Source organism: Neorhizobium sp. CSC1952 (assembly GCF_030378245.1).
In the GTDB taxonomy this organism is placed as follows: Bacteria; Pseudomonadota; Alphaproteobacteria; order Rhizobiales; family Rhizobiaceae; genus Neorhizobium; species Neorhizobium oryzae_A.
The window spans coordinates 3,568,526-3,678,865 of record NZ_CP128416.1 but is presented as its reverse complement, the minus strand read 5'-3'; the positions used below and the strand labels follow the sequence as shown (position 1 = coordinate 3,678,865).

The following is a 110,340-nucleotide window of genomic DNA, read 5'->3' as shown; positions in this document are numbered from 1 at the left end:
GCAGCGCCTTATAGATCTCCGCCATGGCGGCGAGATAGCGCTCGAAGCTCCTGGTGAAATGGCTCTGGCCCGGAAAATTCGAGCCGTCGCCGATCCAGACCGTCAGCGCCTTGGAGCCGATCGCCTTGCCGATCTCGATGCATTCGAGATTGTGCTCGATCGCCTGCCGCCGGGTCGCGGCGTCCGTATGGCTGAGCGAACCGTATTTGTAGGAATGAACCTGCCCCGGCGCATCGGAAAACGTGTTGGAGTTCATCGCATCGAAACCGAGGCCCAGCGCATCGCCCTTGGCTTTCAGCTCCCTGGCATCCGTCTTGTCCCACGGAATATGCAGCGAAACGGTCGGCGTCGCCTGGGTCAGTTGATGGATGACGGAGCAATCGTCGAGCTTGTCGAAGATGCCGCGCGGCTCACCCTCACCCGGAAAGCGGGCGAAACGCGTGCCACCCGTGCCGACACCCCAGGAAGGCACGGCAACGAAGAATTCCGAAACCTTCTTCGTGACTGCTTCGATATCGATACCCCGGCGCGACAGGCTTTCCCCGAGCGCCTGGTAATCGGATTTGAGCGCCGGTGCGCGTCTCTCGTTTTCCGCGGCAATCACATCCGCTGCGATTTTTAGCTCAGCCATGCTCTCCTCCTTATTTGCCCCTCATCCGCCCCTGCCGGGCACCTTCTCCCCGTAAACGGGGCGAAGGAGATTCGCTGCAGCCTCTCCTTCCCATCGGCCTCGATCAAGGCACGATCCCTCTCCCGGCCTGGCGGGGAGAGGGTCAGGGTGAGGGGCAAAACCACTCAGCGCGTAAAACTCTGAGCGTTGCCGGCATCCACGTTGATGATGTTGCCGGTCGATTTCGACGACGCGTCCGACGCAAGGAAGTAGATCGCCTCCGCGATATCCTCCGGGAAGACGTTCAGCTTCAGCAGCGAACGCTTGCGGTAATGTTCCTCCAGGTCGGAGACTTCGATCTTCGAGGATGCCGCACGCTGCTCGCGCCACTCGCCGCTCCAGATCTTGGAACCGCGCAGCACCGCATCGGGATTGACCGTGTTGACGCGGATGCCGGCTTCCGCGCCTTCGAGCGCCAGGCAGCGGGCGAGATGGATCTCGGCAGCCTTGGCGGTGCAATAGGCCGACGCGTTCGGAGAAGAGGCAAGCCCGTTCTTCGATGCGACGAAGACCACATTGCCGCCGAGCTTCTGGCGCCGGAAGAGCTTGAAGGCCTCGCGCGAGACGAGGAAATAGCCGGTGGCCAGGATGTCGATATTCTTGTTCCACATGGCGAGCGTGGTTTCCTCGACCGGCGCCGAGGAAGCGATCCCCGCATTGGAGACGAGGATGTCGACGCCGCCGAATTCGACGCAGGCTTCCGCGAAGGCTGAGATGACGGCGTCTTCCTTCGTGACGTCCAGTACGACGCCGCGCACTGCATCCTTGCCGAACGACTTTTCGAAATCCGCCCTGGTCTCAGCGAGCGTGCCGCCGTCGATATCGGCAAGCACCACGCAGGCTCCCTCGCCCATCAGCCGCGCGGCCGTTGCGCGCCCGATGCCGCCGGCGCCGCCGGTGACGAAGGCCACCTGTCCGGCAAGGCTCTTCGGTTTCGGCATGCGCTGCAGCTTGGCCTCCTCGAGCAGCCAGTATTCGATGTCGAAAGCCTCCTGCTCCGGCAGCCCCTGATATTCCGAGACGGTGGAAGCGCCGCGCATCACGTTGATCGCGTTGACATAGAACTCGCCGGCGATGCGGGCGGTCGCCTTGTCCCGGGCGAATGACAGCATGCCGACGCCGGGCACCAGGAAGATGACCGGGTTCGGGTCGCGCATCCTCGGCGAATTGGCGTGCTTGCAGGTCTCGTAATAGCGGCTGTAGTCGGCCCTATAATCCTCCAGCGCCCTGTCGAGCGCGGCAATCACCGCATCCACATCGGGCTTGGCCGGATCGAAATCGAGGATCAGCGGCCGGATTTTCGTGCGCAGGAAATGGTCCGGGCAAGACGTGCCGAGTGCGCCGAGAGGCTTCAGGTTCTTCGAATTGACGAATTCGAGCACGGCATCCTGGTCGTCGAAATGGCCGAGCTTGCGCTCCGCCTTGCCGATGCGGCCGCGGATTTCCGGCATGAGCCTGGCGGCGATCGCGCGCCGTTCCGGCCCCGGCAGGCTTTGCGCCGCGGCACCGCCGAAGATCGTCTTGCCTTCGGTCTGATGGGCGAACCATTCGATCGCCTTGTTGATGATTTCGAGCGTCAGCTCGTAGCAGGCCTTGGCTTCGTTCGCCCAGGTGAACAGGCCGTGGCTTTCCAGCACGACGCCCTTGGCGTTCGGATTGGCCTTCACGAAGGCTTGTAGGTCGAGCCCGAGTTGGAAACCCGGCCGCCGCCAGGGCAGCCAGCCGATCTCGCCGCCGAAAATCTGCTTCGTCAGTTCCTTCGAGTTCTTCGACGCGGCGATCGCGATGATCGCATCGGGGTGCATGTGGTCGACATGCGTATAAGGCACGAAACCATGCAGCGGCGTGTCGATCGAAGCCGCCCGCGGATTGAGATTGAAGGTGCAGTGCGGCAGGAAGCCGACCATCCGGTCCTCGTCCTCGACGCCCTTGTAGAGGCCCTTCAGCGCTTCCAGCCTGTCCATGTAGAGGGTCGCGAAACCGTCGAGCTTGATCGTGCCGACATCACCGCCGGAGCCCTTCACCCACATGACGCGCACCTTCTCGCCGGTCAGCGGATCGGTCTCCATGACCTTTGCCGAAGTATTGCCGCCGCCGTAATTGGTGATGCGCTTGTCGGCGCCGAGAAGATTGGAGCGGTAGAGCAACTTGCCCGGCTCGTCGAGCTTGGCGGCATGGGAATCATCCCAGCGGTTTTCGAGAAGGCGTGGTTGGCCCGGCATCGCTTTCCTCCCAGCATGTTTGCGGCTCATGGCGAACCTGCGCCGCCATATCCATGCAGCGGGATATCGCGCATTGTTTCGCCACATGTCAATCAAAAACGATCATAAACTTTCATTGTGCAGCGCAATAAAATCGATTTTGATCGTTTCTGATTGACAATACGAATTTTCCAGCAATAGTTGAGCCTCAGGAGGAACCCGATGCACGAACGTGAACGCCACCGCATCATTTTGAGCGCGATCCAGGAAAAGCCCGTCATCACCGTGCAGGATATCGCCGAGCTGACCGAGGCTTCCGAGGCCACGATCCGGCGCGACATCGCCTCGTTGCATGTCCAGGGCAAGCTCCGGCGCGTGCGCGGCGGCGCCGAGGCGGTCCACCCGCCGCAGATCGGCCAGCTCGCGGCCCGTTCCTTCCGGGTGTCGGAATCGGTCAATATCGACAAGAAGCGCGCGATTGCCCGCCGGGCCGTCGAACTCTGTGAGGAAGGCGATTCCGTCATCATCAACGGCGGCACGACCACCTTCCAGATGGTGCATTTCATGTCGGCGCGGCGCCTGCAGGTGATGACCAATTCGTTCGCGATCGCCGAACATCTGGTCAAGCACTCGAAAAGTACCGTGACGGTTCCTGGCGGCGCGATCTACCGCGAACAGAGCCTGATCCTGTCGCCCTTCGAAAACGATGCGATCCGCAATTTCTATGCCCGTCGCATGTTCATCGGCGCGCAAGGCGTCGGCCCGCTCGGCGTCATGGAGGCCGATGCGCTGGTGATCCAGAGCGAGCAGAAGCTCATGCAGCAGGCCGAAGAACTGATCGTGATGGTGGATTCGTCGAAATTCCACCGCCGCTCGAGTCTCATTCTCTGCCCGCTGGAACGCGTGGCGGCGATCATCACCGATGACGGCATTACCGAAGAGGCCACGCGGATGATCGAGGACGCCGGCATAAGGCTCATCGTCGCCGGCTCCGCCATGGCGGAAATCGCTGAAGAGGATTCCACGTCGGCTGCGTGACGCGCCGTCGGCAGGAGGAAAATCGGACTATCAACTGGGAGGACTGACCATGAAACTTGCAAGGAAATTGGCTATCGGCGTGGCGCTCGCCTTCGCCGCCATGACTACGGCCGCAGGTGCCGCCGACATGAAGATCGCGCTCGTCGTGAAATCGCTCGGCAACGGCTTCTTCGAAGCCGCCAACAAGGGCGCACAGGAAGCGGCAAAGGAACTCGGCGGCGTCGAGATCATCTATACCGGTCCGACGACCACGACCGCCGAAGGCCAGATCGAAGTCATCAATTCGCTGATCGCGCAAGGCGTGGATGCGATCGCCATCTCCGCCAACGATCCGGATGCCGTCATTCCGGCACTGAAGAAGGCCGCCCAGCGCGGCATCAAGGTGATCTCCTGGGATTCCGCCGTCGCCCCGGAAGGCCGCATCATGCACCTGAACCCGTCGTCCAACGAGCTCATCGGCAAGATGTGCCTGACGCTCGCGGCAAACCATCTGGAAGGCGGCAAGGGTGATTTCGCGATCCTGTCGGCCACGACGACCTCGACGAACCAGAACACCTGGATCGCGGAGATGAAGAAGCAGCTCAAGGACTTCCCGGGCCTCAATCTCGCCACGACCGTCTATGGCGACGACCTCGCCGACAAGTCCTATCGTGAAGCGCAAGGCCTGCTCACCTCGCAGCCGAACGTGAAGGTCATCGTCGCTCCGACCACGGTCGGCGTGCTCGCCGCCTCGCAGGCGGTCAAGGATGCCGGCAAGATCGGCCAGGTCTACGTCACCGGCCTCGGCCTGCCGTCCGAAATGGCCGGCGCCATCAAGTCCGGCGCGACCAAGGAATTCGCCATCTGGAACCCGATCGACCTCGGCTATTCCGCGACCCAGATCGCCTATCACATCGTCAAGGGCGACACGGATGCCAAGCCGGGCTCGGAAATCGAAGCCGGCCGCATGGGCAAGATCAAGGTGGGCGACAACGGCGAGGCCGCGATGGCCGACCCGTTCGTCTACAACGCTTCCAACATCGACGAGTTCTCGAAGATTTTCTGAGCCGTTGGCATTTGCCCCTCACCCTGGCCCTCTCCCCGCACGCGGGGAGAGGGGATGCGGCCAACTCACGGTCCTCGACCTGGGAAGACAGCGCAGCATATTCCTTCTCCCCGCGGGCGGGGAGAAGGTGCCGGCAGGCGGATGAGGGGCTTTCAGGTAAAAACCGATGATGACTGCTGTCGTAACTATGACTGACCAGACGATCGACACACCTTCGCTTGATGCAGGAACGCCGATCCTGGAAATGCGCGGCATCAGCCAGATATTCCCCGGGGTGAAGGCCCTCGACGGGGTCAGCATCAAGCTCTTCCCCGGCCAGGTGACTGCGCTGATCGGCGAGAACGGCGCCGGCAAGTCGACACTGGTCAAGATCCTGACCGGTATCTATCGCCCCAACGAAGGCGAGATGTTCATCGATGGCCGGCCGATTGCGTTCCATAGCGCACAGGCCGCGATCGATGCCGGCGTCACGGCCATCCATCAGGAAACCGTGCTTTTCGACGAACTGACGGTCGGCGAGAACATCTTTCTCGGCCATGCGCCGCGCACGCGCTTCGGTACGATCGACTGGCGGCAGATCAACGATCGCTCAAAAGCGCTCATGCGTGAACTCGAAAGCGAGATCGACCCCACGATCCGCCTGCGCGACCTCTCGATCGCCCAGCGCCATCTGGTCGCGATCGCCCGGGCGCTTTCGGTCGAGGCGCGCATCGTCATCATGGACGAGCCGACCGCCGCCCTTTCCCGCAAGGAGATCGACGACCTCTTCCGCATCGTCGAAGGCTTGAAGCGGCAGGGCAAGACGATCCTCTTCATCAGCCACAAGTTCGACGAGGTCTACGAGATCGCCGAAAACTTCGTCGTCTTCCGCGACGGGCGCGCCGTCGGCCAGGGCAAGCTCAAGGACACGCCGCAGGACGAGATCGTCCGGCTGATGGTCGGCCGTGACGTCAAGGACGTCTTCCCCAAAGTGAAGGTCGAGATCGGCGCTCCGGTGCTTGCCGTTGAAGGCTATAGCCACCCGACCGAATTCCGCGACATCTCCTTCGAACTCCGCCGCGGCGAGATCCTCGGCATCTACGGCCTGATCGGCGCCGGCCGTTCCGAACTCTGCCAGTCGCTGTTCGGCATCACCCGCCCCTCCTCCGGCCGGCTGACGCTGGAAGGCCGGCCGATCGGCATCCGCTCGTCCAGCGACGCGATCCGCGCCGGCATCGTCTATGTCCCGGAAGAACGAGGCCGTCACGGTCTGGCCTTACCCATGCCGATCTTCCAGAACATGTCGCTTCCGTCTTTGAGGAAGACCTCCCGCTCCGGCTTCCTGAAGGCCGCGAACGAACTGGCGCTTGCCCGCAAATACGCGGAACGGCTCGACCTGCGCGCCGCCGCCCTCTCCGTGCCCGTCGGCACGCTCTCCGGCGGCAATCAGCAGAAGGTGGTGATCGGCAAGTGGCTGGCGACCCGGCCTAAGGTGATCATCCTCGACGAGCCGACCAAGGGCATCGATATCGGCTCCAAGGCGGCGGTGCACGGCTTCATCACCGAACTCGCCGCCGAGGGCCTGTCGATCATCATGGTCTCCTCCGAGCTTCCGGAAATCCTCGGCATGTCAGACCGGGTGATGGTGATGCGCGAAGGCCTGTCGGCGGGGATTTTTGAACGTGATCGCCTGAGCGCCGAAGTCCTCGTGCGCGCCGCGACCGGCAATCAGTGAGGGAAGCCATGAACCGCCTCCTGAAGAACCGCGAACTCCTGCTGCTCGCCATCATCGCGATCATGGTGATCGGCTTCTCCACCCGTGCGCAGGGTTTTGCTTCGCCTGGCAATCTCGCCAACATCTTCAATGACACGTCGATCCTGATCATCCTGGCGCTCGGCCAGATGACGGTGATCCTGACGAAGTCGATCGATCTCTCGGTCGCCGCCAACCTCTCCTTCACCGGCATGGCGGTGGCGATGGCCAATGCGGCCTATCCCGACCTGCCGCTGGCGCTCCTGATCGTCATGGCCATCGGCATCGGCGCCTTCCTCGGCGCGATCAACGGCTTCCTTGTCTGGGCGCTGCAGATCCCGCCGATCGTCGTAACCCTCGGCACGCTGACCATCTATCGCGGCATGGCCTTCGTGCTGTCCGGCGGCGGCTGGGTGAACGCTCACCAGATGACGCCCTCCTTCCTCAACATCCCGCGCATGTCCATGCTCGGCCTGCCGATCCTTTCCTGGATCGCGGTTCTCATCGTGCTCGGCGCATGGTTCGTGCTGACCCGCCTGCCCTTCGGCCGCGCGGCCTATGCGTCCGGCGGCAATCCGACGGCGGCCGTCTATGCCGGCATCGATATAGGCTGGACGCGCTTTCTCGCCTTCGTGACATCGGGCGCGCTCGCCGGCCTCTGCGGTTATCTCTGGGTATCGCGCTACGCGGTCGCCTATGTGGACATCGCGATCGGCTTCGAGCTCGATACCGTCGCGGCCTGCGTCATCGGCGGCATCTCGATCGCCGGCGGCATCGGCACGGTGGCGGGCGCCGTGCTCGGTTCGCTCTTCCTCGGTGTCATCAAGAATGCCCTTCCGGTCATCGGCATCTCGCCTTTCGCGCAGATGGCGATCTCCGGCATCGTCATCGTGCTCGCCGTCGTCTTCAACGCCCGCGCCGAGAAGAAGGCCGGCCGCATCATCCTGCGCGATCGCGCAGCCCAAGACCGGAATACCGGGGAGGTCTCCGCATGAGCGACGTCGTTACCTCGAAGCGCGTGATCCCGGATCGGATCGGCACCAAGACCTCGCGCATCCTTTCGAGCTGGGAAGTGCTGCTTTTCGGCGTGGCGGTGCTGATCTTCATCTTCAACTCCTTTGCCTCGCCTTACTTCCTGAACGCCTGGAACCTCTCCGACGCGACCTTCAACTTCACCGAAAAGGCGATGATCGCCTTCGCCATGGCGCTTCTGGTGATTGCCGGCGAGATCGATCTTTCGGTGGCGGCGATCATCGCGCTCGCCTCGACCGCCATGGGTGCGGCAGCGCAGGCCGGCATCGGCACGCCGGGCCTCGTGGCGATCGGGATCGGCGTCGGGCTTGCCTGCGGCGCCTTCAACGGCCTGCTCGTCGCCGGACTGCGGCTGCCCTCGATCGTCGTGACGATCGGCACGATGAGCCTCTTCCGAGGCATTTCCTACATCGTGCTCGGCGACCAGGCCTATGGCAAATATCCGGAAAGCTTCGCCTATTTCGGCCAGGGCTATGTCGCCTGGGTCTTCTCCTTCGAATTCGTACTGTTCATCGTGCTTGCGATCGCCTTCGCGGTACTGCTGCATGCGACCAATTTCGGCCGGCAGGTCTATGTGATCGGCAACAACGAGTTCGCCGCACGCTTCTCCGGCATTCCGGTGGAGCGGGTGAAGTTCATCCTCTTCCTGCTGACCGGTCTGATGGCAGGCGTGGCGAGCGTCTGCCTCACCTCGCGGCTCGGATCGACCCGGCCGTCGATCGCTCAAGGGTGGGAACTGGAAGTGGTCACCATGGTGGTGCTCGGCGGCGTCTCCATCCTCGGCGGCGCCGGCACGATCGCCGGCGTCGTCATCGCGGCGTTCGTCATGGGCCTGGTCACCTTCGGCCTCGGTCTTCTGAACGTCCCCGGCATCGTCATGTCGATCTTCGTCGGTCTGCTTCTGATCATCACCATCGCCGTGCCGATCGTCGCCCGACGCATCAAGGAAATGAGCCGATGAGTTCGGAGAAATATGCCTTCAAGATGAAGCTCAATCCGGGCATGGAGGCTGAGTATAAGAAGCGCCATGACGAGATCTGGCCTGAACTGGCCGACCTGCTGCGCAAAGCCGGCGTCAGTGACTATTCGATCCATCTCGACCGCGAGACGAACATCCTGTTCGGCGTGCTGACGCGACCGCGGAACCATACGATGGAAAACCTGCCGGACCATCCGGTGATGAAGAAATGGTGGGCGCATATGGCCGACATCATGGAAACCAATCCGGACAATTCGCCGGTCGCGACCGATCTCGTGACGGTCTTCCATCTGCCATGACGATACCGGAAAAGATCGCCGTCCTCGATATCGGCAAGACCAACGCCAAGGTCGTCGTGCTCGACTGCATGACTGGCGGAGAGATTGCCGAGAGGAGGACGCCGAACCGCGTCCTCCCCGGTCCGCCTTACCCGCATTACGATATCGAGAGCCTATGGGAGTTTGCTCTGGACGCCTTGGCCGGCTTCGCCAGGGAACCCGGCTTCGACGCGATCTCCATCACCACGCACGGGGCTTCCGCCGTACTGCTCGGCACCGACGGAGCGCCGGCATTGCCGGTCCTCGACTACGAGCATCGATATCCGGAAGACATCCAGAAGGCCTATGCTGCACTCCGTCCGCAATTCTCCGAAACCTTCTCGCCTGCCCTTTCCGGCGGGCTGAATGTCGGGGCGCAGCTTCATTACCAGAAGACGGCCTTTCCGGATGAGTTCGCCCGCGTGCGGGCGATCCTGACCTATCCGCAATATTGGGCATTCCGGCTGACCGGCGTCGCGGCGAACGAAGTGACCTCGCTTGGTTGCCACACGGATCTCTGGCGGCCGCGCGACGGCTCATATTCCTCGCTGGTCGACAAGCTCGGCATTCGCGATCTGATGGCGCCTGTCCGCTCCGCCTTCGATGCGCTCGGCCCGGTCCTGCCGGAGATCACGCAAAGGATCGGCCTCACGAGCCCCGTGCCGGTCCATTGCGGAATCCACGATTCCAACGCCTCGCTGCTTGCCCATCTGATCGGCCGCGAACCGCCGTTCGCCGTCGTCTCGACCGGTACCTGGGTCGTGAATTTCGCGGTCGGTGGCGATCTCGATCATCTGGACCCGGAACGCGACACGCTCGCCAATGTCGATGCCTATGGCCGCGCCGTGCCCTCGTCCCGCTTCATGGGCGGCCGCGAGTTCGAGATCCTGACCGCGGAACACGGCAGGCTTGATCCCCCGGCAGCGCTCGCCGCAATGCCGAAGGTCATCGAGAAGCAGGTCATGCTGCTGCCGAACATCGCGACCGGTTCCGGCCCCTTCCCCGGCCACGGGCGGCAATGGATCAACGATGCCGACGCTTCGTCCGACGAGCGCTGGGCCGCCGCCTGCCTATACCTCGCGCTCATGACCGAAACGTGCCTGGAACTGATCGGTGCAAAAGGACCGGTTCTGGTGGAAGGCCCCTTCTCCTCCAATCCGGCCTATCTGCAGGCGATGCGCTCTCTCCTTCGACAAGACGTGATCGCTCTTCCGGGTTCGACGGGAACGAGCCAGGGTGCGGCCTTGCTCGCCGGAGTTTCGCCGAAAACAAAGCCGGGATCTCCCGCTCCGATGCCGTCGTGGGATATGCGGCGCTACAGAGCTATCTGGGGCAACAGCCTCGGAGGCTGAGTTCTACGCGGGGCGGCTCTGCTGAGGCCGGGCTGCCCGCCGAAGCGCCTGGGGCGGCTGCCCGAAATTGCGCAGGAAAGCGCGTCGCATCCGCCCCGGATCACCGAAACCGGCGGCTTCCGCAATGTGCTCTAGCGGCGTATGACCGGTCTCGATTGCCGCTCGCGCTGCCTCGAGACGCAGGCGTTCCAAGGCTTTTCCCGGCGTCGTCCCCGTCTCCGCCGCAAATGTCCGGGCAAAATTGCGTGGGCTCATGGCGACATGATCGGCAAGCCGTTCGACGGTCAGAGGTTCTGCGAGATGCTCGCGCATCCACGCGATCAGGCCGGAGAAGCGGCCCGTGCGCCCGCCCAGCTCCACGAGCGCTGAAAACTGCGATTGGCCGCCGGGCCGCCGTTGGTGGATGACGAGCTGATGCGCCGTCCGTCGCGCGATCTCCTGGCCGAGGTCGTCCTCGATCAAGGCGAGCGCCAGGTCTATCCCGGAAGAGATGCCGGCCGAGGTCCAGATGTCGCCGTCCCGGATGAAGATGCGTTCGGCATCCAGCCTGATCTTCGGGTAACGGCGGGAGAAATCGTCCGAATTGGCCCAATGCGTCGTGGCGCTGCGGCCATCGAGCAACCCGGCCTCGGCGAGAAGATATGCACCCGAACAGACGCTCGTCATCCGCCGCGGCTCCACCCGCCTGAGCCAGGCCAGGATTTCCTGCAACGCCTCCCGCGAACGAAGGATATCGCCGCCCGACATGACGACCGTGTCGAGCGCGCCCTCCTCCAGCGGCCTTGCGGAAAGCTTCAGCCCCGACGAACTCTCGACCTCGCCGCCGCCGGGTGCCATCAGCACCAGGTCGTAGCTTCCGGGGCTGAACCGCTCCGCGATTTCGAAAGCCGCGGCGGGGCCGGCTGCGTCCAGTATCTGGAAGCCGGGAAAGATGACGACGGCAACGGTTCGGATCATGGCAGCTTTTGCCCGATTTATGTCGTTTCGGACAGGAGATAGCGGCGGTAGTCTTCGCTTCAAGCCATCGATGCGGGAGGAAATCGGGGCAGATGTCATGAATTGGCGGCTTATGCTTTGGAGCGGCTTGGGTCTCGCGGCGGTCTTCCTGGTGCTCGCTGCCGGCTGGATTGTCTCGCTGCCGCCTGCAACGGCCGCCGCAGCAGCCCAGCCGGTCCCGAAGGAAGAGGCGGATGCAACGATCGCGGCGCTGAAACCGCCGAAACGCCAGCGCCCGGTGGTGGCGGTGATCGCCGTCAACGACGGAACGGAAACCACCGATTATCTCATGCCCTATGGCATCCTCCGGCGCGCCGATGTCGCCGAGGTCGTGGCTCTGGCAACGAGCCCGGGGCCGGTGACGCTTTATCCGGCACTCAAGGTCGAGCCGCAGGCCACGATCATCGACTTCGATGCGCGTTATCCCGAAGGCGCCGATTATGTGATCGTCCCGGCCATGCACCGCGACGACGATCCGGCAGCACTTGAATGGATCAGAAGCCAGGCGGCCAAGGGCGCGATCGTCATCGGTGTCTGTGCCGGCGCCAAGGTCGTCGCCGCTGCAGGCCTGCTGGACGACCGCCGGGCCACCACCCATTGGTACTATCTCGATCAGCTGCGCGAGCGGCATCCCGCGATCCGTCATGTCCCGGACCGGCGGCTGGTAGTGGACAGGGGTGTTGCGACGACGACGGGGATCAGCGCCTCGATGCCGATGTCGCTCACGCTGATCGAAGCGATCGCCGGCCGGGAAAAGGCCGAGCAGGTCGCCCGCGAGCTCGGGCTTGGCGATTGGGATGCGCGGCACGATAGCGGTGCGTTCAGGTTCACCCGCCCGTTCGCGCTGACGGCGATCGCCAACACGCTTGCCTTCTGGAACCGGGAGACGCTCGGCATCGAACTTTCGCCCGGCATGGACGAAGTGTCGCTCGCGCTCGTCGCGGATGCCTGGTCCCGGACCTATCGATCCCGCGCGGTGACATTCGCCGCGGATGGGGGCGCACGACCCAGCCGCAACGGCATCCGCATCGTTCCGGACGAAGTCACCGCACGGTGGACGGCCGAGCGGCTGCCCGAGACAATATTGAACAGCCGGCCCGCAAGGGCGCTGGACGAAACACTTGCAGCGATCGGCGATCGCTACCGCACACGCACGGCCGACTTCGTCGCCATGCAGCTCGAATACCCGAGACGCGCCGCCCCCTGAATGGGTCATGCTTTCGGATCAGACCGATCGTCTCGCAGAACGGGAGGAGGAAGCCAATCATGAAAGCGCTGATCGCGGGGGCCGGTATCGGAGGCCTCACCACCGCTCTTTTCCTGCACGAAGCCGGAATCGAGGTCGAGATATTCGAGCGTGCCGACGAAGTTCGGGAACTCGGCGTCGGCATCAACATGCTGCCCCACGCCGTCAGACAACTGGCGGATCTCGGATTGATGGCCGACCTCGACGCCGCGGGCATCCGCACGAGGGAGCTGATCTACACCAACCGCTTCGGGCAGATCGTGTGGCAGGAGCTGCGCGGCCTGGATGCCGGGCATGACGTACCGCAGATCAGCATCCATCGCGGCAAGCTGCTGGGAGTGATCTACAGGGCCGTGATCGACCGCCTCGGCCGCGATGCCATAAATCTCGGCTGCCGCGTCGACGGTTTGGGGGAGACCGGCAATACAATCTCGGTCCGTTTCGCAAGAGGCGACGGATCGCGTGGCGAAGCCCGCGGCGATCTCCTGATCGGAGCGGACGGGATACACTCCGCCGTTCGTGCGGCACTCTACCCCGATGAAGGACCGTCGATCTGGAGCGGCATCATGCTGTGGCGCGGCGCCACGCACTGGCCCAAATGGCGCGACGGCCGCACGATGGCGATCGCCGGAGGCAATTTTGCAAAATTCGTCTACTACCCGATCGAGGCGGACCCGGGCGAGCCGGGAATGCGCCTGACGAACTGGGCGGTGATGGCGAAAGTCGGCGAAGCCGGCGCGCCGCCCCTGCGGCGGGAGGATTGGAGCCGGTCGGGCGTCATGGAGGAAGTCCTGCCTTTCGTCCGCGACCGCTTCCATCTCGACTTCGTCGATCCCGCAGCCATCATCCGCGCCACGGAGACCTTCTATGAGTATCCGAATTGCGATCGCGAGCCGCTGCCGCGCTGGTCGTTCGGACGCATAACGCTGCTCGGCGACGCCGCCCATCCCATGTATCCCGTAGGTTCCAACGGCGCGAGCCAGGCCATTCTCGACGCCCAATCCCTGGCGACGCACCTGCGATCGGGGGACGGGATCGAGGCCGCCCTCTCCCGCTACGACGCCGAGCGCCGGCCGGCGACATCCGCCATCGTCCTGGCCAATCGCAAGGGCGGCCCCGAAGGCGTCATCGACATGATCGAAGCCCGCGCACCGGATGGTTTCGACGATATCGACAAAGTCGCGTCATACGAGGAACGCGAGAAGGTGGTGCGCGGCTACGCCTCGCTGGCAGGATTTGCGCGCCCCTGACGACGGGGGCCCGTCACTCGCCCGCCTCATTACGGCAATCGAGTGGCTCCGCAGCCATGCCCGAGCACATCATGCACGAGCACATTTTGCATGGCGCGCTCCTGCACCCGTTGCTATTTTATAGGCATGCGTTCTTTGGGAGGACTGAGCGATGAGTTGGAAGTCGAAGGTGCCGGGATGCTTGGGTCATGCAGATGCTTCCTTCCGCATCCAACACGAAGAAGACGCGAGGGACCTGATTCTCGAAGCGAAAATCGCCGGAGCAAGCTTCGAGGAACTGGAAAGAGAAATGGTCTGGCACCTCTATCGCGATGGCGCCACGCGCGAACAGATGGACGAGCAGATTGATCGGGCCCGGGCGCTCTGGTCGCCGTCGTAGGACAGTCGCAGACGCGCGCCGGAATCATGTCCATCACCGGATGCACGGCACAAAGGAAGGTCGAAACCCAATGCGCCGCGTCAACCAAAAGCGGCTCGCACAGGCAACAATCACCAAGCTCAAGCACGCAGGATCAGAACGAACGGAAAACAGAAATTGGCTAACTCCATTTTTGGCGCCAACCAAAAACGTCTATAATCCTTTGAAAATAATAGAAAAAAGAAAAATGGTGGGCCCGGAGGGACTCGAACCCCCAACCAAGCGGTTATGAGCCGCCAGCTCTAACCATTGAGCTACAGGCCCGCCGATCAGGCGACGGGAAAGGCGCAATGGCTCGCCTCCCCTTCGAGGTCCGCTCTAACCTAAATCCCCGCAAGCCACAAGCCGTTGCCGCAATAGCTTCACAATCAACCGGCAGGTAAACTTGCCGATGCGCGGATGCCGGGAAGTGATTCCCGTCGGCATCGCGCGGGAAGCAAACACACCGCGGCGGAATTGCGTATCGGCATTTCCTGCCGCCCAGACCGATTGGGGAGAACATCCATGCGCCTTGCGCTTTCGTCGTCACGTCTCGTCCTGGCAACGCTCTTCGCGGGCGCGATCGCCGCTGCAGCAGCAAGCCAGGTGTCGGCACAGGAGCCCCGCTCCCGCGAGCCCGTCATCAGCGTTTCCGGCGAAGGCGAAGCCTCGCTCGCACCCGATATGGCGATCCTGACCTTGTCGGTCGTGCGCAACGGGAAGACGGCCGAAGCCGCTCTTTCGGCCAACAGCGCGGCCATGAAGGAAGTGCTCGCGGCACTCAAGACCGACGGCATCGCCGACCGCGACATCCAGACGAGCAACTTCTCGATCTATCCGCAATATCGCCATTCCGAGCCGAAGAACGGCATCATCGATCCGCCGGAGATCATCGGCTACGAGGTCGCCAACACGCTGACGTTGAGAGTGCGCGATCTTCAGGCCCTCGGCGGCCTCATCGACCGCTCGGTCAAGCTCGGCGTCAACCAGGGCGGCCAGATCGATTTCACCAACGACGATCCGGATAAGGCGGTCACCGAAGCGCGCAAGGCCGCCATCGCGGAAGCGCTCGCCAAGGCCAAGACGCTGACGGAGGCGGCAGGCGTGAGGCTCGGACGGATCATCGAGATCAGCGAGAATGCGATCCGCCCGATGCCGCAGCAGCCGATGATGCGCATGGCGGCGGCAAAGGATATGGCGGCCGAGGCCGTTCCGATCGCAAGCGGCGAGAACACCTACAGGGTGACCGTCAACATGACCTTTGCCCTCGAACAATAACGGGGGCGGAAAACAGGAACGGAAAACGCACGTCCCCGCCGGTCGATGGCGACCGGCGGGGACGCTTTCCTCCGTCAACGGGCGATGGAGACGGAAGGATTGGTCGTCAGCGGCGGATCAGCGGGCAGCCGCGCACGTTGGCGAAAACAACCCGATCGGGGCCCCGGCGGCCGAAGCCGACGACCGTGACGGTGCGCCGGGAAACGTCGACGACGCGGGTGCGGCGAAGCCCCATGCGGTCGGCCTTCCGCTCGGCCAGCCACGGAGCGCAGCCCGGACGGCGGTCGGGGCGGCGGTCCGGACGCCAATGGCGGTCGCGATCGCGGTCATGATCGCGATACTGGACCTGGATGCCGATTTCCGGGCTGGCAGCCGCCGCGGTCGGGGCCGTGGCGGAAAGGCCGGCGAGCGCGATGAGAGCGGCGACACCGGCTTTGACGATCAGGCTGGTCATGAGGGCGTTTCTCCGTAATCCGGGTCAGGAATGCCTGGCCCTTGGTGTTGGTTCTCTCGCCTTTCCGAGCGATTGATCCGACCCTAGACTGTCGCATCTGAACGCGATCCCAACCTCCCGTTCAGCCTGCGTTCATGTTCTGATCATGGAGAAAGATGCAGGACGACCTCGCGGATATGCGGGCGGTCGCGATGCTCGAAGAGATAGATGCCTTGCCAGGTGCCGAGCATCAGCCGGCCGCCGGTCACCGGAATTCCGAGCGAAGCGGCGGTGAGCGCCGCCTTGATATGCGCCGGCATGTCGTCCGGCCCCTCGCTCGTATGCGTCACCCAATCCATCCCCGGATGGTCCGCCGGCGGCACGAGGCGCGAGAAGAAGGTCTTCAGGTCGCGGCGCACGTCCGGATCGGCATTCTCCTGAATGATCAGCGAACAGGACGTATGGCGCACGAAAACCGTCAGCAGTCCCTCGCCGGCTTGCTGGCGGCGCACGAAATCCTGCGCCGCCTCGGTGAATTCATAAAGCCCCTGGCCGCGGGTGGAGATCGAGATCACGGTCTGGGGCATCGGAATTCCTTTCGATGGATATGCCGGCAGGAGACGGCATATCTATCATCGTCCGGGCTACATTGTCAGGAAGCTTCGGAAGCCTCCGAAGATCATCCGCTTGCCGTCGAAAACCTCCCGCCATTCGTCGCCGGCGAAACGGGGATCCTTCATCACCTTGGCGTTGATCTCGTCGCGCCGTTCGCGGCTCTCGTAGGTGATCCACGCAAAGATGACGGTTTCATCCTCCTTCGCCTGCACGGCGCGCGGAAACGAGGTGAGTTCGCCATAGGGCACGTCGTCGCCGATGCATTCCACATAGGAAAGCGCGCCGTATCCCATCCACACCTCGCCGCCAAGGCGGGCCATTTCCTTGTAACGTTCCAGATTGGCCGTCGGCACGGCAAGAATAAATCCATCCACATAGGGCATTTCCGGTCCTCCTTGATGTTGCAACATATCAAGGACGTGGGAGCCGGACTGCAGCCGACAAGGGTGGCGAATTTTCTTCAGCCTTCCGGAGAGCCGTCAGGACCCGCGAAGCGGCGAGATGCGGAAAACCCGGACGACCGGGCAAGCTTTTGCGCGCTCAGGCGAATTCCTCGATGGAATCGACGCGATCCGGATAGAAGGCGACGTGCTCCTTGATGCCGGCCACCGCGTCATAGGGATGTTCGTAGGACCAGACCGCATTCTTCGAACGCTCGCCGCCCGCGGGTATGCTGAAATAGGAAGCCTCGCCCTTGTAAGGGCAATAGGTCTCGTGAGCGGTCCGCTCGAGAAGCGACATGTCGACATCCTTGCGGGGAATGTAATGCACCGGCGGATAGGAGGCTTCACGCAGCGTCAGCGTGTCGGCGCTGTCGGCGACCACCTTGCCGCCGAGCTTCACCACGACCCGCGCCGGATTGCGTTCGACGGTAATCGGATGATCAGGACCTGGAATCTTCTGCACTCTGGCGTTCATGACATGTCCTTTCGTTTCGGCTCATGACGCAGATGTAGGACATGGCGGAAAGCGACCAAGCGGCCGGAATGGAATGCTGCGGTCGCCGGCGGCAAACAATATCGGACACCATGGACGCTCGACGCCTGCCTAGAACGTGGTGATCACGCTGATGCCGGGCGTTTCCGACGTATCGAGCGTCATCAGCGCCGGCACGGCCTCCTCGAGGCTGATCCTCTTGGCGATAAGCTGCTGCGGCTTCATCTTGCCCGCCGTCAGCATGGCGAGCATCGCATCGTAGCGCCAGGCCTGCATGCCGTGGCTGCCGTAGATCTCCAGCTCGTGGCCGATCACCTGCGCCATCGGGATCGCGGGCGTGGCATGTTCGCCGAGCATCAGCCCCACCTGCACGTGCCGGCCGCGGCGGCGCAGGTTCTTGATCGAGTTGAAGCAGGTGACGGGGTGGCCGAGTGCGTCGATCGAGACATGCGCGCCGCCCTTGGTGATCTCGCGCACCGCTTCGACGACATCCGGCACCGAACCCGCGTTGATCGTCGCGACCGCGCCGCACCGGCGGGCAAGCGCCAGCTTGTCCTCGGCAAGGTCGATGCCGATCGCGTTCGCGCCGAGCGCCGTGGCGATCATGATCGCCGAGAGGCCGACCCCGCCGCAGCCATGCACCGCCACCCAGTCGCCGGGGCCGGTGCGCGCCTGGTCGGCGACGGCGCGGAAGGAGGTCGCGAACCGGCAGCCGAGGCTTGCCGCCGTCGCGTCGTCGATCTCGTCCGGCAGATGCACGAGGTTCGTGTCGGCATAGTCGATCGCCACATATTCGGCGAAGGAGCCCCAATGGGTGAAACCCGGCTGGAACTGGTTGGGGCAAACCTGCTGGTTGCCGGAATGGCATTCGGAGCAATGCCCGCAGCCGGAGACGAACGGCACCGTCACCCGGTCGCCCACCTTGAAGCGCATGACGCCCTTGCCCGCTGCAATGATCTTGCCCGCCAGTTCATGACCCGGCACATGCGGCAGGCGGATATCCGGATCATGGCCCATCCAGCCATGCCAGTCGCTGCGGCAGAGCCCCGTCGCGCCCACCTTGATCACCACGCCGTCAAATGCCGGCTCCGGATCGGGAAGATTGCGGATTTCCGGGGCCTTTTCAAAGGCATCGTAGAACATGGCTTTCATGATGGCATTCCTTGTAGAGATGGCCGCAGCATAGTCGGCTCTGCTGCTCGATCAACTGGATGTTCGCCCCTATGGCTGATGCGCCCTGATGACTTGAAGGAAAGCATCGCCGTAACGTTCCAGCTTGGACTGACCGACACCGGAAATGCCGAGCAATGCCTCGCGGCTCCTCGGACGTTCGGTTGCGAACGCGACGAGCGTCGTATCCGGAAAGACGACATAGGGCGGCACCGACAGTTCCTTGGCGATCGCCGTCCGGGCGGCCCGGAGCGCTTCGAAAAGCTCCATATCGGAGCCCTGCAATGCGGACTTGGCGTTCGCGGAGCTCGGCGAGGCGCTTCTCGACGCCTTTCCTGTCGTCGGGCGGTCCTTGCGGAAGCGAACCTCGCGCTCGCGCTTGAAGACGGCGCGGGCCTCCGGCTCCAGTCTCAGCGCACCGAAGGCGTCGTGATCGACGCTGACGAAGCCTGCGGCAAGAAGCTGGCGGTAGACCGATTGCCAGGTCTTCGACGGGATATCCTTGCCGGCACCGAAAACCGGCATGTTCACATGGCCGAAGCGGGTGGTCTTCTCGTTGACGGTTCCGATCAGCACGTCGATCAGATGACCGGTGCCGAAGCGCTCTCCGGTCCGGTAGACCGCCGCCAGCGCCTTGATCGCGGCTTCGGTGCCGTCCCAGGTCTCGACCGGCTTGAGGCATGTATCGCAATTGCCGCATCCGCCTTGATGCGTCTCGCCGAAATGCGCCAGGATCGCCTGCCGGCGGCAGCCCGGCGTCTCGCATATCGCAAGAAGCGCATTGAGCTTGGCACGCTCGACACGCTTCACCTCGTCCGCCGACCCGGCTTCGTCGATCATCCTGCGCCGCTGGATGACATCCGCCATGCCATAGGCCATCCAGACCTCGGACGGCAGGCCGTCGCGACCGGCACGGCCGGTTTCCTGGTAGTAGGCCTCGACCGAACCCGGCAGATCGAGATGCGCGACATACCGCACGTTCGGCTTGTCGATCCCCATGCCGAAGGCGACGGTGGCGACAAGGCAGAGATCCTCCTCTTTCAGGAACGCATCCTGGTTGGCATCGCGGACGTGCCGCTCCATGCCGGCATGATAGGCAAGCGCGCGAATGCCCTGCCCGTTCAGCCATTCGGCCGTGTCCTCGACCTTGGCGCGCGAGAGGCAGTAGACGATGCCGCTAGAGCCCTTGTGGCGCGACAGGAAGCGCAGGAGCTGCTGGCGCGGCTGGTCGCGTTCGACGATCTCATAGGCAATGTTCGGGCGATCGAACGAGGTCGTGAAGACTTCCGCCGAACGGAGCGCGAGCCTGTCGATGATGTCGTCGCGGGTATGCGGATCGGCGGTCGCCGTCAGCGCGATGCGCGGCACGCCTGGATACTGCTCGGCAAGCTGGCCGAGCTCGCGATATTCCGGCCTAAAATCATGTCCCCACTGGGAGACACAATGCGCCTCGTCGATCGCAAACAGGGCGATCCGCGCATTGCCGATCATCTCCCGGAAACCGGGCGTGACGACACGCTCGGGCGTCACATAGAGAAGTTTCAGATCGCCGCCGGCGATCGCCCGGCGGACGTGGACAAACTCTTCGCGCGTCAGCGAGGAATTGAGTGCGGCGGCACGAATGCCGAGCTGCTTCAGTGCCTCCACCTGATCGCGCATCAGCGCGATCAGCGGTGAAATCACGATGCCGACGCCGTCCCGGCAGAGCGCGGGAATCTGAAAGCACAGCGACTTGCCGGCTCCGGTCGGAAACAGCACGACCGCATCGCCGCCCGACACGACCCGATCGACGACGGCCGCCTGTTTGCCGCGAAAAGCGGAATAACCATAGATCTGGCTGAGGATGGCGAGCGGGTTCCTCGCACCTTCGCGGTCGAACAGGAGATCGGTCGTATTCTCGGTCAGCGGCATGGAATCGCTTTTACATGAAAGCCGGCACTATGGCATAGGCGGAGCGCCGGCGGCGAGTGTGGCCCGCCGATCAGAATTCCGGAAAGCCCCGCTTGCGCCATTCGCTACGCGGCACCGGAGCGCCGACATCGAATGCGAAGGAGAGAACCTTGGTGGCATTCTCATCCACTTCGCAGCGGAAACTCAAGTCATACCATTGCGCGCTTGCGCGAAAGGCGCCGCGCCTGACCTCCAGCACCGTCCCGCTCGACAGGCGGTAGACCTGCACTATTTCCGGCCGGTATGGCGGGGATGCGTGACGTAGCTGCGCCTGCATTTCCGTTGCGCAGAGCTGTCCGGCTCGAACGCCGCGCGGCACGTTGCCCATCGCTGCCGTAGCAATGGGGTCACCGGTTTCGTTCTGCGAGAACAAGGTTTTTGCTTCCGTCAGTTCGGAGGGCTTTTCGGCAGCCGGCGTCTCGGGCGGTTTGCCTTGTGCCGCGGTCGCCGGCAGCGCTGCCGCGATATCAGCCTTGACCGCATCCGGCGACGTCTCCGAAGCAGAACCATTCTGCTGCGGATCGGACGAGGCGACATCGACCTCCGGCACCTTTATATCGTCGGGCACAGGATTGGCCGGCGGCTCTTCGGCGACGGTCGGCTCCTCTTCCGAAGGCTTCGGCTCTTCAGCGGCCTCCGCATCGGGTTCGCTCTCGACAGGCGGCGTCGCGGTATCCTGCGAGGCATTGCCGGTCTCGGATTTCCGCGGCCCGCCATCCTTTTCGCCGAATTCGAAGACGGGTCGCAGCATGGGTATCGGCTGCCCCCTCGCCTGCTCGTTCGCTAATGACTGCTCTTCCGGTTTCGCCTCCTCCTGCTGAGGCGGAGATGGTTCCGGTTGTTTTGCCTCTTCCTGCGGTTGAGGCTGTGGAGGAGGTTCTTCCTTGGCCTCCTCCTGCTTGGGAGGCTCCGGAGGTGGTGGTGGCTCCTCCTTTTCCGCTTCCTCCGCCGCTGGCGGTTCGGGTGGTTTTTGCTCCTCCTGCTTCGCCTCCTCCGCCTTCTCTTGCGTCTCCTCCGGCGGCGGAACGATTTCCACGCTCACGCTCTCCTCCTGCTGCGGCTCGGAGACATCGAGCGGCAGGTGGAAGAACAGGATGCCCGCGAACACGGCATGCAGAAGGATCGAGGCCGGAATGCCCCATCCTATGCCGCTGCGCCGCTTCTCAGTTTCATCCGTCATGCAAGCCGATGTAAGGTGGAAAGCGGACGGGATCGAGTCCCGGATCGATCAAAACAAAACAAATTCCGGCCTTCCTCGCATCGCTTTACCTCCTTCCTGCAAGTCGCCCATGCAGATCTCGGCATTGAAAACAAACCTACCAAATGGTATGTTCAAGAAATGTCCGAAGCCCATAGACGTGAAAAGCAACCGGAACAGGTGCGGCGATCCCTCTTGGATCATGCCGCGCGCTTCGGCGTGGAACAGGGATTGGCCGGCCTCACGCTGCAGGCTGTGGCCGACGCCGCCTCCGTCACCAAGGGCGGATTGCTGCATCACTTCCCGAGCAAGCAGGCGCTCATCGAGGCGGTCTTCAAGGATCTGCTTGGAAAACTCGACGAGGAAATCGACCGCCTGATGAGCGAAGACCCCGTCGAACACGGCCGGTTCACGCGTGCCTATATCGACGCCTTCTTCCAGGTGACGCGCGACGGCGCGAAGAGCCCGTGGGCGGCGCTTTCGATCTCCTGCATGACCGACGCCCGGCTACGTGAGCTCTGGTCGGACTGGATGCGGGAAAGGCTGGCACGCCATGCGGCGACCGACGGCAACCCGGCCCTCAAACTCGCGCGCTATGCGGCCGACGGCATCTGGCTTGCAAATCTGACGGAAGCGGACGGCATTCCGGCGAACGAGCTGGCCGGCCTTCGCGACCACCTTCAAAATCTTGCGAAATAAGAGCAGAAAGATGAATCCCGCCATCCTCACCTACGGCTCGCTCGCCGCCGCAATCGTGCTGGAAGTCATCGGCACGACTTTCTTGCAGCAGAGCCAGCAATTTACCCGCGCCCTGCCGACGATCCTGATGGCGCTGTGCTACGCCGCCGCCTTCTATCTCCTGTCGATCACCCTCCGCACGCTGCCGGTCGGCATCGCCTATGCGATCTGGAGCGGCCTCGGCATCGTGCTGATCTCGGCCGTCGGCCTCATCCTTTTCCGCCAGACGCTCGACACCGCCGCCATCATCGGCCTCGGGCTGATCATTTCGGGCGTCGTGGTGGTGAACCTGTTTTCGAACTCGGTCGGCCATTGAAAAACCCGGCCTGCTTTCGCGGGCCGGGCTTCGGTATGCTCGAACTGATGTAACGTCAGCTGTCCAGGAAGCTGCGGAGCTTGCGCGAACGGCTCGGATGCTTGAGCTTGCGCAATGCCTTCGCTTCGATCTGGCGGATACGTTCGCGGGTGACCGAGAACTGCTGGCCGACCTCTTCGAGCGTATGGTCGGTGTTCATGCCGATGCCGAAGCGCATGCGCAGCACGCGCTCCTCACGCGGCGTCAGCGAAGCGAGGACGCGGGTCGTCGTCTCGCGGAGATTCGCCTGGATGGCGGCATCGATCGGCAGAAGCGCGTTCTTGTCCTCGATGAAATCGCCGAGATGCGAATCCTCTTCGTCGCCCACCGGGGTTTCGAGCGAGATCGGCTCCTTGGCGATCTTCAGGACCTTGCGCACCTTTTCGAGCGGCATGGCGAGCTTTTCGGCCAGTTCTTCCGGCGTCGGCTCGCGGCCGATCTCGTGCAGCATCTGGCGCGACGTGCGGACGATCTTGTTGATCGTCTCGATCATGTGCACCGGAATGCGGATCGTACGGGCCTGGTCGGCGATCGAACGGGTGATCGCCTGCCGGATCCACCACGTCGCGTAGGTCGAGAACTTGTAGCCGCGGCGATACTCGAACTTGTCGACCGCCTTCATCAGGCCGATATTGCCTTCCTGAATGAGATCTAGGAACTGCAGGCCGCGGTTCGTGTACTTCTTGGCGATGGAGATGACGAGGCGCAGGTTCGCTTCGACCATTTCCTTCTTGGCGATGCGCGCCTCGCGCTCGCCCTTCTGCACCATGTGCACGATACGGCGGAATTCGCCGATCGAGATGCCGGTTTCGGTGGCCAGATTCTGGATTTCCTGGCGGATATCGCGGATCTTCTGGTTCTCGTTGCGCGCGAACTCCTTCCAGCCACGGCCGGAAAGATTGCTGATCGACTTCATCCAGTTCGGATCGAGCTCGGCGCCGAGATACTGCTCCACGAAGCTGTCGCGGGAGACGCCGTAGGATTCGGCGAGCGCACGCAGCCGGCCCTCGTTCTGCACGAGGCGCTTGTTGATGTCGTAGAGCTGCTCGACGAGGGAGTCGATGCGGTTCTGGTTGAGCGACAGCGACTTGACGGCGGTGATCAGCTCGTCCTTGAGCTCCTTGTAGCGGCGCTCCTGGGCGGAAGACAGCGTACCCGTCGCGGCAAGCCTCTGTTCGACCTGCTGGTCCTGCAGCTTGCGCAGCTTCTTGTAGGTGTCGGCGATGAGGTCGAGGGTTTCCATGACCTGCGGGCGCAGTTCCGCTTCCATCGCCGCGAGCGAGAGGCTGGACTCGTCGTCGTCTTCCTCTTCCTCCTCGATGGCGATGCCCTCGCCGCCGACCGCGGTGATGTCGTCGTCATTGGCCGCGGAGAAGCGAGCCTTGCGGTTCTTTTCCTTCTCTTCGGCCGCCTTGCGGTCGGCCTCGATCTTTTCCGGGCTCTGGAACTGCGGGGCAGCCTTGGCCTCGGGACCCGAATAGGTCGTTTCGAGGTCGATGATCTCGCGCAGCAGCGTCGTGCCTTCGTTCAGCTCGTCGCGCCAGATGATCAGCGCCTGGAAGGTGAGCGGGCTTTCGCAGAGACCTGCGATCATCGTCTCCCGGCCGGCTTCGATGCGCTTGGCGATCGCAATTTCGCCTTCGCGCGACAGAAGCTCAACGGAACCCATTTCGCGCAGATACATGCGCACCGGGTCGTCGGTACGGTCGGTCGGTTCCTTCTTCTTGGCGGTCGCAAGCGCCGTGCCGGGCGTGGTGGCGAGCTCGCCGCCTTCGCCCTCTTCGTTGTCGCTATCGCTGTCGCCGTCGTCGTCGCCGCCGGCAGCTTCTTCCGCCTCTTCGTCCTCGATGACGTTGATGCCCATATCGGAGAGCATCGCCATCGTGTCCTCGATCTGCTCGGAGGTGACTTCCTCCGACGGCAGGACCGAATTCAACTCGTCCATGGTGACATAGCCGCGCTTCTTCGCAGCCTTGATCATCTTCTTGACGGCATCATCAGAAAGGTCGAGAAGCGGACCGTCGTGCGTACCTTCGCGTTCGTTATCTGCTTCTTCGTTTTCTTTGACTTTTGTTGCCATGTATTTCGTCGCTTTCCCTGAACGCCACTTTTGCCGCGCTTCGTGGCCACCGGCTCAAGACGGAATTACCGCTTTCACCGCGAATCACTGTCCAACACGTAACGGAATGACCTTTAATTCCCGATTACCATTCGGCGGTCGCTTTTGACGCAGGACCGTCCCGTCAGAAGATCACCGGTCCTGTTCGGTGCTATTGACCCACTCCGCCTGTTCTGCCTTGAAATGGTGATTCCCACAAATTAACGCTCCGTCAAGCTTTTCCGAAGCTCATGCCCAGGAAAAGTGGAAAAACCCGCTCAAGACGGGCCTAATAGGGGTACGTTCACCAGATTTACCCGATATGTAGGCAACATGCCCCCAAAGACAAGAGTTTGCGGCGGGAGAAAGGTGACGCGCTCCATCCCGGCATCCCTGTCTAGCGGGAAGCACCGTCATACTGGGTTACCGTCAATGCCGCAAGATCGATCTCCGGCACGCATCTGAGGTTGATCGCCGCCATCTCCGCGCCGTTCGGCATCGTCGCTTCGCTGAAGGGCGCGACGCCGCAGTTTGCGCAGAAGTGGTGGACGATCACCCGTTGATTGAACTGGTATGTGGAAAGGTTCTCGCGGGGCGTCGTGAGCTGCATGTTGTTGCGCGGAACGAAAGCCAGAAGCACGCCCCGCCGCCGGCAGAAGGAACAGTTGCATTCCAACGCTTCGTTGAACTCGCCCTCGGCTTCGAACGCGATCCTGCCGCAATGACAGCTTCCCGAAATCCGCATCGATATCTCCTTCTCCAATTCGCGCGGCGTAGATTAGAGCGGAGACATTATTCGGCAAGGTGGAATTTCGGGGGCGGCGATCGCACCCTCAGCCGTGGCTGACGGCAGCGCCCTTCACTCGCCCCGAAAGCACGCCGAAACCATCGATGATCGCTTCCTGGTTTTCCATGCGCAGGATTTCGAGCTGCACCTCGGACAGCGCCCTCAGAAGCGCTTCGATCTCGTCGGCATCCCCCGCCTCCGTCGCCTCCGCGATCGCGCGTTCCAGCTCGATCTTCTGGATGCGCAGCGCCTTGGTGCGCTTGTGGAGCGACAGCGCCTGGCGATAGCCCTCGCGGGCGTCTTCCGGCGCCGCCTCTTCCGTCGCCGTCCAGAGCCGCGCATTGCGCACCTGCTGGTCGAGGGATTTCAGGATCGCATCGAAACCTTCTCCGACCAGACGCTGCGTGAGATATTCGCGCGAAAGGTTCGCGCCGGCAGTGGCGGCCGCCGGCAGCACCGCCGACCAGAAGCGCTGCAGGTCGCGGTTTTCGAAATCGATCGCGGCGATCTCGTCGTATTCCTCTAAGAGAAGCTGCGGATGATTGACGATGGTGAGCGCCAGCACGCTTTCCCGAAGCGCCGGCAGGTCGCTATAACCGCGGACGAGACCGGAACGCGCAAGCCGTTCGGAAACGCCGACGCCCCTGCCCGCCGCGCGCGGTCCTTGCGATGCGCCGCCCTGTCCCGGATATCCCGGTCCCTGGCGCCCGCCACCGCGCTGAAAACCCTGACGGCGGTCGTTGCCGCCTCTCGGCGCCGGCGCGAAAAAGCTGTTCAGCCGGTCGCGGACCTCCTGCTGGTAATGGCGCCGGACGTTTTCGTCGGCGATGACCGAGACGATCTGCTTCAGCCGTGCCTCGAGCTCGGCGCGCTTTTCCGGCGTGTCGTAATTCGCCGAAGCGGCTTCCCGCCGCCAGATCATGTCGACCAGCGGCCTTGCTTCCGCGAGAACCTTGTCGAACGGTGCGCGGCCTTCATGCTTGACGAGATCGTCCGGGTCCTTGCCGTCCGGAAGCAGCGCGAACCGCACCGATCGGCCGGGCTTCAGGAAAGGCAGCGCCAGATCGGCGGCGCGGCTTGCGGCGCGCAGGCCCGCGCCGTCACCGTCGAAGCAGAGAACCGGCGTCGGCGATACCTTCCAGAGAAGGTCGAGTTGGTTTTCGGTGAGCGCCGTGCCGAGCGGCGCCACGGCATTCTCGACGCCCGCCTGATTGAGCGCGATGACGTCCATATAGCCCTCGACGGCGATGATCGCGGCGCCCTCGCTTTTCCCCGGCCCGGCCTGCGCGGCGCGCCGGGCGCGGGCGAAATTGTAGAGCACCTGCCCCTTGTGGAAGAGTTCGGTTTCCGGCGAGTTCATGTATTTCGCCGGCGCGTCCGGCGACATGGCGCGGCCGCCGAAGGCGATCACCTTTTCCCGCGACGACAGGATCGGGAACATGATCCGGTCGCGGAAATAATCGTAGGAAACGGGGATGTCCGGCCCGTGCCGCACCAGCCCGCAGGCCTCGATCTGCTCCTTCGGCACGCCCTTGCTCGCGAGATGCTCCTTCAGGGCATTGCGGCTCTCCGGTGCATAACCCAGCCGGAAGGTCTCGATGGTCCGGCCGGTCAGCCCGCGGTCGCGCAGGTAGGCGCGCGCCCTGGCGCCGCCCGCACTTTGGAGCTGGTCCTGAAAGAAGCGCGTCGCCAGCTCCATCACGTCGAGCAGCGTCGTGCGTTCCTTCTCGCGCTTCTCGGCCTGCGGATCCGGCTGCGGCATGGCGATGCCGGCCAAGTCGGCGATCTGCTGCACGGCTTCGGGAAAATTCAGCCCTTCGAGATCGGTGAGGAAACGGAAATGATCGCCGGAAACGCCGCAGCCGAAGCAGTGATAGCGGCCCTTGCGGTCCTCGCAATGGAAGCTCGGGCTCTTCTCGCCATGGAACGGGCAGCATGCCCAATAGTCCCCGCGTGAAACATTGGTCTTCTTGCGGTCCCACGTCACCCGACGGCCGATCACTGTGGAAATCGGCACGCGATCGCGGATCTCGTCGAGAAAACTGTTGGAAAAGCGCATCTTCACCTCTGGGCCGGCGTCCATATAACCACGGGGCGCAGGGAATGCCACCGCCAAGGACAATGCTGCCCGCTATTCACAGGCTTGACCAAAAAATACAAAAGTATATACATTCATGAAGCTAGCCTTGGGCCTAACAACGCAAGCGTTTCGAAGGTAATCCGCAACGCTCTGCGGGAGAACGGCCCGTGCCGCAAAACCAAACAAATTTTACCATATTCGAATGGGATGATGGTAAACGCGCGACAAACCTAGCAAAGCACCGGATCGATTTCGAAGATGTGGTCTTCGCTCTTCAGGAACCACGCCTCGAATTCCGCTCGGATCGAAATGGAGAAGTCCGCATCCTTGCGATTTGCCCCGATACCAGGCGCTCATAGCAGTCGTTTATACGATGAGAGGCGAAAAATGCCGGATCATCTCAGCACGAGCGGCCAGAGAGAATGAGCAAAAACTCTATTACAACCGTTACCCTCGATGAGCTTCGTCTGAAGCGTGCACGCGGCGAAAAGAGCCTTACCGACTGGGCGCGCGTCGAGGCCATGACCGACGAGGATATCGACCGTGCCATTGCGGACGATCCGGATTGGGAAGAGTTCAAGGACATCGACTGGTCCAAGGCCGAAATCGTCGTCCCTGCGCAGAAAAAATCGATCTCCATCCGGGTGGATGAAGATGTCATCGATTTCTTCAAGTCGACCGGAAAGGGTTATCAGACCCGCATCAACGCAGTGCTTAAGCACTATGTGCGCGAACAAAAACGCCAAAAAAAATAACTCGGCTTCCGGTTCACTTACAGCGCGGCGGCTTTGCGCCGTAACCCGCAAAATTACCTTTTTGTAATTTGCCACGCGAGCCCGGACGGGCTTAGCTTGATCCGTCATTCGGAGCGCCCGCGCCTGTCTCACGCCCCCCCGGGACAGGTCCTTGCCGGATGTCGAGTTTCCTGGCTCTTCGGAACGGAGCGTATCGCAGCGTCTCATGGCACTCCGTTCCTTTCTCACCGGCAGCAAGTTCGCGGTCGGCCGGGGAGAGGCGTAGAAGAGCAAAAAGGCGGGAATCCGCTACCGGGTTCCCGCCTTTTGTATCTGCACCGTTGGCTGCGAGCCTATTTCAGCAGTTCCTTCACCACGCCGGAGGCCTTGGCGAAATCCATCTGGCCCGGATATTTTTCCTTCAGCACGGCCATGACCTTGCCCATATCGCGCAGCCCTTGCGCGCCGGTTTCCGCGACTGCCGCCTGAATGAGCGCGCGCGCCTTCTCGTCCGAAAGCTGCTCCGGCATGAAGCCCTTGATGACTTCTATTTCCTCGCGCTCCTGCGCGGCGAGCTCGCCGCGGCCGGCATCCTCGTAAATCTTGGCCGATTCTTCGCGCTGCTTCACCATCTTCTGCAGGATCTGCAGGATATCGTCGTCGCTCACGGCATCCTTGCCGGCGCCGCGGTTGGCGATGTCGCGGTCCTTGATCGCGGTCTGGATCAGCCGCACGGTCGAAAGCCGGCGGCTGTCCTTGGCCCTCATGGCTTCCTTCAGCGCTTCGGAAAGCTTGTCGCGCATCATCTTTGTTTTTCTCCTTGGGAAAAGCCCGTCGCAAACGGCAGGAATTGTGGCTTTTCCTTGTCATTCACGCCGCTGTCATAGACGAGGGGTCGGCCGCGATCAAATCAAATTCCCCAAGCCCTTGAATCTCATGAGCTACAATCCCCATGGATTCTTGAGCCTGCGAGATTGACCGCCCCGCCCGCTTTGTCTATTTTCCGGCACCTGCACGAGATTTAGATTTCAGGGTTGGCGCCGGGTTTTCCTGCGCGCCCGTTTCTGCGACATAGATGGCCCTCGCAACCTGTCTCTTCAAGGGACGGGAAGGCAAGGCAGAAGGATAGACATGACCGCGACCGCCCCTTGGACCACCAAGAAACCAACCGCAGTGCTCGTCCTCGCCGACGGCACGGTGATCGAAGGAACCGGGATCGGCGCCACCGGCAAGGTGCCGGCCGAGGTGGTCTTCAATACCGCGCTGACCGGTTACGAGGAAATCCTGACGGATCCTTCCTATCTCGGCCAGATCGTCACCTTCACCTTCCCCCATATCGGCAATGTCGGCACCAACGAGGAAGACATCGAAGACCTGACGCCCGCCGCCCGGCGCGGCGCGGTCGGCACCATCTTCAAGGCCGACATCACCGAACCCTCCAATTATCGCGCCGCCCGGCATCTCGATGCCTGGCTGAAGGCCCGCGGCATCATCGGCCTTTCCGGCATCGACACCCGCGCGCTGACCGCCTGGATTCGCCAGAACGGCGCGCCGAATGCGGTGATCGCCCATGATCCGAACGGCGTCTTCGACATCGAGGCGCTGAAGGCGGAAGCGAAAGCCTGGAGCGGCCTCGAAGGGCTCGACCTCGCCAAGGAAGCGACCTCCGGCCAGTCCTCGCAATGGTCCGAAAAGCCCTGGGTCTGGAACGAAGGTTATGACGATCTGAAGCCGGAAGATGCCAGGTACCACATCGTCTGCGTCGACTACGGCGTGAAGCGCAACATCCTGCGCCTCTTCTCCGGCCTCGACTGCAAGGTGACCGTCGTTCCGGCCCAGACGTCTTCGGAGGATATCCTGGCGCTCAAGCCGGACGGCATCTTCCTGTCGAACGGCCCGGGCGATCCCGCCGCCACCGGCGAATATGCGGTGCCGGTCATCAAGGACATCATCAAGACCGACATCCCGACCTTCGGCATCTGCCTCGGCCACCAGATGCTCGGCCTTGCCCTCGGCGCGAAGACCGAGAAGATGCACCAGGGTCATCACGGCGCCAACCACCCGGTCAAGGACCACACGACCGGCAAGGTGGAGATCGTCTCGATGAACCACGGCTTCGCGGTAGACTCGAAGTCCCTGCCGCAGGGCGTTGAAGAGACTCACGTTTCCCTCTTCGACGGCTCGAACTGCGGTTTGCGCGTCGCCGGCAAGCCGGTCTTCTCCGTCCAGCATCACCCGGAAGCGTCGCCCGGCCCGCAGGACAGCCATTATCTCTTCCGCCGCTTCCTCAACCTGGTGCGCGAGCGGAAAGGCGAGCCGGCACTCGCGGAGCGCTGATACCAGCGTCTCAAAAAATCGGCCGGCGGCTATTGACCTCAACCTTAGTTGAGGTCGCACAAATACCCCTGTTCACCTGAGCAGGGGTATTTTTCATATGAGCAGATTACAGCAAGCACCCGTCGTCCGCGTCAACAGATTCTCGGTACCGCCGGAGGCCCGCGACGAGTTCATGAAGCTCATTCAACGGACGCATGAAGTCATCCGGGCGCAGCCGGGTTTTCTCGACGACATGATATTGGAGCAGAACGCGGGAACCGAGACGTTCAACGTCATCACCATTCTCCAGCTGGAAGGCGAGCACGTTCTCCAGCCGATCATCGCGGCCGTTGCGAGATCGGATGAGGCAGCCGGCATCGACCGGCAGGCCCTGAGCCGGAGCCTCGGCGTCGAATCAAGCGTCGGCTTCTATTCTCCGGTCGTTCTGCCGCAGCTCCTCGCCGCCTGACCTGCCGCCGATCGCGCAACCCGCCGGATGTCAGCGAGTTGCGTTCGTCTGGCGCCGGACCAGAAGCCAGAAGCGGCCGCAAAGGAGCAGCGCTGCCGCCGCAAGTCCGGTGACGAAGCCGAACCAGACCCCCTCGCCGCCGAAGCCGAGCGGAAAAGCGAAGATCCAGGCGCAGGCGAAACCGATCGGCCAATAGGCGATCAGCGCCAGGATCATCGGCACCCTCGTGTCCTTGAGGCCGCGCAGCAGCCCCGCGCCGACCGCCTGCAGACCGTCGACGAGCTGGAACGCGCCGGCGATCGCGATCAACGGCACGGCAATCGCCAGCACCGTTTCCGCATCTCCCTGACGCGTATCGAGGAAAAGCCCGCCGAGCGAACGCGGCATGGTGGCGTAGAGAATGCTGCCGATCGCCGTGAAGAAGATGCTGATCGCCAGAACGGCGACCGCCGCGCGCTTGACGCCGAGGAGATCGTCGCGGCCGTTGGCAAGGCCGACGCGCACCGTCGCCACCTGCGCCAAGCCGAGCGGGATCATGAAGGCGATCGAGGCGAGCTGCAGGGCGATCCCGTGCGCGGCAAGTTCTAGCTTGCCGATCATGCCCATCAGAAGCGATGCGGCGGAAAACAGGCTGACTTCGGCAAGAATGGTGAAGCTGATCGGCAGGCCGAGCATCGCAATCTCGCGCACCATGCCCCAGTCCGGCCGCCAGAACCGCACGAATATCTCATAGGCACGCATCTTCGGCTGGCTTTCCACATAGGCCACCGCGATGAAAAAGCCGGTGACGTTGGCCGCGACGGCGGCGATCGCCGCGCCGTGCAGGCCAAAGGCCGGGGCACCGAAATGGCCGAAGATCAGCGTATAGGCCACCGCCGCATTCATCAGGAACATGCCGATCGTCACGTAGAGCACGATGCCGCCCTTCTCGAGGCCGGTGACGAAACTGCGGATCGCCATCAGCCCGAGCGCCGGGAAGACGCCCCATTGCGCGATGCGCAGATAGCTCTGGGCGTTGGCCGCGACGTCCGGCGCCTGGCCGAGCTGCAGCAGGATCGGCTCGGAGAACCACAGAAGCGGCGCGGTCAATACGCCATAGGCCAGCACGATCCACAATCCCATGCGCACCGAGCGGCGGACGCCGACCGGATCGTTCTGGCCGAGCGCCTGCGCGACAAGCGGGACGACGGCGCTGGAAAAACCGGTGCCGAAAATGAAGACGATGAAGAACATCTGCGTCGCGAGCACGACGGAGGCGAGTTCGGTCGTCCCGAGCCAGCCGACCAGAATGACGTCCGTCGTATGGATCGCCATCTGCGCAAGCTGGGCGCCGACGAGCGGAACACCCAGAGCGAATGTCGCGCGCATATGCGAGGACCAGGAATTGTCCGTATTGCCTTCAAGGGTCATGACCTGGCTCGACATGGACTTCCTCCACAGACGAAAAAAGCCGCTTCCAGAAACTGGGCAGCGGCGGATGATACAGCCATAGAGGAGCATCATCCGTGCGGCAAGACTTACGGGCCAAGCAGCAGAATTTTTGGCCGTCTCTTCAAGAAATCTGATGAGAAAGCTGCTTTTCGAGCGAATCCGCCGGCGTTTTCCGTGAAATCCGGGTCAAGAACACCAGGATCGCGATCAGCATGAAGAACGCCGCCATGATATAGGGCGCGCCTGCGAACTCCACCCTTGCCTGCGGTCCGGTGAAGGCGCTGAAGAGCTGCGTGAAGATCGCCGGGCCGACGATCGTCGTCAGGCTGGTGAGGCTCGTCATCGCACCCTGCAATTCGCCCTGCGCCGACGGAGGAACCTTGCCGGCGGCGATGCTCCGCAGCGGCGGATCGGCGACGTTCTCGATCGTCGTGGCGAGGATCACGGCGTAGACGATCCACCCCTCCCAGGCCAGCGCATAGCCGGTGAGCCCGAGGCAGGAGAAGGACAGGCCGAGCACCGCCGTCTTCCATTCGCCGAGGACGGGCACCAGCTTCGGCAGCACGAAGCCCATGACAAGCGCCGCGCAGATGCCGAAGAGGCCGAGCGACAGGCCGATCTGCCCCTCGCTCCAGCCATAGCGGTAGGCCGAGACGAAGGGCCACACGGACGGGTAGACCGCGTGCGCCAGCCAATAGAGGAACATCACCAGCATGATCCAGCCGATGCCCGGATAATGGCGCATCTGCCGCAGCGCACCGAGCGGATTGGCGCGCCTCCACTCGAACTTGCGGCGATGCGCCCGCTCCAGCGTTTCCGGCAGCAGGAACCAGGCGGCGATGAAATTGGCGAGCGACAGCAGGCCGGCGCCGAGGAAAGGCACGCGCGGGCCGAGTTCGCCGAGGAGACCGCCGATCACGGGGCCAATGGTGAAGCCGACGCCGAAGGCGATGCCGATCAGTCCGAAATTCTTGGCGCGGTTCTCGTCATTGCTGATATCGGCGATATAGGCCGAGCAGGTCGCGAAACTGCCGCCCGAAATGCCGGCGAGCACGCGGCCGACGAACAGCATCCAGAAGCTGGTCGCGGCGGCGCAGATGAGATTGTCCAGCGCAAAGGTCAGAACGGATGCAAGCAGGATCGGCCGGCGGCCGAACCGGTCGGAGAGGTTTCCGAGCAGCGGCGCGAACAGGAACTGCATGGCCGAATAGATGAGCAGCAGCCAGCCGCCGTCGACGGCGGCGGCACTCACGTCGTCGCCGGTGAGTTCCTGCAGGAATGCCGGCAGCACCGGCATGATGATCGCGATGCCGATGACATCGAGAAACAGGATCATGAAGACGAGGAACAGGCCGCGGCGGACGAATTTCGGATCGAGCATCGGAATGTCTCTCTAGGATTTTGCGTTTTCTGGAAAGACGATCGAAGTCGCCGCGCGCCTACATAGCGGCAAACGAAAACGGAAACAATCCGTGAACATTTCAAAGTTTTTGATGGGACCCATGATTGGAGACGCCGCCGGCGCCCGCTATTGCGGAGCACAGCTCGCTCAGACGGACAGCGGAAGACAGGATCGGTCGCCGACGCACGAACCACCACTTCCGGATGCCGGCAAAAAGGGTCTATAAGGGACCCCCTTCCTCCTTCCATTCCGGCGGCACCTCATGATCGATCTTCTCTGGCGCGGCATCCTGATCGGCATCGGCGCGACCGTTCTCATGGACCTCTGGGCGATCGTGCTTCACCGCGTCTTCGGCCAGCCGAAAGCCAACTGGGCGCCGGGCGGCCGCTGGTTCTGGCATCTTTCCCGCGGAAAGATCTTTCACGAGAGCATTGCCGCCGCCGAACCCTATGAGCACGAACTCGCGCTCGGCTGGGCGGGCCACTACGCCGTGGGCATCCTCTACGGCGTCGTCTTCGCCGTGATCGTCGGGCCGGCCTGGTTTGCCGCCCCGACATTCCTGCCCGCCTGGATTTTCGGCATCGTCACGGTCGGCGCGGGCTGGTTCCTGTTCCAGCCGGGCATGGGCCTCGGCTGGGCTGCCTCGAAGACGCCGAAGCCCAACAAGGTCCGCTTCCTCAACCTCGTCGCCCATACGGTCTTCGCGCTCGGGCTTTACGGCACGGCGCTGCTGGCAGGCTGAACCCTCAGCCTTCCAGATCCCGCTTCATCCGGCCGAGCATATCGACGGCGCGTGCGGCATAGTCGCCGATCCAGCGGTCATGGATCGCCTTGATCGGCAGCGGGTTCAGGTGGTTCCACCGCTCCCTGCCCTCCCTTCTGACCAGCACCAGGTCGGCCCCCTCCAGAACCTTCAGATGCTGCATCACCGTGCACCGGTCGAGTTTCGGAAAACGTGCGCAGAGCTCGCCCGTCGTCTTCGGATGATCCTTCAGCTCGTCCAGGATATCCCGGCGAATCGGCGCGGCTAACGCCTTGAAAATCCTGTCGCTTTGTTTTTCGCTTGACATGTTATGTTTTTATAACATGATGAACTGGAAAACAAGGGAGAAGAAGACCATGGAACTGAAATTCAAGGTATCCGGCCGGATCTCGAAACCGGTCGAGGACGTCTTCGAGGCGGTCGCCGATCCGAAGAAGCTCTCCGGCTACTTCACGACCGGCGGCGCCAGCGCGCGGCTGGAAACCGGCACCGCCGTCACCTGGGACTTCGCGGATTTTCCAGGCGCCTTTCCGGTTGAGGTCGTCGAGGTGGAGAAAAACAGGAAGATCGTGCTGCGCTGGGATGCGACGGACGGCAATGCCGCCGAACAGGGGCCGGAAAACGTCGCGCCTGCCAATTACAGGACGACGATAACCATGACGTTCGAACCCCTGGACGGCAACCGTACGCTGGTGACGATCGCCGAGGAAGGCTGGCGGGAAACGCCCGGCGGACTGGCTGCCTCCTACGGCAACTGCCAGGGCTGGTCGCAGATGCTCTGCGCTTTGAAGGCCTATGTGGAATACGGCATCAACCTGCGCGAGGGGATGTACAAGTAACCCCTCTTCGAGCAGCACGGGCGTTCACGGGCACGCCAAGGCGCACCGCGCAGTATCCTGCCGGGTTTTCAAAGAGCGATCCGGAGAGCCCACGCGAATGCGGAACCTCGGTAGATTTTAGTATGTGGCTCCGCATTCGCGTGGCCTTCGGCGTTCTTTCGGGGCTTCCGGCCCCTACAGGTGATCATCTCGCCTCGCTGCGTGGCTTCGTTCGCGCCCGTCCTTTCGGGACAGGCCTGCCACTTGCACGGCTCAACCGAACCTGGCCTGGCGACCAGGGGGAGGCTTGATAGGAAAGCCCGTCTTTCGACGAACTCTCCATGGCTTTCACCTCTTCCACCGTCCCCGCACGTTACGGTTCCGATGGAAGCGCCGGCTCCCGCCTGCCCGCGAACGTCTCGCGAAACACTCCGGCGACGGAAGCGGGAGGATTGTAGGCACGGGTTTGGAGGGCGGGGATGAGAAAGAGGTTAAGCGGTTGATAAAACTTGGGTGACCTTGAATTTTATCCATCAGTTCGGTGGATGCGGCCACACCCCCCTCTGCCCTGCCGGGCATCTCCCCCACAAGGGGGGAGATCGGATGGGAGCACCGGCTTCCCCAAACAATTAAGCCTTCTGCCCGGTACACCCCAAGTGAGATGGGAAAGCCATGCCGCTTGTGATCTCCCCCCTTGTGGGGGAGATGCCCGGCAGGGCAGAGGGGGGTGAAGCTGGTTCGCCAGTGTTCCAGGCCTTTGGCCGACACCGGAGAACATGCCCCTCACACATCTCCGGAAAACGTATCGCAGGCCTTGATGTCGCCGCTGTCGAAGCCGCGCTGGAACCAGCGCATGCGCTGGGCCGACGTGCCGTGGTTGAAGCTTTCCGGCACCACATAGCCCTGGCTGCGCTTCTGGAGCGTATCGTCGCCGATCTGCTGGGCGGCGTTCAGCGCCTCTTCCAGGTCGCCCCGCTCCAGAATGCCCTTCTGCTCGGTGAATTTGCCCCAGACGCCGGCGAAGCAATCCGCCTGCAGTTCGACGCGCACCGACATCTGGTTCGCCTCGACCTCGCTCATGCGCTGGCGGGCCTGGTTGAAGCGCGGCAGGATGCCGAGCAGGTTCTGCACGTGATGGCCGACCTCATGCGCGATCACATAGGCCTCGGCGAAATCGCCGGCCGCATCGAAACGCTGTTCGAGCTCCCGGAAGAAATCCGTGTCGAGATAGAGCTTGTGGTCGCCCGGGCAGTAGAAGGGCCCGGTCGCGGAAGAGGCAAATCCGCAGGCGGAGCTCACCTGGCCGGAGAAAAGCACCAGCGTCGGCTCCTGGTAGCGCTGGCCGTTCGCCTGGAAGATGCCGTTCCAGGTATCTTCCGTCTCGGCGAGCACGGTGCGCACGAAGGCGGTCGTGTCATCATTCGCCGGCGCGCCGCCGGTCGTCTGCCGCGAGCCGGAATCCTGAAACCCGATGTCGCCGCCCGAAAGCAGCGTCAGCGGATTGATGCCGGTGATCCAGCAGATGATCAGGATGACGACGATGCCGCCGATGCCCAAGCCACCGCCCCGGCGTCCGCCGCCTCCCACGGGAATGCGAAAACCGCCGCCTCGCCCGAACGGGCTGCCGCCCATGGAGGCCCCGCGCTGGTCCTCGACATTGTCCGACTGACGGCGGCCTCTCCACTCCATCTTGCGCTCTCCTTTTCGCCGGCCCTGTGCCTTGCCGCTAATATAACGTCCGCGGCGGCAAAGGCGAGCCTCGGCGATCCCTCAACCGCAAGATTTCCCGTCAGGCGACCCTGAGCGCCTTCTTGCCCGGCAGGAAGACCGTGAGAAGCCCGAGCACCGGCAGGAAGGAGCAGACCGTATAGACGAAGGTGATGCCGTAATGATCGGCGAAGACCCCGAGCACCGCCGCGGCGATGCCGCCGATGCCGAAGGCGATCCCGAAGAAGATGCCGGCGATCATGCCGACCCTCCCCGGCACCAGTTCCTGCGCCATCACCACGATCGCCGGGAAGGACGAGGCCATGATGAAGCCGATGATGGCCGAGAGCGCGATCGTCACCGGCAGGTTGGCGTAAGGCATGGCGAGGGTGAAGGGCAGCACGCCGAGGATGGAGAACCAGATGACCACCTTGGAACCGAAACGGTCGCCGATCGGCCCGCCGATGACGGTGCCCAGCGCCACGGCGCCCAGGAAGATGAACAGCATGACCTGCGACTGCTGGACCGTGACGTCGAAGCGCTCCATCACGAAGAAGGTGTAGTAGCTGCTGATCGACGCCATGTAGGCATTCTTGGAGAAGGTGAGGATCGTCAGGATCGCCAGGGCGACGACGACCGTCCGCTTCGACAGGCTGTGGGCGTTCAGCACCCGCTTGCGCCCCTTGTTGGCGAGCATATGCGCCCTGTACCAGCGCGCCACCCAGGCGAGGACGACGATGCCGAGCAGGGCGCCCACCGAGAACCAGGCGACGCTGCCCTGCCCGTTCGGCACGATGATGAAGGCGGCGAGCAGCGGGCCGATCGACTGGCCGAAATTGCCGCCGACCTGGAAAGTCGCCTGGGCGAAGCCGTAGCGGCCGCCCGAAGCGAGCCGCGCGACGCGGGAGGCCTCCGGGTGAAAGACCGCCGAGCCGATGCCGATCAGCGAAGCGGCGATGACCAGCATGGCATAGCTGTGCGAGCCCGCCAGCATGAAGAGGCCGATGAAGGTCGAGCCCATGCCGACCGGCAGCGAATAGGGGAAAGGCTTCTTGTCGGTGATGATGCCGATCACCGGCTGCAGGAGCGAGGCCGTGCATTGAAAGGCAAGCGTCAGGATGCCGATCTGCCAGAAGTCGAGGGCGTAATCCGTCTTCAGCATCGGATAGATCGCCGAGATCATCGACTGCATGATGTCGTTCAGCATGTGGCAGAAACTGACTGCCAGGATGATCGGCACGACCGTCGCTTCGGCGGCGACTGCGGCAGCGGGTTTCGAGGTTGCATCGGCCATGGTGTTTCCTTCCGCGCAAGCGGTCGTCATCGCGGATGGCCGTTGCTGCAAGTTTCTTTTCTGGAAGCACATAATCCCGCAAGCCGCACCTGTCCATGACAGCTATGCGGCTAGCGGTACGGTTCGGGAACTTTTATTGCAGGATCAGGAATTTTTATTGCAGGATCAGGCGCGACGCAAGCTTCTGCTGGCGCCGAAATCCTCGTCAGCCGACCCAATACGGACAGGGCGAAGACGCGTTTCGGACACCTTTAAGGATTCTGTCGATTTGGCGATTTATGGGGTTCCGTTTGCAAAAACATTTGCCTATAAGCCGCTTCTAGCCTGAAAAGACCATGAACTGCGCACCCGGCCGGCAATCTTCCGCCCTGGCCGGTTTTTCGCGCAGGAAAAAGCGGAAAGACCACCATGCCGAAGCGCCAAGACATCAAATCGATCCTCATCATCGGCGCGGGTCCGATCGTCATCGGCCAGGCATGCGAATTCGACTACTCCGGGACGCAAGCCTGCAAGGCGCTCCGGGAAGAAGGTTACCGGGTGATCCTGGTCAACTCCAACCCGGCGACGATCATGACCGATCCGGGCCTCGCGGACGCCACATACGTGGAGCCGATCACGCCGGAAGTCGTGGCGAAAATCATCGCCAAGGAACGGCCGGACGCGCTGCTGCCGACCATGGGCGGCCAGACGGCGCTCAACACGGCGCTCTCTCTCAAGAGAATGGGCGTGCTCGACCGCTACAATGTCGAGATGATCGGCGCCAAGCCGGCCGCGATCGACAAGGCCGAGGACCGCGCCCTCTTCCGCGAGGCGATGGCGAAGATCGGGCTGGAAACGCCGAAATCGATGCTGGCGAACGCCACCGACATCAAGGATGCCGACCGCAAGACCCATGAGGCCGAGCGCGCCAAGCTGCGCGAGAGCTTTTCGGGCCCCGGACAAGACAAAGAGCTCGACAGGGCGCTGGACGATCTCGAAAACCAGTGGAACCTCGGCGAGAGCGACCGCAAGCAGCGCTATATGAGCCATGCCATGGCGATCGCCGCCCAGGCGCTCGACCATGTGGGCCTTCCGGCGATCATCCGCCCCTCCTTCACGCTCGGCGGCACCGGCGGCGGCATCGCCTACAACCGCTCGGAATTCTTCGAGATCGTCTCGGGCGGCCTCGACGCCTCGCCGACCACCGAAGTGCTGATCGAAGAGTCGGTACTCGGCTGGAAGGAATACGAGATGGAGGTGATCCGCGACAAGGCGGACAACTGCATCATCATCTGCTCGATCGAGAACATCGACCCGATGGGCGTCCACACGGGCGATTCGATCACCGTCGCGCCGGCGCTGACGCTGACCGACAAGGAATACCAGATCATGCGCAACGCCTCGATCGCGGTGCTGCGCGAGATCGGGGTGGAGACCGGCGGCTCGAACGTGCAGTTCGCCGTCAATCCGAAGGACGGCCGCCTCGTCGTCATCGAGATGAACCCGCGCGTCTCGCGCTCGTCGGCTCTGGCATCGAAGGCGACCGGCTTTCCGATCGCCAAGGTGGCCGCCAAGCTCGCCGTCGGCTACACGCTGGACGAGCTCGAAAACGACATCACCGGCGGCGCGACGCCCGCCTCCTTCGAGCCGTCGATCGATTACGTGGTGACGAAGATTCCGCGCTTCGCCTTCGAGAAATTCCCGGGTGCCGAGCCGACCCTGACCACCGCGATGAAATCGGTCGGCGAAGTCATGGCGATCGGCCGCACCTTTGCCGAGTCGCTGCAGAAGGCCCTGCGCGGCCTCGAAACCGGCCTGACCGGCCTCGACGAGATCGAAATCCCCGGCCTCGAGGACGGCGAGAACTCCAAGAACGCCATCCGCGCCGCGATCGGCACGCCGACGCCGGACCGGCTGCGCATGGTCGCCCAGGCTCTCCGCCTCGGCATGAGCGAGGCGGAAGTCCACGAGGGCTGCAAGATCGACCCGTGGTTCATCGCCCAGTTCAAGGCGATCATCGACATGGAGACGCGCATCCGCGAGCACGGCCTGCCGCAGGACGCCGAGAACCTGCGCATGCTGAAGGCCATGGGCTTCTCCGACGCCCGGCTTGCGAGCCTGACGGGCAAGCGTCCGAAGGAAGTCGCCGAACTGCGCAACAGCCTCGGCGTCCGCCCCGTCTTCAAGCGCATCGACACCTGCGCGGCCGAATTCGCCTCGCCGACCGCCTACATGTACTCGACCTACGAGACGCCCTTCGTCGGCGCGACGCGCTCGGAAGCGGAAGTCTCGGATCGCAAGAAGGTCGTCATCCTCGGCGGCGGTCCGAACCGCATCGGCCAGGGCATCGAGTTCGACTATTGCTGCTGCCACGCCGCCTTCGCGCTGAAGGATGCCGGTTATGAAGCGATCATGATCAACTGCAACCCGGAAACCGTCTCGACCGACTACGACACGTCCGACCGCCTCTATTTCGAGCCGCTGACGGCCGAAGACGTGATCGAGATCCTGCGTGCCGAACAGGAAAAGGGCGAAGTGGTCGGCGTCATCGTCCAGTTCGGCGGCCAGACGCCGCTGAAGCTCGCCGAAGCGCTCGAAAAGAACGGCATCCCGATCCTCGGCACCGCGCCTGACGCGATCGACCTTGCCGAGGACCGCGACCGCTTCCAGAAGCTTCTGATGAAGCTCGACCTCAACCAGCCGAACAACGGCATCGCCTACTCCGTCGAGCAGGCCCGCCTCGTCGCCGCAGAGATCGGCTTCCCGCTGGTCGTGCGCCCGTCCTACGTGCTCGGCGGCCGCGCCATGCAGATCATCCATTCGGAAGGCCAGCTGCAGACCTACCTGCTGGATACCGTTCCGGGCCTCGTGCCGGAAGACATCAAGCAGCGCTACCCGAACGACAAGACCGGCCAGATCAACACCCTGCTCGGCAAGAACCCGCTTCTGTTCGACAGCTACCTGACCAACGCGATCGAAGTCGACGTCGACTGCCTCTCGGACGGCGACGACGTCTATGTCGCGGGCATCATGGAACATATCGAGGAAGCCGGCATCCATTCGGGCGACAGCGCCTGCTCGCTGCCGCCGCGCTCCCTGTCTGCCGAGACGATCGACGAGCTGGAACGCCAAGCGAAAGCCATGGCGAAGGCGCTCAATGTCGGCGGCCTGATGAACGTGCAGTTCGCCATCAAGGACGGCACGATCTACGTTCTGGAAGTGAACCCGCGCGCCTCGCGCACCGTGCCCTTCGTCGCCAAGACCATCGGCGCGCCGATCGCCAAGATCGCCGCCCGCGTCATGGCCGGCGAGAAGCTCGACGCGACCTTCGCCGCCTATGGCGAAAAGCCGGACCCGCGCGCGCTGAAGCACATCGCCGTCAAGGAAGCCGTCTTCCCGTTCGCCCGCTTCCCGGGCGTCGATACGCTGCTCGGGCCCGAAATGCGCTCGACCGGCGAAGTCATCGGCCTCGACACGGATTTCGCGCTCGCCTTCGCCAAGTCGCAGCTCGGCGCCAACGTGGAACTGCCGCGCGACGGCACGGTCTTCGTCTCCGTCCGCGACGAGGACAAGGTCCGCGTGCTGCCGGCGATCCGCATCCTGACGGAAATCGGCTTCAAGGTGCTCGCCACCGGCGGCACGGCCCGCTTCCTCGGCGAAAACGGCATCACGGCCACCAAGATCAACAAGGTTCTGGAAGGCCGCCCGCATATCGAGGACGCGATCCGCAACCGCCAGGTCCAGCTCGTCATCAACACGACGGACGGCAACAAGGCGATCTCGGACTCGAAGTCGCTCCGCCGCGCGACGCTGATGCAGAAAGTGCCCTATTACACGACCATGGCCGGCGCCGAGGCTGCCGCTCTCGCGATCAAGGCGCTGAAGGCCGGCAACCTCGAAGTCCGCCCGCTGCAAAGCTACTTCTGAGCCGAGGCGAAAGCTCCCCGGGACCTGCATCGCGGATGCGGGTCTCCCTGACGACCACACCCAGAGTTGAAGTCGGCCATTCCGAATGCTACCCTCCGCGTGGCGTTCGGGGGCTGACATGTCCAAGAATATCGTCATCCTGTTCGACGGCACGTCGAATGACATTTCGGCGGACCGTACGAACATCCTGAGACTGTTCGGGACGCTCAGGCGATCGGAAGAGCAGATCGTCTACTACGATCCCGGCATCGGCACCTTCGGCGCCGCAAACGCCTGGTCGAAGTTCTACCGGAAATCCTTCGAGGTCTGGGGGCTTATCACCGGCTGGGGGCTGGACCAGAACGTCAAGGAGGCCTACCGCTTCCTGGTCGAGAATTACGACTGCGGCCCGGCCGGTGCCAATGGCCGCCATCCCGATCGCGATCGCATCTACATCTTCGGCTTCAGCCGTGGCGCCTATACCGCGCGCGTGCTGGCGGGCTTCATCCACGCGTTCGGATTGACGAGCAGATACCACCTCAATCTCGTCGACTACGCCTACAGGACCTACAAGGGCATTCCCGAGCAGGAGCAGAGCGGCGAGAACGCCGCCGAGGGCGGCGATGCGGCATCCGCCTTCCAGAGCATGCGGCTCTACGAACGGATGCTCCGCAACGACCGCCCGCCGATCAAGCTTCTCGGCCTCTTCGACACCGTGGCTTCGGTGATCGAGCCTGGCAAATGGCATCCGCAGTTCAAGACGCATCCTTTCACCCGCAGGAATCCCAGCGTCGAATGGGTGCGGCATGCGGTGGCGATCGACGAGCGGCGCACCATGTTCCAGCCGGAACTCTGGACACCGGGCCAGGACTTTTGGGGCGGTCCTTTCAAACCGAAGGCGGTCACGCCGCAGAATTTCAAGGAAGTCTGGTTCGCGGGCGTCCATGGCGACGTCGGGGGCGGATACCCGGAGGAAGCGAGCGGCCAGGTCAAGATCCCGCTCGACTGGATGATCCGCGAGACGCAGCCGACCGGCCTCGTCTACGTCACCCGCACGATCAACAACATCGTACGCGGCAAGAACGCCAACCGGTATGTGCCGCTCGATCCGCTCGCGACCCTGCACGATTCAATGACCTGGGGATGGAAAACCCTCGAATTCCTGCCCCGGCGCGTTCCCGAAAACTCCTGGCGCCGGCGCGGCAACCGGACCGGCATCTACCTGCCCCTGGAAGACCGACGCCTCATTCCGGATGGCGCAGCGCTGCATCAATCGGTCAAGACGCGCATGGGCGGCAGCGGCTACACGCCGCCCAACCTGCCGAACGATCCTCAATTCGTTTCCTGAACCGATTTCCCCGCTCAGGCGGCCAAGCGGCTGATCTGACTCATGTCCTCCCTGAACCGCACCAGTTCCTCCGCCTTTCTTTTTTCATCCGGAATCCGCAGGAGATACGACGGATGAACGGTGACGAACAATGTACGCCCGTCGTCCATGGGGATCGGCTCGCTGCGCACGTCATCCAGTTTCTGGCGCATGTCGGTCAATGCGAACAGGGCCGTCGCGCCCATCGCCACGATCACCTTGGGCTTCACCAGTTCCAGCTCCCGGATCAGCCACCAACGGCATTGCCTGATCTCTCCCATGTTCGGCTTTTGATGGATTCGCCGCTTGCCGCGCAGCTGGTATTTGAAATGCTTGACCGCATTGGTGATGTAGAGCGAGCGCCGGTCGATCCCGGCCTCCGCGAGCGTATCGTTGAACAGCTTGCCGGCCGGCCCCACGAAAGGCTTGCCGGCAAGGTCCTCCTGGTCGCCCGGCTGCTCGCCCACGAACATCACTTTCGCGTCCGGCGGCCCCTCCCCGAATACGGTCTGTGTCGCCAGGCAGTGAATGTCGCAACGGGTACAGACGCGCGCCTCCTCCTTCAAGGATGCCAGCGTGCCCGGCGATGGTTCGGGCGGCGCCGGCGCCCTCGCGGCCGCCTCCCGGATGCAGTGATGATAGGGCAAGGGATCGCTCGCCGCCTTGCCGGCCATGTCGATGACACTGGCCTCCGCATTGGCGATCAGGCCGGGAATAAGCTCTGCTTCCGGCAGGTTCTTCCAATATTTCTTCGGCATCTCCCTGGTCATCATCTTCACCTTCAGCCGCGCGGGGTTGAAGATGGAGGCGTAATAGGTGCGCCAGAGGTCGTCGGTCTCGTCACGCAGGTCGGGCTTTTCCGCCGGCTCGTCGGTCGTGCGCAAGGTTTCGCCATCCCAGGAGGCGGAGCCCTTCGGCGTCGCAATCAGCCAGTCCATGTCCGTGAAGCGGCGCTGGAAGAACGGCGCCACGCGCGCCACGATGAAATGATCCGGCTCGAACCAGGAGACGAACCGGCGCCTCCCGGCCCCGCCGCCGGCGAGCGGCAGTTCCTTGAAGCGCACGAATGCCGTCATCTTGTGATAGTCGCGGCCGACGGACCTGGCCATCCGCTGTGCGGCGACGACGTCCGGATCGGAAGCCATCTGCAGAAGGTACCGCCCATGCATCAGCCGGAACAGCATCCGGTAAAGCAGCGCGAAACGGGTGGGATCCGAATGACAGATCACCGCGCCCGCCAACTTTAGGAAAGCCGACGGCACGGTCAGCGGCGGATGTTCCGGATGGGGCGGAGGCAGACGGTTGTCGTCGAAACCGAACAGGCCGTCCGCATCGTCCATCGTCCGCCAGTCGATGATGTCGGGCACGATCCCTGCGGCGAGGAAGGCGCGGGCCGCATCGCGCCACTCCGTCAGGTCACCCCGCCCCCTCAAGGAATACCGGTACATCATAGAAGCGAAAGCTGCTCCGGCTTCGGTTCGAACATGGCCCTGAGGTCCGGCCGGTCCACCAGCCGGTGCGGCGTCCAGCCCTCGCACGTGACGAACGGTTGAATTTTCCTGAGCGATACGCCGAGCCGCTTGAGGTCATCCAGCCTGAGCCGCCGAAACCTGCGCGCCGAAAGAATCTGCTTCACCGTCCCGGTCCCGAAACCGGGAACACGAAGAAGCTTTTCCCTCTCGGCCCTGTTCACGTCGACGGGAAATTGCGCGCGATGCCCAAGCGCCCAGGCAAGCTTGGGATCGAGGTCCAGATCGAGCATCCCGTCGGCGCGCTGAGACGTGATCTCGCCGATTTCGAAACCGTAGAAACGATAGAGCCAGTCGGCCTGGTAGAGCCGATGCTCCCGCATCAGCGGCGGCTTGATGAGCGGCAGGTTTTTGGACGAGTCCGGTATGGGGCTGAAAGCGGAATAATAGACGCGCTTCAGCCCGTAGCTGCCGTAAAGCCGGGCGCTGGTGCCGAGGATCGTCTCGTCATCCGCTCCGTCTGCACCGACGATCATCTGCGTGCTCTGCCCCGCCGGAGCGAATGTCCTGCGCCGTTTGGTCTGCAGCGTCGGCTCGGCCATCTCCTCGATTTTCAGCCTCAGCTCGCCCATCGACCGGCGGATATTGTCGGGATGTTTTTCGGGAGCGAACCTGTCGATGCCGGCATCGGTCGGCAGTTCGATATTGATCGACAGGCGGTCGGCATAAAGCCCCGCCTCCTCGATCAGAAATGGCGAAGCTTCGGGAATGGTCTTGAGATGGATATATCCGTGGAAATTATGGCTGGTGCGAAGTTCTCGGGCGATCCGCACCATCTCCTCCATCGTATGGTCGGAGGAGCGGATGATACCGGAGGAGAGAAACAGGCCCTCGATATAATTGCGCCTGTAGAATTCCAGCGTCAGCCAGATCACTTCCTCGGGCGTGAAACGCGCCCGCTCCACGTTGCTGGAGGAGCGGTTGATGCAATAGGCGCAGTCATAAATGCAGAAATTGGTGAGCAGGATCTTCAAAAGCGATATGCATCGCCCATCCGGCGCATAGGCGTGGCAAATCCCCGACCCTTCCGTGGAGCCAAGGCCTCCGGAAGCCAGCGAATCCCGCCCGGCGGTCCCGCTGGAAGCGCAGGAGGCATCATATTTGGCGGCGTCCGAAAGGATCGCCAGGCGTTCTTTCAGCGACTTCTTCATTATTTTGTTCACTAAATGTTCTGTCGCTGAACGTCAAGTCATTGACAAAGGAACGGGCTTCGATTCACATGTGCGAAGGAGGGGCCACGCCGACACGGTTTCGAAATTCCTAGCACCGGCTGTCGAAAATCTGTTATAGTGACCCAAACTCCGATTTTGCGATGGTTCCGAAGTTTTGCTCCGGAACCTGTTTCTTTTTGTGTCCGCGGCATCCGCGGGCATGAGCCTGAAGGACAAGGAAATGGTTGATAAGGTACCGATGACGCCGAACGGTTTCGCCAAGCTGCAGGAAGAGCTGCGCTGGCGCCAGCAGGAGGAGCGTCCCCGTATCATCGAGGCAATTGCCGAAGCGCGCGCCCATGGCGACCTTTCGGAAAATGCCGAATACCATGCCGCCAAGGAGGCCCAGAGCCACAATGAAGGCCGCATCACCGAGCTCGAAGACCTGACGGCGCGCGCCGAGGTCATCGACCTCACCAAGATGTCCGGCTCGAAGATCAAGTTCGGTGCGACCGTGAAACTCGTCGACGAGGACACCGACGAGGAAAAGACCTATCAGATCGTCGGCGACCAGGAAGCCGACGTGAAGGCCGGCCGCATTTCCATCTCCTCGCCCATCGCACGCGCCATGATCGGCAAGGAAGTCGGCGATTCCATCGAGGTCGTCGCGCCGGGCGGCTCGAAGGGCTACGAGATTCTTGCCGTTTCCTGGGGCTGACACCCTGTGAAAGAAAACGGCGATCCCGCCATCATCGACATCCGTGACGTCGAAGTGATCGCGCCGAATTTCAAGCGGCGCCTCTCCGGCGTCACCTCCACCATCATTCAGCTCGTTCCGGTCCAGAGAGCGCTCGGCCAGAAGGTCGCGGCCCTTGGGCCGGGCCTCCCCGCCGACCTGCCGCATATCCGCTTTCGCGACCTTCCCGCGCTCTGGCGCCCTCCCCGCGGCAAGCGCTTCCGCATCTGGCATGCCCGCCGCAACATCGAGATGCTGCCGGCGATCCTGATGCGCGACGTGCTTCGCATGCCGCTCAGGATCGTCTTCACCTCGGCCTCGCAGCGCCGCCATACCGGCTGGACGAAATGGCTGATTTCGAGGATGGACGGCGTGATCGCCGTGAGCGGCAGGACGGCCGATTACCTGACCGTGCCGAATACCGTCATCCTGCACGGCATCGATACGGACCGTTTCTCGCCGCCGGCGGACAAGCCCGAGGCGAAGCGTGCCCGCGGGCTCGATCCGGACAAGAAGATCGTCGGCTGCTTCGGCCGCGTGCGGCATCAGAAGGGCACGGACCTCTTCGTGGATTCGATGATCCGGCTGCTGCCGGCGCGTCCCGGCTGGGCCGCGATCGTCGCCGGCCGCGCCACGGGCCCGCATGCGGAATTCGAAAACGGGCTGAAGGCGAAGGTGGCGGCCGCCGGGCTTGCCGACCGCATCCTCTTCGTCGGCGAGCACACCGATATCAACGAATGGTATCGCGCCCTCGACCTCTTCATCGCGCCGCAGCGCTGGGAAGGGTTCGGCCTGACGCCGCTCGAAGCCATGGCGACCGCCGTGCCGGTGATCGCCACCGATGTCGGCGCCTTCCCGGAGCTGCTGGTGACGGGCGAAGAGGAAACCGGCGTGATCATCGCCCGCGACAGCCTCGATGCCATGGCCGAAGCAACCGCCCTCTTCATGGACGACGACGCGCGGCGCAACGCGGCATCGGCCCGCGCCCGTGCCCATGCCGTCGAGAGTTTCAGCATCGAGGGCGAGGCAAAACGCCTCGGCAATCTCTACCGGATCATGGCTTCCGCTTGAAAAGCTCGATATAGGCGCCGGCGACGGCGTCTTCCGAGAACTGGCCGACCAGTGTCGCGCGACCGCCCTCACCCACCTTCGCCGCCAGCTGGCGGTCGGCGATCAACTGGTTGATGGCGCGAGAAAATCCTGCGACGTCGTCGATATCGACGAGCAGGCCGTTTTCGCCGTCCCGCATGAACCAGGACGGGCCTTCCGACCGCGAGGAGATTACTGGCTTGCTCTGCGCCCAGGCTTCGAAAATGACGTTGCCGAGCGGTTCGTGGCTGGACGGCATGATGAACATGTCGGCGGCGGCGACATAAGGCCGTGCGTCCTTCTGCCAGCCGAGGAAGCGCACGCGGCTCTCCAGCTTATGCTCCCGCGCGACCGCCTCCAGCGCCTCCTGCTCCTCGCCCTCGCCCGCAATCCACAGATAGGCGTCCGGCACCGCCGTCATCGCTTCGATCAGCAGGTGGATTCGCTTGCGCTTGACGAAGCGCGCCATCGTCATGACCAGCGGCACGCCTTCCGGCGTATTGGCGAGCGAGCGCGAAACGGGAGCAACGGCCGTCGTGTCGGTAAAATTGGAAATCACCTCGACGCCCCGGTCCCAGCCGAGATTGTTGCGCACGTGGTCCGCGATCCCCGGTGTGTTGCAGACCAGGATGTCGGAATTCTTGAAATAGCCGAGATGGGTCGGATAATCGCCAAGGCGCGAGAGCTTGATGCCGCCCTTGTAGGCCGGCATCAGACGAGCGCCGCGAGTGGACCAGGAAATGATCGCGTCCGGCTTTTCTTTCTCGGCCAGCAGGCGAACCCTGATCGGCAAGAGGATGCGATCGATCGAAAGATTGCGGAAGTTGCTCTGGATCACGCGGGCATGAGCCTCGACATCCGGACGCCAGCGCCGGTTCCAGCGCATGACGGCAGTCTGCTCCACGCCTCTCCGAGCAAGCGCGCCAACGAGATGTACAAAGAACTTCTCCGCTCCGCCATCCTTGCCAAAAATATACTGATGAACCCGCATTGGTTTTGCCCTGCCGTTTCTTTCCGCTGCGTGTATGCCGAACGACAACTGTGGGCAAGGTCATCTCCATGTAATAGTGGAAGCATCCGCAGGAAACTCTTTTGCCCGCCTTGGAATCCCGGTGCCGCTCAAACGGCTTGACTTGCATGTAAGGATGTCTTCAACCACGTTAGCGGATCACCGCAGGGTCGCGGCAGCGAGCGGCCGTCGGCACGAGAGTTCACGGCGGCTGTTCGTCGGAAAGGAAAAAATGCATTCGCTTGGTGTCTACGTCATTAATCTGGATGGCAGCCGCGACCGTCTACAAACCATCAGCCAGCGACTTGCAGCTTTCGACATCGCTTTCGAGCGGGTCTCGGCAGTCGATGGCCGCCAACTCGATCTGTCCGCATTGACCGACTACGAGGCAGCCCGCGCCGAGCGCTACATGGGCCGCAGCCTCGTTGGCGGAGAAATCGGCTGCTATCGAAGCCATCTCAAGGTGGCAGCGCAATTCCTCAGCTCCGATGCCCGCTATGCGCTGGTTCTCGAGGACGACGCCCTGCCGCTCTGCAATCCGGTCGAACTGCTCGAAAAGGCGCTTCCTGACCTGGAGAAGATCGACCCGCACTGGCGGCTGATCAACATTGGAAACAACAAGCTGAAGATCGCCACCCCGCTGGCGCGCTACGACATCGGTGGACATGATTGCGAACTCGTGGCGGCGCATTATTTTCCGATGACGACGAGCGCGATAGTCTGGTCTCGGGAGGGCGCCCGGCTTTTCATCGAGGAGCACCGGAAGATTTTCGCACCGGTCGACAATTACTTCCGGTACTGGCTGACGCGCACAGGCCACGGCTATTCCTTCTGGCCCGCTCCCGTCACGACAACCGAAGCCGCCAGCGAAATCCTCGCCGCCTCCGGACGCGCCAGGAAGACCAACAAGAGGAAGTGGTATTATGGCCTAGCCAAACAATACCGCCTGTTTCAGGACAAGTTGATTGCCTTACTGAGTAAATGCGGCCTTCGCCAGCCGACCGGAAACTAATTTGAAGCCATTGTTCAAACCGGCAGCAGTTTGCATTAATTTGCCGCGCGGCGGTTGGGTCGTTGCAACCGCCCGAACTCGTTTACGCTCTTAGCCAAATTGAAAGACGGTAATACCGATGACGTCATTTCGCAAAATGCTCAACAAAGGCCTGCGATCAGTTGGATACGAAATTACGGAAGTAGCTTCAAGGCGCTTCGCTAAACTTAAAAACTTTCAGAAAGCGGAAATATATATTGAGCGATACCGGGAAATAATTTCTGATCCGCTTAACCTTTTGATCGAAAAAGACCCATATGCAGGCTATGTTGACAAGAATTTGGTCACATTACACAACGGCAATCGCGTCCCGATTGAAGGCGACCTGGCCTATTACAAAGAATTTAGCGACATCCTGATTATCAATAGAGGTGTCCATGAGCCTCTCGAAGAGTTCTGCTTTCAACAAATGCTGAAGAAGTTGAAGAAGCCATCGCCCCTGATGCTCGAGCTAGGAAGCTATTGGGCTCACTACTCCATGTGGCTGCTGAAAACACATGTAAGCGCTCGATGCTATATGGTCGAGCCCGATCAGACTAATATAGAATGTGGCATCAACAATTTCAAAATTAATAACTACAAAGGCGAGTTCATAAAGTCGTTTGTTGGAAAATCCAGCTTCCAAGTTGACGAATTTATGAGAGAAAAAGCTTTTGACAGCCTCGATATCCTTCATTCCGATATACAGGGATACGAGGTAGAAATGCTGGAAGGCGCTACTGGCCTGCTGTCAAGAAAAGGCGCTTCCTACGTGTTCATATCCACGCATAGCCAACAGCTGCATAATAATGTCGAGCAAGTAATGTCTGAATTTGGCTACCGGATTGAGGTGTCCTCTGATTTCGATCGATGCACGACCAGTTATGACGGCTTTGTTTTGGCTTCGTCACCTGACGTCGAGCCCGTGTTCGGCCATTTCAACCCCATGGGCAGAACAGAAATCGTTTCTTCTACTTCATCAGATTTGGCACGGTTCATCGCGTCCACCGCTGCCTTAGCTTCAGAATAGAGCCTAAGCAGGCGATATGGTTGCATTCCAGCAGTCGTTGATTTAATGCGCTGTTGGCTGCATATGGAGATTGGCATGGGCTTGCGGACATTTCTAGGACTGAAAAAGAAACGCGCCCGTGCTGAAGCAATGCCATTCCCTACGATTGAAGGCTTTTCCCAATTACATCAAGATAGTTGGATCGTTTCAGAGACAAACGGCAAGCGGGATGGCTTTTTTGTCGAGATCGGAGCCTTCGACGGCACGAGCCTGAGCAATACCTTGTTGCTGGAGCGGGACTACGGGTGGTCAGGGATTTTAGTTGAACCAAACCCTGCGTTCACCATACCGATCTTGTCTACCCGAAAAGCCAAACTTTGCACGCAACCTGTCGACAGCCAGTCGGGCAACTCGGTCACGATGCTTTTCGTGACAGAAAAACCGGAGATTTCAGCGATCAACCGTGTCGCCTACAATGACATGAATTCGGAACAACGCAAAAAGGATCACGTCCAAATTGAAATGCAGACCATCAGTCTTTTGGATCTGCTGATCAAGTTCAATGCGCCCGAGGTTATCGATTACATCAGCATCGACACCGAAGGGAACGAATTCGATATTCTGGAAAACTTTGACTTCCAACGTTTCGATATCCGATTTTTCAGCCTCGAACACAATTTTACGGAAGCTGAAGCCAAGCTCGATAATTTGATGCGGAAGAACGGGTATGAGCGCGTTTTCAAGGACATTACTAAGTTTGACGCATGGTACCGCAAAATTTCCTGAAAACGAGAGAACATGAAGCCTAAGCTGCATGCCGTGACATACGGCAAGGATGATAAGCCAAGCGTCAGGCACAGGTTTATCGCCGGCTTGGACTATTTCAGAAATTACTTCGAAGTAACCTGGAGCCCGTCATTTTCAGACGAAAGGATAGACTTGCTCTGCCGGGGCGACGTGCTCCTCGTACAAAAGCGAATTCCCAAGCTGTCATGGACATGGTGGCGGTCCCGTCGGTCGGAGGCAAAGATTGCCTATGACTTCGATGACGCCATGTGGACCAGTGCGCTCGGGGACTCTTTCGCCCGACGCTGGCGCACCAACCTCCGTCTCCGGTCCATAATATACCGGGCCGATCTCGTGACGGTGGCGAATGCCTATTTGGCGGACTGGGCCAGAAACACCGGTGCTGATCCTCTGATCGTCCCCATGGGCATCGAGTTGCCCCCCATAGCCGAACCGGGGAAAGCATCCGGACCAATTCTTTTTGGCTGGGGCGGACACCCGCAAAGCCAATATTTGCTGCAATCGATCTCTCCCGCTCTGCAAAGATTTTTCTCGAACCGGCGCGACTGTCGCTTCGTTGTCATGTCGGGCAAACAGCCAAATCTTCCTTTCGAGTTCGACTGGTGGCCGTTCGATGCGGAAAACGAAAACAGGTTCTTCTCGTCGATCGATGTCGGTCTGGTTCCCAGCACCCGTTCGGATTTCGATCGAGGCAAGTCTCCAATCAAGATCCTTCAGCACTTCGCAAATGCCCGGCCCGTCGTTACTGACGGTGTGGGCGCCACTCGCGAGCTCGTCGATCCCTCGACAGGGTGGCTTGCGGACGGAACCGGCGACCTTTCTGCGAGATGGGAGAAAGCGCTCGTCGCCGCAGCCATGGATACCGATGGACGCCTGTCACGCGGCAGAGCAGGAAGAAGGCGCATAGAAGAGCGACATTCCAAAGATCATGTCTTCAAGACTTTGACCGCAGCCCTAGTCTCTCTTTCTGAAGAAAGGGAGAAAGACAGTAAGATATGAGGTCAAACTTCCACTAAACCGAGCTGCTTGACCCGCCGAATCGTCAACACGGTGAGGATGATGTCCATATGCTCGTCCGCGGTCAGTATCTCGATGCCCCGATGGAAACCTTGCCGGGAACGAAAAGAGACTTCACACGGCACCACATAGTAATCATCGAAGGCAATCGCATCGTTCACACCTCCGTGCCATCGAAAGGAGATACGATGAAACCCTGGTCGACAAGTTGACGAGGTTCTTTGAAGCGTACGCTGCCCGGATAAGCGAAGGCGACCTCACTATCAGCAGTAATTCGTTGCATCATCTTCACATATTCCCGGGCGCCGCCGAAATGCTGCCCGCCGTCGATCGCAGCCTGAACGCGTTCCTGATAGTCGGAAAAGAACTTGAAGTGCAATAGGACGCCAAAAATCGGGGAAAAATTGCGCTGGTACGGCAGGGGCTGATGAATGTTCTCGCCCAAAGAGCACTCGTCATCCCAGAATATCAAGGGATACTTCATCAGGTCGACATCTGACCCAAACAGGCGCTTTCTTGCGCCTCCCCGAATCCGCAAAAAGCGGGAATTCCTTATAACACTATATCCGTCCTGATCGTAACAATCAGCGACCTGCCATGGCATCAGATCGTTTTCACCGGTGAATTCTGCAGCGGCGATATCCCCGGACGGATACATATCGATCATGGGCGCTGCCAGCCTACGGATTGAAAGCGCCTCGATACGCCCGATCAACGCTCCGAGAGGCATTTCGAAGCATCGATCGTATATAAGAAACTCATCGGAATCGACGTTGAGATACCAGTGATTGGATCCGTAGATCTGGAAAAGCTCCTGCCGCCAGCTTTTTCCCCGCCTGGCATCCTTATAGCGAAGCCGCGACGTCCAGAGATCCAGATCCGCCTGGGACGACAGGTATTCCGCCGTCCCATCCGTCGATTGATCATCCACGCAAATGAACCGCGTCACACCAAGCTTGCGATAGTGCGAAAGGAACGACGGGAGAAGGCGCTGATCGTTGCGAGAAAGGAAGATCAGGGGAATGTCAGGGCCGGCCAGCGGGCGAAATTGCTGCGGTGAAAAGAGTTGCAGCGAACGCTCCTTGGTAAATACGCCGATACGCTTTCTCGATCTCTTCGTTCCATGCCACGCCAACATCCGCTCGATGGGAGAACGGCGCCACAACTCGCCTTTCATTCCGGGCGAAGGATAGATAATTTTAGGCATTCGCCCCTCATTTCCGACCATTGGGCAGCCGCTCAGATCTCCACCAGTCCAAGCTGTTTGACCGGGCGGATCGTCAGCATGGTGCGAACGGTGTCCACATGCTCGTCGGCGGTCAGGACCTCGATGACGAAATCCTGAAAGACGGTAAGGTTCTGGGCGGCGCAACGAAGAAGGAAATCGCTGTCGCCGTTGACCATCCAGGCCTCGCGCACCAGCGGCCATTGCTGAACTTTGGCCGCGAAGGCCTTGAGGTCCGCATCCGACTGGCGCTTCAACCCGACCATGCAGAATGCGACGAGATCAAACCCGAGTTTCGTCCCGTTGAGAACTGCATGGTAACCTTCGATGATTCCGGCCTCCTCCAGCTTGCGCACGCGGCGCAGGCATGGTGGCGCGGATATCCCCACGCGCTCCGCGAGCTCGACATTCGTCATTCGCCCGTCGCGCTGGAGTTCCCGGAGGATTTTAATGTCGATGGCGTCCAGATCGGCGCGAAACACGGCTTTCCCCTTTTGTCGGAATGGCTTTTAGCGGAAACGGGATTTAACGCAAGGATCATGCCTTCCATGCCAACTGATCTGTTGTTAATGCAAGGCTGCCCTTGCATTGATGCATGGATCAATCTTACATGGCGCTTTAAAGCGGCAGACCGGAAATCGACCACCTATATGAGGAGCGAAGAAACGCGCCTCCGCCGGTCTTGGAAAGGAAACAGCATATGTCCGCCCGTCATACCGAGGTTCTGATCATTGGTTCCGGCCCGGCCGGTTATACCGCGGCGATCTATGCCGCGCGCGCCATGCTGAAACCGGTGCTGATCGCCGGCCTCGAACAGGGCGGCCAGCTGATGATCACCACAGACGTGGAGAACTATCCGGGCTTCGGCGATCCGATCCAGGGCCCCTGGCTGATGGAGCAGATGCTCAAGCAGGCGACCCATGTGGGCGCCGAGATCGTCAACGACCTCGTGACGGAGGTCGAGCTCAACCATCGGCCCTTCACCGTGCGCACCGATTCCGGCCAGGTCTGGATGGCCGATACGCTGATCATCGCCACCGGCGCCAAGGCGAAATGGCTGGGGCTCGAAAGCGAGCAGCATTTCCAGGGCTTCGGCGTTTCCGCCTGCGCCACCTGCGACGGCTTCTTCTACCGCAACAAGGACGTGATCGTGGTCGGCGGCGGCAATTCCGCCGTCGAGGAGGCGCTCTACCTCTCCAACATCGCCAAATCGGTGACCGTCGTGCACCGCCGCGACAGTTTCCGCTCCGAAAAGATCCTGCAGGAGCGCCTCTTCCAGCGCCCGAACGTCAGCGTGCTGTGGAACACGGAAGTGGCCGAGATCACCGGCAAGCCCGCGAAAGCGCCGCTGCCGCCGTCCGTGGAAGGCGTGAAGCTGCGCAACACCGAGACGGGCGCGATCACCGAGCGGCCGATCGACGGCGTCTTCGTGGCGATCGGCCATGCACCGGCAACCGAACTCTTCAAGGGCAAGCTGAAGATGAAGCCGAACGGCTATCTCTGGACGGCCCCGGATTCGACCGCCACCGACGTGCCGGGCATCTTCGCCGCCGGCGACGTGACCGACGACACTTTCCGCCAGGCGATCACCGCAGCCGGCCTGGGCTGCATGGCCGCGCTCGAAGCCGAACGCTTTCTCGCCGGCATCCAGCCGGTCGCCGTGGCCGCGGAGTAACGTTCAGCAATGGGTGTGCCGCTCGACTGGGATAAATTGCGCATTTTTCACGCGGCGGCGGAGGCGGGTTCCTTCACCCACGCGGCGGACAAGCTTCATCTTTCCCAGTCGGCCATCAGCCGCCAGGTCAGCGCGCTGGAACAGGATGTCGGCGTAAAGCTCTTCCATCGCCATGCGCGCGGCCTCATCCTCACCGAACAGGGCGAGCTTCTTTACCGCACCGCCCACGACGTGCTCTTGAAGCTCGAGACGGTGAAGGTGCAGCTCACCGAGACGACGGAAAAACCCTCCGGCAAGCTGCGCGTCACGACGACGGTCGGGCTCGGCCAGGGCTGGCTGACCGACAAGGTGCAGGAATTCCTGCAGCTCTATCCGGAAATGTCGATCCAGCTCATCCTCGACAACGAGGAGGTGGACGTGAACATGCGCCATGCGGATTGTGCGATCCGCCTCCGGCAGCCGCAGCAGTCCGACCTCATCCAGCGCAAGCTCTTCACCGTGCATATGCACGTCTATGCGGCCCCCTCCTATATCAACCGCTACGGGGAACCGCAGTCGATCGAGGATCTCGACAACCATCGCATCATCACCTTCGGGGAGCCGGCGCCGAACTATCTGCTCGACGTCAACTGGCTGGAATATGCCGGCCGCTCCTCGGACAACACGCGCACGCCGCATCTGCAGATCAACAGCCAGACCTCGATCAAGCGGGCCTGCCTGCTCGGTATCGGGATCGCCTGCCTGCCGGACTATATCGTCGGCCGCGACCCGGGACTGATTCAGCTCGCGATCAACGCCGACATCCCCTCCTTCGACACCTATTTCTGCTATCCGGATGAAATGAAGAACGCGGCGAAGCTCAAAGTCTTCCGCGATTTCATCGTCGGCAAGGCGCGCAACTGGAATTTCTAGGCCCCCGAACGGAAAGAACGCCGGAGCTGGAAACCCTTCAAACCTGAAGGATTCCAGCGGTCTGCGGCCGCCTGCTATTCCCGTCGGTGGGCCTTGAAGACCAAGCATTGCGCGTCATGCATGGCTGACTTGCACAAAATGCCATTGTTCACTGCACAAAAAACCACCATATCGCACACAGCTGATGCACATGGTGGCTTTTTCCTCCCAGTTCCACCGCAGCAGCTGTTCCCCTCTGGAGGTTTTTTGACCTTCACACTTATAGGGCCCTGGAGCGATCCGGTGGCCCTTTTTTTTGCCTGTACGACGCTCGGCCTGCCTCCGCCCATTAAAACTTCTGTTCAATATTCCATCCGCACCCTTGTCGGACCGGCCGCCCATCCCCATATTCATGTCAGCCGGCTGCTCTTGACGACGTCCCCCGTCGTCCGCGTCGGCTGTTCCCCTCTGGAGGTTTTGACCTTCACACCTGAAAGGGCCCTGGAGAAATCCGGCGGCCCATTTTTTTTACGAGCCTTCCTTTCTGCGCAAACGGTTTCCTTTAAATCGTCACCGGACGATCTATATATCGGCAAAATCCGATATCTGGATCCTGGCATGGACAAGACGGAAATTCTCAAGGCGCTGGCGCACCCGGTCCGGGTCGAATTCCTGGAATGGATGAAGGAACCCGAGCGCCATTTCTCCAATCAGGCGCATCCGCTCGAAATGGGTATCTGCGCCAACCAGTTCGAAAAGCGCTGCGGCCTCTCCCAGTCCACGGTCTCGGCGCATCTTTCGACGCTCGAAAAGGCCGGGTTGCTGAAGATCGACCGCGTTGGCCAATGGGCGTTCTACCGCCGCAATGAGGAAACCATTGCGGCCTTCCTCGACGAGCTCAGTTCGTCGCTCTGATCCTCCCCCAACTAGAGATAAAGGAATTTCCGATGGCCAGCCTTTTTGATCCGACCAAATTCGGCGATATCGATCTCGCCAATCGCATCGTCATGGCGCCGCTGACGCGCAACCGCTCGCCGAGGGCGGTTCCGAACGACCTCAACGTCACCTATTACGAACAGCGCGCCTCGGCCGGCCTGATCATCACCGAAGGCACGCCGGTGACCCAGCAGGGCCAGGGTTATGCCGACGTACCCGGGCTCTACCTGCCTCAGGCGGTCGAAGGCTGGAAGAAAGTGACGGACGCCGTGCATGGGAAAGGCGGCAGGATCGTCACCCAGATCTGGCATGTCGGCCGCGTTTCCCACACCTCCCTGCAGCCGAATGGCGGCGCGCCGGTCGCGCCTTCTGCCATTCCCGCCGGCAGCAAGACCTATGTCATCAACCCTGACGGTTCCGGCGCCTTCGTCGACACCTCTGCGCCTCGCGCGCTTGAGCATGCCGAAATCGCCGGCATCGTCGATGATTTCCGCAAGGGTGCCCGCGCGGCGATCGATGCCGGCTTCGATGGCGTGGAACTGCACGGCGCCAACGGCTACCTGATCGACCAGTTCCTGAAATCCGGCGCCAACAAGCGCACCGACGAATACGGCGGTTCGATCGAAAACCGCACCCGCTTCCTCCTGGAAGTCGTCGATGCGGTCACCGGGGAGATCGGTGCCGGCCGCGTCGGCATCCGCCTGTCGCCGGTCACGCCCGGCAACGGCATCACCGAAGCCGATCCGCAGCCCCTCTTCAATTACGTGGTCGAGCAGCTCGGTCCGCGCGGCCTCGCCTTCATCCATGTGATCGAAGGCGCCACGGGCGGCGACCGCAGCTTCTTCCAGGGCGACAGGCCCTTCGACTACCAGGAACTCAAGAGCATCTACCGCAAGGCCGGAGGCACGGGCGGCTGGCTGGTCAACAACGGCTACGACCGTGAGAGCGCCATCGAGGCCGTCGAAAGCGGCTATGCCGATGCCGTCGCCTTCGGCAAGCTCTTCCTCGCCAATCCGGACCTCGTGCAGCGCCTCAGGAACGACGCGCCGCTCAACCAGCCGGACAAGGCCACCTTCTATGGCGGCGGCGCCAGGGGTTATACCGATTACCCGGCGCTCGAAGCCGTCGCCTGATGAGACACCGAAGGGGGGGCCGCGACGGGCGGCCCTCAGACTGCTGACAAAGGTTCGAAAATCTCCGATCGTCATGCTCGGGCCTGTTCCGAGCATCTGCAAACCATTGACGTTCATAGATCCTCGGCATAAGGCCGAGGATGACGCCGAGCAGGACGCGAGGTTTGTCATCAAGCTGGGGGCCGCGACGAGAGGCCCTTTTCTCCAGGCCGGAAGCGAGACGACCTGTCGATCGACCTCTGGGGTCGCTGTGCACGAAACCTCAAATCTTCGCGCCGGCGGCCGCCCTCAACGGGCTTGTCAGAGGTATCCTCGGACCATGGCCGCAGCTGACCTCAATGCGTGGTCGCTCCCTGGTCGCCGTCCTCGACTTCGGCTTCCGGACGGTCGCCGCCATCGCTGTATTCGGTGTGCCAGACGCCCTTCTCGTCCTGCCAGCTGATCTCTTCCGGGTCGCCGCCCACCTGTTGCTCGGCCGCGACGATGCGCGCTGCCTGCAAGGCATCGGAATGGGTAGGAAAAGTTTCCGAATAGACGTCGCCCTGGCGATAAGCCCAACCGCCATCATGCGGCACGACCTTGTAGACAATCTTGGTCATACTCCCTCCTTGTTCTTCTTTCATGGCCGCATCGATCCTCCGGATCGGTCTCCAGACGCGGCACAGCATTGAAAAAGCAGGAAGTGCGCCGCAAGTTCCAGGCCACCTCCGGAATTATGTCATCAAAGCCTGCTTGTCGCAAATCCTCGAGCCGAAGCCGGCCCATCCTTGATGCCGCAGGTTGCCGCGTTAGATTGTGCCGATGAACATCAGGAGCGGCCGGTGAGAGTTCTCTCTCTTCTGAAACAGGAAAGATTTCTCATCGTTGCGCTCGGGGCCGCCTTCATCGCCTACGCCGTGGAACATTCCGTCCTGGAGGCGGGCCAGACGGCCTCGGTCATCGCTGCCGTCGCCCTGATCGCCATCATCATTCTCGCCTCGACCCGCGTCGCCCATCATGCGGAGGTGCTCGCCCACAAGGTCGGCGACCCCTATGGCACGATGATCCTGACGCTGTCGGCCGTCGCCGTCGAAGTGCTGATCCTGGCGATCATGATGGGCAACACGACCTCCCCCACCCTGGTGCGCGACACGATCTATGCGGCCGTCATGCTGGACATCAACGGCATCCTGGGCCTGGCGGCCCTGCTTGGCGGCCTCCGCCACGGCGAGCAGCCCTACAACGACGATTCCAGCCGCACCTACAGCGTGATGATCCTGACAGCCATGGGCATTTCGATGATCGTGCCGGAATTCATCCCTTCCGACCGATGGCACTATTATTCCGCTTTCACCATCGCGGCGATGATCGCGCTCTACGCGGTCTTCCTCAAGATGCAGGTCGGCCCGCACAGCTATTTCTTCAGCTACAGCTACCCCCGCGCCAAGGCGGCAACGGGCGGAGCGGCACCCCGGGAGGAGGCCAAGGAAGAGTCGGCCGCGATCTCCATCGGCATCATCCTCTTCGGCGTCCTGGTCATCGGCTTCCTCGCCGAATTCATGTCGGCCTTCATGAATGCCGGAATAGAGGGCATCGGCGCCCCGCCGGCCCTGATGGCCGTCGTCGTGGCGACCATCTCCGCGGCGCCGGAAATCCTGACGGCGTTGCGCGCGGCCCTCAGGAACCGCATGCAATCCGTGGTCAACATCGCCATGGGAGCGTCGCTCTCGACCGTCATCCTCACCGTGCCGGTGATGGAAAGCATCGCGCTCTACAGCGGTCAGCCCTTCGTCATGGCCATGACGCCGGTGCAGACCGTGATGGTCGCGGTCACGCTGATCGCCGCGGCGATCAACCTCAATGACGGTCAGACGAACGCGATCGAAGGGATGACGCACTTCGTCCTGTTCGCGACCTTCGTGATGCTGACGGTCCTCGGCCTCTGACGAAAAGCGATTCCGTAACAACAAGTTGCACATGCATACGGAATCGGATTGAGAAGACGTTGAATCAGTGCGTGAAATATGCTGTTTCGCCTGGAGAGGCCCAATCTGTATACACGCCTTCGCCGTTGCCGGGTTCCGGCAGCTTGTACAAGTAATATGGAGGATTCCATGCCAACCCCGCCCTACAGAGCCGATCACGTCGGTTCGCTCCTGCGTCCCGCTTCCATCAAGGAAGCCCGCAGGAAGTTCTACGAAGAGAAGAGCATTTCCGCCGATGAACTGAAGGCCGTCGAAGACGAAGGCATCAGGGAGCTCGTCAAGCTGCAGGAAAGCGTCGGCCTCAAGGTCGTCACCGACGGCGAAGCCCGCCGTCATTTCTGGCACTACGACTTCCTCGGCGAACTCGACGGCATGGAATTCGTCACGCGCGAAGCGCACAAGGGCGTCACCTTCCAAGGCGTCAAGCTGCCGCCGACCTTTCCGACCATCAACGGCAGGCTCGACTTCCCGGACGACCACCCGCATCTCGAGCACTTCAAGTTCCTCGCCGTCAACACCAAGGTGACGCCGAAGATCTCCATCCCCGGCCCGAGCGTCGCGCATTACCGCACGGCCCGCGCCGACGTGACCTATCCGGAATACCAGGACCAGGAAGCGCTGTTCGCAGCTCTCGCCCGCACCTATGCCAAGGCGGTGCAGAAGTTCTACGAAGCCGGCTGCCGTTACCTCCAGATGGACGACATCTATTTCGCCTATCTCGGCGACGAGAAGCAGCGCGCCATGAAGCGTGAAGAAGGCTACGATCCGGACTGGCTGATCGAGAAATACGCGCTCACGATGCATGAGGCGATCAAGGATCGTCCGAAGGACATGCTGATCGGCATGCATATGTGCCGCGGCAACTTCCGCTCCACCTGGGCTGCCGAAGGCGGTTACGACGCGGCGGCCGATGCGATCTTCAACAAGACCGGCGTCGACATGTTCTTCATGGAATACGACACGGATCGCGCCGGCGGCCTGCAGCCGCTGAGCCTGCTCCAGAAGGGTTCGAAGCAGCGCGTCTATCCGGGCTTCATCACCACCAAGACCGGTGAGCTGGAAAGCCTCGATTCGCTCCGCCGCCATTTCGACGAAGCCTCGAAATATGTCGACCTCGACCAGCTCGGCATCGCGCCGCAATGCGGCTTCGCCTCGACCGAGGAAGGCAACTCGATCACCGAGGACGATCAGAAGCGCAAGCTGGAGCTCGTCGTGAAGACCGCCGAGACCATCTGGGGCACGGCCTGACGGAAATCTGGTGGCCGCAGCCGATCTTGCTGCGGCCGCCCCTTGAGTTTTTTCCAAACTTGCACAAGTCTCTCCTAGACAACCTGAGGAGAGTAGAATGGGCATCTTCGACAAGATCAAGAACGCAATCTTTGGCGGCGCAGCCAAAGCCGCTCCGCAGCCCACCGCGGAGCCTCTGAAGCCTGCGGCTCCGGTGTCGGCATCCGCCGCATCGACGCCCGCGGCGACCCCTGCCCCTGCAGCACCACCCTCCGCCGCTCCGGCCGCGGCAGCCCCCACGGCAGCAGCACCCGCATCCGCCGGCCCGGTGGATATCGAGCCGATCCTTGACGCGGCAGTCAAGAAAAGCGGTCAGAAGCTCGATTGGCGCCGTTCGATTGTCGATCTCATGAAGGCGCTCGACCTCGATTCCAGCCTCACCGCCCGCAAGGAGCTTGCCGAAGAGCTTGGATATACCGGCGAAAAGAACGGTTCGCCCGAAATGAACATATGGCTCCACAAGGCTCTGATGAAGAGGCTCAAGGAAAACGGCGGAAAGGTTCCGGCCGACCTCCTCGATTGAGTTTCTGTAGCCGGCACCCGCTGACAGCCCGCCTCCCGGCGGGCTCAGCTTGATGACGAACCTCGCTTCTTGCTCGGCGTCATACTCGGCCTTGCGCCGAGGATCTATAAACGTCAATGGTTTGCAGATGCTCGGGACAGAGCATGGCGATCGGAGATTTTCCAACCTTTATCAGCAGTATGAGCCCGCTTCCCGGCGGGCTTTTTCTTGAGCGCCCCCTGCAGGCGCCGATAAATTATTCTTGAATGGCGCGTGTGCGACCATTTCGCATGAACGCCCTAGATGAAGGCCATCATTCGGCACTCGATCGCCACCGCGCGGGAGTGGCGTTTCCGGACCTGCGGCAGGCGCCGCCTCATCGAAGGGAGTTCACGATGAAAAACCTCACTCTTCTCCTGGCCGGCTCGGCCCTCTCCGCCGTGCTGATCGCCGGCTCCGCGCTGGCCCAGACCGCCGGCCAGCCGGCCGAGACCAGGCGCCCGAATGCGCAGAACCAGACGCCCGCTTTCACGGGCCAGACCCGTGCGCCGCAACCGGCCGAGATGCCGAAGATTTCCCATGAGGTGGTCGCCGACGGCCTGCCGCATCTCTGGGCGATGGAGTTCCTGCCGGACGGCCGCATGCTGGTGACCGCCAAGGAGGGCGCCATGCACATCATCTCCGAGGAAGGCGAAGCCGGGCCCGAGATCGGCGGCGTTCCGGAGGTCCTGTCCGGCGGCCAGGGCGGCCTGCTCGACGTGGCGCTCGCGCCGGACTTCGCGACCTCCGGCATGATCTTCTTCTCTTTCTCCGAGGAGCGGGAGGACGGCAACGGCACGTCGGTCGCCTCCGCAAAGCTCGTTCCGGACGATCAGGGGGGCGGCAGGCTGGAGAACGTCAACGTCATCTTCCGCCAGATGCCGAGCTATGACGGCAACAAGCATTTCGGCTCGCGTCTCGTCTTCGGCCCGAGCAACGAACTCTACGTCACCGTCGGCGAGCGCTCCGATCCCGAACCTCGCGTCCAGGCACAGGATCTCGGCAGCGGTCTCGGCAAGGTCTTCCGCATCGACATGAACGGCAAGGCACTGCCTGACAATCCCTTCGTGGACCAGGACGGCGCGCAGCCGGAAATCTGGAGCCTCGGCCACCGCAACCTGCAATCCGCCACGCTGGACGGTCAGGGCCGGCTTTGGACGGTCGAACACGGCCCGCGTGGCGGCGACGAGCTGAACCGGCCGGAGCCGGGCAAGAACTATGGCTGGCCGGAAGTAACCTACGGAATAGAGTACAGCGGCAGCCCCGTCGGCGAGGGCATCACCCAGAATGCGGAAACGGAACAACCGGTCTATTACTGGGATCCGGTCATCGCCCCTTCCGGCATGGCCTATTATGACGCCGATGCCATTCCCGAGTGGAAGGGCGCTTTCCTGGTCGGCGGCCTGGTCAGCCAGGGGGTCGTCGTCGTTCACATGGACGGCGACAGGGTCGCCTACGAAGAGCGCGTGCCGCTCGACGCCCGCATTCGTGACGTCAAGGTCGGCCCGGACGGCGCCGTCTATGCCGTCACCGAACAGCGCGGCGGCGGCGAATCCACGATCCTGCGGCTGACCAAGGGCTGATCCGCCGCCCGGCGAAGCGGTGTCCGGGGGAGCCGTTTCGCCTAGAATTTGAATGCGAGGCGATGGCCGGTCAGCGCCCGGTCGATCGTCACGAGCAGCAATCCTTCGGCCTGGCACTGCGCAAGCAGAAGCCGGTCGAAGGGATCGCGTGTTTCCGGCTCCGGCTCGGCAGCCGTGATGACGTGCGGGATATCGATATGGAGGATGGTAAAACCGGCAGAAGCCAGATAGCTCGGGATGTCCTCGACCGGAATTCGTGTTTCGAGCTTGCCCAGCCGAGACTTGATCGCGATCTCCCACAGACTTGCGACGCTAACGAAGCTCTCAGTCAGGCTTTCTGCGATAAGCCGCTCGATCAATGGATAGCGTTCAGCCATCTCCCGATTTACACCGGCTAACACGAAGTGCGTATCGAGAAGCAGTCTCATCGCTCGGGAAGCGGTCTTATAAGAAAATCTTCCGGTAGCGGATCATCGAAATCATCCGCTATGAAGCCTTTCGTCCTGACGATACCCTTGGAGCGAAGATAGGCTTCTCCAGCCTCCCAATCGATCCCGCCACGCTTTTTATGCGGCACGATGTCGAATACCGGCTTGCCGTCCCGGGTCACGGTCACGGTCTCGCCCTGCTCCACATCTTGGGCAAGCTCGTCGAAACGATCCTGTGCTTCGCGGATAGAGACGGTCTTCATGCGGAAAATGTAGCTACGCGCAGCCACATCGTCAATGTGAGCCCGCGAATGCAAAAAGCCCGCCAGCGTGGCGGGCCTTCTGAAATCATGCCGGCGATGGCTTCACTTGCAGTTGGCGCAGAAGCGCTGGATGCGCTTGCAGGCCTCTTCGAGAAGCTCTTCCGAAGTCGCGTAGGAGATGCGGAAGTTCGGGCCGAGGCCGAAAGCCGAGCCATGGACGACCGCAACGCCTTCTGTTTCCAGAAGCTCGGTCACGAAATCCTCGTCCGTCTCGATGACCTTGCCGGAGGGCGCGGTCTTGCCGATCAGGCCGGCGCAGGACGGATAGACATAGAAGGCGCCTTCGGGCGACGGGCAAACGATACCCTTCGCCTGGTTCAGCATCGACACGACGAGGTCGCGGCGGGCTTCGAAGATCTTCTTGTTCGCCGGAATGAAGTCCTGCGGGCCGTTGAGCGCCTCGACGGCGGCCCATTGCGCGATCGTGCAGGCGCCGGACGTCTGCTGGCCCTGGATCATGTCCATCGCCTTGATGAGCTCGACCGGGCCTGCCGCATAACCGATGCGCCAGCCGGTCATTGCATAAGCCTTGGAGACGCCGTTCATCGTCAGCGTGCGGTTATAGAGCTTCGGCTCCACTTCCGCGGGGGAGACGAACTTGAAATCGCCATAGGTCAGATGCTCGTACATGTCGTCGGTCAGCACCCAGACATGTTCGTGCTTGAGGAGGACATCGGTGAGGGCCTTGAGTTCGTCATGGCTATAGGCGGCGCCCGACGGGTTGGACGGCGAGTTGAAGAGGAACCACTTGGTCTTCGGGGTGATCGCCTTTTCGAGGTCGGCCGCGGTCACCTTGAAATTGTTTTCCTGCTTGGCTTCGATAAAGACGGACGTTCCGCTGCAGATCGCCACCATCTCCGGATAGGAGACCCAATAGGGTGCGGTGATGATCACTTCGTCACCCGGATTGAGCGTCGCCATGAACGCGTTGAAAAGAATCTGCTTTCCGCCCGTTCCGACGATCGTCTGGGCCGGCGTGTAGTCGAGATTGTTCTCGCGCTTGAACTTCCTTGCGATCGCTTCGCGCAGCTGCGGGATGCCCGAGACCGGCGGATACTTGGTCTCGCCGCGATTGATCGCGTCGATGGCCGCTTTCTTGATGTTTTCCGGCGTGTCGAAATCCGGCTCGCCTGCGCCGAGCCCGATCACGTCACGGCCCTTTGCTTTGAGGTCGCGGGCTTTCTGGGAAACGGCGATGGTGGCGGAGGGCTTTACGCGGGAAAGAGCGTCGGCAAGAAAGGCCATAATCTTCGTCCTGAAGAGCTGTTGAACAAGGCGGGATCGCGCGCCGAAACCGCCGCTACGCTCTATGTCTAAACTATGACGCCGTTTCAAGCGCAAAGCTTGAATGAAAGCGATCAAAGAAGCTGATTAAAAGCCCGATACCTTCTTTACAGCCGCGTAACCCTTGGCTGATACAACCGCAAGGATCGACAACGGAAATCGACGGGCATGGCGCCGAGAAGCATCTTCGCCAATCTGGTTCGCGGTGAGAACGGTGCGTTCTCCACCATCTACGGCCCTTTCAAGCTGCAGTCCGCCCTGCAGCCGATCTTCCGTCCGACGACGGGGGCCGGACTGGAAATCGAGGCGTTCGAAGGGCTCGTGCGCGTCTCGCGCGACGGGGAGCCGGTCTCGCCGGGCGATTTCTTTCCCCTCGTCCCGCCCTCGGACATGGCCGATACCGACAGCATCCTGCGCACGATCCACATTCTCAACACCGGGCGGCTGGGCCGTTCGCGCGCACGGATTTTCGTGAAGTTCCATCCGGGCCTCTTCCGAACGCCGCACGAGATGCGCCAGGAAGTGGAACGCATCAAGCTTGCCGGTCATGAGGCAGGGATCGGACCCGACCGCATCGTCTGCGAAATCTCGGAAAAGTCCGGAGCGACCGACGATATCGTCGTCGCCTTCGCCGGCCACATGCGGGCGATCGGCTTCCGCATCGCGATCGACGATTACGGCGCGGGAGATTCCGACCTCGCCCGGCTGAAGCGCATCGCTCCGGACTACGTGAAGTTCGATGCCTCCTGGGTTCGCGACTTCCTCGACAATTCCGCCGGTTACGCGCTGCTGCGCGTGATCGTCCGGCAGATGCTGGACGACGGTATCGAACCGATCTTCGAAGGTCTGGAAGAGGTCTGGCAAGTGGACCTCTGCGAGGAACTCGGGGTGCCGCTGATGCAGGGTTATGCGCTGGCCCGGCCGGAAATCGCGCCGACGACATTCAACGAGAGCTTTCCGGAAAGCCGCCCCGACCCCGGCGCCACACCGCTCCCGCGCATGGAGACCTCGCCGGCCGCCGGCGATCCGGCGGTGCCGCCGCTTGCCTCCCACCTCCGGCCGGCGCTTGCCAAACCTGCCCGCGCCTTCGGGCGGCGCCGGTCCACCCACGAATAGAACATTCGGCGGCGCGCAGCCTTTCCGGCTAGAGATCCGCTGTTCAACGTACCCGTGCATGCCTGAGCGGCAATTTTTTCTTTTCACGCCGGCCGGCTCGAAACGGCACAGAATAGGGTGAAGAAAACGTTGCCGGCGGAGGATTCATCTTCCGGATACTCTCAAAAAGGCTCAAAGCCCCCATTTTCAGGGGCTTTGGCGATGCGCATTTTCCCGCGGGAGGGGTGGTTCAAAAAACTTTTTCTTGCCAATTTCCGATAAACACAGCACTCTGTGCAAGTTCGGGCAATTTACGAGCATGGGAAGACCTATAATGATGCGCTCCGAAGGCGCGAAGACTTCGGGCGGTAGGCTGGGGGCGGAGATTTTCAAAGCTATTCCTGCCGGTCGCCGCGGTAAAGACAGGGCCCCTTTCTTAAAGCTGCCTGCCACCGCCCTTCGGGGCAACACTGTGATGCTGTCCGCCGCTGAACACGGACAGAGAGAAAAGGACCTGCTGCATGGCCGAAACTGGCACCGTTAAATTCTTCAATACCGACAAGGGCTTCGGCTTCATCAAGCCAGATAGTGGTGGCGCCGATATCTTTGTCCATATCTCTGCCGTACAGGCTTCCGGCCTGTCCGGACTGTCAGAAAACCAGAAGGTAAGCTTCGACACGGAACCGGATCGTCGCGGCAAAGGCCCCAAGGCCGTCAACCTGCAGATCGCCGGTTAAGCCCCTTAGAGGCTTTCCATTCGAGTTGAAGCCCGGCAGGCATGCCGGGTTTTTTTCTTTTGGAGCCTTGGCGACGGTCTCTCAGAGGCCGCGCAGGAAAGGATTGCTCCGCCGTTCGTCGCCGATCCGGCTTCCCGGACCATGGCCGCAGATGAAACCGACCTCGTCGCCGAGCGGCAGGACCTTGTCGCGGATCGAGGCGAGCAGCGTCTCGTGATCGCCGCCGGGCAGATCGGTCCGCCCTATCGAGCCGTTGAACAGAACGTCGCCGAGATGCGCGAATTTCTGGTTGCGGTTGTAGAAGATCACGTGGCCGGGCGCGTGACCCGGACAATGAAAGACCTCGAAGACATGGTCGCCGAACGCGACGGTATCGCCCTCGTTGAGCCAGCGGTCCGGCACGAGGTTGCGCGCCGCCATCTTCACGCCGAACTTTTCGGCCTGCGTCTCCAGCCGCTGCAGCAGCGGCAGGTCCGCCTCATGCGGGCCGACCACGTCGACCCCGAGCGCTTCGCTGAGTTCCGCCGCGCCGCCGGCGTGGTCGATATGCCCGTGCGTCAGCCAGATTTCCTTCAGCGTTATGCCGTTTTCCTTGACGACCTGAAGGATCGTCGGCACATCGCCGCCCGGATCGATGACAACGCCGTCCTTGGTCTCGTCGTCGAAGAGGATCGTGCAATTCTGCTGGAATGGCGTAACCGGAATGATGCCGGCCTGTAACTTGCCCATGATGCCTCGGCCAAAGTGATAGGGTCAGCCGGGGGTATAAAGGGAAACGGAAGGTATTTCAGCCCCAAAAAATCAATTGGCCGCGACTTGAGGACGTTCGTCGAGGGAAAGCGGCGGCGCGAGCGAAACGGTCGCGAGCAGGAATGCGGAAACCACGATCTTGAGCGCGAAGACGGTGATCAGCACGCCTTTCAGGGGATTGGCCGGCGCCTTGGCCTCGGCGGCAATGGGAGGCAGCGCGGAAAAAGTCTGGGCAGTCATTGATGTCCTCTCCGATGTATTTGGCTGGATCAATGGACATCGCGCACAAAGGTTCCATGCCCTTTCCCACCTGTGACCCGCCCGCCACAATTTGAAGAAACCGCCCCTGTTCCGCGGAACCACCGGGGCACGGAAGGGTTTCCCCGCCAGTCAACATGAGGAGAAGATCCATGACGACTTGGTTGAAATGTCTCGGTCTCGGTGCGGTCCTTTCGGCGCTCGCCCTGCCCGCCGAGGCTCAGATGGCCACCACGACCGCGTCGGATATCACCGTACGCTCCGGCCCCGGTGAGGATTATCCCGAAATCGGCCTCGCGACCCGCGGCAGCCCGGCCATGATGGACGGTTGCCTCGAAGGCAGCAGCTGGTGCCGCATCGAAGTCAACGGCATGCGCGGCTGGGTATTCGCCGAATACCTGACCATCCGGGAGAACGGCACGCCTGTCGTGGTCCAGGAGTATCGCAGCCGTTACGAGGTGCCGACCGTCACCTACGAGACGACGGCGGGCGTCGCTCCGCCGGCCCCGGTTCCCGGCCCCGGCGACGTCCTGCTCGGCCCGGTCGGCTCGGTCGAAATGGTCGAGCCGCCGGATACGGTCATCCGGTATATCGAGCAGCATCCGGCCGAGCCGATCCGCGTCCGCAATGAGGTCGTCGTCGGCGCGACGCTTCCGCCGGATGTCGTGATCCGCGAAGTGCCCGACTACGATTACGACTATGTGGTCGTCAACGACCGGCCGGTGCTCGTCGATCCGGGCACCCGCCGCATCGTGCATATCTACGATTGAACGACACCGAAAAGGGCGCCCTCATCCGGCGCCCTTTTCATCTCGCGCGTGCAGCCCGCCCGCCTCTCCCTCAAGAAATGCTGTTGATTGTTCAAGCTGTTCGCGTTTTATCACAGGCGGACGTCTAATAATGCTTCGGTGTTGGAAGAGCTTCGGCCGCCGCCGAGGGGCCTTGAGGGAAAGGAAACGCGAGTGTCGCGCGCAACGACGGGAAGAGCCGTCAAGAAGGTCCTGCCGCCGATGCCGGCGGTCGACGAAGCCCAGATCGACTTCGAGACCATCGAATTGCTTTTCTTCGCTTACCGCGATTTCGTATCCGATCCGGATGCGATCCTCGCCAAGATCGGCATGGGCCGCGCCCATCACCGCGTCGTCTATTTCGTCTGCCGCCAGCCGGGCATGATGGTCACCGACCTTCTCGACACCCTGCAGATCACCAAGCAGAGCCTTGCGCGCGTACTCAAACAACTGATCGAATCCGGCTATATTCGCCAGATGGCCGGTGCCAAGGACCGCCGCCAGCGCAGGCTCTATCCGACGCTCGCCGGCCGCGAATTGGCACTCGCCCTTTCCGAGCCGCAATCGCGCCGTATCGCTCACGCCATGGAGGATATGACGCCGGAGATGCGGGCCTCGGTGAAGGAATTTCTGCGCCGCATGCGCGGGCGCGACGAGAATCTCGAGCCTATCGAAAGCGAGTTGGACTGAACCCCGGTTGGATTGAACAGATGACGAAAACGCCCCTTTCGGACGATGCGCCCCACCTTCTCGTGGTCGACGACGACACCCGCATCCGCGACCTCCTGAACCGCTATCTGATGGAACAGGGCTTCCGCGTCACCGTCGCAGGCGACGCGGCGGAAGCGCGCCGCAAGCTCGAAGGCCTGCATTTCGATCTGATCATCCTCGACGTGATGATGCCGGGCGAATCCGGCCTTTCCCTCACCGAGACGCTCTACGAGAGGAAGACCATTCCGGTGATCCTGCTGACGGCCCGCGCCGAAGCGGAATCGCGCATTGCCGGCCTCGAGGCCGGCGCGGACGACTACCTCTCCAAGCCTTTCGATCCGCGCGAACTGGTCCTGCGCATCAACAACATCCTGCGCCGCAGTTCCTCTCCCGATACGCCGAAGATCGAGCAGGTCATTTTCGGTCCCTTCACCTTCTCGATCCCCCGCAAGGAATTGCGCAAGGCGGCCGAAACCATACGGCTTACCGACCGCGAACAGGAGATCATGCTGCTCTTTGCGCTGCGCGCCGGCGACACCATTCCCCGTCACGAGCTGATCGGCGACGACGCCGAGGTCGGCGAGCGTACGATCGACGTGCAGATCAACCGTTTGCGGCGTAAGATCGAGGAGGATCCCGCCAATCCGGTCTACCTCCAGACGGTGCGCGGCATCGGATACCGGCTGAGCATCGATTAGCCCGGCAGGACAGGGCAAAAACGGAAGGCAGGATGGCACTTTTCGATACCCTGAAACGCGACATGGACCGGTTCGCCCTGCCGGGCTGGCGATCCTTCGTCCGCTGGCTGCGCCGACATCTGCCGACCGGCCTTTATATCCGCTCGCTGCTGATCGTGATCCTGCCCATGCTGCTCCTGCAGAGCGTGGTTGCGGCCGTCTTCATGGAACGGCACTGGCGCATGGTCACCGAACGCCTCTCGGAAGGCACGGTGCGCGATATCGCGGCCATCGTCGAGGTCATCAAGACCTATCCTCAGGACGCCAATTACGATGCCATTACCCGCATCGCGAACGACGCGCTGAACCTCACCATCGCGGTGGAGGAAGATGGCCAGTTGCCGCCGCCGCGTCCGCGGCCCTTCTTCGCGATCCTCGACGACATCCTCGCCGAACAGATCAACCGCCAGATCCAGATGCCGTTCTGGATCGATACGGTGGGCGCCAGCCGGCTCGTCGAAATCCGCGTCAAGCTCGACAGCCGCGTTCTGCGCGTCTTTGTCCGCCGCGGCTCGACCTATGCCTCGAACACCCACATCTTCCTGGTCTGGATGGTCGGTACCGCCCTGGTGCTGGTGGGCATCTCGATCCTCTTCCTGCGCGGCCAGATCCGGCCGATCCTGGCGCTTGCCCGCGCCGCCGAAAGCTTCGGCAAGGGCCAGAGGACGGAGGGTTTCTCGCCGCGCGGCGCCGACGAGGTCCGGCGCGCCGGCCTCGCCTTCATCCAGATGCGCGAGCGCATCGAGCGGCAGATGGAGCAGCGCACCGCCATGCTCGCCGGCATCAGCCATGATCTCCGGACGATCCTGACCCGCTTCAGGCTGCAGCTCGCGCTTGCCGGCGACAAGCCGGAGCTCGCCGGCATGAGCCAGGACGTCGAGGACATGCAGTCGATGCTGGAGGGCTATCTCGCCTTCGCCAAGGGCGAGGCCGAGGAAGATTTCGGCGAACTCAGATTGAGCGAACTCCTGGAAAAACTGCGCTCTGACTTTGCGCTGAGCGGCAAGACCATGACCTACGAGATCGAGGGAGATGACGAAATCGCCGTGCGCCCCAACGCCTTTACCCGGCTCGTCGGCAATCTCGTCTCCAACAGCGAACGCTACGCCGACAATCTCCATATCGATGCCAGGCACAGTGCCAAATGGCTGACGCTGACCCTCGACGACGATGGCCCGGGCATCCCGCCGGAGGCGCGCGAAGACGTCTTCAAGCCCTTCTATCGGCTCGACGAAGCCCGTAACCTGAACGCGTCCGGCACCGGCCTCGGGCTTGCGATCGCCCGCGACATCGCCCGCGCGCATGGCGGCAACGTGACGCTTGCCGACAGCCCCAAGGGCGGTCTGCGCGCCGTGGTGCGCGTGCCGGCCTGACATTTCCGAGGAGCGGATGCCGACCGATTTTTCCGACATGCATTGGCTGAACCCGCCGCCGGAAAGCCGCGAGACGGAGGGCAGGCTGACCGTCCGGTCGGGCCTGGAAACCGATTTCTGGCAGGGCACCTATTACGGCTTCCATCGCGACAGCGGCCATTTCCTCTACCGGCGCCGCTCCGGCGATTTCACGGCCGAAACGTCCTTCGTCGGCCGCTACGAGACGCTCTACGACCAGGCCGGGCTGATGATCCGCCATGACGAAAAGCACTGGATGAAGTGCGGCATCGAATTCACCGACGGCGCCCGCCATTTCAGCGTGGTCGTGACCAACGGCCATTCGGACTGGTCCGCTTTCCGGCTGGCGGACGATTTCGAGCAGATGTCCATCCGGGTCACCCGCATGGGCGATGCCCTTTTCGTCCAATACCATACCGACACGCAGCCGGACTGGCGCATGGCGCGGCTCGCCTATTTCCCGCAGCATTTCACCGAACTCTCCGTCGGCATGACCCTCTGCTCGCCCCAGCGCGAGGGTTTCGAAGCCGAATTCCGCTCCTTCAGCCTCAGCGACGTCGAAAGCCGCGACATTCACTGACGGTCGCGCGTCACAAGCTAGACCGTTACCACGGCCTACATCAGCTTCCTGCCGTTCGGCACCGGCTGTTCGACGGCAGCCAGCACGATCGCGCCCTTCTCGTCCTCGAAGCCGAGGGTGAGCACTTCGGAGCGGGCCGGTCCGATCTGCCGCGGCGGAAAGTTGACGACGCCGAGCACCTGCCGGCCGATCAGCGTTTCCGGCGTGTAATGCACGGTGATCTGCGCCGAAGATTTCTTGATGCCGATTTCAGGGCCGAAATCGATCTTCAGCTTGAACGCCGGTTTGCGGGCTTCGGGGAAAGGCTCCGCCTCGACGATCGTGCCGACGCGGATATCGACTTTCTCGAAGTCGGCGAAACTGATCTTCCGGTCGCCCTCGGCGGTTTCCTCAGCCATGCAGTCTCTCAACGTCCGAGTTCTTCGGCCCGCTCGCGGGCGGCGGCGATCGCCTTGTCGAACAGCGGCTGCATCCCGTCCCCGGCCATCAGCACGGCAAGCGCCGCGGCCGTCGTGCCGCCGGGAGAAGTCACGTTCTGGCGAAGTCTGGAAGCGTCTTCGGGGGACTGGTGCAGGAGCTCACCAGCCCCCGAGACAGTTTCCCGCGCGAGCCGCATGGCGAGGTCCGCCGGCAGGCCGGCCTTGCGGCCTGCTTCCGCCATGCACTCGACGAGATAGAACACATAGGCCGGGCCGCTGCCGGAAACGGCGGTGACGGCATCGATATCCGCTTCGCTCGCCACCCATTCCACCGGCCCGCTGACCCTCAGCAGCGATTGCACGGCATTCCGCTGCGCATCGGTGACCTTGGGATTGGCATAGGCGCCGGTCACGCCGCGGCCGATCATGGCCGGCGTGTTCGGCATGGCGCGCACCATGGCTGCGTCGCCGAGATGGCTCTCCAGATAGGCAAGCGTCTTGCCGGCTGCGACGGACACGACGACCGTCCTGGCTCCGACGATGGATTTGAGCGGCGGCAGGACCGCGTCCATCAGCTGCGGCTTGACCGCCAGGAACAGAATGTCGGGGACAAGCCCGCCGGACAGCGAGGAGACGTGCCGCGCGCCGGCCTCCGCGATCGTCACCTTCATCGCCTCCGACGGCGACGGGTCGACGACCGTGACGGACGCACCGGGCACACCCGTTTTCAGCCAGCCGGAAAGCATCGCGCCGCCCATATTGCCGGCGCCGACGAGAACGATCGATCCGAGCTGACTCAAAGTCATCAGGCTTCGCCCACGGTTTCGAACAGGACGGCATCCATGGCCGCCTTCGCCTCCATGCCCGACCATACGACGAACTGGAAGGCTTGATAATAGGCCTCGCAGGCTTCGAGCGCGCTCGACAGCAGCACTTCCACCTGCTGGTTGGTCGGCTCGGCGCCGCCGGCAAGCAAAAGCGACTGGCGGAAGATGACGACGTCTTCCTGGCGCCAGAGGTCGAAATGCCCCATCAGCACCTGCCCGTTGATATGCGAGAGCAGGCGGATGACCTCGTTGACGCGGGCATCGGGAACCTTGATGTCGAAGGCGCAGGCCAGATGCAGCGCCTCGAACTCCTCCATCCAGGAGAAGGACACGTGGTAATCGGCCCAGCGCCCCTCCACGGTCATGGCGATCTCGTCCTCGCCCGATCGTTCGAACGTCCAGTCGTTCGAGGCTGCGACGAACTCGATCATGTCGACCGGATTCGACTGACGTTCGATTTCTATTTCCATAAGGCTCATGCGGCACCTTCTTGACCGGAATGAATGCGAATTCGTGCGGATAAAACGCCAAAACACGCGAACAATAACCGGGAACAACACTGCAGATGATCGTCCGACGCCGCCAGAATAACGCAGCCACCCTGTCTGGACCTTACCAACCCGTTTCGAATCATCCTTTAAAATCAGTGTACCTAGAGCGAGTCCGGCTGCCATCCCCTCCTTTAAGATTTTACGCAATCCGCATTGGAAACTTCTTCTCAACCGGGATCAGGAGGGAGTCATAACCGACTCTGGACACTGGCTTTTTTGCCAGTGTCCACAGGGGATCAATTTTTTGACAGCAAGCCTCAGGTTGCGCTCGGAGGCAGCTCGACCGCCAGAGCTTCCCGCAGGTGAGCCCGCGTTGCCGCTTCGAACCGCTCGGGCCACTCAACGCCGATTTTCCGCGCCATCCTGCGCGCCCGCGGCAAATAGGCCTCCGCATAGGCAAGGTTGGCGGCTATGACCGATTCCCTTGTCGGGGAAGGAACGGGCAAGGCAGCGAGGAGGCTCTTCTGCTCCTCGCTGATCAGCCTGTTGAGATGAAGCACGCCTCCCCTGTTGGGCGCCGCCGTTTCCTCGATCAGAAGTTCGGTGAGAAGGTTCCGGAGGTGGAAGATGCCGGTGATCCCGTTGAGATACTCCCCTCTGCCGATGGCGAGCGACAGAAGGCCCAGGATCCGGATGAATTCTTCGAACTGCCACTTCATGCGCGCCGGATTCGGACCGGCATTTTGAGGCGCCGGCGGCAATGCTTCCAGGACCCGGTCGTGGTCGAACAGAGCCTTCAAACCGCTTGCGGTTCGTCTGGCCACCTGATCGGGCGTCACGATTTCCACGTCGATGCGCAGCCAATCCGCCGTGATCGCGTTGATCAGCATCGGCTTGGCCTGCCGGTCCCACCAGAGAACGATTTCGCCTACCCTGCCGACGGCTTCGCGCCAGAGGGCGGCGAACTCATCCGTCGGACCGTCCCGGGAAACCGCCAGGAAATCGATATCGCTGTAGGAATCCTCTATTCCCGCGCCGTAACTGCCGCTGAGGAACAGCGCCCTGACCGTCGGTTCGTTCCGAAGAGCGGCTGAAATGTCCTGGATGACTTTCGTCTTGTTCATTCAACCGCCCCTGCCCTCAGCCGGCCCCCGGAACCATCTCGGCCGTCACTGCCCCGAAAGCTTCGCCTCCAGCGCTTCGATGCGCGCCTTGAGGGCTTCGTTCTCGTCGCGGGCGCGGGCGGCCATCTCGCGCACGGCCTCGAATTCCTCGCGCTTGACCACATCCATGCTGTTCAGGAACCGCTCGGCCTGAGCATGGAATGCGGTCTCCACCTCCTTGCGCACGCCCTGGGCGGCGCCGGCGGCATCGGTCATCAGCCGTGCGAAATCGTCGAGAATGCGGTTCGTCCCGGTTGCCATGGTTCCAACTCCTAAAAATGTCTGGCCGCCCAAGCGTCCATGAAGGCGCGGCCGCTAAATCTCCAAGAAGGTGAAGTAGGGCCTGCCGTGGCTGCTTGCAAGCATCATCCACTGTCGGCGCGACCCTGCAAAGAGATTCGCCTTGACCGGGGATGGCTGCAACGCCATGTTCCGCGACGATTAGCTAGGTCGAGAACCTGTAACTTGTACGAAGCGCTTCACCTTTTCGCTCTGATCCCCTTTCCGGATATCGATCCGGTGGCCTTTTCCATAGGCCCGCTTGCCGTCCATTGGTACGGCCTGGCCTATGTCGCCGGCATCCTGCTCGGCTGGCTCTATGCGCGCCGGCTGGCGGCAAACGGCTCGCTCTGGAGAGGCGGGCAGTCGCCGATCACCGCCGCCCATCTGGACGACTTCCTCGTCTGGGTCGCGGCCGGCATCGTTCTCGGGGGGCGCATCGGCTACATATTCTTCTACGATCTGGCCGCCGTCGCCGAAAACCCCATCCGGGCGATCGAGATCTGGAACGGCGGCATGTCCTTCCACGGCGGCTTCCTCGGCGCGACGATCGCGATGGTTATCTTCGCCCGGCGCAACGGCATTCCGGTCTGGAGCATGTTCGACACGGTCGCGGCCGTCGTGCCCTTCGGGCTGTTCTTCGGCCGCATTGCCAATTTCATCAACGGCGAGCTCTGGGGCCGCCTGAGCTCGATGCCCTGGGCCGTCGTCTTCCCGACCGGCGGACCGTTCGCCCGTCATCCGAGCCAGCTTTACGAAGCGGGGCTCGAAGGCATCGTGCTGGTTCTGGTGCTCGCTCTGATGATCTTCCGCTTCAAGGCGCTGAAGGTTCCGGGCACCGTCTCCGGCACTTTCGTCTGCGGTTACGCGCTGGCCCGCATCTTCGTGGAATTCTTCCGCGAACCGGATGCGCAGCTCGGCTATCTGCTCGGCACCAATTGGCTTACCATGGGCATGGTGCTTTCGCTGCCGATGATCGCCGTCGGGCTCTGGGCCATTTTCCGCGCCCGTGCTGCGGCGTCAGCCGCCTCAGCGAAGGCGTAAGCGGAGAGCAGCCCGTGAGCACGCCCCTCGCCGACAAGATCAAGACCCTGATCCGGGCGAATGGCCCGATCAGCGTCACGGATTATTTCGCGCTCTGCCTCGCCGACCCGGAACACGGCTACTACCGCACCCGCGAGCCCTTCGGCCGGCATGGGGATTTCATCACCGCGCCGGAGATCAGCCAGCTCTTCGGCGAGATGGTCGGCGTCTTCATGGTGCATGCCTGGCAGCGCCACGGCACGCCTTCCGCCGTCCGGCTGGTGGAGATCGGTCCCGGCCGCGGCACGATGATGGCCGACATGCTGCGCGTGATCAAACGGATCGCCCTGCCGCTCTTCGAAGGACTGAACGTCCATCTGGTCGAGACCAGTGAGCGGCTGCGCGGCGTGCAGCGCGTGACGCTCGAGGCATTCTCCACCAAGATCGCCTGGCACGACAGTTTCGAGGACGTGCCGGAAGGCTTCACGCTGATCGCCGCCAACGAGCTTTTCGACGCGATCCCGATCCGTCAGTTCGTCAGGACGCCAACCGGATTCCGCGAGCGCCTCGTCGGCCTCGACGCGGCGGGCGAACTGACCTTCGCCGCCGGTGTCGCGACGCTCGATCCCGCCCTCCTGCCCTCGCCCGCGGCGTCGATCCCCGACGGCACGATCTTCGAAACGGCGCCCGCCCGCCAGGCGGTCATGCAGACCCTCTGCGACCGGCTGAAGGCCTCCGGCGGCACGGCTGTCATCATCGACTACGGCCATATGGTCACCGGCTTCGGCGACACGCTGCAGGCGATGCGCAACCATGATTTCGATACCCCGCTTGCCCATCCGGGCGAGGCGGACCTGACGAGCCATGTGGATTTCGAGGACCTCGCCAAGGTGGCGCTTTCCGCGGGCGTGCATCTGAACGGCGGCCTGCGGCAGGGCGAATTCCTCTATGGCCTCGGCCTCGCCGAACGCGCCGCGGCCCTTTCGAAGGACAAGGAACCCGCCGAACAGCGGCTCATCGCCGCCGCGGTCGATCGCCTGGCCGGCGAAGGTGCCGGCAAGATGGGTGAGCTCTTCAAGGTCATCGCGGTTTCGAGCCCGGCGCTGAATTTGATGCCGTTTCGGGCGGTGGAGTGACAACGCGCCGCAAATTATCCCCCTCTGGCCTGCCGGCCATCTCCCCCACAAGGGGGGAGATCGGTAAGAGGCATGCTCTTCCCGCCCAACCACCGCTTGTCGGGCGTCCGGGTTCGCTGGTTGCTTGGGGAAACCAATGCGCCCAGCCGATCTCCCCACCTGTGGGGGAGATGGCCGGCAGGCCAGAGGGGGGCATGCGAATGACGACATCAAATCATACACCGATTGACATCCGCCCTTCCCTTGCGCCACTCTCGCGCTGGACCGAAGCAGCCGGCAGTTTTCCAGCGCTTGCATAAAACCTCTCGAAATCAACAGGATAGATAACGCCGATGCAGGAAATTCCCTTGCCGACGCCGATCGAGAGCCCCCTGCTGAACGAGAGGGCCGGCAGCCGCATCCGGCACGGCTTCTTCACCCGGAAGGGCGGGGTCTCGGAAGGCCTTTATGCCGGCCTCAATGTCGGCGTCGGCTCGGGCGACGACCGTGAAAGGGTGATGGAAAACCGCACCCGCGTCGCCGCCTGGTTTGACCTGCCGCTCGAAAAGCTCGCGACCGTCCACCAGGTCCATTCGCCTGATGTCCTGGTGGTCGACGAGACCTATGCCGGCGAGCGGCCCCAAGAGCGACCAAAGGTCGACGCCATGGTGACGAAGGCGCCCGGCGTGGCGCTCGGCGTCCTCTCCGCAGATTGCGGCCCCATCCTGTTTGCCGATGGCGAGAACGGCGTGATCGGCGCCGCCCATGCCGGCTGGAAGGGCGCGCTCACAGGCGTGCTCGAAAACACCGTCGAGGCAATGATCTCGCTCGGCGCCGTCCGCGAAAAGATCACCGCCGTCCTCGGCCCCTCGATCGGTCCCGACAGCTACGAGGTAGGCCCGGAATTCGTGGAGCGCTTCCTTGGCCACGATCCCTCCTACGAGGCCTTCTTCACGCCGTCTCCCAAACCGGGGCACGCCATGTTCGACCTGCCGTCTCTGACGATAAGCCGGCTGACGGCGGCGGGCGTGCGGGCCGAGAACCTCGGCCTCGACACCTATCCGGACGCCGAGCGGTTTTTCTCCTACCGCCGCACCACCCATGCCCGGGAGCCGGATTACGGCCGCCAGATTTCAGCGATTTCGATGAGGGAGGAATAACATGGCCCTGCATTTCGAGAGGAGCGAATATGCCGACCGCCTCGCGCGGCTGACGGAGAGGATGCGCGCCGAAAAGCTCGACGCGCTCCTGCTCTTCGCCCAGGAAAGCATGTACTGGCTGACGGGCTACGACACCTTCGGCTACTGCTTCTTCCAGACCCTGGTGGTCAAGGCCGACGGGACGATGACATTGCTCACCCGCTCCGCCGACCTGCGCCAGGCCCGCCATACCTCGATCGTCGAGAACATCGTGGTGTGGGTCGATCGCGTCAATGCCGATCCGACGCTCGACCTCAAGAACCTCCTGAGCGACATGGACCTGCTCGGCGCAAAGATCGGCGTCGAATACGACACGCACGGCATGACGGGCCGCGTCGCCCGCCTCATCGACAACCAGCTCGCCACCTTCGGCCAGATCAGCGACGCCTCCTATCTCGTCAGTATGCTGCGCCTCGTCAAAAGTCCCGCCGAGATCGCCTATGCGAAACGCGCCGCCGAGCTTGCGGACGACGCGCTCGATGCGGCACTTCCCCTCATCAGGGCCGGCGGCGACGAGGCGGAGATCCTCGCCGCCATGCAGGGCGCGGTCTTTCTGGGAGGCGGCGACTATCCCGCCAACGAGTTCATCATCGGCTCGGGCGCCGATGCCCTGCTCTGCCGCTACAAGGCGGGCCGCCGCAAGCTCGACGCGACCGACCAGCTGACGCTGGAATGGGCCGGCGCCGCCGCACATTATCATGCGGCGATGATGCGAACCGTCGTCATCGGCGAACCGTCGCTTCGCCATCGCGAACTCTACAAGGCCTGCCGCGAAACCATCCAGGCGATCGAAGAGGTGCTGCGTCCCGGCCATACCTTCGGCGACGTCTTCGACACCCATGCCCGCATCCTCGACGAGCGGGGCCTGTCGCGCCATCGCCTCAACGCCTGCGGCTATTCGCTGGGCGCCCGCTTCTCGCCTTCCTGGATGGAGCACCAGATGTTCCATTTCGGCAATCCGCAGGAAATCTTGAGCGACATGACGCTCTTCGTGCACATGATCATCATGGATTCCGACAGCGGCGCGGCCATGACCCTCGGCCATACCTATCTGACGACCGACGGCGACCCGCAACCGCTTTCCCGCCACAGCCTGGACCTCATTCAGCGCTGAGCACGCGTCAAAACCGGCAATTGACAGCGTCCGAAAGCCAATTCTAAGTTCCCGCATCTGGGAATCTACGGAAGGAGGCAGGCATGCGGCTTTTCGGAAGGTTGTTTTCCGTTGCCCTGCTCGCGGCCGCTCTTTCCGCCTGCAATACGACGGAGGCGCTGACGCCGCAGGCGGAGGTCGGGAGCGGCTCGAGATCTTCGACGCCCGTCACCCAGGCCGATACCGACCGTATGGCACGTTCGCAGCAGCCGGAGACCTATGGCAACAGCGGCGCTGCACAGCAGGGCGGCTACCGGCTTGGGCCGCAGAACACGCTGGAAGCCCAGGCCCGCGCGCTGGAATCCGGCAGCGCCGTATCGCCCTCCTCTTCCGGCCCGCCGCCGCAATGGAATGGTCAGGAGCAGCAGCCTGCGGCAGGAGCCGCCTCTTCCCAGCAGCCGGGCCAGCAGCCGGGCCAGCAGCAGGGCCAGCAAGCGGCCCAACAAGCGGCCCAACAGGCGGCATTGCCGCCATCCGGCTCCGGCACGATCCGTTTCCTGCCGATCATCGGCGCGCCCGTCCAGGCGGTGACGCCCCTGTCGCGTGAACTCGGCGCTGAAGCGCGCGCCAACGGGCTCGTCATCCGGCCGTCGGGCGATGCCAGCACGCAGCATATCCTGAAGGGATATTTCTCCGCTTTCGCCGACAGCGGCAAGGTCACCATCGTCTATGTCTGGGATATTCTCGACGGCTCCGGCTCCCGCCTTCATCGCATGCAGGGACAGGAAAGCGTGCCGGCAAACGGCGAGGACCCGTGGGCGGCCGTGCCCGCCTCGACCATGGAGACGATCGCCGCGAAGACGATCCAGGACTATCTGAGCTGGCAAAGGACCCGGCCGGGATAGGATTGCGCGCGGACGCTGCCGGTCACAGTTTCTTCATAAAAAACCGTGGTGAGGCGCAAAACGCTATTGCATTCGAAGGCGGCGGCGGTAAAAGGCGCCCATCCAGCTTCAAAACAGGCGGACCGCAATGAAGGTTTTCGCAGGCAATTCGAACAGGCACCTTGCCGACGCGATCTGCAGCTATCTCAATGTTCCAGTCGGAAAAGCCAGCGTCAGGCGGTTTGCAGATCAGGAAATCTTCGTTGAAATTCAGGAAAATGTGCGCGGCGAGGATGTCTTCATCATCCAGTCCACGTCGTTCCCGACCAACGACCACCTGATGGAACTGCTGATCATGATCGACGCGTTTCGCCGATCCTCGGCCAAGCGCATCACGGCCGTGCTCCCCTATTTCGGCTATGCCCGACAGGACCGCAAGGCCGGTCCCCGCACGCCGATCTCGGCAAAGCTCGTCGCCAACCTGATCACCGAGGCCGGCGCCGACCGCGTGCTGACCCTCGACCTGCATGCCGGCCAGATCCAGGGCTTCTTCGACATCCCGACCGACAATCTCTTCGCGGTGCCGATCCTCGCCCGCGACGTCAAGGAACACTACGACCTCAACAACGTCATGGTGGTCTCGCCGGACGTGGGCGGCGTGGTCCGTGCCCGCGCGCTGGCCAAGCGCATCGACTGTCAGCTCGCCATCGTCGACAAGCGCCGCGAACGCGCCGGCGAATCCGAGGTGATGAACGTCATCGGCGAAGTGGAAGGTAAGGATTGCCTGCTGATCGACGACATCGTCGATTCCGGCGGCACGCTCTGCAACGCCGCCGAGGCGCTGCTCAAGAACGGCGCCACCAGCGTCACCGCCTACATCACCCACGGCGTTCTTTCCGGCGGCGCCGTCACCCGCATCGCCGCCTCGAAGCTGCGCGAGCTGGTGATCACCGATTCCATCCAGCCGACGACCGCGGTGCAGTCCGCGCACAACATCCGCGTCATCACCACCGCCAACCTGCTCGGCGAGGCGATCAACCGCACGGCGATGGAATCCTCCGTCTCCAGTTTGTTCGACTGAGCTTTTTCACCAGCACGTCTTGCGATAAGCTCCCCCTCAGCGCAACGAGGAGTGAGTCGCTCATGGTTTCTTCCTTCGGCCCGAAAAGATTGGCCTTCTTCCTTCTTATCCCGCTGCTTTCAGGCTGCGTCGAGGGCGGGCCGGGACCAGGACCGGGATTTGGTGGCGGTGGCGGCTATTATCCGCCGCCACGACCGCCCCGCCCCGAGCCGCAGATGTGCACGATGGAATACCGGCCGGTCTGCGGTGAGCGCGGCGGCCGCAGGGAAACGTTCGGCAATGCCTGCCAGGCCCGCGAGCGCGGCTTCCGCATCATCAGCACGGGCGAATGCGGCCGCGGCCCTGGACCGTTCCCGCCCCCGGGTCGGCCCGATCGGCCAGACAGGCCCGATTGGGGAGGTCCCGGCCGCCCTGATAGACCCGATTGGGGAGGCCCCGGCCGTCCTGATCGTCCCGGCCGGCCGGATCGTCCTGGAAGACCCGAACAATCCGGCGCCTGCACACGCGAATACCGTCCCGTCTGCGGCCAGCGCGGACCGCAGACGCAGACTTTCCCGAACGCCTGCGAAGCGGCGAACAGCGGCTTCAGGGTCGTTTCCCCCGGCGAGTGCCGCCGCTGACGGCATTCGCAAGGCTGCGATAAATCATCGATGCGAAACGCCGGGATTCCGTTCCCGGCGTTTTGCTTTGCGGCGAAGCTTCGGTTAGTTAGAGCGCCCGTCCAAGGAGTCCCGCATGGCCGCACGCGACCGCTATTCCCGAAAACTCGAATGTTCCCAATGCGGCAACACCGGATTTGCCGAGGTTTCCGAGTCGGACGACAAGCGGCAGAGAAGCCGCGATTTCCGGATCGACGAATTGCCGCACGGCTTCTTCACGGAATTCGCCTCCACTGATCCGCGCAAATACATGCTGCGCTGCGGCCAATGCGGTCACAAATTCCGCTTCGAGCAGAAGAGCGTCTATGCGCCGGGCGGCGAACCCCGGCGCTGATCAGGCGACCTTGGCGACCTCCGGGCCGATCTCGCCGTTGACGATGTGCTCGATGTTCTCGCGCGGGCCGGGCCTGCCGAAGAGATAGCCCTGCACCTGCATGCAGCCTTCCTTGCGCAGGAAGGCGATATGCTCGTCGGTCTCCACGCCTTCCGCAAGAACCGGAATATCGAGGCTCGACGCCAGGATGAGGGTCGAGCGGACGATAGCGGCCGACTGGGCGTTGATGGCAAGCCCGTCGATGAAAGTGCGGTCGATCTTGATCTTGTCGAAGGGAAAGGACATCAGCGTCGAGAGCGACGAATAACCGGTGCCGTAGTCGTCCATGGCGATCTTCACGCCGAGGTTCTTCAGGTGCCGGATGGTCTGCAACGCGCGCTGGTGATCGGCGATGATGCCGGATTCGGTGATCTCCAGTTCCAGCCGGTCCGAGCCGAGCCCCGTCTCTTTCAGGATGTTGCGGACCTTCAGCGGAAATTTCGGATCGGCGAGCTGCTGGGATGCCACGTTGACGGCGATGCCGAGCGGATTTCTCCAGGTCACAGCCTCCGCGCAGGCTGTCCTGAGCACCCATTCGCCGAGTTCGTTGATGAAGCCGGTCCGTTCCGCGATCGGAATGAATTCGCCAGGAAGAATGAGCCCGCGCGTGGGATGGTTCCAGCGCAGCAGCACCTCGAAGCCGACGACCTGACCGGTGAACGTATCGTTCTGGTGCTGGTAGTAGAGCTCGAACTGGCCTGCCGTGAGCCCGGAGCGCATGTCCATCGTCAGGGCGTTGCGCTCACGCGCGGCCTGATCCATCGAGGAATCGTAGATGCAGATCGCATTGTCGCCGGATTGTTTGGCGCGGTACATGGCGACATCCGCCTGCGCCACCAGATCGTCCGCCGTCTTCGCTTCGCCGGGATAGAACGCGATACCGACGCTCGACCCGACGGAAAGAGTGTTGCCGTTCCACTCGACCGGCTTGCAGATCTCGGCGAGCATCCGGTTGGCGAGCGAAAGCGCATCGGAACGCTTGAAGTGCATCTGCTTTACGGCCACGAATTCGTCGCCTCCGACACGGGCTATGAATTCGCCCTCTCCCGCCACCTGCGCGAGCCTGCCGCCGATCGTTCTCAACACCTCGTCTCCGGCGGCATGGCCATGGACGTCGTTGATTTCCTTGAAGCGGTTGAGGTCCATGGAGAGCACCGCCACGCGGGCCGACAGGTCCACGGGGCGCGCGGCGAGCTCGGCAAGCTGCTCGTTGAAGGCGGCGCGGTTGGAAAGCCCCGTCAGCGGATCGTGGAGCGACAAGCGGCGGTACTGCTCGACGGCCGCCTTGGTCGTGCGTGCGTCGATGAGATAGGTTGCCGCAGTCAGCGCCAGCAGGATCAGCATCAAAGACAGGACGCCGAAACCAAGCACGATCGGCGGAACGATTTCGTCCGGCATGACGATACGGGGATCGAGAACGACGTTGACGGCGCCCATCGCCGTGAAGTGCGTCGTGACGATCGCAAGGATCATCGCCAGAATGGAGAAGTATTTGCAGAAATGTGTCGTCGGGCGCACCACGCGGTTGGTCGTGAGCGCACCGAACAAGGCTGCGAAAACCAGTGATGCGATCACATAGCCCCGATCCCAGTAGATGACGCCCTGCGCCTGATAGGCCGCCATGCCGGTGTAATGCATCGCTGCGATCCCGAGGCCCACGACGGCGCCGCCGGCCTCGACGATGACCGAACGGCCGCCATAGGCGGCGATGCCGAAGCCTGCGGTCGCGGTCGCCACCGCGACGGCGAAGGACGAGAATGTCAGGGCCGGCTCATAACCCGCCTGCCCGCCGCCGAGATAGCCGAGCATCGCGAGGAAATGCGTGGTCCAGGTCGTCGCCCCGCCGATAAAGCCCGCGAGAAGGAGCCAGATGACTTTCTCCACGCCGCCACCCCGGCGAACGCGGGAGAACAGCCGGACCGTCATGACGGCGCCTGCGACGCAGGCAAGGACGGCGCAGCCGATGTAGCGAAGGTCGTGCTCTATGAATATGCAGGAGAGAACTCGAAACATGCTTTCCGTAACTTTTCAAACCTTTTGGCGGAAAAGTTTAATGCTGAAACATGTTTGAAAGGTTGGCGTGGATGGTAAACGAAAACCTGACATCAAGTCCGATTTCTGCGAAGAAAGCATGCCAGGTCCTACAGGATCAGGGCTGCCCTACCGCAATGGCTGCCGTGGGCTCTGAGGGCTTTCCGCCCTCGGATGCAATATACCAGCGCAAACCGGCCCCTCCGCTGCGCCTTCAAGCCTGCTTTCGCGCCTTTCCGGGCTGAGATGCTTGCACTTGCGGGCTCGTTGTATTATAGCCCGCCGGTCCGCGCAGACACCCTTGGAGGCAACGCGGATGAAGCGCATCGGATGATGCCCTTCGGTTTGATGCGAGCGGTCGGCGCTTGCGGAAAACTCTCCAAACAACCTCGAAAGGATATGCCATGAGCCACGCATCTTACGAGCTCAAGGCCGAGGCGCGCGAACGGGTAGGTAAGGGGTCCTCCCGTGAACTTCGCCGCAACGGTTTGATTCCCGCTGTCATCTATGGTGACAAGCAGGCCCCCCTCGCCATCGCACTCTCGACCAACGAAGTGACGAAGCGCATCCATGCCGGTGGTTTCATGACCACCATCGCAACGATCGAAGTCGACGGCCAGAAGATCCAGGTTCTGCCGAAGGACTACCAGCTCGATCCGGTCCGCGATTTCACCATGCACGTGGATTTCCTGCGCGTTTCCGGCGACACGGACGTCACCGTCGACGTTCCGGTTCACTTCATCAACGAAGAGAAGTCCGCGATCAAGATCGGCGGCGTTCTGAACATCGTTCGCCACACGGTCGAATTCCATTGCCCGGCCAACGCCATCCCGGAATTCATCACGGTCGACCTCGCTGGCGCCAAGATCGGCGACAGCATCCACATCTCTGCCGTCACCCTGCCGAAGGGCGTCCGTCCGGTTATCACCGATCGTGACTTCACGATCGCAACGATCGTTGCCCCGGCCGCCGGCGTTGAAGAAGCCGCAGAAGAAACGCCTGCCGCTTCCGAAACCGAATAAGCATAGCAGAGCGTCCGACTTTGAGACCCGCCTTCCTGCGAAGGCGGGTTTTTTATTGTCTTGGGAAGCCGTTTGGTAACGCTACGTCCGCAATTCCTTCGAATCTTGGCATGTCCGTTTCAGTGAAGTTTAATGAATCGATGGAACGATGCGCACGGCCTCAGGGTAAGAGGATGAGCCGGTAACAACCGGAGGGTGAATGCGGGGATACGGATGACTCATTCCGTCGAGAGTCGTTTCATTGCGATTATTTCAGGCGCTCTGCTGGTCGTCGTCGCTCCGCTGTTCACGCTATTCCTGGCGCTTTCGTCCCAGCAGGCGGCGAGAAACCTCACCGAGCACGTCAATGTCGTGCTGATCACCAATTCGCGGGCGCTCGGCAAGCCGCTGTGGGAGCTGGACCGGGACAGCATCCACCAGATCGCCTCCATGCTCGTCGCCGACTCCGCCATCAGCGGGGTGCAGATCAGCGACAATATGGGCAAGCTGAATATCTCGGAGGTCGACGTCAACCCGGCCGATTTCCGCGGCCTGGAATCGATTTCCGAGCCGATCTTCTACAAATCTCCCGAAGGCACACGCAATATCGGCAGCATCACCGTCTACGTGCCGAAACTCGGCTGGTTCTCGGCGCTGCACCAGATGGAGATGGCTTTCATCTCCATCTTCATCATCGCCATTCTGACCGTTTTCGGCGCGGCCATTCTCGGCAACCGCATCATGGTCATCAAGCCGTTGATGCGGCTGACCGCCGCCATCGAGGCGACGCGCAGGCTGGGCTCCCGCCACCATGTCGACTGGCGCTCCAACGACGAGATGGGACGCCTCGCCAAGAGCTTCAACGAAATGCAGACGCTGCTGGAGCGCGAGGAGCGCGAACTGAAACGGGCGCATCAGCAGACCACGGATATCTACAACCTGACGCCTGCAATGCTCTTCTCGCTGACCGCGAACGATCAGATCGCCGCAGTCAGCGATTATTGGCTGCTCGCGACCGGCTACCGCCGCGAGGACATCATCGGCCACCCCTTCTCCGAGCTCGTGGCTCCCGCTGACCGTCATGTCTATGGAAAGCGCAAGGCTCAGGCGAAGGCGAACGGTGCGGCGATCGAAGTCACGGTGCGCTTCCTCTGCGCCGACGGCCGAATGATGGACGTGCTGATCGTCGAGACGGAGCTTGGCGCGGCGGGCGGCAGCATTCCCGGCTCGCTCAGCGTCATGACCGACGTCACCGAACTCAAGCAGTCGGAACTGCGCAACCACCAGCAGGCGATCTCCGACCATCTGACCGGGCTCCTGAACCGGCAGGGGTTCGAAGCGATGCTCGACCGGACGATCACCGAAGCGGACAAGGGCGCGACGGAAGTCGCCTGCCTTTTCGTCGATCTCGACCGCTTCAAGGCGATCAACGACAATTTCGGCCATGCGGCGGGAGACGCCGTGCTCTGCCAGTTCGTAGAGCGGACCAAGCCCCTGTTGCACGACACCGACAGCGCCTCGCGCCTCGGCGGCGACGAATTCGCGATGCTGATCGCCGGCGAAGGCGCCGAGCGCCGCGCGACCGACCTCGCCCAGAAGATCGTCGACATGTTCGAAGTGCCGTTCCGCGTCCAGGGCACGAGCGTGCGCCTGAGCGCCTCGATCGGTCTCGCCTTCTATCCGAACCATGCGGCCAGCGCCGGCGAACTCCTGCAGAAATCGGACATGGCCATGTATGCCCGAAAGCGCGACGGCAAGAACGGCGCGCAGGTCTACGATCCGGCGATCCTCGACCAGACGCGGGAAAGGGCCGAGATCGAAAGCGATATCGAGGTCGGCATTGCGGCAAGCTGGTTCGAGGCGCATTTCCAGCCGATCGTCGACATCGAGACCGGCGTTCCTTCGGGCTTCGAGGCGCTGATGCGCATGCGGCATCCCCGCAAGGGCCTGATGTCGCCGGCGGGCATCGTCATGGTCGCCGAAGAAACCGGCACCATCGGCCAGATCGGCAATCTCATTCTGGAAGACGCGATGGGCAATCTTGCCCGGGTCTCCCGCCTGCCCGGCATGGCCGAGGCCTATGTCGCGGTGAACTTCTCGCCGCTGCAGTTCGAGCCCGGCCTGCCCACGCGGCTGGCCGGACTGCTCGGCCGCTACGGCATCCAGCCGTCGCGCCTCGTCGTGGAGATCACCGAGGCCGTGCTGATGCACGACAATCCCGAAATCCGCACCATACTCAACGAGATCCAGCGCTTCGGCTGCCGGATCGCACTCGATGATTTCGGCACCGGCTATTCGTCGCTGAGCTATCTGAGCCGCTTCCCGGTCGATATCGTCAAGATCGACCAGTCCTTCGTGCGTTCGCTCACCGACAAGGCGGACGATATCGGCAGCAAGAACCGGATGCTGGTCGAAGGCATCAGCGCCATCTCGCACAAGATGAACTGCAAGGTGGTCGCAGAAGGCGTCGAGACCGAAGAGCAACGCGTGCTGCTCAAGCAGATGGGCATCGATTATGCTCAAGGCTATCTTTTCTCGAAGCCGCGAGAAATTTCCGACCTGCTCTCGGCCCTCTCGGCCTGGCGCATAAAGTCCATGGCGAGCTGAATATCGCCTCCATCGGCGTCGCCTTGCCGCGTCTCCGCGGATCCGCATCGGTCCGACGCATGAAACCGGTTGACTTTGCCGGCGTTTCGCGTTGGTGAAGGCCAGCAGTCAGGAATGGATCACTCCATGCTCATCATCGCAGGTCTCGGCAATCCCGGTTCGAAATATGCGGGCAACCGCCACAATATCGGCTTCATGGCGGTGGACGCGATCCAGCGGCGGCCGGGCTTTTCGGCCTGGTCGAAGAAATTCAAGGCGGAGATTTCCGAAGGCGAGCTGGCCGGCGAGAAGGTGCTGCTGATGAAGCCGCAAACCTTCATGAACCTTTCCGGGGAAGCGATTGGCGAGGCCATGCGCTTTTACAAGCTCGGACCGCAAAACATCATCGCCATCTACGACGAGCTCGACCTGCCCGCAGGCAAGGCGCGCATCAAGACCGGCGGCGGCCACGGGGGGCACAACGGAGTGAAGTCGCTCGACGCCCATTGCGGCAAGGAATACCGCCGGCTCCGCCTCGGTATCGGTCACCCCGGGGCGAAGGAACTGGTGCATAACCACGTGCTCGGCGATTTCGCCAAGGCAGATCAGGCCTGGCTCTCCCCTCTCCTCGATGCGCTGGCGGACAATGCCGAAATGCTGGTGAGGGCCCAGGACTCGCAGCTCATGAACAAGCTGGCGCTCGCCGTGGGCGGCAAGCCCGACGAAGAGAAGCCGAAAGCACAAAAGCCGCAATCGCCGAAGCCGGCGGGAAAATCCCACATCCATCAGGCTCGAGGCGGCGCGAAGCCGAACCTTCCGACCACCGGACCGATGGCGGACATGCTGAAGAAGATGTTCGGCGGCAAGGGAGAGTGACGTGCAGCCGCGCCGCAACGACAAGCAGAACCAGAAGCACGAAATGGACAAAGCCTTGAATACGGACGATATCGCCGGCGAACTCGTCACGCTCCGCGACTATTGGCGTTACGCCATCTCCCGCTTCAACGCGGCGAACCTGAGCTACGGCCACGGGACGACGACCGCGAGCGACGATGCGGCTTTCCTGATCCTCGACACGCTCGATCTGCCGATCGACGTGCTGGACCCCTTCCTCGACGCGCGCCTTCTGCCGGCCGAACGCCGGTTGCTCGCAGAGCGGATCGAGACGCGCGTGACGTCCCGCAAGCCGAGCTCCTACCTGACCGGCCACGCCTATATCCAGGGCGTACGTTTCCTGGTGGATGAGCGGGTCATCGTGCCGCGCTCGCATATCGGCGAGATCCTGTTTTCGGAATATCTCGGCGAGACCGGCTCATCCTACTTGCCCGACCCGTTGAGCGTCGAAAGCGCCGTCGACATCTGCACGGGTTCGGGGTGCCTTGCGGTGCTTGCCGCGAAATTCTTTCCGAATGCGGAAGTCGATGCCGTGGATCTTTCGCGCGATGCGCTCGAAGTGGCGAAGCTCAATGTCGCCGAGCACGGCGTCGAAGATCAGGTCACGCTTCATCAGGGCGACCTCTTCGCCCCGCTCGGAAAGAAGAAATACGACCTGATCATCACCAATCCGCCCTATGTCGACCATGAGGCGATGGAGGGCTTTCCGGAGGAGTTCCAGGCGGAGCCGGCAATGGCCTTCGACGGCGGCGTGGACGGTCTCGATATCGTCCGCCGCCTGCTTGCGGAGGCGCCGAAGCACCTCAATCCCGGCGGCGGGATGATCTGCGAGATCGGCTCGGGCCGCGAAATCCTCGAAGAGGAATTCCCCGATCTCGACTTCATGTGGCTGGAAACGGCGGAGTCGCAGGACGCGGTCTTCTGGATCGGCGCCGAAGCGCTGGGCGTGAGCGACCAGAAGAGGAGATGAGCCGTCTTCCTCCGGCTCGCCCTACTCTTCCGGCTCTGTGGTGAACATCAGCGGGAAACCGGCCTCCTTGGCGAGGTCGATCGCTTCCTTGGCCTTGGTCTCGGCAATATCCTTGGCGCACACGACGACCACCGACGTGCCCATGCGGTGGGCGGTCATCATCACGCGGTAGCCGGTCTCCTCGCTCATGCGGAACACAGCCTTCAGCACCATGATGACGAATTCGCGCGGCGTATAGTCGTCGTTCACCAGGATGACCTTGTAGAGCTTCGGCCGCTCCAGCTTGGGCTTGGTGATCGTCTTCGGTTTTAGGGTGGTGTCTTCGCTCATGGCGTTTCGCCTCCTGATGACGGCGTCCGACATTGGGCTTTCCGGTTATATCGCATTGCAACCGGAACATTTCAAGCAACTGCGCGATATGAACGCCGGATCAATCGGCCGACAGGAGGACGCATTCACGGCCTTTTGCGCGGATGATCGAAGCTGCTCTCTTGTCAAAGGTAACGAACGTATCGCCACCCAATTTGCGGCCTTCGAATTCGATGACGCCGTCAGCGAAATCGCCGCCTGCATCAAGAAACGCAAGTCCCTCTTCTATTGCCGGTCGATCAACGATTATGCGCTCGTCAGCAATCAGAAGCCGGATAGCTTGAGCGATGTCCACGCGCTTCTGACGATAAATCTGCCGCGCCACCCACACGAATTCGCACAGCGCTGTATTGGATACGAAAACTCTCTCCGCGGCCGTAATCTGTGAGCGGGCTTGCAGAGCTTGCCTTTCGTCATCTCCTGACCAAGCCCGGACGAGAACGTTTGTATCAACGATCATCGTCGTCGAACCGCACTTCACCTGCCCAGCCGGCCTCGATCGCCTCCTGGATTTCGTCCAGCGTAGCGTGAATATTGTTGGTATTCCTGAGGCTGCCGAAGAAGTCCTCTATTTTTCCTTTTGGAACGCTCCGCAGCGTGGCCCCCTTCTTCGGCGCCAGATCGACATCTATCTCATCGCCCGGCTTCACCCCGAGATGATCGAGGACTTCTTTTTTCAAGGTGATCTGCCCTTTTGCAGTGACCTTCAATCTGACCATGGCCATTCTCCCTGTCCACAAGGTAAGGCAAATCTGCCTTACTGGCAAGGCGAACTCATGGCAGAACCCGTGCCCAAGCCTTGACCGCCCCGGCACTTTCCCCCATAGCCACAGCAACGAAAATTCAAAGATACAGGGTCCGGACCCATGGGTTTCAAATGCGGTATCGTGGGCCTGCCGAATGTCGGCAAGTCCACGCTCTTCAATGCGCTCACCAAGACGGCTGCGGCGCAGGCAGCCAACTATCCCTTCTGCACGATCGAACCCAACACCGGCGAGGTGGCTGTGCCCGATCCGCGCATGAAGAAGCTTGCCGACATCGCCAAATCGAAGGAGATCATCCCCACCCGCATCTCCTTCGTGGACATTGCCGGCCTGGTGCGCGGTGCCTCCAAGGGTGAAGGCCTCGGCAACCAGTTCCTCGCCAATATCCGCGAGGTGGACGCCATCGTCCACGTGCTGCGCTGCTTCGAGGACGACGACATCACCCATGTGGAAGGCAAGATCGATCCGGTCGCCGACGCTGAGACGATCGAGACCGAGCTGATGCTGGCCGACCTCGAAAGCCTGGAACGCCGCACCGAACAGACGCGCAAGCGCGCCACCGGCAAGGACAAGGATTCGATGGCGGCGCTGCCGATCATGGAGGCCTCGCTGAAGCTCCTGCAGGAGGGCAAGCCGGTCCGCACGCTCCTGCCGAAGCTGGACGCCGAGGAGACCCGCATCCTGCAGGGTCTGAACCTGCTGACGGCCCATCCGGTGCTTTACGTCTGCAACGTCGCGGAAGCCGATGCTTCGACCGGCAACCAATATACCGAAGCGGTCGCCAGGATGGCGAAGGAGCAGAATGCCGAAACGGTCATCATCTCGGCCGCGATCGAATCCGAAGTCGCCCAGCTACCCGACGAGGAGGCCAAGGAATTCCTCTCCGCGCTCGGATTGGAAGAAGCAGGCCTCGACCGCCTGATCCGCGCCGGCTACAAGCTGCTCGACCTCATCACCTATTTCACGGTCGGCCCGAAGGAAACGCGCGCCTGGACGATCGAGCGCGGCACCAAGGCGCCGCAGGCGGCCGGCGTCATCCATTCGGATTTCGAACGCGGCTTCATCCGCGCCAACACGATCGCCTATGACGATTTCATCGCCTACAACGGCGAGACGGGGGCGAAGGAAGCAGGCAAGGCACGTGACGAAGGCAAGGAATATGTCGTCAACGACGGCGACGTCATCCACTTCCGCTTCAACACCTGACGTCGATGGCGGGGGAGGCCAATATGACCGGAGCCGAATACTATTACGAAGATTTCGCGCCGGGCCGGGTTTTCCCGCTCGCATCGAAACGCGTCACGGCTGAGGAAATCGTCGAATTCGCCGCCGAGTTCGATCCGCAGCCCATGCATCTCGACGAGGCGGCCGGCAAGGCAAGCATCCTCGGCGGACTGTCTGCCTCCGGCTGGCATACGGCGAGCATGTTCATGCGCATGATGTTCGACGGCTGGCTGTCGCGCTCGTCGTCCGAAGGTTCGCCCGGCATCGAGTTCATGGAATGGAAGAAGCCGGTGCTGGCCGGCGACACGCTGTCCGGCCGCTCCACCGTGCTGGAAGCCCGCCCGCTGCGCTCCCGCCCCGGCATCGGCCTGGTGAAATTCCTGCACGAGGTGGAGAACCAGCGCGGCGAAGTGGTGATGCGCGGCGAAAACCCGATCATGATGCGCCTGCGCGAAGCCCGCGAGAACGCCGCATGAGACTGATCGAACTCTCTCCGCCCGGCAGGAAGATCACCACCGGTACCCTGCTCTTCACCGCCGAGGACATCGTCCGCTTCGCCAGGAAATTCGACCCTCAGCCCTTCCATGTGGATGCGGAAGCGGCGAAGAACTACGTCTTCGGCGGGCTCTGCGCGTCGGGCTGGCACACCTGCGCCGGCTGGATGAAGACTTACATCGCCTATTGGCGGCAGGAAGTGGCGCGGCTCGAAAGCGCGGGCATCGCGGCACCGAAGCTCGGCCCTTCAGCCGGCTTCAAGAAGCTGCAATGGCTGAAACCCGTCTATGCCGGCGACAGCATCACCTATTCCGTCACCCTGACCGAAAGCCGGCCCCTCGCCTCCCGCCCCGGCACCTGGATCAACATGACCGTCTGCGACGGCGTGAACCAGCATGGCGACATGGTGATGTGTTACGAGGGTACGGTGCTCGAATTCGAGTGAGGCAGGCGCTCTCCCTGCTCTCGGGCTGAAAGTCCCGAAAACTCCGATCGTCATGCCCGGGCCTGTCCGAGCATCTGCAAACCCTTGACGTTTATAGATCCTCGGCAGAAGGCCGAGGATGACGCCGAGTAAAAAGCGAGGTTCTCACAAGCGAGGCAGACATGCCCTGCCCCGCCCTCAGTGACCGGCAAACTCCATCAGCGTCCGCACCTCGACGCCGAGCGCCTCCAGTTTCCTGCGCCCGCCGAGGTCCGGCAGGTCGATGACGAAACAGGCCGAGACGATCTCGGCGCCGAGCTGCCTCAGCAGCTTCACCGCCCCCTCCGCCGTACCGCCGGTGGCGATGAGATCGTCCGTCAGGATCACCTTCTCGCCTGGCTTCACGGCATCCACATGCATCTCCATTTCGTCGACGCCGTATTCCAGGCTGTAGGCGATGCGCACCGTGTCGTGCGGCAGCTTGCCCTTCTTGCGGATCGGCACGAAGCCGGCCGAGAGCTGATGGGCGAGCGCCCCGCCCAGGATGAAGCCGCGCGCCTCGATGCCGGCGATCTTGTCGACCCCCAGGCCCGCATAGGGCTTCACCAGTTCGTCAACGGCCTGCCGGAAAGCCGCGGCATCCCCAAGCAGCGTGGTGATGTCGCGAAAGATGATACCCGGCTTCGGATAGTCCGGGATGGAGCGGACGGAGGCGGCGAGATCGGTTCTGACAGACATGGGGCCCCGACGAGAGTGGCGAACATGGAGAGAGGGAGCCTATCAAGTCAGGCTCGTTCTCCCAACAAAAAAGGCGGCACCCGGGCCGCCTTTTTATCTCTTGAGGCGAAGCCTCAGTGTTCCTTGCTGGCGTAGACCGACTTCTTCGTCAGGTAGATCAGGCCGGTGAAGATCACCAGGAAGACCATGACCATGAAACCGGTCCGCTTGCGTTCCTCCAGATGCGGCTCGGCGGCCCACATCAGGAAAGCAGCGACGTCCTTGGCATACTGGTCGACCGTCTGCGGACTGCCGTCGTCATAGGTCACCTGATCGTTGCTGATCGGCGGCGCCATGGCGAGTGCCGCCGCATTGGCGAAGTAGGGATTGTAATGCGTACCCTCGGCAATCTCGACGCCCGCCGGAGGCTCGTGATAGCCGGTCAGCAGTGAATAGATATAGTCCGGGCCGCCTTCCTGATACTGCGTGAAGATGTCGAAGACGAACTGCGGGAAACCGCGGGTAATGCCGCGCGCCTTGGCGAGCAGCGACATGTCCGGCGGGGCAGCCCCGTTGTTCGACGCGGCAGCGGCCTGCTCGTTCGGATAGGGCGACGGGAAGTAGTCGGAAGGCACCGCGGTGCGCTCGAACATTTCGCCGTCGTCGTTCGGGCCGTCCTGGACCTGGTAGTTGGCGGCGAAGGCCTTCACCTGCGCTTCCGAATAGCCGAGCCCTTCCAGGGTGCGGAAGGAGACGAGCGACATCGAGTGGCAGGCGGAACAGACTTCCGTATAGACCTTCAGGCCGCGCTGAAGCTGGCCCTTGTCGTAATGGCCGAACGGACCCGCAAAGCTCCAGTCGACATGTTTCGGATGCTGGATCGGATAGTGCGGCGTGCCGCCTTCCGCATGCTCTTCACCGGCGGGTGCAGCACCTTGATTTTCCTGCGCCATCGCCGAAGCGGCGCCGAGGCCTGCCACCAGGGCCAGCGACACGAGGCTTGCAACAAGCTTATTCATTTTTCTAATCCCTCTCGGTCGGCAGGCATCAGGCGCTGGCATGGCCAGGCTTGAGTTTTTCCATGTCGGACTTGTTCTTCTTTTCGAGAACCGCTTCCGTGATCGAGTTCGGAATGCGCCGCGGCGTCTCGAACAGGCCGAGCAGCGGCATGATCACCAGGAAGAAGCCGAAATAGTAGAGCGTGCCGAGCTGCGACAGGATCACGTAGATGCCTTCCGCCGGCTGAGCGCCGAGCCAGCCGAGCATGATCGCGTTGGCGACGAACAGCCAGAAGAACAGCTTGTACCACGGACGGTAGACGGCAGAGCGGACCTTCGAGGTATCGAGCCAGGGCAGGAAGAACAGGATGATAATCGAACCGAACATCACCAGTACGCCGCCGAGCTTGGAATCAATCGGACCGACGTTGAACGTGATGGCGCGCAGCATCGCGTAGAACGGCAGGTAATACCATTCCGGAACGATATGGGCCGGCGTCTTCAGCGGATTGGCCGGAATGTAGTTGTCCGGATGGCCGAGATAGTTCGGCATGTAGAAGATGAACCAGGCATAGACGATCAGGAAGACCGAAACGCCGAGCGCATCCTTCAGCGTCGCATAGGGCGTGAAGGCGACGGTATCCGTCTTGGTCTTCACTTCGACGCCGGTCGGGTTCGTCTGGCCGGTGACGTGCAGCGCCCAGATGTGCAGGACGACGACGCCGGCGATCATGAAGGGCAGCAGGTAGTGGAGCGAGAAGAAGCGGTTGAGCGTCGGCTGGTCGACGGCAAAGCCGCCGAGCAGGAACTGCTGGATCCACTCGCCCACCAGCGGAAAGGCGGAGAAGAAGCCGGTGATGACGGTCGCGCCCCAGAAGGACATCTGGCCCCAGGGCAGGACGTAGCCCATGAAGCCGGTCGCCATCATCAGCAGGTAGATCACCACGCCGAGGATCCAGAGGATCTCGCGGGGCGCCTTGTAGGAGCCGTAATAGAGGCCGCGGGCGATGTGCAGGTAGACCGCGATGAAGAAGAACGAAGCGCCGTTGGCATGCATGTAGCGCAGCAGCCAGCCGTGGTTCACGTCGCGCATGATCTTCTCGACGGAATTGAAGGCGACGCCCGTCGAAGCGGCGTAGTGCATCGCCAGCACCACGCCGGTAAGGATCTGCACCACCAGCATGACCGACAGCATGGCGCCGAAGGTGTAGGCGTAGTTCAGGTTGCGGGGAACGGGGTAGGAAACGAAACTGTCATGGATCATGCGCGGCAGCGGAAGCCGCGAATCGATCCACTTCTCGATGCCGGTCGATGGCTGGTATGTGGAATGACCGCTCATTGATATCTATCCCCTCACCCGATCGTGATCACTGTGTCGGACGTAAACGTGAAAGTCGGAATGGCGAGGTTCTGCGGCGCCGGCCCCTTACGGATACGGCCGGCCGTATCGTAATGCGAGCCATGGCAGGGACAGAACCATCCGCCGAAATCGCCGGACTGGCCGAGCGGAACGCAGCCCAGATGCGTGCAGGAGCCGATCATGACGATCCAGTTTTCCTTGCCCTCGCCCGCCGAACGGTCGATGTCGGTCGCCTCGGCATCCGCCGGAAGGTTGGCGTTGCGGGCGACGGGGTCCTTGAGATCGGCCAGAGCGACCGCGTTCGCCTCTTCCACTTCCTGCTGCGTACGGTTGCGGATGAAGACCGGCTTGCCGCGCCACTTGACGGTCAGCGACATGCCCGGCTGGACTGCGGCAACATTCACTTCGATCGAGGCAAGCGCCAGCGTCGAGGCGTCCGGCCGCATTTGATCGATGAACGGCCAGGCGACCGATACCGCGCCGACAGCGCCGGCCATGCCGGTGGTCAGGTAAAGGAAATCACGGCGAGTAGGCTCGCCCAGTGTTTCGCTATGTGTCTCGTGCTCGCTCACGGTTCAACTTTCCTCTCACGCATTCGCGAAAACCGCATAACCCCCGTTCCGGACGAATCTCATCTGAACACAATTAGAACACAGATTCCCCGGCAATCCGGCGCGTTCTATGCTTGATCGCAAAATATGTCCAGCCTTGGCAAGTGCCGGAAGCGAGTTTGTCGCGGGAAAACGCGAAGCGTTCCGGTGCTTCGGGAAAGACGCTGCGCAGAGCGTCGTGAAAGCGCTGCAGACCTCGTGTTTATCGCTGCAAAACCCGGGCCTTAGCGCGCAAATGCGGGGGTTTGCGCCCTGCGCGTTAACCGCGCTGCCGCATGCCGCATTGCAACAAGCGGGGTCGCATGGTAGGCGAAACAAAGGACAGAAGGCGACCGATCCGGACAGGCCCGAATGAGACAGACATTATCGGTTGCCATCTGCGTCATCGTGTCGCTCGTCCTTTTGGCAATCGGCACGCGCTACATCCACCCTCACTGGATTCTGGCAACGCTTTACAGCCTGCAGCTGCATGCGGCCGCTGCCTGCGTCGTTGCCATGATCGTGGCCCTCGTCGTGAAGCGCCATTTCGTCACCTGGCTGCTGTTCGCCACGGCACTGCTCTTCACCTGCCACGCAGTCCTGATGAGCCGCGAATTTGCAGAACCGGCGACCGCAGGGGATGCGGGCGCGCCGACCTTCCGGCTTCTGTCCTTCAACATCCTCAACAGCAACTATGCCAATGCGGAGGATATCACCCGCACGATCCTGTCTTCCGGCGCCGACCTGGTGAACATCATGGAGGCGGCGCCGTTGCGCGTCCATATGGAAGAGCTTGCGGAGATCTACCCCTACCGGGTCGGCTGCGGCGTCGTGGTCCGGGACTGCGATCAGTTGATGCTTTCCAGGGTGCCGATCGACGCACCCACAGTCCGCACGCTCAGCGACATCTTTCCCGACCGCTTCATCCTTGCCAGGGTCGCGATCGCCGGCACGGTGATCAATTTCGCCGGCATCCACACCACGAAGCCCTATTTCGACAATTTCCATTCGCTCGAGCTGAACAGGGCCGCCCTGGCGATCACCGAAACGACGGGACCGCTGCTTCTCTCGGGGGATTTCAACGCGTCGAGCCTCGCGCCGAACATGCGCCGGTTCCTGCGCGTGACGCAGTTGAGGACGGGTTCATGGGAACCCGCCACATGGCCGATCAGGGCCGGCGCCTTCGGCGTGCCGATCGACCACGTCTATGCCCGTGCGCCGCTGAAGATAAAGTCGGTGACCCGGCTTGCCGACGCCCAGGGCTCGAACCACTACGGGCTGATCGCCGAGATCGCCATTACCGGCCCCGCGCAGTAGCGGCTATTGCGCCGCGTCCGCCGCCAGGAAACCGCCCGACTGCCGCGCCCAGAGTTCGGCATAGAGCCCGCCGCGCGCGATGAGCTCGTTGTGAGTGCCTTCCTCGATGATGCGCCCCTTGTCCATCACGACGAGCCGGTCCAGGGCAGCGATGGTCGAGAGCCTGTGGGCGATCGCCAGCACGGTCTTGCCCTGCATCAGCCGTTCCAGATTGGACTGGATCGCCGCCTCCACCTCGGAATCGAGCGCCGAGGTCGCCTCGTCCAGCACCAGGATCGGCGCATCCTTGAGCATCACACGGGCGATCGCGATGCGCTGGCGCTGTCCGCCCGACAGTTTTACGCCGCGTTCGCCCACATGCGCGTCGAACCCCTTGCGTCCGCGCTGGTCCTCGAGCGCGGCGATGAACATGTCGGCCTCCGCCTTGCGCGCCGCCTCGACAAGCTGCGCCTCGGTTGCATCCGGCCGGCCGAACAGGATGTTGTCCCGGATCGAACGGTGCAGGAGCGACGTGTCCTGCGTCACCATGCCGATCTGCGCGCGCAGGGATTCCTGCGTGGCCTTCGCAATATCCTGCCCGTCGATCAGGATGCGGCCGCCTTCGAGGTCGTAGAAGCGCAGAAGCAGGTTGACGAGCGTCGACTTGCCCGCCCCGGAACGGCCGACGATGCCGATCTTCTCGCCCGGCCGGATGGTGAGCGACAGATCGTCGATCACGCCCCTCGCCCGGCCGTAATGGAAACTGACGTTCTCGAAGCGGATTTCCGGACGCTTGACGACAAGCGCGGCCGCATTCGGCGCATCGACCAGCCCGATCGGCTGCGAGATCAGTTCGGCGGAATTCTGGATCGTGCCGATATTGCGCATGATGCTGTTGAGCTGCGTCATCAGCCGGCCGAGCAGGAAATTGAGCCTGAGCATCAGCGCCAGCGTGAAGGCGACGGCGCCTGAACTGATGAGGCCCGAAAGCCAGAGATGCACGCTCATCGCCGCCATGGTGACGATCATCGTGCCGGAGAGGAAGGCCATCGAGGCGCGCACGCTGGTCAGCAACCGCGTGAAGGCGATGATCGTATCCTGGAAGCTCTCGAAACCGGAGCGCATGTAACGGTCGTTCGCTTCGTCGCGGCCGAAGAGCCGCAGCGTCTGGATGTTGGAATAGGCATCCACCATGCGGCCGCTGATCATCGAGCCCGCCTCGGCCGAGGCCTTGGAATGCTCGCGGATGCGCGGCACGTAATGTCTTGCCAGCAGGGAGAAAATCGCGAGCCAGGCAACGACGACCACCGCCAGCCGCCAGTCGAGCTGCGCCACCAGCGCGATCGTCGACACCGAGTAGATGCCGACGAACCAAATGCTTTCCATGAAGGAGGTGAGCACGTCGCCGGTCGCCTGCCCCGCCGACCAGACCTTGGTGACGATGCGGCCTGAGAAATCGTTCTGGAAGAAGGAAAGCGACTGGCGCGAGACATGGATGTAGGATTGCCAGCGCACCAGATTGTAGAAGCCGGGCGTGATGATCTGCTGGTCGACCAGCGCGGTGAAGAGCCCGATCAGGAAGCGGCCGATACCCACGACCAGCGCCATGACGATCAGTTCCGTCCCGTGGTCGGCAATGAGCCCCGACCAGCCGTCGGCAGGTTTGGCCGTGTCGAGGATATCGACCAGCCGGCCGACATACCAGAACATCGCCGCCTCGACCCCGGCAGCGAGACCGCCGAGCACCAGCATGGCGAGGAAGGGAAGCTTGGCCTGGCGCACATAGAACCAGATGAAGCCGATCAGCCCGGCAGGCGGCCTCAGGTCGTCCCGCCTGTCGAATGGCTTGATCCAGTTCTCGAAGGTGCGGAAGGCCGAGCTCAGCATCAGCCGGATATAGGCGGATTCCCTCTTCCGGCAAAGCAAAAGCCGCCGGCAAGCGGCTTACATTTTCTTAATGTCACTCCGCCGCCTCGGCTGGATGGCAAACCTAGCGTCTTGCTCGGCGTCATCCTCGGCCTTGGGCCGAGGATCTATAAACGTCAACGGTTTGCAGATGCTCGGGACAGGCCCGAGCATGACGATCAGAGATTTTCGAACCTTTGTCGGCAGTCTGAGGCGGCGGATTACTCCGCCGCCTCCTCTTCCAGCGCCTCGTTCCCGATGAAGCCGCCGGACTGGCGGTTCCAGAGATCGGCATAGATGCCGCCGCTTGCCACGAGCTCCTGATGCGTGCCGGCCTCGACGATCCGGCCGCGGTCGAGCACGATCAGCCTGTCCATCTCGGTCAGCGTCGAAAGCCGGTGGGCGATGGCGATTACCGTCTTGCCCTCCATGAGGGCGAAGAGGTTCTCCTGGATCGCCGCTTCCACTTCACTGTCGAGTGCCGAAGTCGCCTCGTCGAGCACCAGGATCGGCGCGTCCTTGAGGAAGACGCGGGCGATCGCGATGCGCTGCCTCTGACCGCCCGAGAGTTTCACGCCGCGTTCGCCCACATGCGCGTCGAGACCTTTGCGCCCCTGCATGTCGGCGAGCCCTTCGACGAAGTCCCAGGCATTCGCGCGCTTCGCCGCCTCGATGATCTCCGCATCGCTGGCCTCCGGCTTGCCGTAGGCGATGTTGTCGCGGATGGAGCGATGCAGCAGCGAGGTATCCTGCGTCACCACGCCGATCAGCGAGCGCAGGCTGTCCTGCGTCACCGTCGAGATGTCCTGTCCGTCGATGGTGATGCGGCCGCCCTCCAGATCGTAGAAGCGCAGAAGCAGGTTCATCAGCGTCGTCTTGCCGGCGCCGGAACGTCCGACCAGTCCGATCTTCTGACCGGCCGGAATGTCGAGCGTGAGCCCGTCGATGACGCCCTTCGCCTTGCCGTAGTGGAAGCGGACGGCATCGTAACGGATATGTCCCTTCTTCGCAGCAAGCTTGCCGGCATCCGTGCGATCGACCACGTCGTGCGGCTTGGTCATCATCGACATGCCGTCGTAGACGGTGCCGATGTTCTCGAACAGCGCCGAGACTTCCCACATGATCCATTGCGACATGCCGTTGATGCGCATCGCAAGGCCGATGGCTATGGCGATCGCACCGATCGAGATGGCGCTGTCGAGCCAGAACCAGATCGACAGGCCGCCGACGACGAAGAGCGCCGTGCAGTTGTAGGAATAGACGAGCACCTGGAAGCTCGTCACCTTGCGCATCTGCTCGTGCACGGTCTCAAGGAAGATGTTCATCGCATCCTTGGCATAGGCTTCCTCACGGCCCGCATGCGAGAACAGCTTGACGGTGGCGATGTTCGTATAGCTGTCCACCACCCGGCCGGTCATCATCGAGCGCGCATCCGCCTGTTCCGCCGAAATCTTGCGAAGACGCGGCACGTAATAGGCGACGGTCACCGAATAGACGATGATCCAGACGACGAGCGGTGCCGCAAGGCGAAGGTCGGCCGAGGCGACGATCGCGATCATCGAAACGAAATAGGTGACGACGTAGACGAAGACATCGAGCACCTTCATCACCGTTTCGCGGATGGCGAGCGACGTCTGCATCACCTTGGTCGAGACGCGCCCCGCGAACTCGTTGGCGAAAAACGTCATCGAGTGCCGGAGCAGGAAGCGATGCATCTGCCAGCGGGCGATCATCGGGAAATTGCCCATCAGGATCTGGTGCATGATGAGCGCGTTGAGGCCCGCGACCGCCGGCAACCCGATGAGCACGACGAACGCCATCAGGAAGAGCTTCGGACCTTCCGTTTCGAGAAAGGTCGTGCGGTCGGCATGCGACAGCCAGTCGACGATATCGCCGAGAAACTGGAACAGCGCCACTTCCCCGATCGCGATCAGCATCGTGCAGGTCGACATGATGACGAGCCATGGCCAGACCGGCCTTGTATAATGCCACAGAAAGGCCAGAAGGCCGGAGGGCGGTAACGTAGGCGTCTCATCCGGATAGGGATTGATACGCCGTTCGAACCACGAGAACATTGGAAAAGCTCCGTAAATCGGACTGCCGTCCTGCCCTGCGTCACGCTATGTGAATCATAGACGGGGCGGCGAACATTCAGGAATTCGCGGCCGCATGCGGCCACGTAACGGATCAGAAAAGGGAAAGTTTGCGTGAAACCGCGAAACGCCTAGGCCAGAAACCGAATGTTCCGGCTGCGGAGGCGCGAGAGCACGGTCATATCCATGTGGGCCTCCGAAAGTTGGCGTTGATAACGGATGCGTTTCTACCCGCATGATCCGCAAATGAAAAGGGCAAATGAGCGAATGACGGCGACAAAGTCTTGCCTGTTGCCTGAACGTCACAGCCTGGGCGTGTGACGAAATTCCTTGAGCATCGGCCGCGTCTTCCGTTATGCGGCTTTCATGACCGAGCTCCGCATCGCCCTTTACCAGCCCGATATTCCCGGCAATACCGGCACGATCCTGCGTCTCGCCGCCTGCCTGGGCCTGTCCGTCGACATCATCGAGCCGGCGGGCTTCGATATCTCCGACCGCAATCTGAAACGTTCCGGCATGGACTATCTCGCCAGCGTCACGCTCAGCCGCCACGTCAACTGGCAGCGCTTCGACGAATGGCGGCAGGAAAACGGCCGGCGCCTCGTGCTCGCCTCCACCAAAGCCGCCCTGCCCTATGCCCGTTTCGAGTTCCGGCCGGACGACATTCTCCTCTTCGGCCGCGAGAGCGCCGGCGTGCCGGACCTCGTCCATGAGGCGGCCGACGCCCGCATCCTGATCCCGATGGTCGAGGGTCAGCGTTCGATCAACGTCGCCATGTCGGCGGCGATGATCGCCGGCGAGGCTTTGCGGCAAACGAACTGGAACTAAATCCAAACGTTTCTTGTCATAAACTGTCGCAAACGCCCCTGTGCAAAGGGAGGCAGGCAGCTTATATTTATTAGCCGGCAACTGAAAATCGCCACCCTCTCCCGCTATTTCCAAGCGTTTGGAAATGAGGAATGCCCGCATGGAATCCACGATCGTCATCGTCAACCTTTTCGGCGCCGTAGCCCTGCTGCTCTTCGGCCTGGCGCAGGTGAAGGACGGCGTGACGCGGGCTTTCGGCGTGCGGCTGAGGAGCGGACTGGCCACCGGCACCCGCAGCGGCTTGCGTTCCTTCGTCTCCGGCCTGCTGGCCACCATCGCCCTGCAGAGTTCGACGGCGACGGCGCTCACCGTCGCCTCCTTCGCCGAACGCGGCCTGATCCGCCCGCGCATGGCGCAGATCGTGCTGCTCGGCGCCAATCTCGGCACGGCCGTCACCGCCTGGCTGGTCGCGACCGGCATCGAATGGCTTTCTCCCCTGATCATCCTCATCGGCGTCGTCCTTCATCGTGGCCGCTCCAGCGCCCGCCAGGGTGCCGGCACGGCATTGATCGGCATCGGTTTGATGCTGCTGTCGCTGCATCTGCTCGGGCTTGCCACCGAGCCCATGCGCCAGTCGCCGGCGCTCGCCGCCTTCATCGGCCTGCTCGACAACGCCTGGCCGGTCGCGCTCGTCATCTCTGCGGCCCTGGCCTTCGTCTCTTCCTCCAGCCTGGCGATGATCGTGCTGATCCTGTCGCTCGCCTCGACGGGCATCCTCTCGACCGGCCTCGTCATCGTTCTGGTTCTCGGCGCCAATCTCGGCGGCGCGGTCCCGCCGGTCATCGCCACGCTTTCCGGCCCGGCGGCGGCAAGGCGCATCACCCTCGGCAACCTGATCGTCCGGGGCATCGGCTGCGCCATCGCGATGCCGCTTGCCGGTTTCGGAGCCGAGATCATGCAGGCGTTGCCGCTCTCGCCCGAAAAGCTGCCGGTCGATGCGCATCTCGCCTTCAACATCCTGCTGGCGCTGGCCGTCTGGCCCTTCTCAGGTCTGGTGTCGGATCTGGCGGCCCGGCTCGTTCCGGCCGATCCGGAAGTCGAGGACGGGCCGCGCTTCCTCGATCCGCAGGCGCTCGACAACCCGGTCATGGCGCTCGCCAATGCCACGCGCGAGGTGCTCGGCGTCGGCGACGCGATCGAGCGGATGCTGATCCGCGCCGAAAACGCCTTCAAGCACAACGACCTTGCGCCGCTGTTCGAAATCGCCGCGCTGGAGAGGCGCGTCGACCGCCTCCAGCAGGAGGTCAAGATCTATCTTTCGAAGCTCGGCCGCGAGGGCCTCGATGCCGAAAATGCGCGCCGCTCGATCGTCATCATCGACTACGCCATCAACCTGGAACATATCGGCGACATCATCGAAAAGGGCATCTGCGACCAGGTGCGCAAGAAAATCTCGAACGGCCTCAAATTCTCCGACGACGGGTACGAAGAGCTGAAAAACCTCTTCAACCTGACGATCGACAACCTGCGGACCGCCCAGACCATTTTCCAGACGGGCGACTTCAACCTTGCCCGCCATCTCATGGAGATCAAGGTCGATGTCCGGCGGCTGGAGAAACGTTCCGCCGAGCGTCATCTGGAACGCTTGCGCGATGGCCGGATGGAGAGCCTGCAGACCAGCTCGCTGCATCTCGACATGCTGCGCGACCTGAAGCGCATCAACGCCCATATCGTCTCGGTCGCGCACCCGATCCTCGACGACAGCGGCGAGCTGATCGAAAGCCGCCTGCGTCATGCGGAGCCGCGCAGCTAGGGCCTCATGGGTCATGAGCGCCCTCCCTCGGCTCTCACGGCGATCCTCGGACCGAGCCGCACCGCCAGGGATGCGAAGGCGACGACGAGCATCGCCATGCCCGCCATGCCGTAGGTCGCCGCATAACCGGCCGAGCCGATCACCGGCTGCGACAGGATCGGCGACAGGAACTGGCCGGTGAAAATGCTGGCGACCAGCAGGCCCGATATCCGGCCCCTCAGCTGCGGCGGCGCGATCATCATCGCCGCACCGGCGAAATTCGGCATGATCGTGCCCATGCCGATGCCCGAGACGGCCATCCCGAACAGGATGCCCGCGTAATCCGTTGCAAAGGACAAGAAAACGAAGGCAAGCCCAAGCGATCCGAAGGCGAGCCCGAAGACACCCATCACGCCAAGCGCCTGCCGGAACCGGGCGAAGACCAGCGAGGCGCCGATGCCGACCAGCTGCCCGAGCCCGATCGCCATGCCGGCAAGACTCGGCGCATCGAGCCCGATCGATTTGAGGAAGAAGGGAAGCTGCGTCGGGATCATGTAGAAGCAGATCATGTTGAAGACGGCACCGATCAGCAGGACCGTCAGCAGCAGCCCGCCGCGCGAACCGAGCCCCGCTTGCGGCATGGCCGCCTGCGCCGGAACGGTCCGCACCGGCTCGCGGATGAAGATCAGCGCTGCCGGCAGAAGCAGGAAGGCCAGCGCATAGATCAGGAACGGTGCACGCCAGTGGACTTCGGCCAGAAAGCCGCCGCCAGTGAGAAAGATCGCGCCGCCGATGCCGACGAAGGCCTGCTGCAGCCCCATATAGCGGTCGCGCGCAGGTCCGGCGAAGAAGTCGCCCACCAGCGCCGTGCCGGTCGTCATGATGCCGCCGACCGCAATGCCGAGCACGGCCCGGCCGATCAGCAGGCCCGGGAGGCTGTCGGCAAAAAGGCCCGAGCAGCCGGCGAGCGCGAAGAGCACCAGCGTGGCGATCAGCATCGGCTTGCGGCCGTAGCGATCGATGATCAGGCCAGCAACCGGCGCAAAGGCTGCGATGAACAGCGCGGGCAGCGTCAGCACCAGCCGGCTGAGCAATTCGACGTTCGGCATGTCGGCGAAACGCGCGGCGATGCCCGGCAGAGAGGCGGAGATGGTCGCACCCGACATGATGGTCAGCGTGCTCACCGAAAGCAGCGTCATGTTGCGGCCGATCTGCGAAACGGGCTTTGCCGCCGAAGACGTATCTGTACGGGCCGACATCACGCCATCTCCTCGAGAACCACCGTTTCGCGGCCGGCCTTCAGCGTCACAGCCCACCAGGAAAGCTGTTTCGCCAGGCGTTCGAGCTGGCGCATCGTCCGCTCGGGATCGCGGATATTGCCGTTCTCGTCGAAGCGCTCGACGGCATGCGTGAAGCTGAGGGTTTCGCGGATCGTCGCGGCACCGAGCTCGGCAAAGACCTGCCGCAACTGTTCGATCGCCCGAAGCCCGCCGGAAATGCCGCCGTAGGAGACGAAGGCGACCGGCTTTCCCCACCAGGGACGGTAGAAGCTGTCGATAAGCTCCTTCAGCGCAGCCGTATAGCCGTGATTGTATTCCGGCGTCACGATGAGAAACGCATCGGCACGGGCAAGGTCGCGTGCGATCCGGTTTTCGGCCTCAGCCCTCACGATACGGGATTCCGCGATGAGATCCGCCGGATCGACGATGACGATGACGATGTCGGCGGCCAGCATCTGCGGCAATTGGGTCAGAAGCCAGTCGACGACCGTATCGCAGAGACGGCCTTCGCGCGCGCTGCCATAGACCAGCGCCAGAGTGAATTTTGCCTGCATCGGACAGGGCTCCCAAGTTTCAATCGAGTGGTTTTCGTTTACGGGAGCCTCTGCTATAAAACCTCAAGTAATATTGAGGTCAATAGCGGCAATGAAGAAAACTCAGGATGGACGCATCTCCCTTGAACTGACCGTGGGCGAAGTGGCCGAACGCAGCGGCGTCGCGGTCTCCACGCTGCATTTTTATGAAACCAAGGGACTGATCAAAAGCTGGCGCAACCGCGGCAACCAGCGGCGTTATCCCCGTGTGGTGCTGCGCCGGGTGGCGGTGATCAAAGTCGCACAGCGAACGGGCATCCCCCTCGCCGACATCGCCGAGGCGCTCTCCGTCCTGCCCCACGACCGTCCGCTGACGGCAAAAGACTGGCAGGGCCTTTCGGAAAGCTGGAAGAAGAAGCTCGATCAGCGTATCGCCAGCCTCACCGCACTGCGCGACCAGCTGACCGGCTGCATCGGCTGCGGCTGCCTTTCCATGCAGGATTGCCCGCTCAGGAACCCCTACGACGTCCTTGGCGAAAAAGGCGCCGGTCCGCTGCTGTTGGACGGAGAGGAGATAGCGGACAGCGATTGATTGCACGCCTGGGTTTATTCTATGGTTGTTGCCATACTGAACTCCATAGAGTACAATTTCCATGTTCGAAATCTACTCGACAAAAATCTTTAGAACCTGGGTCGATGGTTTGAGAGACAGGCGCGCTGTCACTCGTATTTTCGCCCGCATAGCCCGAGCGGAAGAAGGTAATCTTGGTGACGTAAAACCGGTTGGCGAGGGCGTCAGCGAGATGCGCATCCACTATGGACCTGGGTACAGAGTTTACTTTACTCGGCGGGGCAAGGTCGTTTTGCTTCTACTCTGTGGAGGCGACAAGGACAGCCAGGCCAGCGATATCGCCGAGGCAAAACGAGTGGCCCAGAATTCGGGAGAAATAAGCGAATGGCCTTGGAAATAAGACGGTTCGATATCGCGGAGCATCTCAACTCCGACGAAGATATTCAGGAATTCATGGTCGCCGCCTTCGAAGACGGCGACCCCGCCTTCATCGCCAAATGCCTCGGCATCGTCGCAAGAGCCCAGAACATGAGCAAGCTGGCGCGCGATGTCGGCATGAGCCGTGCGGCGCTCTACAAGGCGCTGAGCGGCGAAGGAAATCCGGAATTCGCGACGATCTTGAAGGTGATGAAGGCGCTCGGGCTCGAACTGACGCCGGTCCTCGCCAGGACGGAGGATGCCGCCTAATCCGCGCTCGGCAGCCGCCGCATGGTGAACTCGATCCGGTCGCCTTCGAGCTGGCGCCAGCTTTCCACCTCGGTCCAGTAGGCAGCCTTCGGGAATTCGTCGAACCACTGCCGCGCCTTCTCGCGCGCCTCTTCCCGCGAGAGCAGGAAGGTTTCCCGCACGAACATGCCCGGACGTTCTCCGGCCTTCTCCTTGCGGTGGCGTTCGATCCTGCGCTTCAGCCCGTCGAGCGGCGGGGGTGTGAATTTCGCCATGAAAGCCTCTGATCCGCACCTTTACGAAAAGTGAAGATAGTGCGAGACAGCGCCCTTTGCGAGTCTCATTTCCGCCGGGACAACCGGCCGGGACAACCGATGGAATGGTTCGCGAAAGCCACGGCTGCTAATGCGAGCCTCGAAGAAATGCGAATCGCGCCCGATCCCCCAACTGGGGCATGGCGAGAGGGAAACAGGATATGGAACGGCCGGCACTTCCGAAAGGGCTACCCGAAGACATCGAAGAGAAGAAGGCGACGGCGAAGGCCTGGTTCGAGAGCCTGCGCGATACGATCTGCGCCTCCTTCGAGACGCTGGAGG

Annotated in this window: 113 protein-coding genes, 1 tRNA gene and 1 pseudogene (2 of these 115 only partly in view); 65 read left to right on the top strand and 50 right to left on the bottom strand. The window is 62.3% G+C overall.

What is annotated here, in order from left to right; translation table 11 throughout:
* Together rhaI and QTA58_RS17925 are read right to left on the bottom strand one after the other, a co-directional pair.
* On the bottom strand, nucleotides 1–631 hold the beginning of the coding sequence (gene rhaI, locus QTA58_RS17930) for an L-rhamnose catabolism isomerase (RefSeq protein WP_289669917.1). Its footprint begins 662 nt before the window's first position; the window shows 631 of its 1,293 coding nt (coding positions 1–631); it begins with the start codon at nucleotides 629–631; its stop codon lies off the left edge, out of view.
* 164 nt (nucleotides 632–795) lie between these two features.
* The gene (locus tag QTA58_RS17925; RefSeq protein ID WP_289669915.1) at nucleotides 796–2,892 is read right to left on the bottom strand and encodes a bifunctional rhamnulose-1-phosphate aldolase/short-chain dehydrogenase; all 2,097 of its coding nucleotides are present in this window, start codon (nucleotides 2,890–2,892) and stop codon (nucleotides 796–798) included.
* 201 nt (nucleotides 2,893–3,093) lie between these two features.
* Between QTA58_RS17925 and QTA58_RS17920 the strand changes: the two genes are divergently transcribed.
* From QTA58_RS17920 to QTA58_RS17890, 7 genes are all read left to right on the top strand, one after another.
* Nucleotides 3,094–3,909, top strand: a complete 816-nt coding sequence (locus tag QTA58_RS17920; RefSeq protein ID WP_289669914.1) for a DeoR/GlpR family DNA-binding transcription regulator — start codon at nucleotides 3,094–3,096, stop codon at nucleotides 3,907–3,909.
* Between the two features lie 49 nt (nucleotides 3,910–3,958).
* Nucleotides 3,959–4,954, top strand: a complete 996-nt coding sequence (rhaS, locus tag QTA58_RS17915; protein WP_085424848.1) for a rhamnose ABC transporter substrate-binding protein — start codon at nucleotides 3,959–3,961, stop codon at nucleotides 4,952–4,954.
* 187 nt (nucleotides 4,955–5,141) lie between these two features.
* Nucleotides 5,142–6,668: a sugar ABC transporter ATP-binding protein gene (locus tag QTA58_RS17910; protein ID WP_289673207.1), complete on the top strand. Its 1,527-nt coding sequence runs from the start codon at nucleotides 5,142–5,144 to the stop codon at nucleotides 6,666–6,668.
* A gap of 8 nt (nucleotides 6,669–6,676) precedes the next feature.
* Nucleotides 6,677–7,681 (top strand): ABC transporter permease, encoded by a 1,005-nt coding sequence (locus QTA58_RS17905; protein WP_289669911.1) that lies wholly within the window; start codon nucleotides 6,677–6,679, stop codon nucleotides 7,679–7,681.
* A complete protein-coding gene (locus QTA58_RS17900; RefSeq protein WP_289669908.1) occupies nucleotides 7,678–8,679 on the top strand; it encodes an ABC transporter permease in 1,002 nt (333 codons plus the stop codon). The genes QTA58_RS17905 and QTA58_RS17900 overlap by 4 nt, the downstream gene beginning before the upstream one ends.
* A complete protein-coding gene (gene rhaM, locus QTA58_RS17895; protein WP_289669907.1) occupies nucleotides 8,676–8,996 on the top strand; it encodes an L-rhamnose mutarotase in 321 nt (106 codons plus the stop codon). Before QTA58_RS17900 ends, rhaM begins: the two co-directional genes overlap by 4 nt.
* The gene (locus QTA58_RS17890; protein ID WP_289669906.1) at nucleotides 8,993–10,366 is read left to right on the top strand and encodes an FGGY-family carbohydrate kinase; all 1,374 of its coding nucleotides are present in this window, start codon (nucleotides 8,993–8,995) and stop codon (nucleotides 10,364–10,366) included. The genes rhaM and QTA58_RS17890 overlap by 4 nt, the downstream gene beginning before the upstream one ends.
* A 3-nt stretch (nucleotides 10,367–10,369) precedes the next feature.
* On the opposite strand, the gene QTA58_RS17885 is transcribed toward QTA58_RS17890, so the two are convergent.
* Complete coding sequence (locus QTA58_RS17885) at nucleotides 10,370–11,323, bottom strand: GlxA family transcriptional regulator (protein ID WP_289669905.1); 954 nt, start codon at nucleotides 11,321–11,323, stop codon at nucleotides 10,370–10,372.
* A gap of 97 nt (nucleotides 11,324–11,420) precedes the next feature.
* Between QTA58_RS17885 and QTA58_RS17880 the strand changes: the two genes are divergently transcribed.
* The 3 genes from QTA58_RS17880 to QTA58_RS17870 all read left to right on the top strand — a co-directional run bounded on the left by QTA58_RS17880 (nucleotide 11,421) and on the right by QTA58_RS17870 (nucleotide 14,237).
* Entirely contained in the window at nucleotides 11,421–12,569 is a 1,149-nt protein-coding gene (locus QTA58_RS17880) for a DJ-1/PfpI family protein (RefSeq protein ID WP_289669904.1), read from the top strand.
* Between the two features lie 59 nt (nucleotides 12,570–12,628).
* Entirely contained in the window at nucleotides 12,629–13,858 is a 1,230-nt protein-coding gene (locus QTA58_RS17875; protein WP_289669903.1) for a flavin-dependent oxidoreductase, read from the top strand.
* A gap of 151 nt (nucleotides 13,859–14,009) precedes the next feature.
* Entirely contained in the window at nucleotides 14,010–14,237 is a 228-nt protein-coding gene (locus QTA58_RS17870) for a hypothetical protein (RefSeq protein ID WP_289669902.1), read from the top strand.
* Nucleotides 14,238–14,464: 227 nt separating this feature from the next.
* Here QTA58_RS17870 and QTA58_RS17865 read toward each other — a convergent pair.
* Nucleotides 14,465–14,540: transfer RNA gene (locus QTA58_RS17865), tRNA-Ile, on the bottom strand.
* A gap of 240 nt (nucleotides 14,541–14,780) precedes the next feature.
* Between QTA58_RS17865 and QTA58_RS17860 the strand changes: the two genes are divergently transcribed.
* A complete protein-coding gene (locus QTA58_RS17860; RefSeq protein WP_289669901.1) occupies nucleotides 14,781–15,533 on the top strand; it encodes an SIMPL domain-containing protein in 753 nt (250 codons plus the stop codon).
* A 106-nt stretch (nucleotides 15,534–15,639) separates the two neighbouring features.
* On the opposite strand, the gene QTA58_RS17855 is transcribed toward QTA58_RS17860, so the two are convergent.
* The 7 genes from QTA58_RS17855 to QTA58_RS17825 form a co-directional block, all read right to left on the bottom strand.
* A complete protein-coding gene (locus QTA58_RS17855; protein ID WP_289669899.1) occupies nucleotides 15,640–15,987 on the bottom strand; it encodes a hypothetical protein in 348 nt (115 codons plus the stop codon).
* Nucleotides 15,988–16,130: 143 nt separating this feature from the next.
* Nucleotides 16,131–16,553: a secondary thiamine-phosphate synthase enzyme YjbQ gene (locus tag QTA58_RS17850; RefSeq protein ID WP_289669898.1), complete on the bottom strand. Its 423-nt coding sequence runs from the start codon at nucleotides 16,551–16,553 to the stop codon at nucleotides 16,131–16,133.
* 57 nt (nucleotides 16,554–16,610) lie between these two features.
* Nucleotides 16,611–16,964, bottom strand: a complete 354-nt coding sequence (locus tag QTA58_RS17845; RefSeq protein WP_289669896.1) for a DUF1428 family protein — start codon at nucleotides 16,962–16,964, stop codon at nucleotides 16,611–16,613.
* Nucleotides 16,965–17,121: 157 nt separating this feature from the next.
* On the bottom strand, nucleotides 17,122–17,499 hold the full coding sequence (locus QTA58_RS17840; RefSeq protein WP_289669895.1) for a DUF427 domain-containing protein: 378 nt from the start codon (nucleotides 17,497–17,499) through the stop codon (nucleotides 17,122–17,124).
* Nucleotides 17,500–17,628: 129 nt separating this feature from the next.
* Nucleotides 17,629–18,669 (bottom strand): zinc-dependent alcohol dehydrogenase family protein, encoded by a 1,041-nt coding sequence (locus QTA58_RS17835; protein WP_289669894.1) that lies wholly within the window; start codon nucleotides 18,667–18,669, stop codon nucleotides 17,629–17,631.
* 69 nt (nucleotides 18,670–18,738) lie between these two features.
* Nucleotides 18,739–20,598, bottom strand: coding sequence for a DNA helicase RecQ (gene recQ, locus QTA58_RS17830; protein ID WP_289669892.1), 1,860 nt, complete (start codon nucleotides 20,596–20,598; stop codon nucleotides 18,739–18,741).
* 70 nt (nucleotides 20,599–20,668) lie between these two features.
* The gene (locus QTA58_RS17825; RefSeq protein WP_289669890.1) at nucleotides 20,669–21,817 is read right to left on the bottom strand and encodes a DUF930 domain-containing protein; all 1,149 of its coding nucleotides are present in this window, start codon (nucleotides 21,815–21,817) and stop codon (nucleotides 20,669–20,671) included.
* 213 nt (nucleotides 21,818–22,030) lie between these two features.
* Here QTA58_RS17825 and QTA58_RS17820 point away from each other — a divergent pair, with 213 nt between their 5' ends.
* The gene (locus QTA58_RS17820) at nucleotides 22,031–22,534 is read left to right on the top strand and encodes a TetR/AcrR family transcriptional regulator (RefSeq protein ID WP_289669889.1); all 504 of its coding nucleotides are present in this window, start codon (nucleotides 22,031–22,033) and stop codon (nucleotides 22,532–22,534) included.
* A 10-nt stretch (nucleotides 22,535–22,544) separates the two neighbouring features.
* The gene (locus QTA58_RS17815; protein WP_085424867.1) at nucleotides 22,545–22,889 is read left to right on the top strand and encodes a multidrug efflux SMR transporter; all 345 of its coding nucleotides are present in this window, start codon (nucleotides 22,545–22,547) and stop codon (nucleotides 22,887–22,889) included.
* A 55-nt stretch (nucleotides 22,890–22,944) separates the two neighbouring features.
* On the opposite strand, the gene rpoD is transcribed toward QTA58_RS17815, so the two are convergent.
* From rpoD to dnaG, 3 genes are all read right to left on the bottom strand, one after another.
* On the bottom strand, nucleotides 22,945–25,008 hold the full coding sequence (gene rpoD / locus QTA58_RS17810; RefSeq protein WP_085424868.1) for an RNA polymerase sigma factor RpoD: 2,064 nt from the start codon (nucleotides 25,006–25,008) through the stop codon (nucleotides 22,945–22,947).
* A gap of 415 nt (nucleotides 25,009–25,423) precedes the next feature.
* On the bottom strand, nucleotides 25,424–25,771 hold the full coding sequence (locus QTA58_RS17805) for a GFA family protein (RefSeq protein WP_085424869.1): 348 nt from the start codon (nucleotides 25,769–25,771) through the stop codon (nucleotides 25,424–25,426).
* A gap of 88 nt (nucleotides 25,772–25,859) precedes the next feature.
* Nucleotides 25,860–27,872, bottom strand: coding sequence for a DNA primase (dnaG, locus tag QTA58_RS17800; RefSeq protein WP_289669887.1), 2,013 nt, complete (start codon nucleotides 27,870–27,872; stop codon nucleotides 25,860–25,862).
* 188 nt (nucleotides 27,873–28,060) lie between these two features.
* Between dnaG and QTA58_RS23995 the strand changes: the two genes are divergently transcribed.
* On the top strand, nucleotides 28,061–28,252 hold the full coding sequence (locus QTA58_RS23995; RefSeq protein WP_341850268.1) for a BrnT family toxin: 192 nt from the start codon (nucleotides 28,061–28,063) through the stop codon (nucleotides 28,250–28,252).
* A 63-nt stretch (nucleotides 28,253–28,315) separates the two neighbouring features.
* Entirely contained in the window at nucleotides 28,316–28,648 is a 333-nt protein-coding gene (locus tag QTA58_RS17795; protein ID WP_289669886.1) for a BrnA antitoxin family protein, read from the top strand.
* Nucleotides 28,649–28,980: 332 nt separating this feature from the next.
* Here QTA58_RS17795 and QTA58_RS17790 read toward each other — a convergent pair whose 3' ends face one another.
* The gene (locus tag QTA58_RS17790; RefSeq protein WP_085424872.1) at nucleotides 28,981–29,433 is read right to left on the bottom strand and encodes a GatB/YqeY domain-containing protein; all 453 of its coding nucleotides are present in this window, start codon (nucleotides 29,431–29,433) and stop codon (nucleotides 28,981–28,983) included.
* Nucleotides 29,434–29,758: 325 nt separating this feature from the next.
* Between QTA58_RS17790 and carA the strand changes: the two genes are divergently transcribed.
* On the top strand, nucleotides 29,759–30,964 hold the full coding sequence (carA, locus tag QTA58_RS17785) for a glutamine-hydrolyzing carbamoyl-phosphate synthase small subunit (protein WP_289669884.1): 1,206 nt from the start codon (nucleotides 29,759–29,761) through the stop codon (nucleotides 30,962–30,964).
* Between the two features lie 97 nt (nucleotides 30,965–31,061).
* Nucleotides 31,062–31,412 (top strand): antibiotic biosynthesis monooxygenase family protein, encoded by a 351-nt coding sequence (locus QTA58_RS17780; RefSeq protein WP_289669882.1) that lies wholly within the window; start codon nucleotides 31,062–31,064, stop codon nucleotides 31,410–31,412.
* A gap of 30 nt (nucleotides 31,413–31,442) precedes the next feature.
* Here the strand turns inward: QTA58_RS17780 and QTA58_RS17775 are convergent, their stop codons facing one another.
* Nucleotides 31,443–32,837, bottom strand: coding sequence for an MATE family efflux transporter (locus QTA58_RS17775; RefSeq protein WP_289669880.1), 1,395 nt, complete (start codon nucleotides 32,835–32,837; stop codon nucleotides 31,443–31,445).
* Nucleotides 32,838–32,964: 127 nt separating this feature from the next.
* Nucleotides 32,965–34,224 (bottom strand): TCR/Tet family MFS transporter, encoded by a 1,260-nt coding sequence (locus QTA58_RS17770; protein WP_289669878.1) that lies wholly within the window; start codon nucleotides 34,222–34,224, stop codon nucleotides 32,965–32,967.
* A 283-nt stretch (nucleotides 34,225–34,507) separates the two neighbouring features.
* On the opposite strand from QTA58_RS17770, the gene QTA58_RS17765 reads away from it, so the two are divergent.
* Nucleotides 34,508–34,987 carry a DUF2938 domain-containing protein gene (locus QTA58_RS17765; RefSeq protein WP_289669876.1) on the top strand — a complete coding sequence of 160 codons (480 nt, stop codon included), beginning with the start codon at nucleotides 34,508–34,510 and terminating at the stop codon, nucleotides 34,985–34,987.
* A gap of 4 nt (nucleotides 34,988–34,991) precedes the next feature.
* Here the strand turns inward: QTA58_RS17765 and QTA58_RS17760 are convergent, their stop codons facing one another.
* The gene (locus QTA58_RS17760; RefSeq protein WP_289669874.1) at nucleotides 34,992–35,315 is read right to left on the bottom strand and encodes a helix-turn-helix domain-containing protein; all 324 of its coding nucleotides are present in this window, start codon (nucleotides 35,313–35,315) and stop codon (nucleotides 34,992–34,994) included.
* Nucleotides 35,316–35,364: 49 nt separating this feature from the next.
* Between QTA58_RS17760 and QTA58_RS17755 the strand changes: the two genes are divergently transcribed.
* Nucleotides 35,365–35,847, top strand: coding sequence for an SRPBCC family protein (locus QTA58_RS17755; RefSeq protein WP_289669872.1), 483 nt, complete (start codon nucleotides 35,365–35,367; stop codon nucleotides 35,845–35,847).
* 762 nt (nucleotides 35,848–36,609) lie between these two features.
* Here the strand turns inward: QTA58_RS17755 and QTA58_RS17750 are convergent.
* Complete coding sequence (locus tag QTA58_RS17750; RefSeq protein ID WP_085424880.1) at nucleotides 36,610–37,515, bottom strand: neutral zinc metallopeptidase; 906 nt, start codon at nucleotides 37,513–37,515, stop codon at nucleotides 36,610–36,612.
* 100 nt (nucleotides 37,516–37,615) lie between these two features.
* Complete coding sequence (locus QTA58_RS17745; RefSeq protein WP_289669869.1) at nucleotides 37,616–38,827, bottom strand: MFS transporter; 1,212 nt, start codon at nucleotides 38,825–38,827, stop codon at nucleotides 37,616–37,618.
* On the opposite strand from QTA58_RS17745, the gene QTA58_RS17740 reads away from it, so the two are divergent.
* The 3 genes from QTA58_RS17740 to QTA58_RS17730 all read left to right on the top strand — a co-directional run bounded on the left by QTA58_RS17740 (nucleotide 38,826) and on the right by QTA58_RS17730 (nucleotide 44,060).
* Complete coding sequence (locus tag QTA58_RS17740) at nucleotides 38,826–39,155, top strand: hypothetical protein (RefSeq protein WP_289669867.1); 330 nt, start codon at nucleotides 38,826–38,828, stop codon at nucleotides 39,153–39,155. The genes QTA58_RS17745 and QTA58_RS17740 overlap by 2 nt on opposite strands.
* An 80-nt stretch (nucleotides 39,156–39,235) precedes the next feature.
* Nucleotides 39,236–42,733, top strand: coding sequence for a carbamoyl-phosphate synthase large subunit (gene carB / locus QTA58_RS17735; RefSeq protein ID WP_289669865.1), 3,498 nt, complete (start codon nucleotides 39,236–39,238; stop codon nucleotides 42,731–42,733).
* A 118-nt stretch (nucleotides 42,734–42,851) separates the two neighbouring features.
* Nucleotides 42,852–44,060: a DUF2235 domain-containing protein gene (locus QTA58_RS17730; RefSeq protein ID WP_289669863.1), complete on the top strand. Its 1,209-nt coding sequence runs from the start codon at nucleotides 42,852–42,854 to the stop codon at nucleotides 44,058–44,060.
* A gap of 14 nt (nucleotides 44,061–44,074) precedes the next feature.
* On the opposite strand, the gene QTA58_RS17725 is transcribed toward QTA58_RS17730, so the two are convergent.
* The gene (locus QTA58_RS17725) at nucleotides 44,075–45,526 is read right to left on the bottom strand and encodes a UdgX family uracil-DNA binding protein (RefSeq protein WP_289673206.1); all 1,452 of its coding nucleotides are present in this window, start codon (nucleotides 45,524–45,526) and stop codon (nucleotides 44,075–44,077) included.
* Nucleotides 45,526–46,758, bottom strand: coding sequence for a putative DNA modification/repair radical SAM protein (locus QTA58_RS17720; RefSeq protein ID WP_085424885.1), 1,233 nt, complete (start codon nucleotides 46,756–46,758; stop codon nucleotides 45,526–45,528). The genes QTA58_RS17725 and QTA58_RS17720 overlap by 1 nt, the downstream gene beginning before the upstream one ends.
* Nucleotides 46,759–46,999: 241 nt before the next feature.
* Between QTA58_RS17720 and greA the strand changes: the two genes are divergently transcribed.
* On the top strand, nucleotides 47,000–47,476 hold the full coding sequence (gene greA, locus QTA58_RS17715) for a transcription elongation factor GreA (RefSeq protein WP_085425145.1): 477 nt from the start codon (nucleotides 47,000–47,002) through the stop codon (nucleotides 47,474–47,476).
* Nucleotides 47,477–47,506: 30 nt separating this feature from the next.
* Complete coding sequence (locus QTA58_RS17710; protein WP_289673205.1) at nucleotides 47,507–48,565, top strand: glycosyltransferase family 4 protein; 1,059 nt, start codon at nucleotides 47,507–47,509, stop codon at nucleotides 48,563–48,565.
* On the opposite strand, the gene QTA58_RS17705 is transcribed toward QTA58_RS17710, so the two are convergent.
* Nucleotides 48,549–49,574: a glycosyltransferase gene (locus QTA58_RS17705; RefSeq protein ID WP_289669860.1), complete on the bottom strand. Its 1,026-nt coding sequence runs from the start codon at nucleotides 49,572–49,574 to the stop codon at nucleotides 48,549–48,551. The genes QTA58_RS17710 and QTA58_RS17705 overlap by 17 nt on opposite strands.
* 250 nt (nucleotides 49,575–49,824) lie before the next feature.
* Between QTA58_RS17705 and QTA58_RS17700 the strand changes: the two genes are divergently transcribed.
* From QTA58_RS17700 to QTA58_RS17685, 4 genes are all read left to right on the top strand, one after another.
* Nucleotides 49,825–50,604, top strand: coding sequence for a glycosyltransferase family 25 protein (locus QTA58_RS17700; protein ID WP_289669858.1), 780 nt, complete (start codon nucleotides 49,825–49,827; stop codon nucleotides 50,602–50,604).
* 118 nt (nucleotides 50,605–50,722) lie between these two features.
* Entirely contained in the window at nucleotides 50,723–51,652 is a 930-nt protein-coding gene (locus QTA58_RS17695) for an FkbM family methyltransferase (RefSeq protein WP_289669856.1), read from the top strand.
* A gap of 75 nt (nucleotides 51,653–51,727) precedes the next feature.
* Nucleotides 51,728–52,417, top strand: coding sequence for an FkbM family methyltransferase (locus tag QTA58_RS17690; protein WP_289669854.1), 690 nt, complete (start codon nucleotides 51,728–51,730; stop codon nucleotides 52,415–52,417).
* Nucleotides 52,418–52,429: 12 nt separating this feature from the next.
* A complete protein-coding gene (locus tag QTA58_RS17685; RefSeq protein ID WP_289669852.1) occupies nucleotides 52,430–53,437 on the top strand; it encodes a glycosyltransferase in 1,008 nt (335 codons plus the stop codon).
* A gap of 2 nt (nucleotides 53,438–53,439) precedes the next feature.
* On the opposite strand, the pseudogene QTA58_RS17680 reads toward QTA58_RS17685, so the two are convergent.
* The 3 genes and pseudogenes from QTA58_RS17680 to QTA58_RS17670 all read right to left on the bottom strand — a co-directional run.
* Nucleotides 53,440–53,532, bottom strand: a pseudogene (locus QTA58_RS17680) (ArsR family transcriptional regulator); the annotation flags it as partial.
* Between the two features lie 80 nt (nucleotides 53,533–53,612).
* A complete protein-coding gene (locus tag QTA58_RS17675; RefSeq protein WP_234811324.1) occupies nucleotides 53,613–54,662 on the bottom strand; it encodes a glycosyltransferase family 2 protein in 1,050 nt (349 codons plus the stop codon).
* A gap of 32 nt (nucleotides 54,663–54,694) precedes the next feature.
* Entirely contained in the window at nucleotides 54,695–55,162 is a 468-nt protein-coding gene (locus QTA58_RS17670; RefSeq protein ID WP_085424889.1) for an Lrp/AsnC family transcriptional regulator, read from the bottom strand.
* A gap of 218 nt (nucleotides 55,163–55,380) precedes the next feature.
* Between QTA58_RS17670 and trxB the strand changes: the two genes are divergently transcribed.
* The 4 genes from trxB (at nucleotide 55,381) to QTA58_RS17650 (ending at nucleotide 59,315) form a co-directional block, all read left to right on the top strand.
* Nucleotides 55,381–56,355 carry a thioredoxin-disulfide reductase gene (trxB, locus tag QTA58_RS17665; protein WP_289669849.1) on the top strand — a complete coding sequence of 325 codons (975 nt, stop codon included), beginning with the start codon at nucleotides 55,381–55,383 and terminating at the stop codon, nucleotides 56,353–56,355.
* A gap of 15 nt (nucleotides 56,356–56,370) precedes the next feature.
* Entirely contained in the window at nucleotides 56,371–57,267 is an 897-nt protein-coding gene (locus QTA58_RS17660) for a LysR family transcriptional regulator VtlR (RefSeq protein ID WP_085425149.1), read from the top strand.
* A 597-nt stretch (nucleotides 57,268–57,864) separates the two neighbouring features.
* Complete coding sequence (locus tag QTA58_RS17655) at nucleotides 57,865–58,161, top strand: metalloregulator ArsR/SmtB family transcription factor (RefSeq protein WP_085424891.1); 297 nt, start codon at nucleotides 57,865–57,867, stop codon at nucleotides 58,159–58,161.
* Nucleotides 58,162–58,193: 32 nt separating this feature from the next.
* Nucleotides 58,194–59,315, top strand: coding sequence for an alkene reductase (locus QTA58_RS17650; RefSeq protein WP_085424892.1), 1,122 nt, complete (start codon nucleotides 58,194–58,196; stop codon nucleotides 59,313–59,315).
* Between the two features lie 335 nt (nucleotides 59,316–59,650).
* Here the strand turns inward: QTA58_RS17650 and QTA58_RS17645 are convergent, their stop codons facing one another.
* A complete protein-coding gene (locus tag QTA58_RS17645; RefSeq protein ID WP_085424893.1) occupies nucleotides 59,651–59,914 on the bottom strand; it encodes a DUF2188 domain-containing protein in 264 nt (87 codons plus the stop codon).
* Between the two features lie 222 nt (nucleotides 59,915–60,136).
* On the opposite strand from QTA58_RS17645, the gene QTA58_RS17640 reads away from it, so the two are divergent.
* From QTA58_RS17640 to QTA58_RS17625, 4 genes are all read left to right on the top strand, one after another.
* On the top strand, nucleotides 60,137–61,240 hold the full coding sequence (locus QTA58_RS17640) for a calcium:proton antiporter (RefSeq protein WP_234811325.1): 1,104 nt from the start codon (nucleotides 60,137–60,139) through the stop codon (nucleotides 61,238–61,240).
* A 168-nt stretch (nucleotides 61,241–61,408) separates the two neighbouring features.
* Complete coding sequence (locus QTA58_RS17635) at nucleotides 61,409–62,527, top strand: 5-methyltetrahydropteroyltriglutamate--homocysteine S-methyltransferase (protein ID WP_289669844.1); 1,119 nt, start codon at nucleotides 61,409–61,411, stop codon at nucleotides 62,525–62,527.
* A 97-nt stretch (nucleotides 62,528–62,624) separates the two neighbouring features.
* A complete protein-coding gene (locus QTA58_RS17630; RefSeq protein ID WP_289669842.1) occupies nucleotides 62,625–63,089 on the top strand; it encodes a DUF3597 domain-containing protein in 465 nt (154 codons plus the stop codon).
* A gap of 374 nt (nucleotides 63,090–63,463) precedes the next feature.
* A complete protein-coding gene (locus QTA58_RS17625; RefSeq protein ID WP_289669840.1) occupies nucleotides 63,464–64,690 on the top strand; it encodes a PQQ-dependent sugar dehydrogenase in 1,227 nt (408 codons plus the stop codon).
* Nucleotides 64,691–64,731: 41 nt separating this feature from the next.
* On the opposite strand, the gene QTA58_RS17620 is transcribed toward QTA58_RS17625, so the two are convergent.
* The 3 genes from QTA58_RS17620 to QTA58_RS17610 all read right to left on the bottom strand — a co-directional run bounded on the left by QTA58_RS17620 (nucleotide 64,732) and on the right by QTA58_RS17610 (nucleotide 66,686).
* Entirely contained in the window at nucleotides 64,732–65,118 is a 387-nt protein-coding gene (locus QTA58_RS17620) for a type II toxin-antitoxin system VapC family toxin (RefSeq protein WP_289669839.1), read from the bottom strand.
* Nucleotides 65,115–65,381 carry a type II toxin-antitoxin system prevent-host-death family antitoxin gene (locus QTA58_RS17615; protein ID WP_289669837.1) on the bottom strand — a complete coding sequence of 89 codons (267 nt, stop codon included), beginning with the start codon at nucleotides 65,379–65,381 and terminating at the stop codon, nucleotides 65,115–65,117. Before QTA58_RS17615 ends, QTA58_RS17620 begins: the two co-directional genes overlap by 4 nt.
* A gap of 102 nt (nucleotides 65,382–65,483) precedes the next feature.
* Nucleotides 65,484–66,686 carry a pyridoxal phosphate-dependent aminotransferase gene (locus QTA58_RS17610; RefSeq protein WP_085424899.1) on the bottom strand — a complete coding sequence of 401 codons (1,203 nt, stop codon included), beginning with the start codon at nucleotides 66,684–66,686 and terminating at the stop codon, nucleotides 65,484–65,486.
* 207 nt (nucleotides 66,687–66,893) lie between these two features.
* Between QTA58_RS17610 and QTA58_RS17605 the strand changes: the two genes are divergently transcribed.
* Both QTA58_RS17605 and QTA58_RS17600 read left to right on the top strand, forming a co-directional pair.
* Nucleotides 66,894–67,841 (top strand): EAL domain-containing protein, encoded by a 948-nt coding sequence (locus QTA58_RS17605; protein WP_289669834.1) that lies wholly within the window; start codon nucleotides 66,894–66,896, stop codon nucleotides 67,839–67,841.
* A gap of 500 nt (nucleotides 67,842–68,341) precedes the next feature.
* A complete protein-coding gene (locus QTA58_RS17600; RefSeq protein ID WP_085424902.1) occupies nucleotides 68,342–68,557 on the top strand; it encodes a cold-shock protein in 216 nt (71 codons plus the stop codon).
* Nucleotides 68,558–68,638: 81 nt separating this feature from the next.
* Here QTA58_RS17600 and QTA58_RS17595 read toward each other — a convergent pair whose 3' ends face one another.
* Entirely contained in the window at nucleotides 68,639–69,286 is a 648-nt protein-coding gene (locus tag QTA58_RS17595; RefSeq protein WP_289669830.1) for an MBL fold metallo-hydrolase, read from the bottom strand.
* A 72-nt stretch (nucleotides 69,287–69,358) separates the two neighbouring features.
* Nucleotides 69,359–69,547, bottom strand: a complete 189-nt coding sequence (locus QTA58_RS17590) for a hypothetical protein (protein ID WP_289669828.1) — start codon at nucleotides 69,545–69,547, stop codon at nucleotides 69,359–69,361.
* A 170-nt stretch (nucleotides 69,548–69,717) separates the two neighbouring features.
* Here QTA58_RS17590 and QTA58_RS17585 point away from each other — a divergent pair, with 170 nt between their 5' ends.
* The 5 genes from QTA58_RS17585 to QTA58_RS17565 all read left to right on the top strand — a co-directional run bounded on the left by QTA58_RS17585 (nucleotide 69,718) and on the right by QTA58_RS17565 (nucleotide 73,772).
* Nucleotides 69,718–70,335 carry a DUF1236 domain-containing protein gene (locus tag QTA58_RS17585; protein WP_289669826.1) on the top strand — a complete coding sequence of 206 codons (618 nt, stop codon included), beginning with the start codon at nucleotides 69,718–69,720 and terminating at the stop codon, nucleotides 70,333–70,335.
* Nucleotides 70,336–70,575: 240 nt separating this feature from the next.
* Nucleotides 70,576–71,043: a MarR family transcriptional regulator gene (locus QTA58_RS17580; RefSeq protein WP_143531814.1), complete on the top strand. Its 468-nt coding sequence runs from the start codon at nucleotides 70,576–70,578 to the stop codon at nucleotides 71,041–71,043.
* Between the two features lie 20 nt (nucleotides 71,044–71,063).
* A complete protein-coding gene (locus QTA58_RS17575; RefSeq protein WP_085424907.1) occupies nucleotides 71,064–71,762 on the top strand; it encodes a response regulator transcription factor in 699 nt (232 codons plus the stop codon).
* A 32-nt stretch (nucleotides 71,763–71,794) separates the two neighbouring features.
* Nucleotides 71,795–73,174 carry an ATP-binding protein gene (locus tag QTA58_RS17570; RefSeq protein WP_289669825.1) on the top strand — a complete coding sequence of 460 codons (1,380 nt, stop codon included), beginning with the start codon at nucleotides 71,795–71,797 and terminating at the stop codon, nucleotides 73,172–73,174.
* 16 nt (nucleotides 73,175–73,190) lie between these two features.
* Complete coding sequence (locus tag QTA58_RS17565) at nucleotides 73,191–73,772, top strand: DUF1349 domain-containing protein (protein WP_289669823.1); 582 nt, start codon at nucleotides 73,191–73,193, stop codon at nucleotides 73,770–73,772.
* A gap of 35 nt (nucleotides 73,773–73,807) precedes the next feature.
* Here the strand turns inward: QTA58_RS17565 and QTA58_RS17560 are convergent, their stop codons facing one another.
* From QTA58_RS17560 to QTA58_RS17540, 5 genes are all read right to left on the bottom strand, one after another.
* Nucleotides 73,808–74,170: a tRNA-binding protein gene (locus QTA58_RS17560; protein WP_289669822.1), complete on the bottom strand. Its 363-nt coding sequence runs from the start codon at nucleotides 74,168–74,170 to the stop codon at nucleotides 73,808–73,810.
* Nucleotides 74,171–74,178: 8 nt separating this feature from the next.
* On the bottom strand, nucleotides 74,179–74,997 hold the full coding sequence (proC, locus tag QTA58_RS17555) for a pyrroline-5-carboxylate reductase (protein ID WP_085424911.1): 819 nt from the start codon (nucleotides 74,995–74,997) through the stop codon (nucleotides 74,179–74,181).
* Entirely contained in the window at nucleotides 74,997–75,497 is a 501-nt protein-coding gene (locus tag QTA58_RS17550; protein ID WP_085424912.1) for a YbjN domain-containing protein, read from the bottom strand. The genes proC and QTA58_RS17550 overlap by 1 nt, the downstream gene beginning before the upstream one ends.
* A gap of 329 nt (nucleotides 75,498–75,826) precedes the next feature.
* Complete coding sequence (locus QTA58_RS17545) at nucleotides 75,827–76,633, bottom strand: nucleotidyltransferase domain-containing protein (protein WP_289669819.1); 807 nt, start codon at nucleotides 76,631–76,633, stop codon at nucleotides 75,827–75,829.
* 45 nt (nucleotides 76,634–76,678) lie between these two features.
* Nucleotides 76,679–76,933, bottom strand: a complete 255-nt coding sequence (locus QTA58_RS17540; protein WP_085424914.1) for an accessory factor UbiK family protein — start codon at nucleotides 76,931–76,933, stop codon at nucleotides 76,679–76,681.
* Between the two features lie 204 nt (nucleotides 76,934–77,137).
* Here QTA58_RS17540 and lgt point away from each other — a divergent pair, with 204 nt between their 5' ends.
* The 8 genes from lgt to QTA58_RS17500 all read left to right on the top strand — a co-directional run bounded on the left by lgt (nucleotide 77,138) and on the right by QTA58_RS17500 (nucleotide 84,339).
* A complete protein-coding gene (gene lgt, locus QTA58_RS17535; protein ID WP_289669817.1) occupies nucleotides 77,138–77,995 on the top strand; it encodes a prolipoprotein diacylglyceryl transferase in 858 nt (285 codons plus the stop codon).
* Between the two features lie 14 nt (nucleotides 77,996–78,009).
* Nucleotides 78,010–79,110, top strand: a complete 1,101-nt coding sequence (locus QTA58_RS17530; RefSeq protein ID WP_289669815.1) for a class I SAM-dependent methyltransferase — start codon at nucleotides 78,010–78,012, stop codon at nucleotides 79,108–79,110.
* 332 nt (nucleotides 79,111–79,442) lie between these two features.
* On the top strand, nucleotides 79,443–80,249 hold the full coding sequence (pgeF, locus tag QTA58_RS17525; protein ID WP_289669813.1) for a peptidoglycan editing factor PgeF: 807 nt from the start codon (nucleotides 79,443–79,445) through the stop codon (nucleotides 80,247–80,249).
* 1 nt (nucleotide 80,250) lies between these two features.
* Complete coding sequence (locus QTA58_RS17520) at nucleotides 80,251–81,402, top strand: Xaa-Pro peptidase family protein (protein WP_085424918.1); 1,152 nt, start codon at nucleotides 80,251–80,253, stop codon at nucleotides 81,400–81,402.
* A gap of 83 nt (nucleotides 81,403–81,485) precedes the next feature.
* Entirely contained in the window at nucleotides 81,486–82,286 is an 801-nt protein-coding gene (locus tag QTA58_RS17515; RefSeq protein WP_289669810.1) for a hypothetical protein, read from the top strand.
* 127 nt (nucleotides 82,287–82,413) lie between these two features.
* Nucleotides 82,414–83,346: a ribose-phosphate pyrophosphokinase gene (locus QTA58_RS17510; protein WP_085424920.1), complete on the top strand. Its 933-nt coding sequence runs from the start codon at nucleotides 82,414–82,416 to the stop codon at nucleotides 83,344–83,346.
* Between the two features lie 62 nt (nucleotides 83,347–83,408).
* Nucleotides 83,409–83,966, top strand: coding sequence for a Kazal-type serine protease inhibitor (locus QTA58_RS17505; protein WP_341850267.1), 558 nt, complete (start codon nucleotides 83,409–83,411; stop codon nucleotides 83,964–83,966).
* A 115-nt stretch (nucleotides 83,967–84,081) separates the two neighbouring features.
* On the top strand, nucleotides 84,082–84,339 hold the full coding sequence (locus QTA58_RS17500) for a hypothetical protein (protein ID WP_085424922.1): 258 nt from the start codon (nucleotides 84,082–84,084) through the stop codon (nucleotides 84,337–84,339).
* Here the strand turns inward: QTA58_RS17500 and QTA58_RS17495 are convergent, their stop codons facing one another.
* Entirely contained in the window at nucleotides 84,340–86,391 is a 2,052-nt protein-coding gene (locus tag QTA58_RS17495; protein WP_289669808.1) for a bifunctional diguanylate cyclase/phosphodiesterase, read from the bottom strand.
* 422 nt (nucleotides 86,392–86,813) lie between these two features.
* On the opposite strand from QTA58_RS17495, the gene QTA58_RS17490 reads away from it, so the two are divergent.
* The 4 genes from QTA58_RS17490 (at nucleotide 86,814) to prmB (ending at nucleotide 91,860) form a co-directional block, all read left to right on the top strand.
* Complete coding sequence (locus tag QTA58_RS17490) at nucleotides 86,814–87,431, top strand: 50S ribosomal protein L25/general stress protein Ctc (protein ID WP_085424924.1); 618 nt, start codon at nucleotides 86,814–86,816, stop codon at nucleotides 87,429–87,431.
* 213 nt (nucleotides 87,432–87,644) lie between these two features.
* Entirely contained in the window at nucleotides 87,645–90,017 is a 2,373-nt protein-coding gene (locus QTA58_RS17485; RefSeq protein WP_289669806.1) for an EAL domain-containing protein, read from the top strand.
* Between the two features lie 126 nt (nucleotides 90,018–90,143).
* Complete coding sequence (gene pth, locus QTA58_RS17480; RefSeq protein WP_289669804.1) at nucleotides 90,144–90,872, top strand: aminoacyl-tRNA hydrolase; 729 nt, start codon at nucleotides 90,144–90,146, stop codon at nucleotides 90,870–90,872.
* 1 nt (nucleotide 90,873) lies between these two features.
* The gene (gene prmB / locus QTA58_RS17475) at nucleotides 90,874–91,860 is read left to right on the top strand and encodes a 50S ribosomal protein L3 N(5)-glutamine methyltransferase (protein ID WP_289669802.1); all 987 of its coding nucleotides are present in this window, start codon (nucleotides 90,874–90,876) and stop codon (nucleotides 91,858–91,860) included.
* Between the two features lie 21 nt (nucleotides 91,861–91,881).
* Here the strand turns inward: prmB and clpS are convergent, their stop codons facing one another.
* From clpS to QTA58_RS17460, 3 genes are all read right to left on the bottom strand, one after another.
* Nucleotides 91,882–92,190, bottom strand: a complete 309-nt coding sequence (gene clpS / locus QTA58_RS17470) for an ATP-dependent Clp protease adapter ClpS (RefSeq protein ID WP_085425153.1) — start codon at nucleotides 92,188–92,190, stop codon at nucleotides 91,882–91,884.
* A gap of 100 nt (nucleotides 92,191–92,290) precedes the next feature.
* A complete protein-coding gene (locus QTA58_RS17465; protein ID WP_289669800.1) occupies nucleotides 92,291–92,689 on the bottom strand; it encodes a type II toxin-antitoxin system VapC family toxin in 399 nt (132 codons plus the stop codon).
* A complete protein-coding gene (locus QTA58_RS17460; protein ID WP_289669799.1) occupies nucleotides 92,679–92,948 on the bottom strand; it encodes an AbrB/MazE/SpoVT family DNA-binding domain-containing protein in 270 nt (89 codons plus the stop codon). Before QTA58_RS17460 ends, QTA58_RS17465 begins: the two co-directional genes overlap by 11 nt.
* Nucleotides 92,949–93,095: 147 nt before the next feature.
* Between QTA58_RS17460 and ychF the strand changes: the two genes are divergently transcribed.
* From ychF to QTA58_RS17445, 3 genes are read left to right on the top strand one after another with little or no spacing between them, the layout of a single operon-like run.
* Nucleotides 93,096–94,199, top strand: coding sequence for a redox-regulated ATPase YchF (ychF, locus tag QTA58_RS17455; RefSeq protein WP_085424926.1), 1,104 nt, complete (start codon nucleotides 93,096–93,098; stop codon nucleotides 94,197–94,199).
* A 23-nt stretch (nucleotides 94,200–94,222) separates the two neighbouring features.
* Nucleotides 94,223–94,693, top strand: coding sequence for a MaoC family dehydratase (locus QTA58_RS17450; protein WP_289669797.1), 471 nt, complete (start codon nucleotides 94,223–94,225; stop codon nucleotides 94,691–94,693).
* Nucleotides 94,690–95,157 (top strand): MaoC family dehydratase, encoded by a 468-nt coding sequence (locus tag QTA58_RS17445; protein ID WP_289669795.1) that lies wholly within the window; start codon nucleotides 94,690–94,692, stop codon nucleotides 95,155–95,157. Before QTA58_RS17450 ends, QTA58_RS17445 begins: the two co-directional genes overlap by 4 nt.
* 177 nt (nucleotides 95,158–95,334) lie before the next feature.
* Here the strand turns inward: QTA58_RS17445 and QTA58_RS17440 are convergent, their stop codons facing one another.
* The 4 genes from QTA58_RS17440 to petA all read right to left on the bottom strand — a co-directional run bounded on the left by QTA58_RS17440 (nucleotide 95,335) and on the right by petA (nucleotide 98,783).
* On the bottom strand, nucleotides 95,335–95,874 hold the full coding sequence (locus tag QTA58_RS17440) for an adenine phosphoribosyltransferase (RefSeq protein WP_085424929.1): 540 nt from the start codon (nucleotides 95,872–95,874) through the stop codon (nucleotides 95,335–95,337).
* A 113-nt stretch (nucleotides 95,875–95,987) separates the two neighbouring features.
* Nucleotides 95,988–96,872: a cytochrome c1 gene (locus QTA58_RS17435; protein WP_289669794.1), complete on the bottom strand. Its 885-nt coding sequence runs from the start codon at nucleotides 96,870–96,872 to the stop codon at nucleotides 95,988–95,990.
* Between the two features lie 28 nt (nucleotides 96,873–96,900).
* Nucleotides 96,901–98,190, bottom strand: a complete 1,290-nt coding sequence (locus QTA58_RS17430; protein WP_085424931.1) for a cytochrome b N-terminal domain-containing protein — start codon at nucleotides 98,188–98,190, stop codon at nucleotides 96,901–96,903.
* A gap of 14 nt (nucleotides 98,191–98,204) precedes the next feature.
* Complete coding sequence (gene petA, locus QTA58_RS17425; protein ID WP_085424932.1) at nucleotides 98,205–98,783, bottom strand: ubiquinol-cytochrome c reductase iron-sulfur subunit; 579 nt, start codon at nucleotides 98,781–98,783, stop codon at nucleotides 98,205–98,207.
* Between the two features lie 390 nt (nucleotides 98,784–99,173).
* Between petA and QTA58_RS17420 the strand changes: the two genes are divergently transcribed.
* Nucleotides 99,174–100,118: an endonuclease/exonuclease/phosphatase family protein gene (locus QTA58_RS17420; RefSeq protein WP_085424933.1), complete on the top strand. Its 945-nt coding sequence runs from the start codon at nucleotides 99,174–99,176 to the stop codon at nucleotides 100,116–100,118.
* Between the two features lie 3 nt (nucleotides 100,119–100,121).
* Here QTA58_RS17420 and QTA58_RS17415 read toward each other — a convergent pair whose 3' ends face one another.
* Together QTA58_RS17415 and QTA58_RS17410 are read right to left on the bottom strand one after the other, a co-directional pair.
* A complete protein-coding gene (locus QTA58_RS17415) occupies nucleotides 100,122–101,984 on the bottom strand; it encodes an ABC transporter ATP-binding protein (RefSeq protein ID WP_289673200.1) in 1,863 nt (620 codons plus the stop codon).
* Nucleotides 101,985–102,223: 239 nt separating this feature from the next.
* Nucleotides 102,224–104,077, bottom strand: coding sequence for an ABC transporter ATP-binding protein (locus QTA58_RS17410; RefSeq protein ID WP_289669790.1), 1,854 nt, complete (start codon nucleotides 104,075–104,077; stop codon nucleotides 102,224–102,226).
* A 384-nt stretch (nucleotides 104,078–104,461) separates the two neighbouring features.
* Here QTA58_RS17410 and QTA58_RS17405 point away from each other — a divergent pair, with 384 nt between their 5' ends.
* Both QTA58_RS17405 and QTA58_RS17400 read left to right on the top strand, forming a co-directional pair.
* Entirely contained in the window at nucleotides 104,462–104,923 is a 462-nt protein-coding gene (locus QTA58_RS17405; RefSeq protein WP_289673199.1) for a tRNA (cytidine(34)-2'-O)-methyltransferase, read from the top strand.
* A 139-nt stretch (nucleotides 104,924–105,062) separates the two neighbouring features.
* Nucleotides 105,063–106,715 (top strand): Na/Pi cotransporter family protein, encoded by a 1,653-nt coding sequence (locus QTA58_RS17400; RefSeq protein ID WP_289669788.1) that lies wholly within the window; start codon nucleotides 105,063–105,065, stop codon nucleotides 106,713–106,715.
* 11 nt (nucleotides 106,716–106,726) lie between these two features.
* Here QTA58_RS17400 and QTA58_RS17395 read toward each other — a convergent pair whose 3' ends face one another.
* Together QTA58_RS17395 and QTA58_RS17390 are read right to left on the bottom strand one after the other, a co-directional pair.
* On the bottom strand, nucleotides 106,727–107,953 hold the full coding sequence (locus tag QTA58_RS17395; protein WP_289669786.1) for an MFS transporter: 1,227 nt from the start codon (nucleotides 107,951–107,953) through the stop codon (nucleotides 106,727–106,729).
* The gene (locus tag QTA58_RS17390; protein ID WP_289669784.1) at nucleotides 107,953–108,528 is read right to left on the bottom strand and encodes an NAD(P)H-dependent oxidoreductase; all 576 of its coding nucleotides are present in this window, start codon (nucleotides 108,526–108,528) and stop codon (nucleotides 107,953–107,955) included. The genes QTA58_RS17395 and QTA58_RS17390 overlap by 1 nt, the downstream gene beginning before the upstream one ends.
* A 91-nt stretch (nucleotides 108,529–108,619) precedes the next feature.
* On the opposite strand from QTA58_RS17390, the gene soxR reads away from it, so the two are divergent.
* From soxR to QTA58_RS17375, 3 genes are all read left to right on the top strand, one after another.
* Nucleotides 108,620–109,099 (top strand): redox-sensitive transcriptional activator SoxR, encoded by a 480-nt coding sequence (gene soxR / locus QTA58_RS17385; RefSeq protein ID WP_289669782.1) that lies wholly within the window; start codon nucleotides 108,620–108,622, stop codon nucleotides 109,097–109,099.
* Between the two features lie 61 nt (nucleotides 109,100–109,160).
* Nucleotides 109,161–109,478 carry a type II toxin-antitoxin system RelE/ParE family toxin gene (locus QTA58_RS17380; RefSeq protein ID WP_289669780.1) on the top strand — a complete coding sequence of 106 codons (318 nt, stop codon included), beginning with the start codon at nucleotides 109,161–109,163 and terminating at the stop codon, nucleotides 109,476–109,478.
* On the top strand, nucleotides 109,463–109,765 hold the full coding sequence (locus QTA58_RS17375) for an addiction module antidote protein (RefSeq protein WP_289669778.1): 303 nt from the start codon (nucleotides 109,463–109,465) through the stop codon (nucleotides 109,763–109,765). Before QTA58_RS17380 ends, QTA58_RS17375 begins: the two co-directional genes overlap by 16 nt.
* Here the strand turns inward: QTA58_RS17375 and QTA58_RS17370 are convergent.
* On the bottom strand, nucleotides 109,762–110,019 hold the full coding sequence (locus QTA58_RS17370; RefSeq protein ID WP_085424941.1) for a hypothetical protein: 258 nt from the start codon (nucleotides 110,017–110,019) through the stop codon (nucleotides 109,762–109,764). The genes QTA58_RS17375 and QTA58_RS17370 overlap by 4 nt on opposite strands.
* A 200-nt stretch (nucleotides 110,020–110,219) precedes the next feature.
* Here QTA58_RS17370 and hemF point away from each other — a divergent pair, with 200 nt between their 5' ends.
* Nucleotides 110,220–110,340, top strand: the 5' end (the start) of a protein-coding gene (hemF, locus tag QTA58_RS17365) for an oxygen-dependent coproporphyrinogen oxidase (protein WP_289669776.1). Its footprint extends 791 nt past the window's final position; the window shows 121 of its 912 coding nt (coding positions 1–121); it begins with the start codon at nucleotides 110,220–110,222; its stop codon lies off the right edge, out of view.

Bases quoted from the DNA above. Each gene is read 5' to 3' on its own strand.
- QTA58_RS17925 (WP_289669915.1), bottom strand. From the start codon at position 2,892: ATGCCGGGCCAACCACGCCTTCTCGAAAACCGCTGGGATGATTCCCAT.
- QTA58_RS17920 (WP_289669914.1), top strand. From the start codon at position 3,094: ATGCACGAACGTGAACGCCACCGCATCATTTTGAGCGCGATCCAGGAA.
- rhaS (WP_085424848.1), top strand. From the start codon at position 3,959: ATGAAACTTGCAAGGAAATTGGCTATCGGCGTGGCGCTCGCCTTCGCC.
- QTA58_RS17910 (WP_289673207.1), top strand. From the start codon at position 5,142: ATGACTGACCAGACGATCGACACACCTTCGCTTGATGCAGGAACGCCG.
- QTA58_RS17905 (WP_289669911.1), top strand. From the start codon at position 6,677: ATGAACCGCCTCCTGAAGAACCGCGAACTCCTGCTGCTCGCCATCATC.
- QTA58_RS17900 (WP_289669908.1), top strand. From the start codon at position 7,678: ATGAGCGACGTCGTTACCTCGAAGCGCGTGATCCCGGATCGGATCGGC.
- rhaM (WP_289669907.1), top strand. From the start codon at position 8,676: ATGAGTTCGGAGAAATATGCCTTCAAGATGAAGCTCAATCCGGGCATG.
- QTA58_RS17890 (WP_289669906.1), top strand. From the start codon at position 8,993: ATGACGATACCGGAAAAGATCGCCGTCCTCGATATCGGCAAGACCAAC.
- QTA58_RS17885 (WP_289669905.1), bottom strand. From the start codon at position 11,323: ATGATCCGAACCGTTGCCGTCGTCATCTTTCCCGGCTTCCAGATACTG.
- QTA58_RS17880 (WP_289669904.1), top strand. From the start codon at position 11,421: ATGAATTGGCGGCTTATGCTTTGGAGCGGCTTGGGTCTCGCGGCGGTC.
- QTA58_RS17875 (WP_289669903.1), top strand. From the start codon at position 12,629: ATGAAAGCGCTGATCGCGGGGGCCGGTATCGGAGGCCTCACCACCGCT.
- QTA58_RS17870 (WP_289669902.1), top strand. From the start codon at position 14,010: ATGAGTTGGAAGTCGAAGGTGCCGGGATGCTTGGGTCATGCAGATGCT.
- QTA58_RS17860 (WP_289669901.1), top strand. From the start codon at position 14,781: ATGCGCCTTGCGCTTTCGTCGTCACGTCTCGTCCTGGCAACGCTCTTC.
- QTA58_RS17855 (WP_289669899.1), bottom strand. From the start codon at position 15,987: ATGACCAGCCTGATCGTCAAAGCCGGTGTCGCCGCTCTCATCGCGCTC.
- QTA58_RS17850 (WP_289669898.1), bottom strand. From the start codon at position 16,553: ATGCCCCAGACCGTGATCTCGATCTCCACCCGCGGCCAGGGGCTTTAT.
- QTA58_RS17845 (WP_289669896.1), bottom strand. From the start codon at position 16,964: ATGCCCTATGTGGATGGATTTATTCTTGCCGTGCCGACGGCCAATCTG.
- QTA58_RS17840 (WP_289669895.1), bottom strand. From the start codon at position 17,499: ATGAACGCCAGAGTGCAGAAGATTCCAGGTCCTGATCATCCGATTACC.
- QTA58_RS17835 (WP_289669894.1), bottom strand. From the start codon at position 18,669: ATGAAAGCCATGTTCTACGATGCCTTTGAAAAGGCCCCGGAAATCCGC.
- recQ (WP_289669892.1), bottom strand. From the start codon at position 20,598: ATGCCGCTGACCGAGAATACGACCGATCTCCTGTTCGACCGCGAAGGT.
- QTA58_RS17825 (WP_289669890.1), bottom strand. From the start codon at position 21,817: ATGACGGATGAAACTGAGAAGCGGCGCAGCGGCATAGGATGGGGCATT.
- QTA58_RS17815 (WP_085424867.1), top strand. From the start codon at position 22,545: ATGAATCCCGCCATCCTCACCTACGGCTCGCTCGCCGCCGCAATCGTG.
- rpoD (WP_085424868.1), bottom strand. From the start codon at position 25,008: ATGGCAACAAAAGTCAAAGAAAACGAAGAAGCAGATAACGAACGCGAA.
- QTA58_RS17805 (WP_085424869.1), bottom strand. From the start codon at position 25,771: ATGCGGATTTCGGGAAGCTGTCATTGCGGCAGGATCGCGTTCGAAGCC.
- dnaG (WP_289669887.1), bottom strand. From the start codon at position 27,872: ATGCGCTTTTCCAACAGTTTTCTCGACGAGATCCGCGATCGCGTGCCG.
- QTA58_RS17795 (WP_289669886.1), top strand. From the start codon at position 28,316: ATGAGCAAAAACTCTATTACAACCGTTACCCTCGATGAGCTTCGTCTG.
- QTA58_RS17790 (WP_085424872.1), bottom strand. From the start codon at position 29,433: ATGATGCGCGACAAGCTTTCCGAAGCGCTGAAGGAAGCCATGAGGGCC.
- carA (WP_289669884.1), top strand. From the start codon at position 29,759: ATGACCGCGACCGCCCCTTGGACCACCAAGAAACCAACCGCAGTGCTC.
- QTA58_RS17780 (WP_289669882.1), top strand. From the start codon at position 31,062: ATGAGCAGATTACAGCAAGCACCCGTCGTCCGCGTCAACAGATTCTCG.
- QTA58_RS17775 (WP_289669880.1), bottom strand. From the start codon at position 32,837: ATGTCGAGCCAGGTCATGACCCTTGAAGGCAATACGGACAATTCCTGG.
- QTA58_RS17770 (WP_289669878.1), bottom strand. From the start codon at position 34,224: ATGCTCGATCCGAAATTCGTCCGCCGCGGCCTGTTCCTCGTCTTCATG.
- QTA58_RS17765 (WP_289669876.1), top strand. From the start codon at position 34,508: ATGATCGATCTTCTCTGGCGCGGCATCCTGATCGGCATCGGCGCGACC.
- QTA58_RS17760 (WP_289669874.1), bottom strand. From the start codon at position 35,315: ATGTCAAGCGAAAAACAAAGCGACAGGATTTTCAAGGCGTTAGCCGCG.
- QTA58_RS17755 (WP_289669872.1), top strand. From the start codon at position 35,365: ATGGAACTGAAATTCAAGGTATCCGGCCGGATCTCGAAACCGGTCGAG.
- QTA58_RS17750 (WP_085424880.1), bottom strand. From the start codon at position 37,515: ATGGAGTGGAGAGGCCGCCGTCAGTCGGACAATGTCGAGGACCAGCGC.
- QTA58_RS17740 (WP_289669867.1), top strand. From the start codon at position 38,826: ATGGTGTTTCCTTCCGCGCAAGCGGTCGTCATCGCGGATGGCCGTTGC.
- QTA58_RS17745 (WP_289669869.1), bottom strand. From the start codon at position 38,827: ATGGCCGATGCAACCTCGAAACCCGCTGCCGCAGTCGCCGCCGAAGCG.
- carB (WP_289669865.1), top strand. From the start codon at position 39,236: ATGCCGAAGCGCCAAGACATCAAATCGATCCTCATCATCGGCGCGGGT.
- QTA58_RS17730 (WP_289669863.1), top strand. From the start codon at position 42,852: ATGTCCAAGAATATCGTCATCCTGTTCGACGGCACGTCGAATGACATT.
- QTA58_RS17725 (WP_289673206.1), bottom strand. From the start codon at position 45,526: ATGTACCGGTATTCCTTGAGGGGGCGGGGTGACCTGACGGAGTGGCGC.
- QTA58_RS17720 (WP_085424885.1), bottom strand. From the start codon at position 46,758: ATGAAGAAGTCGCTGAAAGAACGCCTGGCGATCCTTTCGGACGCCGCC.
- greA (WP_085425145.1), top strand. From the start codon at position 47,000: ATGGTTGATAAGGTACCGATGACGCCGAACGGTTTCGCCAAGCTGCAG.
- QTA58_RS17705 (WP_289669860.1), bottom strand. From the start codon at position 49,574: ATGCGGGTTCATCAGTATATTTTTGGCAAGGATGGCGGAGCGGAGAAG.
- QTA58_RS17700 (WP_289669858.1), top strand. From the start codon at position 49,825: ATGCATTCGCTTGGTGTCTACGTCATTAATCTGGATGGCAGCCGCGAC.
- QTA58_RS17695 (WP_289669856.1), top strand. From the start codon at position 50,723: ATGACGTCATTTCGCAAAATGCTCAACAAAGGCCTGCGATCAGTTGGA.
- QTA58_RS17690 (WP_289669854.1), top strand. From the start codon at position 51,728: ATGGGCTTGCGGACATTTCTAGGACTGAAAAAGAAACGCGCCCGTGCT.
- QTA58_RS17685 (WP_289669852.1), top strand. From the start codon at position 52,430: ATGAAGCCTAAGCTGCATGCCGTGACATACGGCAAGGATGATAAGCCA.
- QTA58_RS17675 (WP_234811324.1), bottom strand. From the start codon at position 54,662: ATGCCTAAAATTATCTATCCTTCGCCCGGAATGAAAGGCGAGTTGTGG.
- trxB (WP_289669849.1), top strand. From the start codon at position 55,381: ATGTCCGCCCGTCATACCGAGGTTCTGATCATTGGTTCCGGCCCGGCC.
- QTA58_RS17655 (WP_085424891.1), top strand. From the start codon at position 57,865: ATGGACAAGACGGAAATTCTCAAGGCGCTGGCGCACCCGGTCCGGGTC.
- QTA58_RS17650 (WP_085424892.1), top strand. From the start codon at position 58,194: ATGGCCAGCCTTTTTGATCCGACCAAATTCGGCGATATCGATCTCGCC.
- QTA58_RS17645 (WP_085424893.1), bottom strand. From the start codon at position 59,914: ATGACCAAGATTGTCTACAAGGTCGTGCCGCATGATGGCGGTTGGGCT.
- QTA58_RS17635 (WP_289669844.1), top strand. From the start codon at position 61,409: ATGCCAACCCCGCCCTACAGAGCCGATCACGTCGGTTCGCTCCTGCGT.
- QTA58_RS17630 (WP_289669842.1), top strand. From the start codon at position 62,625: ATGGGCATCTTCGACAAGATCAAGAACGCAATCTTTGGCGGCGCAGCC.
- QTA58_RS17625 (WP_289669840.1), top strand. From the start codon at position 63,464: ATGAAAAACCTCACTCTTCTCCTGGCCGGCTCGGCCCTCTCCGCCGTG.
- QTA58_RS17620 (WP_289669839.1), bottom strand. From the start codon at position 65,118: ATGAGACTGCTTCTCGATACGCACTTCGTGTTAGCCGGTGTAAATCGG.
- QTA58_RS17615 (WP_289669837.1), bottom strand. From the start codon at position 65,381: ATGAAGACCGTCTCTATCCGCGAAGCACAGGATCGTTTCGACGAGCTT.
- QTA58_RS17610 (WP_085424899.1), bottom strand. From the start codon at position 66,686: ATGGCCTTTCTTGCCGACGCTCTTTCCCGCGTAAAGCCCTCCGCCACC.
- QTA58_RS17605 (WP_289669834.1), top strand. From the start codon at position 66,894: ATGGCGCCGAGAAGCATCTTCGCCAATCTGGTTCGCGGTGAGAACGGT.
- QTA58_RS17600 (WP_085424902.1), top strand. From the start codon at position 68,342: ATGGCCGAAACTGGCACCGTTAAATTCTTCAATACCGACAAGGGCTTC.
- QTA58_RS17595 (WP_289669830.1), bottom strand. From the start codon at position 69,286: ATGGGCAAGTTACAGGCCGGCATCATTCCGGTTACGCCATTCCAGCAG.
- QTA58_RS17590 (WP_289669828.1), bottom strand. From the start codon at position 69,547: ATGACTGCCCAGACTTTTTCCGCGCTGCCTCCCATTGCCGCCGAGGCC.
- QTA58_RS17585 (WP_289669826.1), top strand. From the start codon at position 69,718: ATGACGACTTGGTTGAAATGTCTCGGTCTCGGTGCGGTCCTTTCGGCG.
- QTA58_RS17580 (WP_143531814.1), top strand. From the start codon at position 70,576: ATGCCGGCGGTCGACGAAGCCCAGATCGACTTCGAGACCATCGAATTG.
- QTA58_RS17575 (WP_085424907.1), top strand. From the start codon at position 71,064: ATGACGAAAACGCCCCTTTCGGACGATGCGCCCCACCTTCTCGTGGTC.
- QTA58_RS17570 (WP_289669825.1), top strand. From the start codon at position 71,795: ATGGCACTTTTCGATACCCTGAAACGCGACATGGACCGGTTCGCCCTG.
- QTA58_RS17565 (WP_289669823.1), top strand. From the start codon at position 73,191: ATGCCGACCGATTTTTCCGACATGCATTGGCTGAACCCGCCGCCGGAA.
- QTA58_RS17560 (WP_289669822.1), bottom strand. From the start codon at position 74,170: ATGGCTGAGGAAACCGCCGAGGGCGACCGGAAGATCAGTTTCGCCGAC.
- proC (WP_085424911.1), bottom strand. From the start codon at position 74,997: ATGACTTTGAGTCAGCTCGGATCGATCGTTCTCGTCGGCGCCGGCAAT.
- QTA58_RS17550 (WP_085424912.1), bottom strand. From the start codon at position 75,497: ATGAGCCTTATGGAAATAGAAATCGAACGTCAGTCGAATCCGGTCGAC.
- QTA58_RS17545 (WP_289669819.1), bottom strand. From the start codon at position 76,633: ATGAACAAGACGAAAGTCATCCAGGACATTTCAGCCGCTCTTCGGAAC.
- QTA58_RS17540 (WP_085424914.1), bottom strand. From the start codon at position 76,933: ATGGCAACCGGGACGAACCGCATTCTCGACGATTTCGCACGGCTGATG.
- pgeF (WP_289669813.1), top strand. From the start codon at position 79,443: ATGCAGGAAATTCCCTTGCCGACGCCGATCGAGAGCCCCCTGCTGAAC.
- QTA58_RS17520 (WP_085424918.1), top strand. From the start codon at position 80,251: ATGGCCCTGCATTTCGAGAGGAGCGAATATGCCGACCGCCTCGCGCGG.
- QTA58_RS17515 (WP_289669810.1), top strand. From the start codon at position 81,486: ATGCGGCTTTTCGGAAGGTTGTTTTCCGTTGCCCTGCTCGCGGCCGCT.
- QTA58_RS17510 (WP_085424920.1), top strand. From the start codon at position 82,414: ATGAAGGTTTTCGCAGGCAATTCGAACAGGCACCTTGCCGACGCGATC.
- QTA58_RS17505 (WP_341850267.1), top strand. From the start codon at position 83,409: ATGGTTTCTTCCTTCGGCCCGAAAAGATTGGCCTTCTTCCTTCTTATC.
- QTA58_RS17500 (WP_085424922.1), top strand. From the start codon at position 84,082: ATGGCCGCACGCGACCGCTATTCCCGAAAACTCGAATGTTCCCAATGC.
- QTA58_RS17495 (WP_289669808.1), bottom strand. From the start codon at position 86,391: ATGTTTCGAGTTCTCTCCTGCATATTCATAGAGCACGACCTTCGCTAC.
- QTA58_RS17490 (WP_085424924.1), top strand. From the start codon at position 86,814: ATGAGCCACGCATCTTACGAGCTCAAGGCCGAGGCGCGCGAACGGGTA.
- QTA58_RS17485 (WP_289669806.1), top strand. From the start codon at position 87,645: ATGACTCATTCCGTCGAGAGTCGTTTCATTGCGATTATTTCAGGCGCT.
- pth (WP_289669804.1), top strand. From the start codon at position 90,144: ATGCTCATCATCGCAGGTCTCGGCAATCCCGGTTCGAAATATGCGGGC.
- clpS (WP_085425153.1), bottom strand. From the start codon at position 92,190: ATGAGCGAAGACACCACCCTAAAACCGAAGACGATCACCAAGCCCAAG.
- QTA58_RS17465 (WP_289669800.1), bottom strand. From the start codon at position 92,689: ATGATCGTTGATACAAACGTTCTCGTCCGGGCTTGGTCAGGAGATGAC.
- QTA58_RS17460 (WP_289669799.1), bottom strand. From the start codon at position 92,948: ATGGTCAGATTGAAGGTCACTGCAAAAGGGCAGATCACCTTGAAAAAA.
- ychF (WP_085424926.1), top strand. From the start codon at position 93,096: ATGGGTTTCAAATGCGGTATCGTGGGCCTGCCGAATGTCGGCAAGTCC.
- QTA58_RS17450 (WP_289669797.1), top strand. From the start codon at position 94,223: ATGACCGGAGCCGAATACTATTACGAAGATTTCGCGCCGGGCCGGGTT.
- QTA58_RS17445 (WP_289669795.1), top strand. From the start codon at position 94,690: ATGAGACTGATCGAACTCTCTCCGCCCGGCAGGAAGATCACCACCGGT.
- QTA58_RS17440 (WP_085424929.1), bottom strand. From the start codon at position 95,874: ATGTCTGTCAGAACCGATCTCGCCGCCTCCGTCCGCTCCATCCCGGAC.
- QTA58_RS17435 (WP_289669794.1), bottom strand. From the start codon at position 96,872: ATGAATAAGCTTGTTGCAAGCCTCGTGTCGCTGGCCCTGGTGGCAGGC.
- QTA58_RS17430 (WP_085424931.1), bottom strand. From the start codon at position 98,190: ATGAGCGGTCATTCCACATACCAGCCATCGACCGGCATCGAGAAGTGG.
- QTA58_RS17420 (WP_085424933.1), top strand. From the start codon at position 99,174: ATGAGACAGACATTATCGGTTGCCATCTGCGTCATCGTGTCGCTCGTC.
- QTA58_RS17415 (WP_289673200.1), bottom strand. From the start codon at position 101,984: ATGCTGAGCTCGGCCTTCCGCACCTTCGAGAACTGGATCAAGCCATTC.
- QTA58_RS17410 (WP_289669790.1), bottom strand. From the start codon at position 104,077: ATGTTCTCGTGGTTCGAACGGCGTATCAATCCCTATCCGGATGAGACG.
- QTA58_RS17405 (WP_289673199.1), top strand. From the start codon at position 104,462: ATGACCGAGCTCCGCATCGCCCTTTACCAGCCCGATATTCCCGGCAAT.
- QTA58_RS17400 (WP_289669788.1), top strand. From the start codon at position 105,063: ATGGAATCCACGATCGTCATCGTCAACCTTTTCGGCGCCGTAGCCCTG.
- QTA58_RS17395 (WP_289669786.1), bottom strand. From the start codon at position 107,953: ATGTCGGCCCGTACAGATACGTCTTCGGCGGCAAAGCCCGTTTCGCAG.
- QTA58_RS17390 (WP_289669784.1), bottom strand. From the start codon at position 108,528: ATGCAGGCAAAATTCACTCTGGCGCTGGTCTATGGCAGCGCGCGCGAA.
- soxR (WP_289669782.1), top strand. From the start codon at position 108,620: ATGAAGAAAACTCAGGATGGACGCATCTCCCTTGAACTGACCGTGGGC.
- QTA58_RS17380 (WP_289669780.1), top strand. From the start codon at position 109,161: ATGTTCGAAATCTACTCGACAAAAATCTTTAGAACCTGGGTCGATGGT.
- QTA58_RS17375 (WP_289669778.1), top strand. From the start codon at position 109,463: ATGGCCTTGGAAATAAGACGGTTCGATATCGCGGAGCATCTCAACTCC.
- QTA58_RS17370 (WP_085424941.1), bottom strand. From the start codon at position 110,019: ATGGCGAAATTCACACCCCCGCCGCTCGACGGGCTGAAGCGCAGGATC.